Origin of the sequence: Pseudomonas sp. BF-R-26 (genome assembly GCF_019947395.1) — a bacterium.
Taxonomy (GTDB): Bacteria; Pseudomonadota; Gammaproteobacteria; order Pseudomonadales; family Pseudomonadaceae; genus Aquipseudomonas; species Aquipseudomonas farris.
The window spans coordinates 109262-224604 of sequence record NZ_JAGYGK010000008.1 but is presented as its reverse complement, the minus strand read 5'-3'; the positions used below and the strand labels follow the sequence as shown (position 1 = coordinate 224604).

The 115343-nt window shown below is 59.6% G+C and carries 94 protein-coding genes and 4 tRNA genes; 45 read left to right on the top strand and 53 right to left on the bottom strand.

Annotation, left to right across the window (positions count from 1 at the left end):
• The first annotated feature begins 69 nt into the window (after nt 1-69).
• From KGB18_RS14155 to KGB18_RS14105, 11 genes are all read left to right on the top strand, one after another.
• A tRNA-Arg gene (locus KGB18_RS14155) sits at nt 70-146 on the top strand.
• Between the two features lie 41 nt (nt 147-187).
• Nucleotides 188-263 (top strand) — tRNA-His (locus tag KGB18_RS14150).
• A gap of 54 nt (nt 264-317) precedes the next feature.
• Nucleotides 318-402 (top strand) — tRNA-Leu (locus KGB18_RS14145).
• A gap of 422 nt (nt 403-824) precedes the next feature.
• Nucleotides 825-2135, top strand: a complete 1311-nt coding sequence (tig, locus tag KGB18_RS14140; RefSeq protein WP_123720358.1) for a trigger factor — start codon at nt 825-827, stop codon at nt 2133-2135.
• Nucleotides 2136-2228: 93 nt separating this feature from the next.
• A complete protein-coding gene (gene clpP / locus KGB18_RS14135) occupies nt 2229-2864 on the top strand; it encodes an ATP-dependent Clp endopeptidase proteolytic subunit ClpP (protein ID WP_007901795.1) in 636 nt (211 codons plus the stop codon).
• A 112-nt stretch (nt 2865-2976) separates the two neighbouring features.
• Entirely contained in the window at nt 2977-4260 is a 1284-nt protein-coding gene (gene clpX, locus KGB18_RS14130) for an ATP-dependent Clp protease ATP-binding subunit ClpX (protein ID WP_007946893.1), read from the top strand.
• A 161-nt stretch (nt 4261-4421) separates the two neighbouring features.
• On the top strand, nt 4422-6818 hold the full coding sequence (gene lon / locus KGB18_RS14125) for an endopeptidase La (protein WP_007901802.1): 2397 nt from the start codon (nt 4422-4424) through the stop codon (nt 6816-6818).
• Nucleotides 6819-6968: 150 nt separating this feature from the next.
• Complete coding sequence (locus KGB18_RS14120; protein WP_002552737.1) at nt 6969-7241, top strand: HU family DNA-binding protein; 273 nt, start codon at nt 6969-6971, stop codon at nt 7239-7241.
• 53 nt (nt 7242-7294) lie between these two features.
• Nucleotides 7295-7371, top strand: a tRNA-Asp gene (locus tag KGB18_RS14115).
• A gap of 102 nt (nt 7372-7473) precedes the next feature.
• Entirely contained in the window at nt 7474-9345 is a 1872-nt protein-coding gene (locus KGB18_RS14110; protein ID WP_052967288.1) for a SurA N-terminal domain-containing protein, read from the top strand.
• A gap of 229 nt (nt 9346-9574) precedes the next feature.
• The gene (locus KGB18_RS14105; protein ID WP_123720357.1) at nt 9575-10414 is read left to right on the top strand and encodes a DUF2242 domain-containing protein; all 840 of its coding nucleotides are present in this window, start codon (nt 9575-9577) and stop codon (nt 10412-10414) included.
• A gap of 347 nt (nt 10415-10761) precedes the next feature.
• Here KGB18_RS14105 and KGB18_RS14100 read toward each other — a convergent pair whose 3' ends face one another.
• On the bottom strand, nt 10762-11802 hold the full coding sequence (locus KGB18_RS14100; protein WP_223570122.1) for an AraC family transcriptional regulator: 1041 nt from the start codon (nt 11800-11802) through the stop codon (nt 10762-10764).
• Nucleotides 11803-11805: 3 nt separating this feature from the next.
• The gene (locus KGB18_RS14095) at nt 11806-12936 is read right to left on the bottom strand and encodes a carbon-nitrogen hydrolase family protein (RefSeq protein WP_223570121.1); all 1131 of its coding nucleotides are present in this window, start codon (nt 12934-12936) and stop codon (nt 11806-11808) included.
• Nucleotides 12937-13146: 210 nt separating this feature from the next.
• Here KGB18_RS14095 and KGB18_RS14090 point away from each other — a divergent pair, with 210 nt between their 5' ends.
• Complete coding sequence (locus KGB18_RS14090) at nt 13147-15186, top strand: FAD-dependent oxidoreductase (RefSeq protein WP_223570120.1); 2040 nt, start codon at nt 13147-13149, stop codon at nt 15184-15186.
• A 169-nt stretch (nt 15187-15355) separates the two neighbouring features.
• Entirely contained in the window at nt 15356-16333 is a 978-nt protein-coding gene (locus KGB18_RS14085) for a 1-aminocyclopropane-1-carboxylate deaminase/D-cysteine desulfhydrase (protein ID WP_201060970.1), read from the top strand.
• Between the two features lie 107 nt (nt 16334-16440).
• On the opposite strand, the gene KGB18_RS14080 is transcribed toward KGB18_RS14085, so the two are convergent.
• From KGB18_RS14080 to KGB18_RS14070, 3 genes are all read right to left on the bottom strand, one after another.
• Nucleotides 16441-16989, bottom strand: a complete 549-nt coding sequence (locus KGB18_RS14080) for a cytochrome b (RefSeq protein ID WP_123720352.1) — start codon at nt 16987-16989, stop codon at nt 16441-16443.
• Nucleotides 16990-17177: 188 nt separating this feature from the next.
• Nucleotides 17178-18005 (bottom strand): phosphonoacetaldehyde hydrolase, encoded by an 828-nt coding sequence (gene phnX, locus KGB18_RS14075; protein WP_052967790.1) that lies wholly within the window; start codon nt 18003-18005, stop codon nt 17178-17180.
• A 151-nt stretch (nt 18006-18156) separates the two neighbouring features.
• A complete protein-coding gene (locus KGB18_RS14070) occupies nt 18157-19266 on the bottom strand; it encodes a 2-aminoethylphosphonate--pyruvate transaminase (RefSeq protein WP_123720351.1) in 1110 nt (369 codons plus the stop codon).
• Nucleotides 19267-19379: 113 nt separating this feature from the next.
• Between KGB18_RS14070 and KGB18_RS14065 the strand changes: the two genes are divergently transcribed.
• A complete protein-coding gene (locus tag KGB18_RS14065) occupies nt 19380-20243 on the top strand; it encodes a LysR substrate-binding domain-containing protein (RefSeq protein ID WP_123720350.1) in 864 nt (287 codons plus the stop codon).
• 264 nt (nt 20244-20507) lie between these two features.
• Here KGB18_RS14065 and KGB18_RS14060 read toward each other — a convergent pair whose 3' ends face one another.
• Nucleotides 20508-21380 carry a LysR family transcriptional regulator gene (locus KGB18_RS14060; RefSeq protein WP_038982415.1) on the bottom strand — a complete coding sequence of 291 codons (873 nt, stop codon included), beginning with the start codon at nt 21378-21380 and terminating at the stop codon, nt 20508-20510.
• 283 nt (nt 21381-21663) lie between these two features.
• Here KGB18_RS14060 and KGB18_RS14055 point away from each other — a divergent pair, with 283 nt between their 5' ends.
• Nucleotides 21664-22989, top strand: a complete 1326-nt coding sequence (locus KGB18_RS14055) for an MFS transporter (protein WP_123720349.1) — start codon at nt 21664-21666, stop codon at nt 22987-22989.
• A gap of 11 nt (nt 22990-23000) precedes the next feature.
• Entirely contained in the window at nt 23001-24392 is a 1392-nt protein-coding gene (locus KGB18_RS14050) for an FAD-dependent oxidoreductase (protein ID WP_123720348.1), read from the top strand.
• 6 nt (nt 24393-24398) lie between these two features.
• Here KGB18_RS14050 and KGB18_RS14045 read toward each other — a convergent pair whose 3' ends face one another.
• Complete coding sequence (locus KGB18_RS14045) at nt 24399-25823, bottom strand: type VI secretion system Vgr family protein (protein ID WP_123720347.1); 1425 nt, start codon at nt 25821-25823, stop codon at nt 24399-24401.
• 231 nt (nt 25824-26054) lie between these two features.
• Here KGB18_RS14045 and KGB18_RS14040 point away from each other — a divergent pair, with 231 nt between their 5' ends.
• Nucleotides 26055-26759, top strand: a complete 705-nt coding sequence (locus KGB18_RS14040) for a YebC/PmpR family DNA-binding transcriptional regulator (protein WP_052967776.1) — start codon at nt 26055-26057, stop codon at nt 26757-26759.
• Nucleotides 26760-26914: 155 nt separating this feature from the next.
• On the opposite strand, the gene KGB18_RS14035 is transcribed toward KGB18_RS14040, so the two are convergent.
• From KGB18_RS14035 to KGB18_RS14000, 8 genes are all read right to left on the bottom strand, one after another.
• Nucleotides 26915-28219, bottom strand: a complete 1305-nt coding sequence (locus tag KGB18_RS14035) for a leucine-rich repeat-containing protein kinase family protein (protein ID WP_123720345.1) — start codon at nt 28217-28219, stop codon at nt 26915-26917.
• Between the two features lie 266 nt (nt 28220-28485).
• Nucleotides 28486-29532 carry an ABC transporter substrate-binding protein gene (locus KGB18_RS14030; protein WP_123720344.1) on the bottom strand — a complete coding sequence of 349 codons (1047 nt, stop codon included), beginning with the start codon at nt 29530-29532 and terminating at the stop codon, nt 28486-28488.
• A 17-nt stretch (nt 29533-29549) separates the two neighbouring features.
• On the bottom strand, nt 29550-30665 hold the full coding sequence (locus tag KGB18_RS14025; protein ID WP_123720343.1) for an NAD(P)/FAD-dependent oxidoreductase: 1116 nt from the start codon (nt 30663-30665) through the stop codon (nt 29550-29552).
• The gene (locus KGB18_RS14020; protein ID WP_123720342.1) at nt 30662-32017 is read right to left on the bottom strand and encodes an NAD(P)/FAD-dependent oxidoreductase; all 1356 of its coding nucleotides are present in this window, start codon (nt 32015-32017) and stop codon (nt 30662-30664) included. The genes KGB18_RS14025 and KGB18_RS14020 overlap by 4 nt, the downstream gene beginning before the upstream one ends.
• A 196-nt stretch (nt 32018-32213) precedes the next feature.
• Complete coding sequence (locus KGB18_RS14015; RefSeq protein ID WP_123720341.1) at nt 32214-32504, bottom strand: (2Fe-2S)-binding protein; 291 nt, start codon at nt 32502-32504, stop codon at nt 32214-32216.
• Between the two features lie 7 nt (nt 32505-32511).
• Complete coding sequence (locus KGB18_RS14010) at nt 32512-33306, bottom strand: ABC transporter permease (RefSeq protein WP_123720340.1); 795 nt, start codon at nt 33304-33306, stop codon at nt 32512-32514.
• A 6-nt stretch (nt 33307-33312) separates the two neighbouring features.
• Nucleotides 33313-34191, bottom strand: coding sequence for an ABC transporter permease (locus KGB18_RS14005; protein WP_123720339.1), 879 nt, complete (start codon nt 34189-34191; stop codon nt 33313-33315).
• Complete coding sequence (locus tag KGB18_RS14000; RefSeq protein ID WP_123720338.1) at nt 34188-35213, bottom strand: ABC transporter ATP-binding protein; 1026 nt, start codon at nt 35211-35213, stop codon at nt 34188-34190. The genes KGB18_RS14005 and KGB18_RS14000 overlap by 4 nt, the downstream gene beginning before the upstream one ends.
• A 244-nt stretch (nt 35214-35457) precedes the next feature.
• Between KGB18_RS14000 and KGB18_RS13995 the strand changes: the two genes are divergently transcribed.
• Nucleotides 35458-36294: an IclR family transcriptional regulator gene (locus tag KGB18_RS13995; protein WP_052967763.1), complete on the top strand. Its 837-nt coding sequence runs from the start codon at nt 35458-35460 to the stop codon at nt 36292-36294.
• 182 nt (nt 36295-36476) lie between these two features.
• Here KGB18_RS13995 and KGB18_RS13990 read toward each other — a convergent pair whose 3' ends face one another.
• Nucleotides 36477-37229, bottom strand: coding sequence for an anti-sigma factor family protein (locus KGB18_RS13990; RefSeq protein ID WP_123720337.1), 753 nt, complete (start codon nt 37227-37229; stop codon nt 36477-36479).
• On the bottom strand, nt 37226-37732 hold the full coding sequence (locus KGB18_RS13985) for an RNA polymerase sigma factor (protein ID WP_048396953.1): 507 nt from the start codon (nt 37730-37732) through the stop codon (nt 37226-37228). Before KGB18_RS13985 ends, KGB18_RS13990 begins: the two co-directional genes overlap by 4 nt.
• A 164-nt stretch (nt 37733-37896) precedes the next feature.
• Between KGB18_RS13985 and KGB18_RS13980 the strand changes: the two genes are divergently transcribed.
• The gene (locus KGB18_RS13980; RefSeq protein ID WP_123720336.1) at nt 37897-38991 is read left to right on the top strand and encodes a catalase family peroxidase; all 1095 of its coding nucleotides are present in this window, start codon (nt 37897-37899) and stop codon (nt 38989-38991) included.
• Nucleotides 38988-39533, top strand: a complete 546-nt coding sequence (locus tag KGB18_RS13975; protein ID WP_123720335.1) for a cytochrome b — start codon at nt 38988-38990, stop codon at nt 39531-39533. Before KGB18_RS13980 ends, KGB18_RS13975 begins: the two co-directional genes overlap by 4 nt.
• Before the next feature lie 132 nt (nt 39534-39665).
• Here KGB18_RS13975 and KGB18_RS13970 read toward each other — a convergent pair whose 3' ends face one another.
• The gene (locus KGB18_RS13970) at nt 39666-40865 is read right to left on the bottom strand and encodes an MFS transporter (RefSeq protein ID WP_201060946.1); all 1200 of its coding nucleotides are present in this window, start codon (nt 40863-40865) and stop codon (nt 39666-39668) included.
• A 96-nt stretch (nt 40866-40961) separates the two neighbouring features.
• On the opposite strand from KGB18_RS13970, the gene KGB18_RS13965 reads away from it, so the two are divergent.
• Nucleotides 40962-41408 carry a winged helix-turn-helix transcriptional regulator gene (locus tag KGB18_RS13965; protein WP_123720445.1) on the top strand — a complete coding sequence of 149 codons (447 nt, stop codon included), beginning with the start codon at nt 40962-40964 and terminating at the stop codon, nt 41406-41408.
• A gap of 86 nt (nt 41409-41494) precedes the next feature.
• Here KGB18_RS13965 and KGB18_RS13960 read toward each other — a convergent pair whose 3' ends face one another.
• Both KGB18_RS13960 and KGB18_RS13955 read right to left on the bottom strand, forming a co-directional pair.
• A complete protein-coding gene (locus KGB18_RS13960; protein ID WP_123720333.1) occupies nt 41495-42646 on the bottom strand; it encodes a M14-type cytosolic carboxypeptidase in 1152 nt (383 codons plus the stop codon).
• Nucleotides 42647-43131: 485 nt separating this feature from the next.
• A complete protein-coding gene (locus KGB18_RS13955; protein ID WP_123720332.1) occupies nt 43132-43473 on the bottom strand; it encodes a DUF6124 family protein in 342 nt (113 codons plus the stop codon).
• A 129-nt stretch (nt 43474-43602) separates the two neighbouring features.
• Here KGB18_RS13955 and KGB18_RS13950 point away from each other — a divergent pair, with 129 nt between their 5' ends.
• Nucleotides 43603-44268 (top strand): LexA family protein, encoded by a 666-nt coding sequence (locus KGB18_RS13950; protein WP_123720331.1) that lies wholly within the window; start codon nt 43603-43605, stop codon nt 44266-44268.
• Between the two features lie 39 nt (nt 44269-44307).
• Here KGB18_RS13950 and KGB18_RS13945 read toward each other — a convergent pair whose 3' ends face one another.
• Genes KGB18_RS13945 through KGB18_RS13930 form a run of 4 tightly spaced genes read right to left on the bottom strand, consistent with a single transcriptional unit; the run spans nt 44308 to nt 49875 of the window.
• Nucleotides 44308-46263 carry an acetyl/propionyl/methylcrotonyl-CoA carboxylase subunit alpha gene (locus KGB18_RS13945; RefSeq protein WP_123720330.1) on the bottom strand — a complete coding sequence of 652 codons (1956 nt, stop codon included), beginning with the start codon at nt 46261-46263 and terminating at the stop codon, nt 44308-44310.
• Entirely contained in the window at nt 46263-47078 is an 816-nt protein-coding gene (locus KGB18_RS13940) for a gamma-carboxygeranoyl-CoA hydratase (protein ID WP_123720329.1), read from the bottom strand. Before KGB18_RS13940 ends, KGB18_RS13945 begins: the two co-directional genes overlap by 1 nt.
• A 13-nt stretch (nt 47079-47091) precedes the next feature.
• Nucleotides 47092-48699: a carboxyl transferase domain-containing protein gene (locus KGB18_RS13935; RefSeq protein WP_123720328.1), complete on the bottom strand. Its 1608-nt coding sequence runs from the start codon at nt 48697-48699 to the stop codon at nt 47092-47094.
• 12 nt (nt 48700-48711) lie between these two features.
• Complete coding sequence (locus KGB18_RS13930; protein ID WP_008014292.1) at nt 48712-49875, bottom strand: isovaleryl-CoA dehydrogenase; 1164 nt, start codon at nt 49873-49875, stop codon at nt 48712-48714.
• 327 nt (nt 49876-50202) lie between these two features.
• Here KGB18_RS13930 and KGB18_RS13925 point away from each other — a divergent pair, with 327 nt between their 5' ends.
• Nucleotides 50203-51900 (top strand): AMP-binding protein, encoded by a 1698-nt coding sequence (locus KGB18_RS13925; RefSeq protein ID WP_123720327.1) that lies wholly within the window; start codon nt 50203-50205, stop codon nt 51898-51900.
• Between the two features lie 676 nt (nt 51901-52576).
• Here KGB18_RS13925 and KGB18_RS13920 read toward each other — a convergent pair.
• The 3 genes from KGB18_RS13920 to KGB18_RS13910 all read right to left on the bottom strand — a co-directional run bounded on the left by KGB18_RS13920 (nt 52577) and on the right by KGB18_RS13910 (nt 55142).
• Complete coding sequence (locus KGB18_RS13920) at nt 52577-53476, bottom strand: hydroxymethylglutaryl-CoA lyase (RefSeq protein ID WP_223570119.1); 900 nt, start codon at nt 53474-53476, stop codon at nt 52577-52579.
• A 141-nt stretch (nt 53477-53617) separates the two neighbouring features.
• Nucleotides 53618-54016, bottom strand: coding sequence for a MerR family transcriptional regulator (locus KGB18_RS13915; protein WP_052967733.1), 399 nt, complete (start codon nt 54014-54016; stop codon nt 53618-53620).
• A gap of 196 nt (nt 54017-54212) precedes the next feature.
• Nucleotides 54213-55142: a LysR family transcriptional regulator gene (locus KGB18_RS13910; protein ID WP_123720450.1), complete on the bottom strand. Its 930-nt coding sequence runs from the start codon at nt 55140-55142 to the stop codon at nt 54213-54215.
• Between the two features lie 169 nt (nt 55143-55311).
• On the opposite strand from KGB18_RS13910, the gene KGB18_RS13905 reads away from it, so the two are divergent.
• Nucleotides 55312-56541 carry an acyl-CoA dehydrogenase gene (locus tag KGB18_RS13905; RefSeq protein WP_030130892.1) on the top strand — a complete coding sequence of 410 codons (1230 nt, stop codon included), beginning with the start codon at nt 55312-55314 and terminating at the stop codon, nt 56539-56541.
• A 263-nt stretch (nt 56542-56804) separates the two neighbouring features.
• On the opposite strand, the gene KGB18_RS13900 is transcribed toward KGB18_RS13905, so the two are convergent.
• The gene (locus KGB18_RS13900; protein ID WP_223570118.1) at nt 56805-58145 is read right to left on the bottom strand and encodes a substrate-binding domain-containing protein; all 1341 of its coding nucleotides are present in this window, start codon (nt 58143-58145) and stop codon (nt 56805-56807) included.
• 152 nt (nt 58146-58297) lie between these two features.
• Nucleotides 58298-59110, bottom strand: a complete 813-nt coding sequence (gene xthA, locus KGB18_RS13895; RefSeq protein WP_123721998.1) for an exodeoxyribonuclease III — start codon at nt 59108-59110, stop codon at nt 58298-58300.
• 332 nt (nt 59111-59442) lie between these two features.
• Here xthA and KGB18_RS13890 point away from each other — a divergent pair, with 332 nt between their 5' ends.
• The 7 genes from KGB18_RS13890 to KGB18_RS13860 all read left to right on the top strand — a co-directional run bounded on the left by KGB18_RS13890 (nt 59443) and on the right by KGB18_RS13860 (nt 70671).
• On the top strand, nt 59443-60093 hold the full coding sequence (locus KGB18_RS13890) for a GNAT family N-acetyltransferase (RefSeq protein ID WP_123721999.1): 651 nt from the start codon (nt 59443-59445) through the stop codon (nt 60091-60093).
• 65 nt (nt 60094-60158) lie between these two features.
• Complete coding sequence (locus KGB18_RS13885; RefSeq protein ID WP_123722000.1) at nt 60159-61886, top strand: autotransporter assembly complex protein TamA; 1728 nt, start codon at nt 60159-60161, stop codon at nt 61884-61886.
• Nucleotides 61883-65557, top strand: a complete 3675-nt coding sequence (locus KGB18_RS13880) for a translocation/assembly module TamB domain-containing protein (protein ID WP_223570117.1) — start codon at nt 61883-61885, stop codon at nt 65555-65557. The genes KGB18_RS13885 and KGB18_RS13880 overlap by 4 nt, the downstream gene beginning before the upstream one ends.
• A 238-nt stretch (nt 65558-65795) precedes the next feature.
• Nucleotides 65796-66275 carry a MarR family winged helix-turn-helix transcriptional regulator gene (locus tag KGB18_RS13875; RefSeq protein WP_038982469.1) on the top strand — a complete coding sequence of 160 codons (480 nt, stop codon included), beginning with the start codon at nt 65796-65798 and terminating at the stop codon, nt 66273-66275.
• On the top strand, nt 66265-67734 hold the full coding sequence (locus tag KGB18_RS13870; protein WP_123722002.1) for an efflux transporter outer membrane subunit: 1470 nt from the start codon (nt 66265-66267) through the stop codon (nt 67732-67734). The genes KGB18_RS13875 and KGB18_RS13870 overlap by 11 nt, the downstream gene beginning before the upstream one ends.
• Before the next feature lie 15 nt (nt 67735-67749).
• Nucleotides 67750-68952, top strand: a complete 1203-nt coding sequence (locus KGB18_RS13865; RefSeq protein ID WP_223570116.1) for an HlyD family efflux transporter periplasmic adaptor subunit — start codon at nt 67750-67752, stop codon at nt 68950-68952.
• A 189-nt stretch (nt 68953-69141) separates the two neighbouring features.
• Complete coding sequence (locus tag KGB18_RS13860; RefSeq protein WP_123722004.1) at nt 69142-70671, top strand: DHA2 family efflux MFS transporter permease subunit; 1530 nt, start codon at nt 69142-69144, stop codon at nt 70669-70671.
• A 124-nt stretch (nt 70672-70795) separates the two neighbouring features.
• Here the strand turns inward: KGB18_RS13860 and lpxH are convergent, their stop codons facing one another.
• The gene (lpxH, locus tag KGB18_RS13855; protein WP_123722005.1) at nt 70796-71548 is read right to left on the bottom strand and encodes a UDP-2,3-diacylglucosamine diphosphatase; all 753 of its coding nucleotides are present in this window, start codon (nt 71546-71548) and stop codon (nt 70796-70798) included.
• Entirely contained in the window at nt 71545-72048 is a 504-nt protein-coding gene (locus KGB18_RS13850; protein WP_052967714.1) for a peptidylprolyl isomerase, read from the bottom strand. The genes lpxH and KGB18_RS13850 overlap by 4 nt, the downstream gene beginning before the upstream one ends.
• A 265-nt stretch (nt 72049-72313) precedes the next feature.
• Between KGB18_RS13850 and KGB18_RS13845 the strand changes: the two genes are divergently transcribed.
• Together KGB18_RS13845 and cysS are read left to right on the top strand one after the other, a co-directional pair.
• Nucleotides 72314-74011 (top strand): glutamine--tRNA ligase/YqeY domain fusion protein, encoded by a 1698-nt coding sequence (locus KGB18_RS13845; RefSeq protein ID WP_201060934.1) that lies wholly within the window; start codon nt 72314-72316, stop codon nt 74009-74011.
• A 24-nt stretch (nt 74012-74035) separates the two neighbouring features.
• Entirely contained in the window at nt 74036-75418 is a 1383-nt protein-coding gene (gene cysS / locus KGB18_RS13840; protein ID WP_123722007.1) for a cysteine--tRNA ligase, read from the top strand.
• 226 nt (nt 75419-75644) lie between these two features.
• Here the strand turns inward: cysS and KGB18_RS13835 are convergent, their stop codons facing one another.
• Nucleotides 75645-77492: a sigma-54-dependent Fis family transcriptional regulator gene (locus KGB18_RS13835; protein WP_123722008.1), complete on the bottom strand. Its 1848-nt coding sequence runs from the start codon at nt 77490-77492 to the stop codon at nt 75645-75647.
• A 441-nt stretch (nt 77493-77933) separates the two neighbouring features.
• Here KGB18_RS13835 and KGB18_RS13830 point away from each other — a divergent pair, with 441 nt between their 5' ends.
• The 6 genes from KGB18_RS13830 to KGB18_RS13805 are packed head-to-tail and all read left to right on the top strand — an operon-like array spanning nt 77934 to nt 83870.
• A complete protein-coding gene (locus KGB18_RS13830) occupies nt 77934-79028 on the top strand; it encodes an ABC transporter ATP-binding protein (protein ID WP_052967036.1) in 1095 nt (364 codons plus the stop codon).
• Entirely contained in the window at nt 79028-80125 is a 1098-nt protein-coding gene (locus tag KGB18_RS13825) for an ABC transporter ATP-binding protein (protein ID WP_201060932.1), read from the top strand. The genes KGB18_RS13830 and KGB18_RS13825 overlap by 1 nt, the downstream gene beginning before the upstream one ends.
• Nucleotides 80122-80988: a carbohydrate ABC transporter permease gene (locus KGB18_RS13820; protein ID WP_052967034.1), complete on the top strand. Its 867-nt coding sequence runs from the start codon at nt 80122-80124 to the stop codon at nt 80986-80988. The genes KGB18_RS13825 and KGB18_RS13820 overlap by 4 nt, the downstream gene beginning before the upstream one ends.
• Nucleotides 80989-80996: 8 nt before the next feature.
• Nucleotides 80997-81797, top strand: a complete 801-nt coding sequence (locus KGB18_RS13815) for a carbohydrate ABC transporter permease (RefSeq protein ID WP_007896138.1) — start codon at nt 80997-80999, stop codon at nt 81795-81797.
• A gap of 10 nt (nt 81798-81807) precedes the next feature.
• Entirely contained in the window at nt 81808-82080 is a 273-nt protein-coding gene (locus KGB18_RS13810; RefSeq protein WP_052967033.1) for a DUF2160 domain-containing protein, read from the top strand.
• Nucleotides 82081-82127: 47 nt separating this feature from the next.
• On the top strand, nt 82128-83870 hold the full coding sequence (locus tag KGB18_RS13805; RefSeq protein WP_123722010.1) for an extracellular solute-binding protein: 1743 nt from the start codon (nt 82128-82130) through the stop codon (nt 83868-83870).
• Nucleotides 83871-84058: 188 nt separating this feature from the next.
• Here the strand turns inward: KGB18_RS13805 and KGB18_RS13800 are convergent, their stop codons facing one another.
• The 4 genes from KGB18_RS13800 to KGB18_RS13785 form a co-directional block, all read right to left on the bottom strand.
• Nucleotides 84059-84373: a helix-turn-helix domain-containing protein gene (locus KGB18_RS13800; protein ID WP_030130910.1), complete on the bottom strand. Its 315-nt coding sequence runs from the start codon at nt 84371-84373 to the stop codon at nt 84059-84061.
• A complete protein-coding gene (locus KGB18_RS13795) occupies nt 84363-84713 on the bottom strand; it encodes a toxin (RefSeq protein WP_052967031.1) in 351 nt (116 codons plus the stop codon). Before KGB18_RS13795 ends, KGB18_RS13800 begins: the two co-directional genes overlap by 11 nt.
• 231 nt (nt 84714-84944) lie before the next feature.
• Nucleotides 84945-86351, bottom strand: a complete 1407-nt coding sequence (locus KGB18_RS13790; RefSeq protein ID WP_223570115.1) for a heavy metal sensor histidine kinase — start codon at nt 86349-86351, stop codon at nt 84945-84947.
• Nucleotides 86348-87022, bottom strand: a complete 675-nt coding sequence (locus tag KGB18_RS13785) for a heavy metal response regulator transcription factor (protein ID WP_223570114.1) — start codon at nt 87020-87022, stop codon at nt 86348-86350. Before KGB18_RS13785 ends, KGB18_RS13790 begins: the two co-directional genes overlap by 4 nt.
• A gap of 466 nt (nt 87023-87488) precedes the next feature.
• On the opposite strand from KGB18_RS13785, the gene KGB18_RS13780 reads away from it, so the two are divergent.
• The 6 genes from KGB18_RS13780 (at nt 87489) to KGB18_RS13755 (ending at nt 94622) form a co-directional block, all read left to right on the top strand.
• On the top strand, nt 87489-88748 hold the full coding sequence (locus tag KGB18_RS13780) for a TolC family protein (protein WP_123722012.1): 1260 nt from the start codon (nt 87489-87491) through the stop codon (nt 88746-88748).
• Between the two features lie 49 nt (nt 88749-88797).
• Nucleotides 88798-89991, top strand: a complete 1194-nt coding sequence (locus tag KGB18_RS13775) for an efflux RND transporter periplasmic adaptor subunit (RefSeq protein ID WP_223570113.1) — start codon at nt 88798-88800, stop codon at nt 89989-89991.
• Between the two features lie 39 nt (nt 89992-90030).
• A complete protein-coding gene (locus tag KGB18_RS13770; protein ID WP_223570112.1) occupies nt 90031-93183 on the top strand; it encodes a CusA/CzcA family heavy metal efflux RND transporter in 3153 nt (1050 codons plus the stop codon).
• Nucleotides 93184-93286: 103 nt separating this feature from the next.
• Nucleotides 93287-93487 carry a co-regulatory protein PtrA N-terminal domain-containing protein gene (locus KGB18_RS13765; RefSeq protein WP_223570111.1) on the top strand — a complete coding sequence of 67 codons (201 nt, stop codon included), beginning with the start codon at nt 93287-93289 and terminating at the stop codon, nt 93485-93487.
• A 73-nt stretch (nt 93488-93560) separates the two neighbouring features.
• Nucleotides 93561-93893, top strand: coding sequence for a DUF2790 domain-containing protein (locus tag KGB18_RS13760; protein ID WP_223570110.1), 333 nt, complete (start codon nt 93561-93563; stop codon nt 93891-93893).
• A 360-nt stretch (nt 93894-94253) separates the two neighbouring features.
• The gene (locus KGB18_RS13755) at nt 94254-94622 is read left to right on the top strand and encodes a DUF6124 family protein (protein WP_123722016.1); all 369 of its coding nucleotides are present in this window, start codon (nt 94254-94256) and stop codon (nt 94620-94622) included.
• 212 nt (nt 94623-94834) lie between these two features.
• Here the strand turns inward: KGB18_RS13755 and KGB18_RS13750 are convergent, their stop codons facing one another.
• From KGB18_RS13750 to KGB18_RS13670, 17 genes are all read right to left on the bottom strand, one after another.
• The gene (locus KGB18_RS13750; RefSeq protein WP_123722017.1) at nt 94835-96160 is read right to left on the bottom strand and encodes an OprD family porin; all 1326 of its coding nucleotides are present in this window, start codon (nt 96158-96160) and stop codon (nt 94835-94837) included.
• A gap of 307 nt (nt 96161-96467) precedes the next feature.
• Complete coding sequence (locus tag KGB18_RS13745; protein WP_123722018.1) at nt 96468-96716, bottom strand: type II toxin-antitoxin system Phd/YefM family antitoxin; 249 nt, start codon at nt 96714-96716, stop codon at nt 96468-96470.
• Nucleotides 96717-96923: 207 nt separating this feature from the next.
• On the bottom strand, nt 96924-98387 hold the full coding sequence (gene nuoN / locus KGB18_RS13740; RefSeq protein WP_008014910.1) for an NADH-quinone oxidoreductase subunit NuoN: 1464 nt from the start codon (nt 98385-98387) through the stop codon (nt 96924-96926).
• 7 nt (nt 98388-98394) lie between these two features.
• Complete coding sequence (nuoM, locus tag KGB18_RS13735) at nt 98395-99927, bottom strand: NADH-quinone oxidoreductase subunit M (protein WP_123722019.1); 1533 nt, start codon at nt 99925-99927, stop codon at nt 98395-98397.
• A 39-nt stretch (nt 99928-99966) separates the two neighbouring features.
• The gene (nuoL, locus tag KGB18_RS13730) at nt 99967-101820 is read right to left on the bottom strand and encodes an NADH-quinone oxidoreductase subunit L (protein WP_123722020.1); all 1854 of its coding nucleotides are present in this window, start codon (nt 101818-101820) and stop codon (nt 99967-99969) included.
• A complete protein-coding gene (nuoK, locus tag KGB18_RS13725) occupies nt 101817-102125 on the bottom strand; it encodes an NADH-quinone oxidoreductase subunit NuoK (protein ID WP_007946416.1) in 309 nt (102 codons plus the stop codon). Before nuoK ends, nuoL begins: the two co-directional genes overlap by 4 nt.
• Before the next feature lie 2 nt (nt 102126-102127).
• Nucleotides 102128-102631: an NADH-quinone oxidoreductase subunit J gene (gene nuoJ / locus KGB18_RS13720; protein ID WP_007905076.1), complete on the bottom strand. Its 504-nt coding sequence runs from the start codon at nt 102629-102631 to the stop codon at nt 102128-102130.
• Between the two features lie 9 nt (nt 102632-102640).
• A complete protein-coding gene (nuoI, locus tag KGB18_RS13715) occupies nt 102641-103186 on the bottom strand; it encodes an NADH-quinone oxidoreductase subunit NuoI (protein WP_200889382.1) in 546 nt (181 codons plus the stop codon).
• A gap of 12 nt (nt 103187-103198) precedes the next feature.
• Nucleotides 103199-104206 carry an NADH-quinone oxidoreductase subunit NuoH gene (gene nuoH / locus KGB18_RS13710; protein WP_007905066.1) on the bottom strand — a complete coding sequence of 336 codons (1008 nt, stop codon included), beginning with the start codon at nt 104204-104206 and terminating at the stop codon, nt 103199-103201.
• Entirely contained in the window at nt 104203-106917 is a 2715-nt protein-coding gene (nuoG, locus tag KGB18_RS13705) for an NADH-quinone oxidoreductase subunit NuoG (RefSeq protein ID WP_223570109.1), read from the bottom strand. The genes nuoH and nuoG overlap by 4 nt, the downstream gene beginning before the upstream one ends.
• Before the next feature lie 137 nt (nt 106918-107054).
• A complete protein-coding gene (gene nuoF / locus KGB18_RS13700) occupies nt 107055-108410 on the bottom strand; it encodes an NADH-quinone oxidoreductase subunit NuoF (protein ID WP_008014896.1) in 1356 nt (451 codons plus the stop codon).
• The gene (gene nuoE, locus KGB18_RS13695) at nt 108407-108904 is read right to left on the bottom strand and encodes an NADH-quinone oxidoreductase subunit NuoE (RefSeq protein ID WP_007940871.1); all 498 of its coding nucleotides are present in this window, start codon (nt 108902-108904) and stop codon (nt 108407-108409) included. Before nuoE ends, nuoF begins: the two co-directional genes overlap by 4 nt.
• A gap of 2 nt (nt 108905-108906) precedes the next feature.
• Complete coding sequence (gene nuoC / locus KGB18_RS13690; protein ID WP_123722022.1) at nt 108907-110691, bottom strand: NADH-quinone oxidoreductase subunit C/D; 1785 nt, start codon at nt 110689-110691, stop codon at nt 108907-108909.
• Nucleotides 110692-110763: 72 nt separating this feature from the next.
• Nucleotides 110764-111438 carry a NuoB/complex I 20 kDa subunit family protein gene (locus KGB18_RS13685; protein WP_008014893.1) on the bottom strand — a complete coding sequence of 225 codons (675 nt, stop codon included), beginning with the start codon at nt 111436-111438 and terminating at the stop codon, nt 110764-110766.
• A 10-nt stretch (nt 111439-111448) separates the two neighbouring features.
• Nucleotides 111449-111862: an NADH-quinone oxidoreductase subunit A gene (locus KGB18_RS13680; protein WP_007905050.1), complete on the bottom strand. Its 414-nt coding sequence runs from the start codon at nt 111860-111862 to the stop codon at nt 111449-111451.
• A 650-nt stretch (nt 111863-112512) separates the two neighbouring features.
• Nucleotides 112513-113838 carry an isocitrate lyase gene (gene aceA, locus KGB18_RS13675; protein ID WP_007905048.1) on the bottom strand — a complete coding sequence of 442 codons (1326 nt, stop codon included), beginning with the start codon at nt 113836-113838 and terminating at the stop codon, nt 112513-112515.
• Nucleotides 113839-114348: 510 nt separating this feature from the next.
• Nucleotides 114349-115110, bottom strand: coding sequence for a secretin N-terminal domain-containing protein (locus KGB18_RS13670; RefSeq protein ID WP_123722024.1), 762 nt, complete (start codon nt 115108-115110; stop codon nt 114349-114351).
• Nucleotides 115111-115343 lie beyond the last annotated feature (233 nt).

Sequence of the window (115343 nt, the reverse complement as noted above, 5' to 3'; positions counted from 1 at the left end):
AGTTGATGTTTAATTCGGTGAGACTGAAAGCACTTAGTTTGTAATCGTCCAAGAATACAGATTAACAAGGCGCCCGTAGCTCAGCTGGATAGAGCATCCGCCTTCTAAGCGGATGGTCGCAGGTTCGAGTCCTGCCGGGTGCGCCAATTAGGCAGCTTTGGCACAAGTAACGCAACATGGCAATATGGTGGGCGTAGCTCAGTTGGTAGAGCACGGGATTGTGACTCCCGTTGTCGAGGGTTCGATCCCCTTCGTCCACCCCATATTTAGAAAGGCGCCAGATTAACAGTCTGGCGCCTTTGCTTTAAAAGTTTGATGCGGATGTGGTGGAATTGGTAGACACACTGGATTTAGGTTCCAGCGCCGCAAGGTGTGAGAGTTCGAGTCTCTCCGTCCGCACCATTACAAACAGCTATTTAATAGCAGAAAACGGCGCAGCACCTGAAAAGGGCTGCGCCGTTTTTGTTTTAGAAGTCTGAATTTTCAAAACAACCGCATGTTCCGGGTTGAAAGGGCGGGTAGGGTCGTCGAATTTATGTATCTCGATGATGCTGATTCGCCCGTCGGTCCCCTCGTGGGGTCGGCTGTCAGGGATGGATTGCCGATTTCTTCTATATATAGAAGGATTGGTGCAGAGCCCTGGCATGACTGGCTGTATTTGCTAATGGGGCGAGGCACAACCGTTTGTCCCCGCCTATAAATTGCCTGCTGCTTTTTTACCCGTTTTCAGTAGGGTGACTTCTTGAGTTTGACCCACTAGAATGCATGCCCTTGATTCTGGGGTCGGAAACGGCCGGCTAACGTCTGTGCAACGAGGAATATCCATGCAAGTTTCTGTTGAAAATACTTCTGCTCTTGAGCGCCGCATGAGCATCACCGTGCCGGCTGAGCGCATCGAGACTCAGGTCAACAAGCGTCTGCAGCAGACTGCCCAAAAGGCCAAGATCGCTGGCTTCCGTCCAGGCAAAGTGCCTATGAGTGAAATCAAGCGCCGTTTCGGTGCTGATGCACGTCAAGAAGCCGTGGGCGATGTGATCCAGTCTTCCTTCTACGAAGCTGTTGTCGAGCAGAAGCTGAACCCGGCTGGCGCTCCTTCGATCGAGCCTAAATCGATGGAAGCTGGCAAAGATCTGGAATACGTCGCAATTTTCGAAGTGTTCCCGGAGTTCACCGTTGCCGGTTTCGAAGGTATCACTGTCGAGCGCCTGAGCGCTGACGTGGCTGATGCCGATCTGGACAAGATGCTGGAAATCCTGCGCAAGCAGAACACCCGTTTCGAAGTTGCCGATCGCGCTGCTCAGAACGAAGATCAACTGAACATCGATTTCGTCGGCAAAGTCGACGGTGAAGTGTTCGCTGGCGGTTCCGCCAAAGGCACCCAGCTGGTACTGGGTTCCGGCCGCATGATCCCTGGTTTCGAAGACGGTCTGGTCGGCGCTAAAGCCGGCGAAGAGCGCGTCCTGGACCTGACCTTCCCTGAGGACTATCAGAACCTCGACCTGGCCGGCAAAGCCGCTGAGTTCACCGTCACCGTGAACACCGTTTCCGAGCCTAAACTGCCTGAGCTGACCGAAGAGTTCTTCGCTCAATTCGGCATCAAGGAAACCGGTCTGGAAGGCTTCCGCACCGAAGTTCGCAAGAACATGGAGCGCGAACTGCGTCAGGCGATCAAATCCAAGGTCAAGAATCAGGTTATGGACGGTCTGCTGGCCACCAACCCGATCGAAGTGCCAAAGGCTCTGCTGTCCAACGAAGTCGACCGTCTGCGCGTACAGGCTGTCCAGCAGTTCGGCGGCAACATCAAGCCTGATCAACTGCCGGCCGAGCTGTTCGAAGAGCAAGCCAAACGCCGCGTTGTGCTGGGTCTGATCGTGGCTGAAGTGGTCAAGCAATTCGACCTCAAGCCTGACGAAGCCCGCGTTCGCGAGATGATTCAGGAAATGGCTTCGGCTTACCAGGAGCCTGAGCAGGTTGTGTCTTGGTACTACAAGAACGACCAGCAACTGAACGAAGTCCGTTCGGTTGTGCTGGAAGAACAAGTTGTGGATACTGTTCTGCAGAAAGCTAGCGTGACCGACAAATCGGTCTCTTACGAAGAAGCGGTCAAGCCGGTAGAAGCTCCACAAGCCGACTGATTGTTTTTGCGGTAAGAAGTACACACCATAAGCCAGCCTTCGTGCTGGCTTATGCGTATTCAAGACATAACTATTTGGGAGTGACTGCAGAGCATGTTCCGTAATTCGTATATTCAGCAGAACTCTGATATCCAGGCCGCCGGCGGCCTGGTCCCGATGGTTGTCGAGCAGTCTGCTCGTGGCGAACGCGCCTATGACATCTACTCGCGCCTTCTCAAGGAGCGAGTGATTTTTCTGGTTGGTCCGGTAGAGGACTACATGGCCAACCTGATCTGTGCGCAACTGCTGTTCCTTGAAGCGGAAAACCCGGACAAGGACATCCATCTCTATATCAACTCGCCGGGCGGTTCGGTGACGGCGGGCATGTCGATCTATGACACCATGCAGTTCATCAAGCCAAACGTGTCGACCACCTGTATCGGTCAAGCGTGCAGCATGGGCGCGTTTCTACTGACGGCCGGTGCCCAAGGCAAGCGTTACTGCCTGCCGAACTCGCGTGTGATGATTCACCAGCCACTGGGCGGTTTCCAGGGCCAGGCCTCGGATATCGAAATCCATGCCAAGGAAATCCTCTTCATTCGTGAGCGTCTCAACACGCTGATGGCCAAGCATAGCGGGCGCACTCTTGAAGAAATCGAGCGCGACACCAACCGCGATAATTTCATGAGTGCAGAAGCAGCGCGTGAATACGGGTTGATCGATGAAGTGATCAACCAGCGCCCCGCTTAAAATAAGCAGCTCAAAATAGGGTTGGTCAGCTGGTCTGATCACCGGCGGGCTTGAAAAAGCCCGCAATAGCCTTCATCTTGTGTTGCAAGCCTATCGGATTTGGATCGAACGAATGACTGACACCCGCAACGGCGAGGACAACGGCAAGCTGCTCTATTGCTCCTTCTGTGGCAAAAGCCAGCATGAAGTACGCAAATTGATTGCCGGCCCCTCGGTCTTTATCTGCGACGAGTGCGTCGACCTGTGCAATGACATCATCCGTGAGGAGGTGCAGGAAGCCCAGGCCGAAAGCAGCGCGCATAAATTGCCTTCGCCTAAAGAAATCAGCGGCATCCTTGATCAGTACGTGATTGGTCAGGAACGTGCGAAAAAGGTTCTGGCCGTAGCGGTGTACAACCACTACAAGCGTTTGAACCAGCGTGACAAAAAGAATGACGACGTCGAACTCGGCAAAAGCAACATCTTGCTGATCGGCCCGACAGGCTCGGGTAAAACCCTGCTTGCCGAAACACTGGCCCGCTTGCTGAACGTTCCGTTCACCATCGCCGACGCAACCACCCTCACCGAGGCGGGTTATGTAGGTGAAGATGTCGAGAACATCATTCAGAAGCTGCTGCAGAAGTGCGATTACGATGTAGAAAAAGCCCAGATGGGCATTGTTTACATCGATGAGATCGACAAGATCTCGCGCAAGTCTGACAACCCGTCGATCACCCGGGACGTTTCCGGTGAAGGCGTGCAGCAGGCCCTGCTCAAGTTGATCGAAGGCACGGTCGCTTCCGTTCCACCTCAAGGTGGTCGCAAGCACCCGCAGCAGGAATTCCTTCAGGTCGACACCCGTAACATCCTGTTCATCTGCGGTGGTGCGTTCTCCGGTCTGGAAAAGGTTATTCAAAACCGTTCCACCAAGGGCGGCATCGGTTTCAACGCGGAAGTTCGCAGCAAGGAAGAAGGCAAGAAAGTCGGTGAGTCCCTGCGTGAAGTCGAACCTGACGATCTGGTCAAGTTCGGTCTGATCCCGGAATTCGTCGGTCGTCTGCCGGTACTTGCCACGCTGGACGAGCTTGATGAGGCTGCGTTGATGCAGATTCTCACCGAGCCGAAAAATGCTCTGACCAAGCAGTATGCCAAGCTGTTCGAGATGGAAGGCGTGGACCTGGAATTCCGGGCCGACGCGCTGAAATCGGTCGCCAAACGTGCTCTGGAACGCAAAACCGGTGCTCGTGGACTGCGCTCGATCCTCGAAGGTGTATTGCTCGACACTATGTATGAAATCCCCTCGCAGTCCGAGGTGAGTAAAGTAGTGATCGATGAAAGCGTTATAGAAGGTAAGTCCAAGCCACTGTATATCTACGAAAACAGTGAGCCGGCTGCCAAGGCAGCGCCAGACGCCTAAGCGTCACACTGCTGAAATAAAGAAGGGGCCTTCGGGCCCCTTTGCTTTTAACGCGTTTTAACATTTTATTTGCGCTTGTTTTTTTTGAAAACAGCCCCCATCTTGGTTTCAAGCTTACATCCATCTGTTTACGGCCTTATGGCCGCCGTAGAGGCGAAATCATGAAGACAACCATCGAATTGCCTCTCCTGCCATTGCGTGATGTCGTGGTTTATCCGCACATGGTTATCCCGCTGTTCGTGGGGCGCGAGAAATCCATCGAAGCCCTCGAGGCAGCGATGACGGGCGACAAGCAGATCCTTCTGCTGGCTCAGCGAAATCCCGCTGATGACGATCCCGGTGAAGAAGCACTTTATCGCGTAGGCACCATCGCTACCGTTCTGCAGCTGCTCAAGTTGCCTGACGGCACGGTCAAGGTTCTTGTCGAAGGCGAGCAGCGGGGCGCCGTGGAGCGCTTCAGCGAAGTCGACGGCCACTGCCGTGCCGAAGTTTCGCTGATCGACGAAGTCGACGCGCCTGAGCGCGAGTCGGAAGTGTTTGTCCGCAGCCTGCTGGCTCAGTTCGAACAATATGTGCAGCTGGGCAAGAAAGTCCCCGCTGAAGTCCTGTCGTCGCTTAACAGCATCGACGAGCCAGGTCGCCTGGTTGACACCATGGCCGCGCACATGGCCCTGAAGATCGAGCAGAAGCAGGAAATTCTCGAAATCATCGATTTGTCGGCCCGGGTCGAGCACGTTCTGGCGTTGCTGGATGCCGAAATCGATCTGCTGCAAGTCGAAAAACGCATTCGTGGCCGCGTTAAAAAGCAAATGGAGCGCAGCCAGCGCGAGTACTACCTGAATGAGCAGATGAAGGCCATTCAGAAAGAGCTGGGCGACAGCGACGAAGGCCACAACGAAATCGAAGAGCTGAAAAAGCGTATCGATGCCGCCGGTCTGCCGAAAGACGCGTTGGCCAAGGCTCAGGCAGAACTGAACAAGCTCAAGCAAATGTCGCCAATGTCCGCGGAAGCGACGGTGGTGCGTTCGTATATCGACTGGCTGGTTCAAGTGCCGTGGAAGGCTCAGAGCAAGGTGCGTCTGGACCTTGCCCGTGCCGAAGACATTCTCGACGCCGACCACTATGGTCTGGAAGAAGTCAAAGAGCGGATCCTCGAGTACCTCGCCGTGCAGAAGCGCGTGAAGAAGATTCGTGGTCCCGTGCTGTGCCTGGTTGGGCCTCCAGGGGTGGGTAAAACCTCTCTGGCGGAGTCGATCGCTCACGCCACCAACCGCAAATTCGTCCGCATGGCCCTCGGTGGTGTGCGCGATGAGGCGGAAATTCGTGGTCATCGCCGGACTTATATCGGTTCGATGCCAGGAAGATTGATTCAAAAGATGACAAAGGTGGGGGTCCGCAACCCGCTGTTCCTGCTCGATGAAATCGACAAAATGGGCAGCGACATGCGTGGCGATCCGGCGTCGGCGTTGCTGGAAGTGCTCGATCCCGAGCAGAACCACAACTTCAACGATCACTATCTGGAAGTCGACTACGACCTGTCCGATGTGATGTTCCTGTGCACCTCCAACTCGATGAACATTCCGCCAGCACTGCTGGACCGGATGGAAGTGATTCGTCTGCCGGGTTACACCGAAGACGAGAAGATCAACATCGCTGTCAAATACCTTTCGCCGAAGCAGATTACGGCCAACGGCCTGAAGAAAGGCGAGCTGGAATTCGACGCCGAAGCGATCCGCGACATCATCCGCTACTACACCCGCGAAGCCGGTGTACGTGGGCTGGAGCGCCAGATTGCCAAGGTTTGCCGCAAGGCGGTCAAAGAGCATGCAATGGAAAAACGCTTCTCGGTGAAGGTCACTGCCGACATGCTCGAGCACTTCCTGGGCGTGCGTAAATTCCGTTACGGTCTGGCTGAGTCGCAGGATCAGATCGGTCAGGTCACAGGCCTGGCGTGGACTCAGGTGGGCGGCGAATTGCTGACCATCGAAGCCGCGGTCGTACCGGGTAAAGGCCAGTTGATCAAGACGGGTTCCTTGGGTGACGTGATGGTCGAATCGATCACCGCAGCCCTGACCGTTGTCCGCAGCCGTGCGAAGAGCCTGGGGATTCCTCTGGACTTCCACGAGAAGCGCGACACGCATATCCATATGCCTGAAGGGGCAACGCCGAAAGATGGCCCTAGCGCCGGTGTAGGCATGTGCACGGCCTTGGTGTCAGCATTGACCGGCATTCCTGTGCGCGCAGATGTTGCCATGACCGGCGAAATCACCTTGCGTGGTCAAGTGCTGGCGATCGGTGGTTTGAAGGAAAAACTGCTGGCGGCTCACCGTGGCGGAATCAAGACGGTGATCATTCCGGAAGAGAACGTACGCGATCTGAAGGAAATTCCTGACAATATCAAGCAAGATCTACAGATTAAACCAGTTAAATGGATTGACGAGGTCCTGCAAATTGCGCTGCAATACGCGCCGGAGCCCTTGCCGGATGTGGTTCCGGAGATCGTTGCAAAGGATGAAAAACGCGAGTCTGACTCTAAGGAAAGAATTAGCACGCATTAGTACGCATTTGCCTGGGGGGCTTGTTGACAGTTTTTTAGAGCCCTTGTTATAAAGCGGCTCTTAAGTGTCTGTAGGCCATTCAGCACTCGTTTTTTTGCTTTCACCAAAAAACTTAGAATCAAACTCAAAATAGATATAAGGGGACTTAGAGTGAACAAGTCGGAACTGATTGATGCTATCGCTGCATCCGCTGATATCCCGAAAGCTGCTGCTGGCCGTGCGCTGGACGCTGTAATCGAATCCGTCACTGGCGCTCTCAAGGCTGGCGACTCCGTTGTTCTGGTTGGTTTCGGTACCTTCTCCGTGACCGATCGTCCAGCTCGCATCGGTCGTAACCCACAGACCGGTAAGACGCTGGAAATCGCCGCCGCCAAAAAGCCAGGTTTCAAAGCCGGTAAAGCACTGAAAGAAGCTGTCAACTAAGTTCGATTCAGGTTTTTGCCTATCCGGGTCGGGGTCATTCCTGACTTGGCAGCGGAGCGGTAGTTCAGTCGGTTAGAATACCGGCCTGTCACGCCGGGGGTCGCGGGTTCGAGTCCCGTCCGCTCCGCCAGTTACGAGAAGGCGCATCCTCGGATGCGCCTTTCTTCTATCCGGATTCTACCCACGCTCCACGGTTGCCTAATTTTGAAGTTCAACCGTTTCTGGGGGACGCATGCTGCAGAATATCAGGGACAATTCACAAGGCTGGATTGCCAAGACCATTATCGGGATCATCGTTGTACTGATGGCTTTCACCGGTATCGAGGCCATTTTCCAGGCGACGACCAACAGCCAGGATGCGGCCAAGGTCAACGGTGAAGAAATCAGTCAAAACGAGCTGAACCAGGCGGTCGATATGCAACGCCGTCAGCTCATGCAACAGCTTGGCAAGGATTTCGATGCTTCCTTGCTCGACGAAAAAATGCTGCGCGAATCGGCCCTCAAAGGCCTGATCGATCGCAAACTGCTGCTGCAAGGCGCAGAAAAGTCGAAATTCGCTTTCTCCGAAGCGGCTTTGGATCAGGTGATCCTGCAAACGCCTGAATTCCAGGTGGATGGCAAGTTCAGCGCCGAGCGCTTCGATCAGGTGATCCGTCAACTCGGTTATAGCCGTCTGCAATTCCGCCAGATGCTGGCTCAGGAAATGTTGATCGGTCAGCTGCGTGCGGGCTTGGCCGGTAGCGGCTTTGTCACTGATGCGCAGGTTCTGGCCTTTGCCCGTCTGGAAAAACAGACCCGCGATTTCGCCACCCTGAACGTCAAGGCAGATCCTGCGGCGGTGAAATTGACTGACGACGAAGTCAAAGCCTACTACGACGAACACGCCAAGGAATTCATGACGCCGGATCAGGTGGTCATCGATTACCTCGAATTGAAGAAAGCGTCCTTCTTTGATCAGGTCAGCGTCAAGGACGAAGACTTGCAAGCGGCGTATCAGAAAGAAACCGCGAACCTGTCCGAGCAACGCCGGGCTGCGCATATTCTGATCGAAGTGAACGATAAGGTGACCGAGGCGCAAGCCAAGGCCAAAATCGAAGAAGTGCAGGCGCGTCTGGCCAAAGGCGAGACATTCGAGGCCCTGGCCAAGGAATTCTCCCAGGATCCAGGCTCGGCGAACAATGGCGGTGACCTCGGTTATGCAGGTCCAGGCGTCTACGATCCAGCGTTTGAAAAAGCCCTGTATTCGTTGGCCAAGGATCAGGTTTCGGAGCCTGTTCGCACTGACTTCGGTTTCCACCTGATCAAGCTGCTGGGCGTTGAGGCCCCTGAAGTGCCGACGTTTGCCAGCCTGAAAGACAAGCTGACCCGCGAGCTGAAAACCCAGCAGGTCGAGCAGCGTTTCGTCGAGGCGACCAAGCAGTTGGAAGACTCGTCGTTCGAGGCCTCCGATCTGGCCCAGCCAGCACAAGACTTGAAGCTGACTGTCCACACGTCCGCGCCATTCGGCCGGGAAGGTGGCGAAGGTATTGCGGCCAACCGTGCCGTGGTAACCGCTGCGTTCAGTCCTGAAGTGCTGGATGAGGGTGCCAACAGCACCGCCATCGAGCTGGACCCGGAAACCGTGATCGTGCTGCGCGCCAAGGAACACCGCAAGCCTGAGCAACTGCCGCTGGAAAGTGTGGCTGCCAGCATCCGTGCGCAACTGACCAAGGAGCATGCCAGTGCTGCCGCCAAGACCAAGGCTGATCAACTGATCGTCAGCCTGCGCGATGGCAAGACTGCACTGGACAAGGCGATCGACGGCCAGAACTGGAAAGTGACTCAAGCTGCGACTCGCGCTCAGGAAGGGGTCGACCCAACCGTGCTGCAAGCGCTGTTCCGCATGCCGAAACCGGCTGCCCAAGACAAGCCGACCTTCAGCAGCGTGACCCTGGCCGATGGTAGCCTGGTGATCGTGCGTCTGAACGGCGTGAACGAAGCTGCGGCACCGACCGAAGAAGAGAAGGTTCAATACCGTCGCTTCCTCGCTTCGCGCATTGGCCAGCAAGACTTTGCGGCCTACCGCAAACTGTTGGAAAGCGAGGCTGAGATCAAGCGTTTCTGATGCTTGACTGAGCTTTGCGCGACACAAAGACCCCGGCCGAAAGGCTGGGGTTTTTTATGGGTGAAACAAAAACGGCATAAGCTACCCGTCGCCTGCTTATTTACCGCGCGACTTTTTCCTGTCAGTAACAGTCAGTAGACTTGTAACTGTTTCAAGACACTAAACGGTGCGACGCTAAGCATCGATCTGTTGCACAATACGCCCCGAACCGTTTTCCTCAGGATGTTCAATGTTTAAATCAATTCCCATGCGGGTTGTGGGGCTGGCCTTGGTGCTGGCTGCCGCTGCCGGTTGTTCCTCGAAGAAAGCCGCCATCTACGAGCATGAGAACTTCGACGATTCCGGAACGTTCTCACGCAATTACCCGGTGACCGATGCGCAAACCTGCGAGGCCGCCCGTCGGGCTTTGCTCAGCCAGGGTTACATCATCACCAGCGCCGATCCGAAGCTGGTCAGTGGACACAAGAGCTTCCAGCAGACTGGCGATACCCACATGGAGATCAGCTTCAGTGTGGTCTGTGCCGATGACGGCAGCGAAGGGCATCACGCGACGATGTTCGCCAACGCCTTGCAGGACCGTTATGCGCTGAAAAAGACCAACAACTCCGCCAGTCTCGGTGTTGGTGTGTTGGGCTCGGTGTCGATGCCGATCGGCTCGTCCGACGACTCGATGGTCAAGGTCGCCAGTGAAACCGTGTCCTCGGCCAAGTTCTACGAGCGTTTCTTTGCTCTGGTCGAGTTGTTCCTGCCGCCGGAAGCGAAGAAGGCCGCGCACATCACCGAGAAGCCGAAGACTGATCTGGGTGTGCCTGAAGCCAAGGCTGCGCCGGCTCAGTTGGCGCCGACCCCGACCCCGGCGGCAGAACCTGCGCCTGCTCCAGCGCCGGCAGGTGAAACCGCTCCAGCCAGTTCGGAGCCTGTTGTGCCGCCTGCTGAAACGGCGCCGATTACCCCGGCACAGAGCAGCGAGCCGAGTTCGTCCACGGAAACGGTGACTCCATCGTCGGACTCAAGCACCATGCCCCCTCCGAGCGAGCCAATCTCGGCCATGCCTGTCTCCGGCCAGTAATAGGCTGATGTTACGGATCGGGTCAGACGACTCCGATCCCGTAACACCTTTCAAGATTGATCCACATCAAATCGAGCCGTATTCCTACAGCTCGTATCGAAAAAATCCTGTGATAAATTCCTGACCACCTGCTACGTTTTATTCAGTAGCGACGTGATGTCGTGCCAGCGTCATTTTTCTTTCATGCGGGCACTTTATGCTCAGGGCGCTGGTCATTTATTCAGATGATTTTTTCAACAGGCGATGGGGGTTTAATAATGGACGATTATCAAGAAGAACTGCTCGAGTATCAGGCGTTTGAACTGGACCCGCTGGAACCAGCCGAAGACGCTACAGAGTTGTAAGTCTTACGCGGATTGGCGATGACTGCGGCGAAACTCGCCGGGGGTCTGGCCGTTCCAGCGTTTGAAGGCCCGTTGGAAGGCTTCGGCTGAGGCAAAACCCAGCAGGTAGGCGATTTCCCCGAACGCCAGTTCGGTGTCGCGGATGTAGGTCATGGCGAGATCGCGGCGTGTATCGTTGAGAATTGCACGAAATTGCGTGCCTTCCTCGGCGAGTTTGCGACGTAAGGTCCAGGTTGGCAGCTTCAGGCGTGCCGCCACTTCTTCCAGGTCGGGTTCCCGACCACCATTGAGCAACGGCCCCAGTAAACGAGTGATACGTTCACGCAGGCTGCGGGTGCGTGTCAGTTGCTCCAGTTCCCGTTCACACAGTTGCAGCAGGTGCCGCCAGGTGCTCGGGCAGTGCTCCGGGTTGCGCTGGGCGAGGCTGTCCAGGCTCAGGCGCAGTTGGTTCTGTTCGGCGCCAAACTGAATCGGACAATCCCCCAGCACGGCGTATGCCTCGCGGTAATCCGGCGCCTGGAATTCGATCTCGATCCGTTCAGCGCGTAACGGGGCAGGGCTTAGGCTGGATAATTGCTGCAACCAGCCGGCGATGATCGAATCCACCACGAAGCGGTTGTAGGCGTTGTAGGGGCTGATGGAATAGAACCGCAGCCAGGCGCCTTGGGCGTCTTCGTGAAAGCTCGACTGGCCGCGATAGTTGGAGCCGTACAGTGCTTCGAAGCGAATCAGGCAGCGCGCCGCTTCCCGCACGGTGGGGGCTTGGGCGGCGGTGACTCCGGCCAGGCCGGCCTGGCTCAGGCGACTGAGCTGGCCCATGCGCAAACCCAATGCCGGATCGTCAGTCAGTTGAATGGCGCCGTGACCCAGGCGCATGTAGCGCGGGATCGAGAGACGGGCGCCGGCTTCGGCCAGCCGTGCGGCATCGAGGCCGTATTGTTCAAGCAGTGGTTGTGGGTCCAGGCCATGGCTGCGCACGGCGTCGGCCAGGCTATGGACAAAGCCCACCGACAAATCCCCGAGACGCATCGGCTGCGGTTTCATCGCTTACAGCCAGAGGTTCAGCAAACGCGCGCCCCGGGCATCGCCGTCGGCGAATTGTTGCCCGTTGCTGCTGAGGAAGCTTTGACCGGCGCTGCCCTTGTCCCAGAACTGGCCGCGCAGGAACACGCTCATGCCGGCGATGGCCTGGCTGCCGGACGGTTGGGCGATCAGCGTCAGCCGATGCCAGGCCTGACCTTCACTGAGTTCGCCAGCCTTGAGGCTCACAGAGTTCGGCGTGGACTGGCCTTTGTAGCCGGGCCACGGTTGATCCCAAGACCCGTGTCCGACGACGAACGCCGGGACCGCCAGCAGTTGCGCGCCTTGATCGTCGAGTTTGCGATAGTTGTCCGGATACCAACTGTCGCTGCCAATCAGCACGCCCAGGCGTCCGGCCGGTGTGTCGACGACATTGATCGTGTGTTCGGAATTGGCTTCGACAGAGTCATGCCCAGCGAAAGTCGGGTGCATTTGCCGCTGAGGCTGGCCAATCGGCAAACCGTCGCGACCGAACACTACGCTGCTGTTGTACAGGGCACCGCGGCCAATCTTCAGGGTGCCCTCGCTGACACTCGGCTCGGGCAGAACGATGGAACCGGCCACCAGGGTCACGTGGAAGTCTTTCGCCAGGCCGCCGAACAGTGCCTGGTAATCCCTGGCCATTTTCTTGGCTTTCATCCGCAAATGCGCATCGTCGAGACGGCTACCGCCCTCGGCACTGATCAGGGCGCGGATGAACTGCAACGGGTTGCTCACCGCCAACCAGTTCATGGCTTCCTTGAGCGTAGCGGCCTGGTACAACTCGTCTTTTTCGCCGCTGATCATCAGCCAGGTGCCGACATGTTCGGGCAGTACGACGATGGTTTTTTCATTCAGCAGGCCTTGATCCTGAGCCTTCTGCAAGTAGGCCGCGAGCTTGCGGTGCAAGCGTTCGGGGCTTTGATAATCGGTGGGGAACAACTCGGGCTGGATACCCAGAAGATTGCCGCGATCGGCGGGAGTGCCCTGATCGACCGCGAGACTGATGCGCAGGTCCGACAGGTAATGACCCACCGGACGGTCCGCGGCCCACATCGCGTAGGTCGTGAGGGCGGCGATCAACGCCATGGAGAAGGTCAGGTACAAAAGTTTGCGCATGGGGAAACAGTCAACGGCCGTGTGCAGGGTTCGCGACTAGGGTAGGGCCCATGCCCGCGCTTGCCAAGGGGCGCTGCACATTTGGATCAATAAGTTGTCAGTTACGGTCATTGAGTGACAGCAGTGCGACTCTTAGTCTGTCAGAACATGACTGACGGGGGCCGAAGAGCTCCTGCATTTTTTCCGTGATCGCTCGTTGTGGAGTTACCGATGGCCGCCGCTCATTACCCGCACCTGTTGGCCCCGCTGGACCTGGGTTTTACCACGTTGCGCAACCGCACCCTGATGGGCTCGATGCACACGGGCCTCGAGGAAAAGCCCGGCGGTTTCGAGCGCATGGCGGCGTATTTCGCCGAGCGTGCCCGTGGCGGTGTCGGCCTGATGGTTACCGGCGGTATCGGCCCGAACGATGAGGGCGGGGTTTACTCCGGCGCGGCCAAGCTGACCACCGAGGAAGAGGCGCTCAAGCACCTGATCGTCACCCGGGCAGTGCACGAGGCGGGTGGCAAGATCTGCATGCAGATCCTTCATGCCGGGCGTTATGCCTACAGCCCGAAACAGGTGGCCCCGAGCGCGATCCAGGCGCCGATCAACCCGTTCAAGCCTAAAGAGCTGGACGAGGAAGGCATCGAGAAACAAATCAGCGATTTCGTCACTTGCTCGACCCTGGCGCAAAAAGCCGAGTACGACGGCGTCGAGATCATGGGCTCCGAAGGTTATTTCATTAACCAGTTCCTCGCGGCCCACACCAACCATCGCACTGACCGCTGGGGCGGCGCTTACGAAAATCGCATGCGCCTGCCGGTGGAAATCGTCCGCCGGGTGCGCGAAGCGGTCGGCCCGAACTTCATCATCATCTTCCGTCTGTCGATGCTCGATCTGGTGGAAGGCGGCAGCAGCTGGGAAGAGATCGTGCAATTGGCCAAGGCCATCGAGCAGGCCGGTGCGACGATCATTAACACCGGCATCGGCTGGCACGAAGCGCGGATTCCGACCATCGCCACCAAGGTGCCGCGTGCGGCGTTCAGTAAGGTCACGGCCAAGCTGCGTGGCTCGGTGAATATCCCGCTGATCACCACTAACCGCATCAATACCCCGGAAGTCGCCGAGCAGATTCTGGCCGAAGGCGATGCCGACATGGTGTCCATGGCGCGGCCATTCCTCGCCGATCCGGATTTCGTCAACAAGGCTGCGGCCGGTCGTGGCGATGAAATCAACACCTGCATCGGTTGCAACCAGGCGTGCCTGGATCACACCTTTGGCGGCAAGTTGACCAGTTGCCTGGTGAACCCGCGGGCCTGCCATGAAACCGAACTCAATTACCTGCCGGTGCAGCAGATCAAGAAAATCGCCGTGGTCGGTGCCGGCCCTGCGGGGCTGTCCGCCGCGACCGTGGCTGCTGAACGTGGTCATCAGGTGACGTTGTTCGATTCGGCCAGCGAAATCGGCGGCCAGTTCAACATCGCCAAGCGCGTGCCGGGCAAGGAAGAGTTCTTCGAAACCCTGCGCTACTTCAACCGCAAATTGCAGACCACCAATGTCGAGCTGTGCCTGAACACCCGCGTGGATGTGGCGCAGCTGGTCGAGGGCGGTTACGACGAAATCATCCTGGCGACCGGTATTGCGCCACGGGTGCCGGCGATTCCGGGCGTCGAACACGCCAAGGTGCTGAGCTACCTGGACGTGATCCTCGAGCGTAAACCGGTGGGCAAGCGCGTCGCGGTGATCGGCGCCGGTGGTATCGGTTTCGACGTGTCGGAATTCCTCGTTCACGAGGGCGTGGCCACCAGTCAGGACCGCGAAGCGTTCTGGAAGGAGTGGGGCATCGATACGCTCCTTGAAGCGCGCGGTGGGGTTGCGGGGATCAAGGCTGAGCCGCATGCGCCAGCCCGTGAAGTGTTCTTGCTGCAACGCAAGAAGTCCAAGGTCGGCGACGGCCTGGGCAAGACCACTGGCTGGATTCACCGCACCGGTCTGAAGAACAAGCAGGTGCAGATGCTCAACAGCGTCGAGTACCTGAAGATCGACGACGAAGGCCTGCACATCCGCATCGGCGAAAGCGGCGAACCTCAGGTGCTGCCGGTGGACAACATCGTGATCTGCACCGGACAGGATCCGTTGCGTGAGTTGCAGGACGGTCTGGTCGCGGCCGGGCAGAACGTGCATTTGATCGGCGGCGCGGACGTGGCGGCGGAGCTGGATGCCAAGCGCGCGATCAACCAAGGGTCGCGGTTGGCGGCTGAGTTGTAGCAGCAAGCCCAGCGTGCCAATGGCCATCGCGGGCAAGCCCGCTCCCACAGATTCTATGTTGTTCATGCATTGTGTGAGCGACGCAAAATCCCTGTGGGAGCGGGCTTGCCCGCGATGGCATCCTCAAGGCTGCTAAGATGCCGGCTTCTTTCCCAGAGCCGGCAACTCGATGCTTCTCCCGCCCAGCGACTGGCTACCCCAAGCCCCCCTCGAACCCCTTCACCTCGACTGGCTCACCACCGCCGGCATCGACGTCGCAATCCTGCGTCTGGACCAGATCGACCCGCTGATCAGCGGCAACAAATGGTTCAAGCTCATCGAACACCTGAAAGCCGCCGACCAGACCGGCGCCCAAGGCATCATCAGCCTGGGCGGTGCTCATTCCAACCATCTCCACGCATTGGCCGCAGCAGGCAAACGCTTTGGTTTCACCACGGTCGGCCTGCTGCGCGGGCATCCGCAAGACACCCCGACGGTGAAGGACTTGCAGGCGTTCGGCATGCAGTTGCACTGGTTGGGTTATGGCGGTTATCGAGCGAGGCACGAACCGGGCTTCTGGCAGCCATGGCGGGAGCAATACCCTGCGCTGCATCCAGTGCCGGAAGGTGGTGGCGGCTTGCTTGGGGCGAAGGGCTGCGGGCAATTGGTGACTCTGGCCCGCGAGCAATTGAGCGGTCTGGGCTGGAGCCACTACGACGGCTGGTGGCTGGCCTGCGGAACGGGCACCACCCTGGCCGGGCTGGTTCTGGCCGAGGCGGGTGAGCATCCGGTGTATGGCGCGTTGGCGGTGCCTGACGATCATGGCGTGGCGCAGCAGGTCGAGAGGATTGTGCAGGAGGCCGGTCTGATCGATCCCGCCTATGAACTGCTGGACGCCAGCCGTGGCGGTTTTGCCAAAGTCGATCCGCCGTTGCTTGCGTTCATCGAGCAGACCGAACAGGCCAGCGGCATTCCTCTAGAGCCGCTGTACACCGGCAAAGCGCTGCTGGCGCTCAAGCAGCGAGTCGAGGCGGGTAAATTTGTCCGGGGCACGCGCTTGATCTTCATCCACACCGGCGGCTTGCAGGGCCGTCGGGGTTTCAGTTCACAAACCTTTGTGGCGAGGGGGCTTGCCCCCGTTGGACTGCGCAGCAGTCCCAAAACCTGAAAATGCGGTGTGTCAGGTTCGACACGGTCACAGATTATGGGGCCGCTTCGCAGCCCAACGGGGGCAAGCCCCCTCGCCACAGGGATCGGTGTTTTCAGTGGCCGGGCTCAACCGCGCTTGGGCATCATCCGCAGCAAGGTGTTATCGCGCACCACATAGTGGTGGTACAGCCCGGCTACGGCGTGCAGTCCGATCAGCCAATAGCCGATCGTCCCGCCGAGCACATGCCAGCCCTCAAGCTGCTTGGCCAGCGGTTTGTTTTCTTCCATCAGCAATGGCAGATCGAAGCCATAGAACATCACCTGATGCCCCTCGGCGCTGGTAATCAGCCAGCCCAGAATCGGCATGGTGATCATGAAAATATACAGCGCCCAATGCATCAGTTTGGCGATCAGGGTTTGCCAGCGAGGCGAGGCGGGAAAGATCTGCGGCGCCGGCCCCAGGCTGCGGGCGAACAGCCGCAGCCAGACCAGCACGAACACCGTCAAGCCGAGCATGAAGTGGGCTTCCTTGATCAGCGTCCGGCCGCCACTGCCTTTGGGGAATATCCCGCGCAATTCGATGCAGGCGTAAACCACGATTAGCAGAACCAGCATCAACCAGTGCAGCGCGATCGATACGGTGCTGTAGCGTGATTCGGAATTCTTCCAGGGCATACAGTGTTCCTCACAGGTCTGGTCTGAAGTCACCGTTCTTGTTCGACGGCGTGGGTTACTGTAATCCTGTTTGGGGGATTTGCCTGAGACCAATGGGCTGTTCAATGCTCTGAATCAAGTAATCGGCCACAAAAAAGCGCCAGTTCCGTTAAAGGAGCTGGCGCTTTTTTATGAAGCGAGAGGTGTAATCAGTCGGTTTGCGGCATCTCGCCCTTGGCCAGGCGCTTGTTGATGTCGGCGATCACTTCGGGCAAGTCGGTGATAGTGTCGATCATGTAGTGCGGCCGCGAGCCTTCGAACATGGCGTGAATGCGCTTGCGTTCGCTGGCCAGTTTATCGCTGCTCAGGGCGCGATAGCCTTCGTAGTCCAGACCCAGCGCGTTGCCGGAGCAGATCAACGCCACGGTCCACATGCCGGCGCGGCGACCTTCGAGAATGCCCGGTACTGTGTCGTCGATCTTCACGCAGGCCGCGACGTCGTCGATGCCCAAGGCAATCACGTTGGCCAGTGCCTGAGCCGGCCATGGGCGGCCATTGGGCACTTCGTCGGTGGCGACCACATGATCGGCGACGTAGCCGTTGGTGGCGGCCAGTTCGACGACCTTGTCCATGACCTGTTTCGGGTAGCCGGAGCACGAGCCGATCTTGATCCCTTGCTGGCGCAGGTTGGCGATGGTGTCGAGGGCACCGGGAATCAGTGCCGAGTGTTCGGCGATTTTTTCGATCTGCAGCGGCATGAAGCGTTTGTAAATGGCGGTGACGTCATCGTCGGTCGGGGTGCGACCGAACACGTTGCGGTAACGCTCGGCGACTTGCGGCTGATCGCACAGGGTACGAATGTGGTCCCACTTGCCCATGCCCATCGGCCCGCGGGCTTCTTCGATGGAAACCTGGACGTCGAACTCGGCGAAGGCTTCGACGAAAATCTGCGTCGGGGCGAAGGAGCCGAAGTCGACTACGGTGCCGGCCCAGTCGAGGATGGCGGCTTGGAGTTTGGTTGGGTTGGTGTAGTTCATGGCAAATAAATCCTATGAGAACGAGATATTCGGGATTCGATGTACCTGTGGGAGCGGGCTTGGCCGCGATGAGGCCCTGTCAGTCGACATCGATGATGAATGTCAGACCGCTATCGCGGGCAAGCCCGCTCCCACAGGGATCTGGGGTGAATTAAATTTCCAACACTTCCATCTCGCGCAGCACCTCGGCGACCGCCGCCACCGCCGCGTGCATTTCGGCCTGGTTGACGTGGCCGATGCAGCCGACGCGGAAGGTTTCGACTTGGGTCAGTTTGCCGGGGTAGAGGATGAAACCCTTGGCCTTGACCCGCTCGTAGAATTCCTTGAACTGATAGCGCGGGTCTTTCGGCGCGTGGAAGGTGACGATGATTGGCGCCTGGATCGCGGCGGGCAGGAAGCTGCGCAGCCCCAGTTTGGCCATGTCATCGAGCAGCACCTGGCAGTTATTGGCGTAGCGCTGATGCCGTGCGGGCAAGCCGCCTTCTTCGTTGTATTGCAGCAGCGCTTCGTGCAGCGCCGCGACCACGTGGGTCGGCGGGGTGAAGCGCCATTGGCCGGTCTTGGCCATGTAGGTGTGCTGGTCGAACAGGTCCATCGCCAGTGAGTGCGAGTTACCGGCGGCATTGGCCAGCGCTTCTTTGCGCGCAAAGACGAAGCCCATCCCCGGCACACCTTCCAGGCATTTGCCCGAGGCGGCGATCAGTGCGTCGAATGGCACGTGTTGGGCGTCGATCGGCAGGGCACCAAACGAACTCATGGCGTCGATGATCAGGCGTTTGCCGTGTTGCTCGATAACGTGGGCGATTTCTGCCAGCGGGTTGAGGATGCCGGTGCTGGTTTCGCAGTGAATCAGCGCGACGTGGGTGATGCTGGCATCGGCCCGCAGCAGGCGGTCGACGTCGGCGGCGGTGGTCGGTTCGTCTTCGGCGGTTTCGAAGGTGCTGAACGAGCGGCCGAGCACTTCGCAGATTTTCGCCAGGCGTTTGCCATAGGCGCCATTGATCAATACCAGCACTTTACCGTCGCGAGGCACCAGTGTGCCGATGGCCGCTTCGACCGCAAAAGTGCCGCTGCCTTGCAACGGCACGCAGTGATGGCTGTTGCCGCCGTTGATGATTGTCAGCAGTTGCTCGCAGAGGCTGGCGGTCAGTTGGTTGAAGCGGTCATCCCATGAGCCCCAGTCGACCATCATTGCCTGACGGGTGCGGCTCGATGTGGTCAATGGGCCGGGGGTGAGCAGGATGGGCTCGGCAGTACTCATTCTTGTGTCCTCGCAAAAGCTCAGTGGGATGAAGCTACGGGACATAAATTGCAATTCGGTGAGCTATCAATCAAATTGTTTGTTGTTATGCCAGCCATCAGTGAGGGTTATTCATGAATCTGTTTCAGCTGCGCGCCTTCGACGCTGTGGCTCGGGAAGGCAGCTTCACCCGCGCCGCCGAGCGCCTGTTTATCAGCCAACCGGCGGTCACCGGGCACATCAAGGCGTTGGAGGAGCACTACCAGATCACCTTGTTGCGACGCACCGCGCGGCGCGTCGAACTGACGGAAGAGGGCACCAAACTGGCAGCGATCACCCGGGCGATGTTTGGCCTGGCCGAAGAAGCGCAGGTGATGCTGGAGGCCAACCGGCAGTTACTGACTGGGCGCCTGGAAGTGGCGGCGGACGGGCCGCACATGGTCATGCCAATGCTCGCCAGTTTGCGCGCGCGTTATCCGGGGATCACCGTGAACCTGCGGTTGGGCAATGCTCAGGAAACATTGGCGGCGTTATTGTCGGAGCATGCCGACGTGGCGGTGCTGACCGAGGTCGAGCCGCGCAAGGGGCTGCACCTGCAAGCGTTGAGCGAGTCGAGGATTTGCGCGTTGGTGCCCGCAGGTCATTCGTGTGCGCAGAAGTCGAAAGGGGTACAACTCAAGGATCTGGATCAGGTGATCATGGTCTTGCGCGAGCCGAGTTCGATTACCCGACGCACATTCGATGAGGCGTGCGCTCAGGCCAGGGTCAATCCACGGGTGTTGCTGGAGCTGGACAGTCGCGAGGCAGTGACCGAGGCCGTGGCCGCAGAATTGGGCGTGGGCGTCGTATCGTCGGTGGAAGTCAGCCACGACCCGCGGGTGGCGGCGGTACCGATTATTGGCGAGGGGTTGGTCAATCGGCACATGATCGGGTGCATGGAGCGGCGGCGGGATTTGCGGTTGATACAGGCGTTTTTTGAGTTGGCGCCTGGCAGATAGACCGCGGCGCGGCCTTCGCGGGCAAGCCACGCTCCCACAGGATTTGTGTTGTACACAAGATATGTGGCCAACATAAATCCTGTTAAAGCGGCGAACGGGTTTGCGGTTGATACAGGCGTTTTTTGAGTTGGCGCCTGGCAGATAGACCGCGGCGCGGCCTTCGCGGGCAAGCCACGCTCCCACAGGATTTGTGTCGTACACAAGATTTGCAGCCAGCATAAATCCTGTGGGAGCGTGGCTTGCCCGCGATGAGGCCGGACCTGCCTACACCAGACTCTCGCGAACCATCTCCAGAAACGTCGCCACCACTCGCCGCGAACTCTGTTCGCGCAAGCACACCAGCGTCTCCGTCAGCCGCCGTGTGCAATCGGTAATCGGCAGCGCACACACCCTCGAATCCGCGCCGAACTCAGCGGCCGACACCACTCCCACGCCAATCCCGACCACCACCGCTTCGCGCGCCGCTTCCCGGCCTTCGACTTCAATCGCCGGGCGGATGCGAAACCCGGCCCGGGCCATTTCCTCTTCCAGGGTTTGCCGCGTCACCGAGCCGATTTCCCGCAGCACCAATGGCGTGTCGTCCAGGTCCGCCAGGCAGATGGATTCGCGATCGGCCCACGGATGATGGCGCGAAACGAAGGCCACCATCGGGTCATTGCGCAGTGGCAACGAGAGCAAACGTTCGTCGCTGACATCGCGCCCCAACAGGGCCAGATCGGCCTGATAGTTGAATAGCCGAAACAGCGATTCGTCAGTGTTGCCGGTTTCAATCTTCACGCTGATGCCGGGGTAGCGCTCGCAGAACCGCGCAATCTGCGGCAGCACATGCACCGGTGCATCCACCGCCAGAATCAGGCTGCCGGTTTGCAACGCCTGAGACGCGTGAAGCAACTCCTGCGCCTCGGCTTCGATGACGAACAGTCGCTGGGTGATGCTCAACAGGCGCTCGCCCAGATCGGTCAGGCGCACTGAGCGCTTGTTGCGGTGGAACAGCAACACACCGAAACGCTCTTCGAGCTTGCGCACTTGGTCGGAAATCGCCGGTTGCGTCAGAAACAGCCGCTCGGCGGCCCTGGTAAAGCTTCCGTGGACCGCGACGGCGTGGAAGGCTTTGAGCTGGGCGTGGGATACCGACATCGAACTCTCCAGTAACGAGCGTAACCAGTAACAAGCTGAGCTTATATTTGAAATACGATAAATCGATTTCACTTATTAATCAGTAATTGTTTTTATCCGCTTCAGCCCCGGTGACTGTTCAGTCGAACAGCTCGGTGGTCATGAGCCCATGCATGCAATCAGCAGGACTCATCTGACCGGTATCGCCTCAGGGAACAGGCGATACCGCAGTGCTCAACAATAAAAACACAGGCGTTTTCTTCCAATTCTGCCGGCACACTCACACCCTGAGGTCAGAACCACAATGAACAGTCCCATCGGTACCATCAAGCGTTGGCGCGTGCAGATTTTCGCCATCACCTGGCTCGCGTATGCCGCGTTCTACTTCACCCGCAAAGCCTTTTCCGTGGCCAAACTGGGGATCGCCGAAGACCCCACCTTCACCCTCGACAAAATGGCCATGGCCAACCTCGACGCCATCTACCTGGCGGCTTACGCCATCGGGCAATTCACTTGGGGCATCCTGGCCGACCGCTTCGGGCCACGGGTCGTGGTGCTCGGCGGATTGCTGATTTCCGCGGTGGCCGCGTTGGTCATGGGCAGCTTTGCCACGTTGCCGATTTTCGCCACTTGCATGCTGATCCAAGGGCTGGCGCAGTCCACCGGATGGTCGGGGCTGTGCAAGAACATTGGCAGTTTCTTTCCCGCCGAGCAGCGTGGGCGAGTGTTGGGTTTATGGAGTTCCTGCTACGCCTTTGGCGGGCTGGTGGCCTCGCCGTTTGCGGGTTGGTGGGCGTATACGCTGATCGGCACCTGGCATGCGGCGTTCATTTCCAGTGCGGCGGTGGTTGGGCTGGTCGCCGTGCTGTTTTTTATTTTTCAACGTAACAAACCCGAAGACGTTGGCTTGCCAGCGGTGGAGCCGGAACCTGCGTTAACTGCCGAAGAGGCGCACGCTCAAAGCAAGATCAGCGTTCTGGAGCCGCTGCGGGAAATCCTGCGCAACCGCACGGTGTTGGTGCTGGGGCTGGCGTACTTTCTGTTGAAACCGGCGCGCTACGCGATTCTGCTGTGGGGGCCGGTGATCGTCTTCGAGCAAATGCCCACGGTGGGCAAGGTCGGCGCGGCGATTATTCCCACGGCGTTCGAACTGGCCGGGTTGCTCGGGCCGATCCTGCTGGGGCTGGCTTCGGACAAACTGTTCGGCGCTCGACGCATGCCGGCCTGTGTGCTGAGCTTGTTGGCGCTCACGGTTTCCCTGGCGCTGTTCATGGGCGCCCTGCATACCGGCAGCGTCTTGCTGGTGGTGGCGCTGCTGTTTGTCATGGGCCTGACTCTGTATGGACCAGACTCGATGATCAGCGGCGCGGCGGCGATCGATTTCGGTACCGCCAAGGCCGGCGCCACGGCGGCGGGCTTCGTCAACGGTTGCGGTTCGGTCGGGGCGATTCTCGGCGGGCTGCTGCCGGGTTACTTCGACTCGGTCACGGTATTCATCGTCTTTGCCGGCTGCGCGTTGTTCTCGTCGCTGGTGCTGATTCCCCACTGGAACAGTCGCCCGGCGGGTCTGCGTCCCGAAAGAGCATTTGTGCCTAACCAACCGATGACCGTAAAACCCCTGCGTACATAAGGATTACCCCCATGAGACCTTACTGGCTGGAACAGGCACTGGCGGCCGAGTCCTGCGCGCCGTGCGAACCTTTATCCGGTGATACCCGCGCCGACGTCTGCATTGTCGGTGGCGGCTACACCGGGTTGTGGACCGCAATCATGCTCAAGCAGCAGAACCCCGAACTGGACGTGCTGCTGATCGAAGCGGACATCTGCGGTGCCGGTGCCAGTGGGCGCAACGGTGGTTGTGCGCTGTCGTGGTCGGCCAAGTATTTCACCCTGGAACGGTTGTTCGGCGTCGAAGAAGCCGTGCGCTTGGTCAAGGAGTCCGAGCGCAGCATCCACGCCATCGGTGCCTTTTGCGAACAGTACGCGGTGGACGCCGATTACCGCCTCGACGGCACGCTCTACACCGCCACCAATCGCGCCCAATGTGGCTCGACTGACGCGGTGATCGCGGCGCTGGAGCGCAACGGCATCAACTCTTTCACCCAGCGGCCACTGGCGGATGTACAGCGCATGGCCGGTTCCAGCAAACACCTGGAGGGCTGGTTTTCCCCGGCTGCTGCGAGTGTTCAGCCGGGCAAACTGGTGCGCGGCTTGCGTCGGGTGGCCTTGCAGCTGGGGGTGAGGATTCATGAAAACACTGCGATGACCGGTCTGGAGGAGGGTAAGCCTGCGGGGGTTAAAACCCCCAATGGCACGGTCCGCGCCGACCGGGTGGTGCTGGCGATGAATGCCTGGATGGCCCGGGCGTTTCCACAGTTCGAACGCAGTGTGGCGATTGTTTCCAGCGACATGCTGATCACCGAACCGCGGCCGGATTTGCTCAACGAGATTGGGTTGACCAGCGGCGTGACGGTGCTTGATTCGCGGATTTTCGTGCATTACTACCACAACACCCCGGACGGTCGAATCATGCTCGGCAAGGGCGGCAATACCTTCGCCTACGGTGGTCGAATGCTGCCGGTGTTCGATCAGCCATCGCCCTATGCCGGCTTGTTGCAGCACAGCCTGAGTGAGTTCTTCCCGGCGTTCGCCAAGGTCAAGGTCGAGGCCACCTGGAACGGGCCGTCGGATCGCTCCGTCACCGGTTTACCGTTCTTCGGCCAGATGAGCGCCAGCGGCAATGTGTTCTACGGTTTCGGTTACTCCGGCAGCGGCGTCGGGCCTTGCCATATGGGCGGGCAGATTCTCGCCTCGATGGTGCTGGGGCTGGACAATGCCTGGACCCGCTCGCCGTTGGTGAATGGCCCGTTGGGGTTTTTTCCGCCCGAGCCGATCCGTTATCTCGGCTCATTGATGGTGCGCAACGCCATCCGCCGCAAAGAGCGCGCCGAGGATCACGGGCATCGGCCACGGCACCTCGACGTGCGGCTAGCGAAGTTTGCCGCTGCGGCGGGCAAGACCGACAAGGGATGATGAGGCTCAGGGGGCGAGATCCGAGCGGTTGATCAGCCAGTCGAGTAGCAGACGACCATCGCGACGTGGCTCGGGAGCGGGGCGGGAAGGCTGGGGATGGCCCATGCCGGCACACAAAACCGGCCGGTCCGGGTCGCTGTCGAGGAAACTGACCAGCACGTCGGTGCCGGCCATGGGCAATCTGGACGGATCGATCCGACCGTCCGGTGTTGCGAGGGCAACCGGTAGCCAGAGACCGTCGGATTCATCCACCTCGAACGCCGGCGTCGGCCATAGCCTGACCTGTATCCGGTCCTGATCATCGAGCGCCGCCGGTTGCCCGACGGAGCCCAGCACCCGGGCGGTCTGATAGCCCGGGATGCTCGGCCTGGCGTGTTTGAGCGCCGGCCTGAACACCGTTGACCAGGGAATGGCAGTGAACTGATTGTTGTAGCGTCGGGCACTGCCGGGCTGGTCCTCGGCGAGAATCGACGGCTGCTGTCCCTGGTGCCGGATATCGGTGAGCAGCCATTGATCGTTGAAACTCGAGAGCGGGTGTTCTGCCACTTGCAGGATCCGTCCGCTGCACAGTTCGCTCTGATTGCTTTGGCCGTGGATCTGCCGTTGCTGGCAACGCAGGCGTTCCAGCCGTCGGCGGCTGAGCTGGTCGTGATGCAGCTGTTCGGGCGCGGGGCGTGCCATCATCGGGCCCGTTCTGGTGAGCGGGTGGTTCGCCGCTCCATCGCCGATCACCTGCGCGCCGCGGTTTCTGGCCTCCCACCGTGCCGGGGCGAGGTCCGGGTCATGGCGCTGGAACAGTTCGCTGATCACCGGCAAGGCGGAATCGTTGAATGCGTCGTCCTGGAACGGCATCAGCAGCGGTTCCTGAGGGAAACTCAGGCTGTCATCGGCCAGCACCAGCACATGCCCGTCGTGCTGATGTTCGAAGTGATAGTGGATACCTTCTTCCTCACACAGCCGCTGCATGAAGGCCAGATCACTCTCATCGTACTGAATGCAAAAAGGTCGGGACGGGTAGCACCCGTTTGCCAGTTCGAAGCGGTAGCTGTGCTCGGGCAATTGATGCTCCTCCAGCAACTGACGCACGATCGCGGGCACGCTGAGACGATGAAACACCCGACGCGAGCTGTGCAGGTGAAGTTGTTGAAGATAGGGTGCCAGCACCAGGGAGTAACCGACCCGGTGCGGTCCGCGATGTTCGCGACTGACGCTGTGGATCACGCCGTGAATGCCTTGGTCATCCGCCAGCCGCAAAAACGCCGGTTGTTGCAGCCAGTGGTCGAGGTGCAGCGCCGGGGCGAGGCTGATCACATCGATGTCGAATCGATAGGGCTGGTTGAGACCTTCACGGCCACTGAACTGCAACACCTGCAGACTCAAACCGCCGTCAAGAAGTGTCAGGGTGAAGGGGCTTTCCTTGTCGTTGTGCATCGAGCGCGCTTCTGCCAGGGAGGATGGGCGCAGAGGGTACGAAACCACAGCCCTGAAGCGTCACCGCAAATCGACTTTTCAGAATCGCCCTACAAACACTGGTGAAGATGTCGATTCGTCACGGGGTGAAGATCTTGGAATTTTTGGTCGATTGGCATCTTTAGGCCGTATAAACTTGCGCCATGCGTCGGCCAATAGATGTCTCGGCGCCACAGATCAAGAGAGTGAGTAATGGGCGCACAGTGGAAGGTTAAACACAAAGAAGCGGCATCCAACGCCAAGGGCAAGATCTTCGGCAAACTGGTGAAAGAAATCACCATCGCTGCCCGCAACGGTGCCGATACTGCCACCAACGCACACTTGCGTCTGGTGGTCGAGCAGGCCAAGAAAGCCTCGATGCCCAAGGAAACCCTGGATCGCGCGATCAAGAAAGGCGCGGGCCTGTTGGGTGAAACCGTGCAATACCATCGCGTGACGTATGAAGGGTTCGCACCGCATCAGGTGCCGCTGATCGTTGAATGCGTGACTGACAACATCAACCGTACCGTCGCTGAAATCCGCGTCGCGTTCCGTAAGGGCCAGTTGGGCGCTTCCGGTTCGGTGGCCTGGGACTTCAACCACGTCGGCATGATCGAGGCGTCCCCGGACAGCCCTGACGCCGATCCGGAAATGGCTGCGATCGAAGCCGGTGCCCAGGATTTCGAACCGGGTGAAGACGGCGCGACGCTGTTCCTGACCGAACCTGCGGACCTGGATGCGGTACAGAAAGCGCTGCCGGAGCAGGGTTTCACCGTGTTGTCGGCCAAGTTGGGTTACCAGCCGAAAAACCCGGTCAGTGGTTTGAGCGATGAGCAGATGGCAGAAGTCGAAGCATTCCTCGAAGGCCTCGATAACCATGATGACGTGCAGGACATGTTTGTCGGGTTGGCGGGTTAAGCGGTTCCGACAGTTTGTGATCTGATTTGTGGCGAGGGAGCTTGCCTGTGGCGAGGGGGCTTGCCCCCGTTCGGTTGCGCAGCAGCCGTCGCTTTTGGGGTCGCTTCGCAACCCAACGGGAGCAAGCTCCCTCGCCACAGGTTTTATATTTGCCGCTAGTTGAACGCAGCCAACTCCCGCACAACCTCGCTGAACCCCGGCCGCGCCAGCACATCCGGCTGACAGCAGCGCTGCTGCAATGCCTCTAACGACTCACGACCTTCATCGCTCAACCCCGAGTCGATCCGCTCCAGCAATTCCCCCAGCAGCACCCCGAACGCCCGCACCTCGATCCGCTGCAGTGCGCGGCTTTCAAGGCTGTCCGAAGTGGCATGGAAAGACGCCGCCCCAAAGTCCCCCAACAAACAATCACCGTGCTCGTTCCACATGATGTTGTGACCATAGAGGTCGCCGTGGGTGATGCCTTGGCGGTGCAAATGTTCAGCCACTGAAGCAATGCCACTGGCGATGCGCAGCGCCACGCTAGCGCTGAACCGGGTGTCATCGGCGTAGACGTCGCGGGTGCAGGACGCCAGACTCGGCAGCCCGGCCAGGTTGCGGTAGCTCGGATCGATCAGTTGCATCACCAACCCGGCCTGCGCTTGCGGATGGTCGACGATCCGCCCTTCGACCCGGATCAGGTTGGGGTGGATGCCGGCGGTGATGCAGGCGTTCATTTCGTGCAACGGCGAGCCATCGCTGGTCATTTCGCCTTTGTAGAGTTTCACCGCGACCTGTTTCGTCTGCTCCCACAACGCCTGATGAATAACCCCCGACGCGCCTTCGCCGAGTTTTTTCTCCAGGTTCAGTTGGGACCAGGGAATGCTCGTCGTGGCTTCGAGGGCGGCGGCATCGGCTTCGGTTTCCAGCGGGTTACCGGCGTACGCCAGCCAGGTCAGGCTCGGCAGGGTCAGCAGCCATTCGGGAAGCTCGGTGAGCTGATTGGCGGCGATGCGGATCAGTTCGAGTTGATGGCAATGGCTCAGGCTTTCGGGCAATCGCTGTAACCGGTTGCCGGCGAGCATGAGCTTTTGCAGATGCGCGCATTCACCCAGTTCGGTCGGCAAATCCGTGAGGCGGTTGTCGGTCAGGATCAGCCAGCGCAACAGCGGCGGCAGGGCGGCGCCCGGCACGTTTTCGATGGCGTTGGCCTTGAAGCCGATCATCGTCAGCGCGGTGCATTGGCCGAGGCCGGCGGGCAGTTCGGTGAACTGGTTGTCCGAGCAGAACAGCACGCGCAAACGGGTCAGGCGGTGCAGGTCGTCCGGCAGGCTGCGCAAGGCGTTGCCGCTGAGGTTGAGCACTTCGAGCGAGTCCGCCAGGTCGAAGATTTCCCGGGGGAACTCGGTCAGGCCGCAGGACAGATCCAGACGGGTGATGCCCGACAGTTGGCCGGCGCGCAGTTGGGCGAGAGTATCCATGGGCAGGTTCGCTATTGATCAGGAGGAGGGCGTGGAGGGCTGGAAATGGGCGACATGATAGCGGGAAAGTTGTGGTGGCTGTCAGGCCGCCATCGCGAGCAGGCTCGCTCCCACACGGATCTCCATTGTTCGCAAATTTTGTAGTCACTGGAAATCCAATGTGGGAGCGAGCCTGCTCGCGATGAGACCGGTGCTGCACCACAAACCTTGCGGTCAAGCCAGATCCCTGACCTCCACCAACTGCCCCAACCGACTGCGCGATCGAATTAGCGCTCGATACTGCGATTCCACCGGGCATTCCACGCCGGGCGCTGTTCGTTGACCTGATCCCAGTCGATGGCGATCGCGGTCGTCAGATACTGCTTCATTGCCTCGACCTGGCCGCGGGTCTTGTCGGTGGTTGGCGTATTCGGGTTGGATGGAATCTGATCCCCATCTTCAAGCGCAGCGGCTTGCGCTTCGGGCGTCAGCAGGAAAGCTGCGAGCTTCTGCGCCAGTTCCGGTTGGGTGTTGTTGGCGATGGCGCATTCGGCGACGTTGAGCACCACGGCGCCTTCTTTCGGCTGTGCATATTCCACCGGCATGCCCTTGAGTTTCAGCGCGGTGACCTGGGTCGGCGTCAGTGGGAACAGCGCCGCTTCGTCGGTCTGGAGCATTTCGGAAATCTTCGCGGAGCTCGGAATGTACTCCAGCACGTTGCGCCCGACGGTGTTCGGCCAGGCCTTGAACCCCGGTTCGACGTCGGTTTCGCTGCCGCCCTGAATCCGGTTGAACATCAGGAAACCGTGCAGACCGAAGGTCGACGAGGCCATCGACTGGAACACCAGTTTGTCCTTGAAGCGCGGGTCGGCCATGTCCATCCATGAGGTCGGCCCGTTCCAGCCTTTTTCCTTGAACAGCCGCGTGTTGTACGCCAGCCCCGTGACGCCGAGGCTGACCGCCACGGCTTGATCCTTGATGCGGCCCTTGGCCGGAATCTGCGCCAGGGGCGGGCTGTCTTCGAGTTTTTCGCACAAACCCATGGCGATGGCGCGGTACATGATGCCGTCGTCGAGGAACATCACGTGCATCTGCGGGTTGCCTTTGCTGGCCTGGACCTTGGCCAGAATATCGGCGGAGGTTCCCGGCACGATCACCACTTTGACGTTATTGGCTTTTTCGAAAGCCGGCAGCACCTTGTCGGCGTAGAGCCGCTCCATGGTTCCGCCGTTCATGCCCAGGTAAAGCGTCGGTTCGGCCTGGGCCTGGCTGACCGTGAGCATGGCGCCCAAGCAAGAGAAACCGAGCAGTGCACTGCGTTTGAAATTATTCATGGCGCGACCTTCCTCTATCAAGCAACGGAGATGGAGTGAAACCGGGTGATGGAAAACGCATGCAGCGACGTCTTTGACGCGCCGCTACAGATGATCTCGGTGAGCGCCTGGCCCACCGCAGGCCCGATCTGAAAGCCCGCGCCGGCAAAGCCGAACGCGTGCAACAGACCGGGTTGAGTGCTGCTGTGCCCGATCACCGGTTGGCGATCGGGCAGATAACCTTCGGTGCCGCTCCAGGTGCGAATCGCCTGGGCACCTTCAAGAAACGGGTAGAGTTCGACGGCCTGGCGCAGGATCTCGATGACGGCGTTCTGACCAGGCCGGGCGCGGGCGTTATCGAGGGCAAAGCCCTGGCCGCCGCCCAACACACAATTACCGCGAGCGACCTGACGGGCATAGATGCCGCCGCCCTCGACGCCGGTGCTGGCGTTCATCACCAGCGGCAACGGTTCGGTGACCAGCATTGCCGGGTGACCGGCGTGCATTGGCACCGCTTCACCGAATTGTGCGGCGAGCTTTCCGGCCCAGGCGCCGGCGCAATTCAGCAGCCAGGGGGCGTGCAGCTCGAGGCCGGATTGAGTGCTGACGTGAAAGTGCTGACCGTCATGCACCACCGCCGTCACTGCGCATTGTTCATGGATCTGCGCACCGTGCCGACGCGCCGCCTGCGCGAAGGCCGGGGACACCAGGCGCGGGTTGGCGTGGCCATCGTCCGGGCACAACGAGGCACCGACCGCGACCTCTCCGACCCACGGAAAACGTGCGCGCAGCTCATTGCGGTCGAGTACCTGCAAATCGAGGCCGAACCCCTGGCTGCTGGCGGCGTAATCCTGCAAGGCGTGCAGGTCGTTGAGGCTGCGGGCGAGTTTCAGGTGACCGCTGCGCTGGTACTCGCCGTCGATTCCGATGAGCTGCGGCAGTTGGCCCCAGATCTCGTGAGCCCGTTGCGACAGCGGTAATTGCGACAGAGGCCGGCCCTGACGCCGCACGCCGCCGTAGTTCACGCCGCTGGAGTGCGAACCGCAAAAGTCCCGCTCCAGTAATGCAACGCGCCGGCCGGCCTTGCTCAGAAACAGAGCGGCGGAAGCCCCGACAATGCCACCGCCAATGATGATTGCATCGACCTCGATCATGGCTCGACCTCCAGACCGAACGGCAGCGGTTTGATCGGCGCCTGCGCCCGTAACCGGCCGATGTCGGACAGGTTGAGCTGGCTTTCGCAGGCAATGATTTCCGCTGCGGCGGCGCCGCACATCCGTCCCTGGCAGCGACCCATGCCGACCCGGCAATGGGCCTTGACCCGGTTGATCTCCCAATGGCCTTCGCGCACCACTTGGCGGATGTCGCCGGCGCGCACTTCTTCGCAGCGGCAGATCATCAGGTCATCCACAGCGTTGGTGGCCCAGCCTTCGGGAAAGATAAAGGCTCGCTCCAGGCCTTGGCGGAATCTGCCGATAGTGTTCAGCGACTGTTCCAGTTGGTTGGCACGCTGAGGCGGGATCAGGTAACCGATGTCTTCAAGCAGTGCCAGGGCTGCCCGTTCACCGGCCATTTCAGCGGCGTCGGCACCCATGATGCCGGCGCCGTCACCGGCCAGGTACACCTCGGCGACACTGCTGCGACCGGCGCTGTCGCGCTGCGGCAGCCAGGCGCGGTTGAGCGGGTTCCAGGTGAATTCGCAGCCCAGCAGATCGGCGAGTTGGGTTTCACTGCGCAGGCCGTGGGCGAAGGCTACGGCGTCGCATTCGATTCGATGTTCGCTTGCTGCGTTATGCCAGTTCAGCGATTGCACGCGCTGTTCGCCATCGATGCGTTTCAAGGTGGCGCCCTGGTGCACCGGGATTCCGTGGGCGGTTAGCCAGGTGCGGTAATAGACGCCTTTGGCGAGAGTGGCCGGTTGTGACAGCAGGCCGGGCAGGGCACGGGCCTGAGCGCTGAAGGGCGAGCTGTCGAGCACGGCGATCACGTTGGCGCCGGCTTTGGCGTATTGGTACGCCACCAGATACAGCAACGGTCCGCTGCCGGCGAACACCACGCGTTCACCAATGGCACAGCCTTGAAACTTCAAGGCAATCTGCGCCGCGCCGAGGCTGTATGCCCCCGGCAGCGTCCAGCCTGGTACGGGCAGAATCCGGTCGGTGGCGCCCGTGGCGACGATCACCCGGGAGAACTCCAGCCGTGCGGCGCGGCCCTCATGCAAGGTGTCGAGCGCCCCAGATTCGGCGTTCCACACCAGCGTGTCGGGACGGTAATCGAGTTGCTCGCGCAGTGCGTCGATTGTCTGATGCAGTGCCTTGGCCTTGCGTGCTTCGAAGCCATACAGCTTGACCGCCGAACGCTTGAAATTCGCCGGTGGACGTCGATAAATCTGCCCGCCACCGCGCGCGGCTTCATCTAGCAGAACAGGGTGCACGCCATGGGCAACGAGGGTTTGCGCCGCCCGGATTCCGGCGGGGCCTGCGCCGATGATGACTACAGACTTCATACCCACCCCATATGTGATCGACGCCCCAATCCTGTGGGAGCGGGCTTGCCCGCGATGACGGCGGCACATTCAACATCGGTGGTGGCTGACAGTCCGCTATCGCGGGCAAGCCCGCTCCCACAGTTGGTTGAGGTATGCCGCATTATTTTTGGCTGGCTCCCACAGGGGATTGGGTTTCTGCAGGGAGAATTCGTGTTCATACCGATCGCCCCGGTTCGCGGTTGATGTGCTGTCCGGCTTCAAGCAGCGTTGAGCAGGCGCGCACCCGGCGGCCGTCGCCCAGGCGTACCCAGCAGTCCTGGCAGGCGCCCATCAGGCAGAAACCGGCGCGGGGTTCGGCGCTGAAATCGCTGCCGCGCAGGTGCTCGCTGCAGGTCAGTACGGCGGTCAGCAAGGTGTCGCCGAGCAAGCCACTGGCAGGCTTGCCGTCGAGGGTAAAGTCCAGGGCCGGGCGGTCGCCTTCGGCCAGTCGTTTCAGCAGAGCCATGGCGCCCTCATTGTTTACCCACCAGAACCCGATCCAGGCCGTAGACCCGATCGAGCAGAATCATCGTCAGCGCGGTCAGCGCAATCACCAGGGCCGACACCGCCGCCATCATTGGATCGATGGATTCGGTGGCGTACACGTACATGCGCACCGGCAGCGTTTGCGTGGCCGGCGAGGTGACGAAGATCGACAACGTGACCTCATCGAAACTGTTGATGAACGCCAACAGCCAGCCACCGGCGACCCCCGGCAAAATCATCGGCAAGGTGATTTGCCGGAACAGCGTGAAACGTCCGGCGCCCAGGGATTGCGCGGCGTGTTCGGCGCTGCGGTCCAGACCGATGGCCGAGGCCAACACCAGGCGCAACACATACGGCGTGATTACCAGCACATGGGCGAAGATCAGCCAGGCGAAGCTGCCGTTTACGCCCATCAGCGCAAACAGCCGCAGCAACGCCACCCCCAGCACCAGGTGCGGAATGATGATCGGTGACAGGAACAGACCGTTGAAAAAGTCTCGTCCGGGGAACTCGAATCGAGTGATTGCCAGGGCTGCCGGCACCGCGATCAGCGTCGCCAGCGTGGCGGCGCAGAACGCCAGGATCAGGCTGTTGTAGAAGGCATCGACAAAGTCCGCGCGCTCGAACACTGCGCGAAACCAGCGCAGGGAAAAATCCGTGGTCGGCAGGCTCAGGGTGTTTTCCGGGGTGAAGGCGACGAGGCACACCACCACCAGCGGCGCGAGCATGAACAGCACCACCAGGGTATGAAACAGCAGGGCGAAAGGACCGTTTCTGGACATGACGAATTATCCCAATGACTTCTTGTAGCGGCCTTCGATCATCCGGTTCCACGACAGCATGATCAGCAGGTTGAGCAACAGCAGCGCGACGGCAATCGCAGCGCCCATCGGCCAGTTGAGCTCCGACAGGTACTGGTCGTAGATCAGCGTGGCGACCATCTTTATCCGGCGTCCGCCGAGCAGTCCGGGGATGGCAAATGAACTGGCCGCGAGGCCGAACACGATCAAGGTGCCGGAGAGCACGCCGGGCATGATTTGCGGCAGCACCACTTTGCGCATCACCGTGAGGTGGCTGGCGCCCAGCGACAACGCGGCTTGTTCGGCGGCCGGGTCGAGTTTTTGCAGCGAGGTCCAGACCGGAATGATCATGAACGGCAGCATCACGTGGACTAGTGCGATCACCACCGCGAACGGCGTGTAGAGCAGCTTCATCGGCGAGCCACCGAAGGCTTGCAGCGTCTGGTTGACCAGGCCGTCGGCACCGAGCAACAGGCTCCAGCCGAAGGCACGCACCACCACCGAAATCAGCAACGGCGTGAGGATCAGAATCAGGAAGATCGAGCGCCACGGTGCGCCCATGCGGCTGAGGATGTAGGCCTCGGGCACGCCGATCACCACGCAGAGCAGGGTGGTCAGGGCGCTGATCCAGAACGTGCGCAGAAAGATCTCGTAGAAGTACGGATCGCCCAGCAAACTACTGTAGTGATCGAGGGTGTAGGCGTCACTGTTGATACCCGAGCTGTAGTCGAAGACGTTGAACGACAGCACCAGCGTCAGCAGCAACGGGATCACCAGCAGACCGAAGTACAACGCCAGGGCCGGTGCGGATAACCAATAGCCCTGATGTCCCTGACGCCTCTGGCGGATGACGGCAAGCGTACTCATGCCGGCACCTCGTCGACACTCAGCACCCGCAGCAATGTTGCATCCCAATCGAGGCCGACCGCCGTGCCTTCGATCAAGGGGGCGGAACCGTCGTTGCGGCGCACCACGCTGAGTTCGCCCAACGATGTCGATACGCCGTACAGCCATTGGCTGCCGAGGAAAAAGCGGCTGACGATCTTGCCTTGCAGACGGCCCAAGCCTTTATCCAGCAAGTCGATTTTTTCCGGACGCAGGCTCAACGTCAGTTCGCCGTCACCACGGTTGCAGACCTGTACGACGCCAGCGCTGTCCCGCTCGCCGGGCAGCAGATTGGCCTTGCCGACGAAGCCGGAAATGAACTCGGTGCGCGGGTGTTCGTAGAGGGTGTAGGGCGCGTCGATCTGAGTGATGCGCCCGGCCTGCATCACCACCACCCGGTCGCTGATCGACAGCGCTTCGGATTGGTCATGGGTGACCATCAGCGTGGTGATGCCGACCTCGCGCTGGATACGACGGATTTCGAACTGCATCTCTTCGCGCAAATTGGCGTCGAGGTTGGACAGCGGTTCGTCGAGCAGCAGCACCGGCGGTTCGATCACCAACGCCCGGGCCAGCGCGACACGTTGGCGCTGGCCGCCGGAAAGCTCCCGTGGGTAGCGCTCGGCGTGTTGGTTCAGACGTACCAGTTTCAGCACCCGATCCACCCGTTGCTGCAACTCGCCGTTGGGCACTTTGCGCATGCGCAGACCGAAGGCGACGTTGTCTTGCACGGTCATGTGCGGGAACAGCGCGTAACTCTGGAACACCACGCCCAGACCGCGACTGGCGGGTTTGGCGTGGGTGATGTCGCGACCGTCCAGCACAATGCGCCCGCTGCTGACTTCGACGAAGCCGGCAATCATTTGCAGGGTGGTGGTTTTGCCGCAGCCGGAGGGGCCGAGCAAGGAAACGAACTCGCCTTTTTCCACCGACAGATTGGTGGCGACGACCGCGTCGATCTCACCATAACGTTTGCCGAGGTTTTCAAGTTGCACGAAGGCCATGACTGCGCTCCACCTGAGATTGTTATGCGTCGCCAAAGGCGCGCTTTTTTGTATGGGCAGATACGAAAAGGATGTTGCCGGGGTGCGTTGGCGCTCGACTTCTGTCGGCTGCCGCTGTTGTTCGAATCGCCCCTGATGGACGCAGAGTAGGACGAAGAATAGGATGGGCTCAATGGCCTATTTCACTGAAGCGATGACTATTTTCAGTTTCATTCAGTGAGTAAATTTATTGTCGAGAAATCACATGCCTGATTCCATTGAGCGGAATGAAAACAAAAATGAAGTCGGCGTCGGTGCCGTCTCAAGACTATTTGCGGTGCTGCGCAGTCTGGGTGACACCGTCGAAGGCGGAGAACGCGTGACGCAACTGGCGCAGCGCATTGGTTTGTCGCAACCAACCACCCACCGCTTGCTGCGCAGTCTGATGGACGAGGGCATGGTCGAGCAGGACGCGCGCAGCAAACGCTATCGCCTGAGCCTGGAGTTTTTTGCCTTGGCGGCCCGTGCCGGCAACACCGGCAACTTGCGCGAACTGGCGCGGCCGGCGTTGCTGCGGCTGTCGGCATCGTTGGGGGATTCGTTGTTTTTACTGGCGCGTAGTGGCTTCGATGCGATCTGTCTGGATCGCAGTGAAGGGCCTTTTCCGATCCGCACGTTTACCGGTGACATCGGCGGGCGGGTGGCGCTGGGTGTGGGGCAGGGCAGCCTGGCGATTCTGGCGTTTCTGCCGGAAGAGGAGCGCGACACGGTGATTCATTACAACTTGCCGCGGCTCAAGGATTTTCATCTGTACGATGAAGTGTTCCTGCGCTCGGAAGTCGAGAGTGTGCGCACCCTCGGTTACGCCGGGCGCAATACCGGCGTATTGCAAGGCATGGCCGGGGTGGCCGTGCCGATCCTCGACCGCGAAGGTCGGGCGGTGGCGGCGCTGAGTGTGGCCACGGTCAGCGATCGCCTGGGGCCGGATCGCTTGCCGACGGTGGTGGAAATGCTCAAGCGTGAAGCCGCGCTGATCGGGCCGCGGATCAATCCGTTCGATCCGCTGTTGCGAAGGCCTTCGCAAGTCTTCGGGCAGGGGTGACTGCAATCTCCAAATAATCGCTGACCCTGTGGGAGCGGCCTGTGGCGAGGGGGCTTGCCCCCGTTGGGCTGCGAAGCGGCCCCAAAATCTCTGATGCACCAAATATCTTGTGAGTGCTACGCACTCAAACGGGGGCAAGCCCCCTCGCCACAGGTCGCTCCCACAGAGATTGGTGGTGATGATCAGAACTGCGCAGTTTGTTTGAGCATCTGCGCCGCCGGCGTATCACTCGGGCTGACCATCGCGTAGTTGTAGCCGGCCCCCGACCAGTACTCGGCCTGCAACTCACCGTCGCTGCGACTACCGCGAGGCAGCAGGGTGTTTTTCGGCCCGGGTGGACGGACGTAGAAGCTGACTTTATGGCCGCTCTGATCCTCGTATACCACCATTGCCGCCGGCCCTTGTTCGGTGCTGAGCAGCCGCCCGCTGATGGGTTTGTATCCGGCAGCGGTCAGGTTCGGCAGACGATGGGCCTGGCTGAAATACCGATCGAGCCAGCCCTGCATATCGCCGTCATCGCTGACTTTGTAGTCCGCCGGCAGGATGCCTTGCTGGGCAATCAGCCGGTAGGCCTGCATCGCATCGGTCATCGGCAGCGGGGCGCGGACCAGGGTCATTTGCCGGGCCTGCCAACCGCCCAATCCGCCGATGCTGACCGAGATCAGCAACACCGCGGCGCTGGCCAGATGGCGGCGCGACTGGCGTTTGACTCGCTGGCGAATCATTGCCGGGTCAAGTTGCGGGTTGGCCGGTTGCTGCAAGGCGCCGCTCAGGGCCGCGCGCAATTGTTGGGCATCGTGTTGCCAGGCGCGTACTTGCGCGGCCACTTCGGTGTTGTTGGCCAGATAAGTTTCCACCAAATGTCGATCGGCATCGTTGAGTTGGTGATCGACGTAGGCGTGCAGGTCACGTTCGCTGGGAGGCATGCTGATCATTTGAGTCTCCGCAGAGAGGGGTGGGTGATTTCGCCGTCGCTGAGCTGGCGCAAGGCCTGGCGTGCGCGGGACAGGCGCGACATCACTGTGCCGATGGGGACGTCGAGAATCTCGGCGACCTCCTTATAACTCAAGCCTTCCACCGACACCCAGAGCAGCAGCGCGCGCTGTTCGGTGCTGAGCTGATCGAAGGCTTGCAGGGTCGATTGGGCGATCACCGTGCGTTCTGCCGAAGGCTGCGCATCATCACGGCCGGTAAAGAATTCGAGCATCCGCGCATAACGCCGGGAGCGGCGGTGGGCGTCGAGAAACTGCCGATAAAGGATCGAAAACAGCCAGGCACGCAAGTCGCCCTCGGGACGTTTGTCGCCCCAACTCGACAGCGCGCGCTCAAGGCAGGCCTGCACCAGATCATCGGCGCTGCTGGGGTTGCGCGTCAGCGATACGGCGAAACGCCGCAGCCTGGGAATGACTTCCCTGAGTTGTTCGTCGATATCGTTCATGAAGTTCTGACCAGTCACTACGCTGTGGTGAGTGTTCAGGAAGACGCCCGGCATTCGAGGTTATTCCACGCCTGGAAAAATAAACACCGGGCGATGGAATAAACCCTGGCGCGGTTCGTCTGCCTGATTCTTCTCACTTGTGGCCGATGGCCCTGGAGTCATTCATGGTAGATCGCTCATCACCGCCAACGGGGCCTGACCGGCCACCGCTGAGTGCCGCGAGCCTGACGTTGCGCCTGACCGGCATTGCCGTGGTGGTCGCCGCGCTGGCCGGGGCTTTTGCCTACGTCAACGGCACACTCGACCCGCAGCGCCTGACGCCGAAAGACTTGGTTAATGTGCTGGAGAAAAACAACGGCGTGCACCCGGGATTCCGTCGTAACCACGCCAAAGGCGTGTGCGTGATCGGGCATTTCGAGAGCAGTAGCCAGGCGCGCGAGTATTCCAGCGCCCAAGTGTTCAGCGAAGCGCGGACCCCGGTGGTCGGGCGTTTCGCGCTGCCTGCCGGCAATCCTTACGCGCCGGACAATAGCGTGCCGATCCGCAGCCTGGCGTTGCGTTTCACCCAGGCCAACGGTCAGCAATGGCGCACCGGAATGAACAGCATGCCGGTGTTCCCGGTGGGCACGCCCGAAGCGTTCTATCAGTTGCAACAAGCACAGTCACCGGATCCGGCTACCGGCAAACCGAACCCGGCGGCTGTGCCAGCGTTCTTTGCGGCGCACCCCGAAGCCGTGCCGTTTCTGACTTGGGTCAAGACCGCCAAACCGTCGGCCAGTTACGCGACGGAAACCTATAACAGCGTCAACGCGTTTTACCTGGTGAACGCGGCCGGGCAACGGCAGGCGGTGCGTTGGAGCATGACGCCAGTGGCTCAGGACGCGGCAGGTGCAACGGCCCCCGAAGGTGGTGATTTCCTTGAGAAAGATCTGGTACAGCGCTTGTCCGCCGGACCGTTGCGTTGGCAGTTGAACATCACTCTGGCAAACCCCGGGGACTCGGTCAACGACGCGAGCAAGGCCTGGCCCGAGGGCCGAAAAGTGCTGAACGCCGGCACGCTGGTGCTCGAAAGCACCCAGCCGCAACTCAATGGCGAGTGCCGTGACATCAACTACGACCCGCTGGTGTTGCCCAGCGGTATCGAAGGCTCCGACGACCCGCTGCTTGCCGCTCGCTCAGCGGGTTACGCCCGTTCCTACCTGCGCCGCACCAGCGAAGTGAAGCAGTTGCCCAACGCCAAACAGGAGTCTCAACAATGAGTGCTCAACCGAACCATTTCGCACCTTTGGCGCGGCTGCTGCACTGGCTGATGGCGCTGATGATCATCTCGATGCTGTTTATCGGCGCGGGTATGGCAGCCTCGGTGTCCGAGCGCCATCAGTGGCTGATCCATCTGCACAAACCTTTGGGCGTTGCGATTCTGTTGCTGGTGATCGTGCGCCTGGCCGTGCGGTTTTCGACTCGCCAACCACCGCTGCCGGCGGACCTGCCGGGTTGGCAAGTGGTCGCGGCCAAGGCTTCGCATTTTTTGCTGTACGCCTTGATGCTGATTTTGCCGCTGCTGGGCTGGGCGATGATTTCCGCGGCTGGCGACCCGGTGATGCTCAGTAGTTCGTTGCAGTTGCCGTCGATCTTGCCGGCGAATGCCCAGGTGTTTGCGTTCCTGCGCAAGGCGCATGGGTATCTGGCGTATCTGCTGTTCCTGACCGTGCTGCTGCATTTGGCGGCGGCGTTGTTTCATGGCTGGGTGCGTCGGGATAATGTGCTGAACAGCATGCTGCGGGGCAAGGATCGCGGGTGATCCCAACAGCTGCAGCCAAATTCTGCGGATGTACACGGTCATGTAGGAGCTGCCGCAGGCTGCGATCTTTTTATCTTGGCGCCGTAAGACCGCGAAGATCAAAAGATCGCAGCCTGCGGCAGCTCCTACGCGTCAGTGTGAAGCTGCTTCCACAGATCGGTCCTTCGTGGCCAACGTCATCCACCAATAAATCAGCGCCACGGCATTGATCCCCGCACCCAGCCAACACACTCCAATCCATCCCGCCCAGGCGTACATCGCCGTCGAACCGATAGAACCCAAGGCGCTGCCGATCGAATAGAACAGCATGTAGCCAGCGGTGAGTCGGCTTTGCGCTTCGGGGCGCACGCTATAGATCATGCTCTGGCTGGTGACATGAACGGCTTGCAAACCCAGATCCAGCGTAATCACCCCGAGCAGCAGCGCCCATAGCGAGGATTGAGTGAGTGCGATGGGTAACCATGAGACAAGCATCAGCAGCAACGACAGTCCACTGGTCCATTGCCCCAGACCGCGATCGGCCAGATGCCCGGCGCGAGCGGCGGCCAGCGCACCGGCGGCACCGGCCAGGCCGAACAGCCCGATTTCGGTGTGGGAAAGTGAAAGCGGCGGGGCACTCAGCGGCAATACCAAGGGTGTCCACAGCACCATGGCGCTGGCGAAGGTCAGCAGGGCGAGCATGGCCCGTTGACGCAATACCGGTTCTTCCTTGAACAGCGTGAAGACCGAGCCGATCAACGCGGCGTAAGCGCTTTCCGGTCGCGCATCTTCGTGCTTGGGCAGCACACGAAACAACAGCAGCGCCATCAGCAGGGTCAACCCGGCGGACAACAGATAAATCGAACGCCAACCGGCCAGATCGGCCATGCCGCCCGCCACCGTTCGTGCCAACAGAATGCCGACGACAATGCCGCTGGTGATCACACCCACCACTCGTCCACGTTGCGCCGGGATGGCCAGGGTCGCGGCGTAGGCCACAAGGACTTGCGTCACGACCGCCAGCAATCCGGTCAGCGCCATGCCGAGCAACAGCCAGATGCTGTTCGAGGCAAACGCGATCATCAACAAAGCCAGCGCCGACAGCAGGGTTTGCACAACAATCAGCCGTCGACGGTTGAGCAGATCCCCTAGCGGAACCAGCAACAACAGACCCACGCCATAACCGATCTGGGTAAGGGTGACAACGATGCCGATGGTTGCCGGGTCCATGGCGAAGGCCTCGGCCATGGCATCGAGCAGCGGTTGTGCGTAATACACATTGCCGACGGCCAGGCCGCAGGCAACAGCAAATAGCAGCACCACTGCGCCGCTTAACGGGTGGTCACGTTTCATCACAGGCTTCCTTTTGTGGTTTCAAAATAAAACCAGTTGTACGGTAGGGAGTCTGGTTTTATATTGCAACCACATTTGTTGCCGGCGGACGCGGTCATGGTTAAACGTACAAGCATGGAAGGCGCCGAATGCCCGGTCGCCCGTTCACTGGACGCGATTGGTGATTGGTGGTCGTTATTGATCGTGCGCGATGCGTTCGATGGCCTGCGGCGATTCGGCGAGTTCCAGCGCAATCTGGGCATGGCCAAAAACATTCTCTCGGCACGCCTGCGCACCTTGGTGGCTCATGGGATTTTCGATCTGGTGCCAGCGTCGGACGGCAGCGCATATCAGGAATACGTGCTGACGGAGAAGGGCAAGGGCCTGTTCCCGTTGATCATCGGGTTACGGCAGTGGGGCGAGGCGTTTTTCTATGAGGCGGGGGAGGCGCATTCGCGGGTTGTCGATCGTGAGAATGGTCGACCGGTGCGGGCTCTGGAATTGCGTGCCGAGGATGGGCGCTTGTTGGGGCCGGAGGATTGTGTGCGGCTCCCGGCTGAGTAAAAAGATCGCAGCCTCGGCAGCTCCTACGGATTTTTGTGAACATCTGTAGGAGCTGCCGAAGGCTGCGATCTTTTGATTTTAAATAATCAACGTAGAGCATCGACCATGTCGGCGATGGTCGCCAGCACATCCTTGCCCAGCTGCTTCGAGCGTTTGCCGGACCAGCCGGTCAGCGGGTTCGGTGCGTCGTTGTGGTCTTTGAAGGGCATTTCCAGGGTCAGCGACAGGCAGTCGAACTTCTGACCGACGCTGTTGCAGGCCAGGGTCATGTTGGCTTTGCCCGGCTCGTCGCGGGTATAACCGTGTTTGGTCTGGAAGTCTTTGGTCTGATGTTTCAGATGACTGCGGAAATGTTCTTCAAGTTTTTCGATCCGCGGCGTATAGCCCGGGTTGCCTTCGCAACCGGCGGTGAACACGTGGGGGATTTCTTCATCGCCATGGATGTCGAGGAACAGGTCGACACCATACTTTTCCATCTGCTGCTGAACGAACAGCACTTCCGGGCTGATTTCCTGGCTGGCGTTCTGCCACGCGCGGTTCAGGTCCTGACCCATGGCGTTGGTGCGCAAATGACCGTGGAAGGCGCCATCCGGGTTCATGTTTGGCACCAGGTACAGGTCGGCGCTGGCCAGGAGTTTTTTCAGCACTGGGTCGTCGTGTTTTTCCAGGCGCTCGATCACGCCTTCCATGAACCATTCCGCCATGTGTTCGCCGGGGTGTTGCTGGGCGATGATCCAGACCTTGCGCTGACCTTCGGCACCCGTACCCTTGCGCAACAACTGGATGTCGCGACCTTCAACGCTCTTGCCGGTGGCCAGCAGTTCGGTGCCGGCCTTGGTCAGGGCCTGTTCGATCAGCCAGTCATGGCGGCCACGGCTGTAAGGTTCGAAGTAGGCGAACCAGGCATGGGTGGCAGTGGCTTCGAGGCTGAAACGCAGGCAGTCGCCTTCGAAGATGGTTGGCACCCGGAACCAGTTGACATGGTCATAGGACGCCACCGCCTGATAGCCATCCCAGGCTTTGTTGTACGAGGATTTGCTGGCGTTGTTCAGACGAAACCAATGATCTTGACCGACGTGCAGACCGCTGGCCTTGAAGTGGAACCACTGGAAGTGCTGGCTGCGGGTGTCTGGCTTGATCGCCAGCAGCGCTTGCAGAGGATTGCTGATGTCCAGCACTTCGATGTTGCCGCTGTCGAAGTTTGCGCTGATGTCGAAAGAAGATTTACCCACGGCCATAATCGGTTCCTGAATATGATTTTTATGGCTGCTACTTTACACGCAAGGGAAGGATAAACCGGGGGGAAATTGCGGGGTTGAAAAGGGGGGGCGTCCTCCTTGACGCCGATGCAGCTTAGTGACTGTGCAAGTGATTCTCAAGTGCTATTTTGCGTTAGTTTGGCCCAATGCTACCGGGCCTCTCTTGCCAACAGATATTCATTTGATATCATCCGCGCCAATCGAATTTTCAGCACCCACAGACTTCATTAGCCTGAAGCCAAAGCCAGAATAACTGGCAAAAAAAAGACCCGGCAAAAAGCCGGGTCAAAAACCGTGATTAGCCTGATGAGGAGATAGTCCAGGAGACCGACCTAAGGTCCCTTGGGCCATCGACTGATCTCGCGACCAGTTGGTGCAATAATAATCATTATCATTTGCAAGTCAAATGTTTTTATCTGCGCGATTGGAAAATTTTTCCTGTCCTCCTCCAAAGCGCTTCCTCGTCAATCGTTCTGATTGCCCTCCAGGGACCGGTCGACCATCGCCTTGGCCATGTCGATCATGTGCACCGTCGAAAACGCCAGATCCCGGCTTGCGCCCTGCAGCTGGTTGGCTGATTCATGCGCGGTGGCGGCGGCACATCGCAACAGATCCGAAGCATGGACCAGTGCCTCTTCGCTGCTGATGTTACGGTTCACATCGAAGAAACGTTCTTCGCTGACCTCTTCTGACACAGCTGGTTTCAAGTAATAGTCCAGCGCCCGCTGCGCGGCGGCAGAGCCTTTTGGCGAGTTGAGCGTAGTGTCGAATTGCGTGTCAGGCAGGGTAATGCTGGGGATGGTCATGACGATGGCAAGCTCCGTGATAGATTCAAATCCGTGAGCCCAGCTTAGTACGTACTGTATTTGTGTCTTGAATTTAAATACTACAATTTGTGTTTTGTTGGTCGGAGTACCCCACGTATCGTGCCGCACATGGATAAATGGATTGAATTGGTCAAGGCCAAAATGAGTGAACTCAAAGTCACTCAAGAGATACTCGCCGAGCGCATCGGAATGTCCCAGGGCGGCGTCGGCCATTGGCTGAATAAACGTCGTCAGCCCCGCATCCAAGAGATGAACCGTGTCTTGCAGGCGCTGGGAATGGACTATCTGGAAGTCGCGATGGTGATCAGGGAACCGCAGGTCTCACAGGATGAGGAGATCTCTCTGACGCAAAAGTACAACCCGTACTTTCGCTACCCGGTCAGTGACTGGCGGGAAACCGGGGTGGTGCGCGACGGAGAGTTATTGAGCTACGGCGCTTCATCGGCTGTCAGCAAGCCGCGCTTCGAGCTGTCCGACTACCACGCACAGGGCGCGGCGTTCTGGCTGGTGGTGGTTGGCGATGCGATGACTGCACCCTCGGGTGTGAGCATTGCTGCGGACATGCTGATTCTGGTGGACCCGGCCATCGTGCCGGAGCCTGGCAAACTGGTGATCGCCCAATGGCCCGGCAGCGCCGAGGCGGTTTTTCGCAAATTGATCGAAGAGGGCGGGCAGCGTTATCTGGTCCCGCTCAATCCGACCTATCCGAAAGCCCTTTACACCGAAGAATGCCGAATCATCGGCGTAGTGGTTCAGGCGACTGCCAAATTCTAATCAGATCGGTCCTCGCAACGCGTAGGACCGATCTTCATTTCACGCGTGTTCCAACTCCACCAACGCACTGCCTTCGCTGACCATCTCGCCTTCCTGGCAATACAGCGCTTTGATAATCCCAGCGTGGGGCGCGCGAATGCTGTGCTCCATTTTCATCGCTTCCAGCACCACCAATTGCGCCCCGGCTTCGACCGTTTGCCCGGCCTCCACCAGCACTCGCACGATGCTGCCGTTCATGGGCGCGGTGAGTCCGCCCTGATGGCTGTGACTGGCTTCGACAGCGCTGATCGGGTCGTACGCCTCGATGCGGCGCAGTTCACCGTCCCATTGCAGATACAGCATATCGCCACGGCGGATTGCCCGATGCTGGCGGCGCAAGCCGTTGTGTTCGGTCAGCAGGTATTCACCCTTGAGCTGTGCGGTATGAACGTCGGCATCGCCCAAGGTCAGCGCCCGGTCTTGCCCTTCGCAACTCAAATGCAGGGTGATTTCTGTCGGCAGTCCGGCACGGAATCCGTTGCCGATACCCCAAGGCGAAATCAGGTCATCAGCGCGGGTCGTGCTCGGCTGACTCTGGGCAAATGCCTGCGCGGCCGCTTGCCAGAATTCATCGCTGAGGTCTGAAGGTGCTGGCAGCAGTTGTTCCTGATAACGCGGAATGAACCCGGTATCGAGTTCGGCCGCGGCAAACGCCGGATGGCCGATGATCCGGCGCAGGAAGTTGATGTTGGTTTTCAGGCCGCCAATGGCAAACTCATCAAGCATGCTCAGCAAACGCAGCCGCGCCTGTTCACGGTCTTCGCCCCAGGCAATCAGTTTGCCGAGCATCGGGTCGTAGAACGGCGAAATCTCATCGCCTTCTTCGACGCCACTGTCCACGCGACGACCCGGTCCTTCGGCAGACTCGCGGTACAACGCCAGACGTCCGGTGGCCGGTAGAAAATCGTTGCTCGGGTCTTCGGCATACAGCCGCACTTCGATCGCGTGGCCGATCAGCGGCACCTGGTCTTGAGTCATTGGCAGCGCTTCACCGCGAGCCACGCGAATCTGCCAGGCCACCAGGTCGAGTCCGGTGATGGCTTCGGTGACCGGGTGTTCAACTTGCAAGCGCGTGTTCATCTCCATGAAGAAGAACTCACCGCGCGCATCCAGCAAAAATTCCACGGTGCCGGCACCGACGTAACCGATGGCCTGTGCCGAGCGCACAGCGGCTTCACCCATGGCCCGACGCAGTTCCGGGCTCAGACCCGGAGCCGGGGCTTCTTCGACGACTTTCTGATGCCGGCGCTGAATCGAGCAATCACGTTCGTTGAGGTACAGACAGTTGCCATGCTGGTCGGCGAACACCTGGATTTCCACGTGGCGTGGCTTGAGCAGGTACTTTTCCACCAACATCCGCGAGTCACCGAACGACGACAGCGCTTCACGTTGCGCCGAGGCCAGGGCTTCGGCCAGTTGGCTGACGTCCTCGACCACTTTCATGCCTTTGCCGCCGCCGCCCGCCGTGGCTTTGAGCAGCACCGGATAACCGATGCGTTCGCAGGCATCGCGGAAGGTATCGAGGTCCTGAGCTTCGCCGTGATAGCCGGGAACCAGTGGTACGCCGGCGGTTTCCATCAAGGCTTTGGCCGCGGACTTGCTGCCCATGGCGTCAATGGCCGAGGCGGGCGGGCCGAGAAAGATCAGGCCGGCCGCTTCGATCGCGCGGGCGAACCCGGCGTTTTCCGAGAGAAAGCCATAACCGGGATGAATCGCCTGAGCGCCGCTGGCTTTCGCGGCAGCGATCAGTTTGTCGATTTGCAGGTAACTGTCGGCGGCTTTGCTGCCGCCCAGGTCGACGCGTATATCGGCTTCGCGGCTGTGCCGGGCGTCACGGTCGGTGGCGCTGTGCACGGCCACGGTGGTCAGGCCCAGAGCCTTGGCGGTGCGCATCACTCGGCAAGCGATTTCGCCGCGGTTGGCTACCAGCAAAGTGGTGAGAACAGGTGCGCTCATCAACGCGGCTCCTTGAGGGTGGTTTCGGCTTGCCAGTTCGGCGGACGTTTTTGCAGGAAGGCGCGCAGGCCTTCCTGGCCTTCGGGACTGACGCGGATTCGGGCGATGGCGTTCTCGGTGTAGCGTCGTAGCGCCGGGGTCAGCGCGCCATGGCCGACTTCACGCAGTAAATCCTTGCTGGCGCGCATGGCCGCCGGACTGTTGAGCAGCAGGTTGTCGATCCACTGATCGACTTTCTGTTCCAGTTCAGCCATCGGGTAGCTTTCCGACAACAAGCCGATTTCCCGAGCCCGCTGCCCGCCGAAACGTTCGGCGGTCAAGGCATAGCGCCGTGCCGCGCGTTCGCCGATGGCTTGCACCACGAACGGGCTGATGACCGCCGGCGCGAGGCCAATGCGCACTTCCGACAGGCAGAACTGCGCGTCGTCGGCACCGATGGCCATGTCGCAGCAACTGATCAGGCCCAGCGCGCCGCCATAGGCCGCGCCTTGCACCACCGCCACGGTCGGAATTTTCAGCTTGGCGAGGTTGTACATCAACTCCGCGAGTTCCCGGGCATCATCAAGGTTGGTGTGGTAATCGAGTTCGGCCGATTGCTGCATCCAGGCCAGATCGGCGCCTGCGCTGAAATGCTTGCCGCGACCGCGGATCAGCAGAAAACGCAGACTGGCATCGCTCGACACTTTGTCCAGCGCGAGGATCAGTTCGCGGATCATTTCGGCGTTGAAGGCGTTGTTCTTTTCTTCACGGCTGAGCCACAAGGTCGCAAAACCCCTTGGATCGCTCAGCAGTTCGAGGGTGTTGAAGTCGCTCATGGTTTTCTCCAGATCACATCCGGAACACGCCGAAGCGGCTCGGTTCGATAGGCGCGTTCAGCGACGCCGACAAGGCCAGGGCCAACACGTCGCGGGTTTGCGCCGGGTCGATGACACCGTCGTCCCACAGTCGAGCGCTGGAATAATAGGGATGCCCCTGTTCTTCGTACTGATCGAGAATCGGTTGCTTGATCTCGGCTTCCTGCTCGGCGCTGAAACCATGACCACTGCGCTCGGCCTGCTCACGCTTGACCTGCACCAGCACGCCCGCCGCCTGTTCGGCCCCCATCACGCCGATCCGCGCGTTCGGCCACATCCACAGGAAGCGTGGGTCGTAAGCCCGCCCGCACATGCCGTAGTTACCGGCGCCGAAGCTGCCGCCGATGATCACGGTGAATTTCGGCACCTTGGCACAGGCCACGGCGGTCACCAGTTTCGCGCCGTGCTTGGCGATGCCACCGGCCTCGTATTTCTGGCCGACCATGAAGCCGGTGATGTTTTGCAGGAACAGCAACGGAATGCCGCGCTGGCAGGCCAGTTCGATGAAGTGCGCGCCTTTCTGCGCGGCTTCGGCGAAGAGGATGCCGTTGTTGGCGAGGATCGCGATCGGGTAACCGTGCAGGTGGGCAAAACCACATACCAATGTCGTACCGAACAACGTCTTGAATTCATCGAACACAGAGCCGTCGACCAGGCGCGCAATCACTTCACGCACGTCGAATGGTTGCTTGGCATCCGCCGACACCACGCCGTACAACTCGTCGCTGCTGTACAGCGGCGCGATCGGCGTGCGTTGTTGCAGTTCACCGAGCTTGCGCCAATTGAGGTTGGCGACGCTGCGCCGGGCTAATGCGAGGGCGTGTTCATCGCTCTCGGCGTAATGGTCGGCGACCCCGGAAATCTTGCAGTGCACATCGGCCCCGCCGAGGTCTTCGGCGCTGACCACTTCACCCGTCGCGGCTTTCACCAGCGGTGGGCCGGCGAGGAAAATCGTTGCCTGCTGACGGACCATGATTGCTTCATCGGCCATCGCTGGTACATAAGCGCCACCGGCGGTGCACGAGCCCATGACCACTGCAATCTGCGGAATGCCCATGGCGCTCATGTTGGCCTGGTTGAAGAAGATCCGCCCGAAGTGTTCGCGGTCCGGGAACACTTCGTCCTGACGCGGCAAGTTGGCGCCGCCGGAGTCCACCAAATAGATGCAAGGCAGGCGATTTTGCTGGGCGATGGTTTGTGCGCGCAGGTGTTTTTTCACGGTCAGCGGGTAGTACGAGCCGCCTTTCACGGTGGCATCGTTGGCGACGATCATGCATTCGACGCCTTCCACCCGACCGATACCGGCAATCACCCCAGCGGCGGGAACGTCTTCGCCATACACCGCGTAGGCCGCCAGTTGGCTTATTTCCAGAAATGGCGAACCCGGATCGAGCAGACGATTGATCCGTTCACGCGGCAGCAATTTGCCTCGCGAGGTGTGGCGTTCTTGAGCCTTCGGGCCGCCACCTTGCTGCACTTGCGCGAGCAGGGTGTGCAGGGCGTCGACCTGTTTGAGCATCGCCGCGCTGTTGGCCGTGAACTCCGCCGAACGGGGGTTGAGCTGGGTATGCAGAATAGCCATGTGCAGCTCCGTTTAGCGGGTTTCGTTGAACAGTTCGCGACCGATGAGCATGCGACGGATCTCACTGGTGCCAGCGCCGATTTCGTACAGCTTGGCGTCACGCAGCAGGCGACCGGCCGGAAATTCGTTGATGTAGCCGTTGCCGCCGAGAATCTGGATCGCGTCGAGGGCCATTCGGGTCGCGCATTCGGCGCTGTAGAGGATGACTCCGGCGGCGTCCTTGCGCGCGGTTTCGCCGCGCTCGCACGCTTGGGCCACCGCATAGAGGTAGGCACGGCTGGCGTTGAGTTGGGTGTACATGTCGGCGACCTTGCCCTGGATCAGCTGGAATTCGCCGATGCTCTGGCCGAACTGCTTGCGGTCGTGGATGTACGGAACGATCAGGTCCATGCAGGCCTGCATGATCCCGGTCGGGCCGCCCGAGAGCACCACACGCTCGTAGTCGAGGCCGCTCATCAGCACTTTCACACCGCCATTGAGCACGCCGAGGATGTTTTCTTCCGGCACTTCAACGTCATCGAAAAACAGCTCGCAGGTGTTCGAACCGCGCATGCCGAGCTTGTCGAACTTGCTGCTGCGGCTGAAGCCTTTCCAGTCGCGCTCGACGATGAACGCGGTAATACCGTGCGGGCCTTTTTCCAGGTCGGTCTTGGCGTAGATCACGTAAGTATTGGCGTCGGGGCCGTTGGTGATCCAGGTCTTGCTGCCGTTGAGCACGTAGTGGTCGCCACGTTTGTCGGCGCGCAGTTTCATCGAGACCACGTCGGAGCCGGCATTCGGTTCGCTCATGGCCAGGGCACCGATGTGCTCGCCGCTGATCAGTTTCGGCAGGTATTTGCTTTTCTGTTCGTGTGTACCGTTGCGGTTGATCTGGTTGACGCAGAGGTTGGAGTGGGCGCCGTAGGACAGGGCGACCGAGGCCGAACCACGGCTGATTTCTTCCATGGCGACGACGTGCGCCAGATAGCCCAGGCCCGCGCCGCCGTACTCTTCCGGCACGGTGATACCCAGCAGGCCCATGTCGCCGAATTTGCGCCACAGGTCGGCGGGGAACAGGTTGTCGATGTCGATCTGAGCAGCGCGCGGGGCGATCTCTTTGGCGACGAAGGACTGAACCTGATCGCGCAGCATGTCGATGGTTTCACCGAGGGCAAAGTTCAGGGATGGGTAGCTCATGGGGCACCTTTTGGCTTTTTTGTAGGGTGGGGAGGGCAGTGATTCGGCTCTCACCTTTACGTTAACGTAAGCCTGTGATGAATAGCTGTCAATCACCCTTTACGTTAACGTCAACTTGGGCGAGAGTAGAGCCAGTTCTGAAAGACCAGCGTCGCACTCTGTGGCGAGGGAGCTTGTGTGGCGAGGGGGCTTGCCCCCGTTCGAGTGCGCAGCGCTCGCAGATCTTGGGTCCGCTGCGCGGCCCAACGGGGGCAAGCCCCCTCGCCACACAAGCCCGCTCCCACAGGTCGCCGGTCAAACCCACTAATAAAGACAATAGGGGTCGTCATGGATCAACCCAGTGCAAACCCGCAGCGCAGCTATACCCGTGGTTCCCAGGACAAAGCCTTGCTGGCGATGACCATCGGTCAGGCGTTTGATAACACGGTCGCGCAATACCCGAACGGGGAGGCGCTGGTCGTGCGCCATCAGCAGTTGCGCTACAGCTGGCAGCAGTTGTCAGAAACCGTCGATCTGCACGCCAGAGCGTTGTTGGCGCTGGGCTTGCAGGCTGGTGACCGGCTCGGCATCTGGGCGCCGAATTGTGCCCAGTGGTGCATCAGCCAGTTCGCCAGCGCGAAAATCGGCGTGATCCTGGTCAACATCAATCCGGCTTACCGCAGTTCCGAACTCGAATACGTGTTGAAGCAGTCCGGTTGCCAATGGTTGGTCTGTGCCGGGGCTTTCAAGACCTCCGACTATCACGGCATGCTGCAAGGGCTGGTACCGGAATTGGCGGAGCAATCCATCGGCCAGTTGCAGAGCGAACGCCTGCCGGAACTGCGCGGGGTGATCAGCCTGGATGAGCAGCCGCCATCGGGTTTCCTGCCGTGGTCGCAGTTGACCGATCTGGCGGCCAGCGTGTCGGTCGAGCAATTGCGCGAACGCCAGGACAGCCTGCATTTCGATCAGGCGGTGAACATCCAGTACACCTCCGGCACCACCGGTTTCCCCAAGGGCGCGACCCTCAGCCACTACAACATTCTCAACAACGGTTACATGGTCGGCGAAAGCCTCGGGCTGACGGCCAATGATCGGCTGGTGATTCCGGTGCCGCTGTATCACTGCTTCGGCATGGTCATGGGCAATCTTGGCTGCGTCACCCACGCCAGCACCATGATTTACCCCAACGACGTCTTCGATCCATTGCTGACGCTGAGCACCGTCGCCGAAGAAAAAGCCACCGCGCTTTACGGCGTGCCGACCATGTTCATCGCCATGCTCGATCAGCCCAAGCGTGCCGAATTTGATTTGTCGAGCCTGCGCACCGGGATCATGGCCGGGGCGACCTGTCCGATCGAGGTAATGCGCCGGGTTATCAGCGAAATGCACATGAGCGAAGTGCAAATTGCCTACGGCATGACGGAAACCAGCCCCGTGTCTTTGCAGACCGGTCCGTCAGACGAGCTGGAATTGCGTGTCACCACCGTTGGCCGAACCCAGCCGCAACTGGAAAGCAAAATCATCGACGAGGCGGGCAACCTGGTACCGCGCGGCACCATCGGTGAGTTGTGTACTCGGGGCTACAGCGTGATGCTCGGCTACTGGAATAACCCGCAAGGCACCGCCGAGGCTATCGATGAGGCGGGCTGGATGCACACCGGCGATCTGGCGAGCATGAACGACGAAGGCTACGTGTGCATCGCCGGGCGTAACAAAGACATGATCATCCGCGGCGGAGAGAATGTTTACCCAAGGGAGCTGGAAGAGTTCTTCTTTACCCACCCGGCGGTAGCCGACGTGCAGGTGATCGGCATTCCTTGCTCCCGCTACGGCGAAGAGATCGTCGCCTGGATCAAATTCCACCCCGGCCACAGCGCCACCGAGCAGGAACTGCAAACCTGGTGCAAGGAGCGCATTGCACACTTCAAGACGCCGCGTTACTTCAAGTTCGTCGAGGAGTTTCCGATGACGGTGACCGGCAAGATCCAGAAGTTTCGGATGCGAGAGATCAGCATTGAGGAGCTGCGCAGTAAAAACGCCTGACGCATAACCAGTGTGGGAGCGGGCTTGCTCGCAAATGCGGGGGATCAGTCACCATTAGTATTGACTGACACACCGCATTTGCGAGCAAGCCCGCTCCCACATTTGGATCGAGAAAAACCGAAAGGCAAGAAAGCACAAAGGGGAGCCGAAGCTCCCCTTTAATTTTGTCGTACGTGCTCTTTTTTTATTATTGAGGGGCGGTCTGTTGTTGTTTTTGGTAACCGTGGCCCTTTACCGCTGTTTTTGTCGATCCCCATCCGGGATCAAGAGCAAACGTATTTTTTTGAGCGCTGATCTACTTTTTCGCTAAGCGATCCAACCAGTTCGGGAGCTACCTGAAGGTAGTTTTATTGTTCTCTGCCCGGTTGCGGGTTACTTCGAAAAGCACCCTGAAAAGCACATCCTCTCCAAAAAAATCTGTTAGCTGCGTCTCTGCCGTGTTGTTCTTGTTATGTCAGAGTCGTTACGTCTTATTTTTATTGGTTTGCAGTTTTTATTCTTGTTATGCCATAGAGATAGCAGAAGGCGTGCCAACTTTTAAAAACCCTTTAAATTCAATACTTTGAGTTTTTCGTAGGATTTTTCATCCAAGCCAAACCCGACAATTTGTTTCCGTGTTACTCGTTTCCGCCCACGTTTCAGAGCACGCGGTAACACCCGGACACATCCACACCTGTCACTGCGCGCTGCGGGCCTTGGCCACGCGCGAACCGGTCGGGCGCCCCAGCACTGCGCAAATCTGCTGACCGGCCCGAATCAAGGCGTCCAGGTTGATTCCGGTCTCGATGCCCAGGCCATTGAGCAGGTAAACCACGTCTTCGGTCGCGACATTACCGCTGGCGCCCTTGGCGTACGGGCAACCGCCAAGGCCGGCGATGGAGCTGTCGAACACCGCGATGCCTTCCAGCAGGCTGGCGTAGATGTTGGCCATGGCTTGGCCATAGGTATCGTGAAAGTGTCCGGCCAGTTTTTCACGTGGTACGTCAGCCGAAACCACTTCGAACATCTTGCGGGTCGCGCCAGCGGTGCCGGTGCCGATGGTGTCTCCCAGCGAAACCTCGTAGCAGCCCATCGCATAGAGCTCGCGAGCAACCCGGGCGACTTGTTCCGGTGCGATGTCACCTTCGTAAGGGCAGCCCAGCACGCAGGACACGTAACCGCGCACACTGACGCCGTGTTGTTTGGCGGCGTCCATGATCGGCACGAAGCGCTCCAGGCTCTCGCTGATCGAGCAATTGATGTTGCGCTGGGAAAACGCTTCGGATGCTGCAGCGAATACGGCGACTTCCTTGACCCCGGCGGCGATGGCATCTTCAAAGCCCCGCAGGTTGGGGGCGAGGGCGCCATAGGTCACGCCCGGCTTGCGCTGGATTTGCGCGAAGACCTCGGCGGAACCGGCCATTTGCGGCACCCATTTGGGCGAGACGAAACTGCCGACTTCTATATAACCCAGACCTGCGGCTGTCAGCGCGTCGACCAGTTGCACCTTGTCCGCGACGCTGATGGGCTGGGCTTCGTTTTGCAGACCGTCGCGAGGGCCGACTTCGACCAGGCGTACGTGGGTGGGTAGGGACATGGGAATCGACCTGTGTTGATTGTCTGAATGTTCAGAGAACCCTGTGGGAGCGGGCCTGCTCGCGATAGCGTCGGGTCAGTCGACATGAGTGCTGAATGCGCTACCGCCATCGCGAGCAGGCTCGCTCCCACAATGGGATTGTTAAACCGCTTGCTGGCTCTTGATCGTCTGTTCCAGCGCCTGAGTACAGCGCTCTTCAGCCGTGTCGAGTTCCAGTTTCATCTGTTCGATGTCCAGCAATTGCTGTTCGAGTTGTTCCCGACGTTCGGCGATTTTCGCCAGCATGCTGTGCAGTTGCTTGGTGTTACCGCTGGAGGGGTCATAGAGCTCGATCAGCTCGCGGCATTCGGCCAGGGAAAAACCAATGCGCTTGCCCCGCAGGATCAGCTTCAGGCTGACCTTGTCACGGGGCGAATAAATGCGTTCCTGGCCACGACGCTCGGGGCTGAGCAGGCCTTGCTCTTCATAGAAGCGAATGGCCCGGGTGGTGATGTCGAGCTCGCGGGCGAGGTCGGAAATGCTATAGGTCTGGCTGCTCATGGAAGCGCTCGAAAAAGGTCATGGCGCTAAGCTAATGGCAGGTTGACGTTTACGTCAAGGGGCATGGATCTTCGTTGGTATCACCGGCCTCTTCGCGAGCAAGCCCGCTCCCACAGGTGACCGCGTTCTCTCAGGGGAATGCGATCAAATGTGGGAGCGGGCTTGCCCGCGAAGAACGATGACGCGGTCAAAAGCCCTACACCTTATCGAACTTCTTCTCATGCGCCGTGACCTGTTGGCACAACTCGATCATCTGCTCGCGCATCCACCGGTTGGCCGGGTCCTGGTCAGTGCTTTCGTGCCAGTAGAGGTGAGTTTCCACCGGCGGAACTTCTTTGACCGGCAGGTTCACCGAGTACAAGTCATGGCGACGGGCGAAGCGTTCCGGCACGGTCATGACCATGTCGGTCTGCTGCAACACCTGGGACGCCATCAGGTAATGCTGGGAGCGCAGGGCGATTTTGCGCTGGATGCCCATTTTGCCCAGGGCCAGGTCGACATAACCCAGACCGCTGCGACGGCTGGAGATATGGATGTGGGTCAGGGACAGATAATCGTCGAGGGTGAATTTCTCTTTGCCCGCCAACGGATGGCCCTTGCGCATGGCGCACACGTAACGGTCCTCCATCAACTTGACGTGACGCACCTGCGGGTCAGTGTTGAGCGGCGCATCCACCGCGAAATCGAGACGACCGGCGGCCAATTCCTTGGTGGTCTCACGACGTTTGGACAGGAAGCTTTCGATGATCACCGTCGGCGCCAAGCGTCGCAGGCGCTGGAACAGCGGCGGCAGGATCACCGCTTCGGTGAGGTCGGTCATGCTGATCCGGTAGGTCTTGACCGCCTGCAACGGGTTGAAGATGCGGCTTTCCTGCACCGACACACGCAGCAAGGAGAGGGCGTTGCGTACGGGGCCGATGATGTTCTGCGCCATTGGCGTGGGCACCATGCCTTGGGCGGTGCGCACGAAAAGCGGATCGTTGAAGGTCTCGCGCAGGCGGGCCAGAGCGTTCGAGACTGCCGGTTGAGTAATGCCGACAATTTGCCCGGCGCGAGTCAGGTTGGCTTCGGTGTAGATCGCGTCGAAGACGATGAAAAGGTTGAGGTCGACCTTGCTCAGATTCATTGCGCTGCGCTCTCTGCTTCTTGTTTTAGGAAGGTGGCTCTATCAGTCGATCATATATCGGTGATGAATGTTAATACACGCCGAGAATAGGCTAGGTAAATTATCAGCGCTGTTCTAGCATCGAATGCATGCCCTGAACAACCTCCCTTAAGTAAGAAGGTAGCTGCCCATGGATTTCGCTTATTCGCCCAAAGTGCAAGAACTGCGTGAGCGCGTAACCGCGTTCATGGACACCTACGTTTATCCCGCTGAGGCGGTGTTCGAACGCCAGGTCGCCGAGGGCGATCGCTGGCAGCCGACGGCGATCATGGAAGAACTCAAACTCAAGGCCAAAGCTGAAGGCCTGTGGAATTTGTTTCTGCCTGAATCCGAACTCGGTGCCGGCCTGACCAACCTCGAATATGCGCCATTGGCGGAAATCATGGGCCGCTCGCTGCTGGGCCCTGAGCCGTTCAACTGCTCCGCGCCAGACACCGGCAACATGGAAGTGCTGGTGCGTTACGCCAATGAAGAACAGAAGCAACGCTGGCTCGAACCGCTGTTGCGCGGCGAGATCCGCTCGGCGTTCGCCATGACCGAGCCGGACGTGGCCTCGTCCGACGCCACCAACATGGCCGCCCGCGCTGTGCGTGATGGCGACGAATGGGTGATCAACGGCAAGAAATGGTGGACCTCAGGGGCCTGCGATCCACGCTGCAAGATTTTGATCTTCATGGGCCTGAGCAACCCGGATGCTCCGCGCCATGCGCAGCACTCAATGATTCTGGTGCCGGTGGATACCCCAGGCGTGAAGATTGTGCGTCCGCTGCCAGTGTTCGGTTATGACGACGCGCCTCACGGTCACGCCGAAGTACTGTTCGAAAACGTCCGGGTGCCGTACGAAAACGTCTTGTTGGGTGAAGGACGCGGCTTTGAAATTGCTCAAGGTCGCCTCGGCCCAGGCCGGATTCACCACTGCATGCGTTCGATCGGCATGGCCGAGCGTGCGTTGGAGCTGATGTGCAAACGTGCGGTCAACCGCACTGCGTTCGGCAAACCTTTGGCGCGTCTGGGCGGTAACATCGACAAAATCGCCGACTCACGGATGGAGATCGACATGGCGCGCCTGCTAACGTTGAAAGCGGCGTACATGATGGACACCGTTGGCAATAAGGTGGCGAAGAGCGAAATCGCGCAGATCAAAGTCGTGGCCCCGAACGTGGCATTGCGGGTGATCGACCGGGCGATCCAGATCCATGGCGGGGCAGGGGTTTCCAACGATTTCCCGCTGGCCTACATGTACGCCATGCAACGCACCCTGCGCCTGGCCGACGGCCCGGACGAAGTGCACCGCGCGGCGATCGGCAAGTTCGAGATCGGCAAGTACGTGCCGAAAGAGATGATGCGTAGCGGGCAGTAAGACTGGTGGGCTTTTGTGGCGAGGGAGCTTGCTCCCGCTGGGGCGCGAAGCGGCCCTGAAATACGGCAACCCGGTTGTTTCAGATGTACCGGGTTGTCTGGTTTCGCGCAGCGGGCACTGACAGGCACCGCGTCATCGTTCATCGCGGGCAAGCCCGCTCCCACAGTGTCCGTGTCGTACACAAAATCTGTGAACACCACTGCAACTGTGGGAGCGGGCTTGCCCGCGATGGCGTCAGCCCATTCAACCCATCAACATCAGATTCAATACACCCAAACCTCAACCCGCCGATTCTTGATCCGCCCCTCATCCCCGCTGTTGGTCGCCACCGGCATCTCGGCGCCGAAACCGCGAATCTCGCGAAACACCACACCGCTTTTCACCAGCTCTCGCCGCACCGCCATGGCCCGCAGTTTCGACAGCAAGTCTGCCCGTGCCGGGTCGCTCTTGGCGTCGCCAAACCCTACCAGCGTCACTTGCCGATTGGTTTTGTCGTGCTGCTTTATATAGTCGAGCACCCGCGACAGATCCTGTCGGGCCTTGTTGTCCAGCGTCGCGCTGCCTTCTTCGAAACGGAAATTCACCGTCAGCCGCTGGGCATGACGGCTGAGCGCCTGATAACCCTCGGGCATCAACGCATTCGGCGTGACCGCCATGGCCTGAACAGTCTGTGCGATAAAGCCATTGGTTGCGACGATCGCCTGGCCTTTGCTGCTTTGGGCAAACTTCACCAAGGCCTTGGCCCAGGGATTTTTCCCGGTCGGCGGTAGGTAAAAAAACAGCCGACGGGATAGCGGGTAATCTTCCGTCGCGATCAGGCTATTGAGCGGCAGCATGGCCTGGGAGTCGCCATCGACAATGGCCACGGCTTTGGCCTGGCGCACATAAGGCAACCCGATGAAGCCGATACCTTGCGGGTCCAGACTGACCGCGTCGGACAATTGCTCGCTGGATTCGAAGCGTTTCGCGTTGCCGCTCAGGGTTTTCCCACGCGGGCTGAGGACCAATTCCTTGAACGTGTCATAGGTACCCGATTGATCATCCCGCGCATAGAGATGAATCGTCCCGCCGGTGCCGCCGAGTTCTTCCCAGGTTTTCGCTTCGCCGCTGAAGATTCGCGCCAGCTGTACGGTGTTGAGTTGCTTCAGCGGATTGTGCGGATGAAGGATGATTGCCAGACCATCGATAGCGATGACTTGCTCGGCAACCGGGCTTTTCAGGTCGCCCAGCGGTTCAAGATCCAGCCGTTCGCTGTCCTTGATCGGGCGCGAAGAGGCCGCGAGATCGGCGGAGGCGTTTTTCAGGGCTTTGAACCCGGTGCTGGAACCGTGGGCCGCGACTTCCACTTCGACTCGGCGTCCCTGAACGGTTTCGCCGACGATGCGTTGTTCGTTGGCTTTGTCCGGGGCTTCGCGATGAACCTTGAGCAGGCCCTGTTCACGCATCAACCCCTCGACCAGCGTCGGGCCTAATGCCGCGCCAATAGTGTTGGAGCCCTGGATGCGCAGCACCGGACCACGTTCGGGCGTCGGCAAGTCGCCGGCCGATACCGTTAACGGCAGCAGGGCGGCGAGCATCGACAGAAACAACACGCGCAGCGTCATGCCGGCACCTTATAAGCCTGGGAAAGTGCCGGGAGAATAAGTCAGTAAGGTTTCTGAACGATGACAGATCAAAAGATCGCAGCCTTCGGCAGCTCCTACACTGGGTCGGCGTACATCCTGTAGGAGCTGCCGAAGGCTGCGATCTTTTGCTTTTAGCTCAACTCAAGCCAGATCGGCGCATGATCGGAAGGCTTTTCCATCCCGCGCAGATCGTAATCCACGCCGGCATCCTTCACTCGCGGCAACAACCCATGGGACGCCATGATCAGGTCAATCCGCAGCCCGCGCTTGGGCTCATCCTCAAAACCACGGCTGCGGTAGTCGAACCAACTGAAACGGTCGGCAACGTCCGGGTTCAAGTGACGGAAACTGTCCACCAGGCCCCAATTCTTCAGGCGGGCCATCCATTCGCGTTCTTCGGGCAGGAAGCTGCATTTGCCGGTTTTCAGCCAGCGTTTCATGTTGTCCGGGCCGATGCCGATGTCGCAGTCTTCCGGGGAAATATTCACATCGCCCATCACCACAATCGGCTGCTCGTTGCTGAACTGGCTTTCCAGCAACTGCTGCAAATCGCTGTAGAAACGTTCCTTGGCTGGGAACTTGGTAGGGTGATCGCGACTTTCGCCCTGTGGGAAATAGCCGTTCATGATGGTTACCGGCACGCCATTGGTGTCGGCGAAAGTGCCCCAGATGAAGCGTCGCTGAGCGTCTTCTTCGTCAGTGGTGAAACCTTTGTACAAGGCAATCGGTTCCTGGCGCGAGAGCAGGGCTACGCCGTAGTGGCCTTTTTGCCCATGGAAATGCACGTGATAACCCAGTGCCTGAACCTCGGCCAGGGGAAACTGGTCGTCGTGGACCTTGGTTTCCTGCAATCCGATCACATCTGGTTGATGTTTCTCAATCAGCGCCGCCAGCTGATGCGGGCGAGCGCGCAGCCCGTTGATGTTGAAGGAGACGATCTTCATGGTCGGCAGTCCTGGCAAAAGTGCGATGCTAGCTGACATGTAGGAATGGGGCCAGCCTTGGGGTGAGGGGATTCGTTGTGTTCTGTCAGAGATGTGTTGGCAAATCGGGCCTCTTCGCGGGCAAGCCCGCTCCCACAGTGTCCGTGGCGTACACAAAATCTATGAGCGCCACGGATACTGTGGGAGCGTGGCTTGCCCGCGAAGGCGTCAGTTCAGTCGATGAAGATCCTGGCTTGGTCTATACCTTTGTCTGGGGAACTGTGACGCCACCCAAAGGCTCGTACCAATAAGAACGCGGCCTTCTGAGCCGCGCCCAGGGGAGATCTACCGTTATGCCCGAAACCTCGACTGTCATCGCCGATATTCACATGCTCGACAGCGGCTATTCCCGCGAAGCACGTTCCCTGTTGTACCAGGCGTACCGGCACGAGCCGACGTTCGGCTACCTGTTCGAGGCCGAGCGCCCTGGTTATGAACAACGGGTAAGGGCAACGGTGCGCGAACTGGTCAAACAGCACTTTTTGCAGGATTTGCCAGCCATCGGCCTGCTGGTGAATGACCGTTTGATCGGCATCGCCCTGATCGCACCGCCGCAACGCCGCTTGGGTATCACCGAAAGCTGGGCCTGGCGCTTGCGGATGGTGCTCAGCACCGGGTTTCGTTGCACCCGACGCTACCTCGATTACCACGCCGCCGTAATGGCGTGCGTGCCGTCCGATTCGGTACACGTTTTGCCATTGCTGGGGGTTCATCCGCAATTCCAGGGCAAGCACTTCGGCGAACAATTGCTGCAAGCGGTGCACAACTGGTGCGCGGTCGATGAACACTCCCAAGGCGTGATCCTCGACACCGGGAATCCTCGTTATCTGGAGTTCTATAAGCGTCAGGGCTATGAGGAAATCGGCGAAGTGGCAGTAGGACCGATTCTTGAACACGTGTTTTTTCACGCGAATCCGCAGGTGTTACAAACGGCAACAGCATAACGGTAGAACTTTCAGCGCACGCCAGGCTCTATCACGCTCCCAAGCTCGTGATAGCATCCGCGCCTATGAAGTTTCCACGAAGATTTACCAGTGGCGTGCTGATGCTGATCTCCAGCTGCGCGGCGCTGGCGCAAAGTGAATTGGATGTGCGGATCAAACCGTCCAACGATGAACTGAAGGCCAATATAGAGGGCTATATCGGTAGCCTCGGCGATCGCGATGAAGAAGCCTTGCTGCGCTTCAGTCGTGGCGCCGAAGAACAGGCGCGCAAGGCCGCCCAGGCTTTGGGCTATTACCAGCCGCAAATCGACAGCGACGTGAAGGGCGGCAAGACACCGCGCCTGGTGCTGAACATCGAGCCCGGTGAGCCAATCCATTTGCGCAATGTCACGGTGCGCATCGAAGGCCCGGCGGCCTCGTTCAAATCCTTCCGTGTACCCCAAAGCGATCTACTGAAACCCGGCGCGGTGCTCAACCACGGCCGTTACGAGGACGCCAAGCGGTTGATCCAGAACCAGGCCTCGCGCTACGGTTTTTTCAGTGGGCGCTTCACCCGCCAGAAACTCTTGGTGGACCCGCGTGCCGGCGTCGCCGACATCGAATTGATCTACGACAGCGGCCCGCGCTATGCGCTGGGTAAGGTCAGTTTTGAAGGCGATACGCCATTCGACGAAGACCTGCTGCAACGCATGGTGCCGTTCAAGGCCGGCACGCCCTATGACTCCGAACTGATCGCCGAACTCAATCAGGCGCTGCAATCGAGCGGCTATTTCGAGGGCGTGCGCGTGGATGCGGCACCGACCGCGTCCAAGGACGACGTGATCCCGGTGGCGGTCAAACTGGAAACCCGCAAGCCAAGGACCATGGGCCTCGGTCTGGGCTTTTCCACCGACGTCGGTCCACGGGTCAAAGCCAACTGGACCCGGCATTGGGTCAATCCCCAAGGGCACAGTTACGGCTGGGAAGCCGAGATTTCGGCGCCACGGCAGAACGTCGGGCTGTTTTACGACGTTCCGCTGGACCCACCATTGACCGACAAACTGCGCTTTGCCGGTGGTTATCAATATGAAGAAATCTCTGGCACCGATACCCTCAGCAAACTGCTGACCCTCGGCCCCGAGTGGCACAGCAAGTTGCCCAGCGGCTGGCAGCGGGTGGTGTCGCTCAAGTGGCAACGCGAGGAATACAAACTCGGTGACGATTCGGGGCTCAGCACCTTACTGATGCCCGGCGTGAGCTATTCCTACCTGAAAAGCGACAACCGCATCGATCCGCACAACGGCTATCGCCTGCAATTCGAAACCAAAGTCGCCAAGGAAGGATTGGGTTCGGACACCAACCTGGTCTACGGTACGGCGCTGGTCAAAGGCCTGACCACGGTCTTCGACAAACACCGCTTGCTCGGTCGGGTGCAGGTCGGCGGCAGTGCCACCAACGGCTACAAATCGGTGCCGCCGTCCTTGCGCTTCTTCGCCGGTGGCGATCAGAGCGTGCGCGGTTACGATTACCAGAGCCTGTCCCCGGAAAACTCCGATGGCGACCGTATCGGTGGCCGCTACATGGTGGCCGGCAGCGTCGAGTATCAATACTCTGTCGCCGAAAAATGGCGGGTCGCTACCTTCATCGACCAGGGCAACTCCTTCAACACACTCGAACTGCCGAACCTGAAGACGGGTGTCGGTATCGGCGTACGCTGGGTTTCGCCGGTGGGGCCGATTCGCCTCGACCTGGCCCACGCGATGGACGACGACGGCGGCATTCGACTGCACTTTTCCATGGGGCCTGAGCTGTGAAGCGTGGTTTGAAAATAACGCTGCTAGCGATTCCGGCGCTGCTGATGCTGATCGTGCTGACACTGGTCGCCGTGCTGGGCACTCCGACGGGCAGTCGCTGGGCACTCGGGTTTGTGCCGGGTTTGACCGTGGAAAATTTCCAGGGCCGTTTGGGTGGGCAGTGGAGCGCCGATCATCTGGTGTGGCAGCAGGACAGCAGCCGGGTTGAGCTGAACAAAGCAATTTTTGCCTGGTCGCCGCTGTGCCTGATGCGCATGACGTTGTGCATCGAGCAATTGCAGGCCGAGCAGGTCAGCCTGCAACTCCCGCCGGGCGTGGAAGAGGAAAGCAGCGGCCCGATCAGTCTCCCGGACTTGAAATTGCCGCTGGCCATCGAATTGGGTGACGTCAAAATCGGCCGCCTGCTGTTCAACGGCAGTGAAGAACTCAAGGGGCTGCAACTGGCGGCGCACTGGACCGAGAAGGGTTTGCAGATCGACTCGGTGCACTTGCAGCGTGATGAACTGAGTCTGAACCTGTCCGGTCTGTTGCAACCGAGCGGTAACTGGCCGCTGACCGCTGAAGGCAAACTGACCCTGCCGTCGCCGGGTACCGAACCATGGGCACTGGCCCTGAAGGTCGACGGTGATCTGCTGAAAACCCTGAACTTGAAAGCCGACAGCAGCGGCTACCTGAACGGCCAACTCACTGGCGAGCTGCAACCGCTGGCGGAAAACCTGCCGGCCAAAGTGCGCATCACCGCCGACGGCTTCAAGGCCAGCACCGATCTACCGGATACCTTGCAACTCAATCAACTGGAACTCACTGGCGACGGCGACCTGAAAAACGGTTACCAGTTGCTCGGCAAAGCCACGTTACCCGCAGAGCAAGGCCCGGTTGCGCTGGTGCTGCAAGGCAAGGTCGACGCCAGGGGCGCGCAAATCGCCGGCCTTGATCTGACGGCCAACGACAAACAAAGCCTCAAGCTCACCGGGAAAGTGGACTGGAGCAAAGGCCTGAGTTTTGATGCAAAAATCGATTGGCTGGATTTTCCATGGCACCGTCTCTATCCGCTGATCGACGAGCCGCAAGTAGCGCTGCGCAGCTTCAACGGTGAAGTCTCCTACACCGACGGCAACTACATCGGTAACTTCAAAGCCGCACTGGATGGCCCGGCCGGGGCGTTCAGTCTGAACAGCCCGTTCAGCGGCGATCTGACCAAAATCCACCTGCCGCAATTCAAACTCGAAGCCGGGCAGGGCAAGGCCGAAGGGCACCTGAATCTGCAGTTTGCCGACGGTATCGCCTGGGATACGGCGCTGGACCTCTCGGCAATCAACCCGGCGTACTGGCTCGCGGAGTTGCCAGGCACCTTGGCTGGGCCATTGCGCAGCAAAGGTGAGATGAAGAACGAAACGCTTAGCCTGACCGCCGACCTGGACTTGAAAGGCAAGCTGCGCGGGCAACCGGCGGTGTTGCAAGCCAAGGCCGATGGCGGCGGCGAGCAATGGAACCTCAGCGCGTTGCAGATTCGCCTTGGTGACAACAGCATCAATGGCCAGGGCAGCCTGCAACAGAAACTCGCCGGCCGGATCGACATCAAGATGCCGCGTCTGGCCCAGCTCTGGCCGCAATTGCGCGGTCAGCTCAATGGCCGGGTCGATGTCGCCGGCACGCTCAAAGCGCCACAAGGCAAGCTCGGCCTGCAAGGCACGCAACTGGCCTTCGAAGACAATCGCCTGCAAAGCCTCAATCTGGACGCCACCCTCGACAGCGCCCAGCGGGCGAAGATCGACCTCAAGGGCAGCGGCATTCAGACCGGCGACACGTCACTGGGCACGTTGACCGCCAGCGGTCAGGGCGACATCAAAAACCAGAAACTCGCCCTCGACCTGCAAGGACCGAAGCTGAAACTGGCGCTCGGTCTCGACGGCACGCTGGATAAGGGCAATTGGCGCGGGCGTCTGGCCAGTGGCGATATCCAGGCTGGCGGGCAGGACTGGAAGCTGCAAAATCCGGCGAAGCTTGAGCGACTGGCGGATGGCAAAATCAACTTCGGCGCCCATTGCTGGATGTCCGGCCCGGCCAGCCTGTGCGGCGAAGACCAGCGCTTGATGCCCGAGCCGAAGCTGCGTTATCACCTCAAGCAGTTCCCCATCGACAGCCTCGCGCAATGGTTGCCGAAGGATTTTGCCTGGAAGGGTAAGCTCAACGCCGACCTGCAACTGGACTTGCCGGCCAGCGGCCCGAACGGCCAGATCAGCATCGACGCCAGTGGCGGCACCTTGCGTATGCGCGAGAAGGAGCAATGGCTGGACTTCCCGTACCAGACCCTGAAACTCACCAGCAAACTCACGCCGAAACGCATCGACACCGACCTCAATTTTGTCGGCGGCAAACTCGGTGAACTGATGGTTCAGGCGCAGATCAACCCGCTGCCGAAGAACAAACCGCTGACCGGTTCATTCCGCCTCAGTGGTCTGGACTTGTCGGTGGCGCGGCCGTTTGTGCCGATGGTCGAGAAACTCACCGGGCATTTGAGCGGCAGCGGCACATTATCCGGCGGACTGCTGGCGCCGCTGGTCAATGGCAACCTCGAGCTGCGCGACGGTGAAATCTCCGGGCCTGAACTGCCGATGGCGCTCGAAGCCTTGCAACTTCAAGCCGTGATTGCCGGCGAAACCGTGCAACTGAACGGCGGTTGGAAAAGCGGCAAGACCGGGCAGGGCAGCCTCAATGGCAACATCGCCTGGGGTCAGGCGCTGGTCGTGGATCTGGCGCTCAAGGGCTCGCACTTACCGGTCACTGTCGAACCCTACGCCGCGCTGGAAGTCGCGCCGGACCTGAAGATCTCCATGAAGGACGACAGACTGGCAATCGTCGGCAAAGTGCTGGTGCCCAAGGGTGAAATCACCGTGCGCGAGCTGCCGCCGTCGACGGTCAAGGTCTCCGATGACACGGTGATCGTCGGTCAGCAGACCGAAGAAGGTAAACCGCCGATGGCCATGGCGATGGACATCGATGTGGTGGTCGGGCAGGACAAACTCAGCTTTGCTGGATTCGGCCTGACCGCCAACCTGCAAGGTCAAGTGCACATCGGTGACAACATGGACACCCGAGGCGAGCTCTGGCTCAACGACGGGCGTTATCGCGCCTACGGTCAGCGACTGACGGTGCGCCGGGCGCGCCTGTTGTTTGCAGGTCCCATTGATCAGCCGTACCTCGATATCGAAGCGATTCGCCAGACCGACGACATCATCGCCGGCATTCGCCTGAGTGGCAGCGCCGAGCAGCCGACCACGCAGATCTTTTCCGAACCGGCCATGAGTCAGGAGCAGGCTTTGTCGTATCTGGTGCTGGGGCGTCCGCTGAGCACCACCGGTGAAGACAACAACATGCTCGCCCAGGCCGCCCTCGGGTTGGGTTTGATGGGCAGTTCGGGGGTGACCAGCGGGTTGGCCAAGGACTTGGGGATTCAGGATTTTCAGCTTGATACCCAAGGCAGCGGCGCCAACACCGCCGTGGTGGCCAGCGGCAACATCTCGGAAAAACTCAGCCTGCGTTATGGCGTCGGCGTGTTCGAGCCGGCCAACACCATTGCCTTGCGCTACAAACTGAGCAAAAAGGTCTACCTCGAAGCCGCCAGCGGCGTGGCCAGTTCGCTGGACATCTTCTACAAGCGGGATTTCTAGGCCCGCGTTTTCTTCCAGATACCGCATCGCCCCAATCGCGGGCAAGCCCGCTCCCACAGGTTCAGCGAGATCCTTGTGGGAGCGGGCTTGCCCGCGATGGCGTCAGAGTGTTCACCGCAAAAACCATCGCCATTTATCAACTAAATAGAAAGCAACCTAACTATTGCGTTGACATTCTCTGCCTAGGCAGTAACATCTCGACATACATTCTCTGCCTAGGCAGCTAATTGGTGGTCAGATGAAACATTTCAGCTCATACGATTTCCATAATTGCCATCTCGGCCTTTTGCTCGGGCGCGCCGCGCTGCTCAAGGACCGGATCATCGACACGCACATGGAACCCCACGGCATCACCGCCGCGCAGTTCAAAGTGCTGATCATCATGGCCCAGTTCGGCGTCGATACCCCGGCCGAGCTGTGCCGTCATCTGTCGCTGGACAGCGGTTCGATGACCCGCATGCTCGATCGTCTGGAACAGAAAGGTTTCCTCGCCCGCCAACGCTCCGAGGCAGATCGGCGTCAGGTTCAGTTGGTGCTGACCGAACAGGGCCAGCAGCTGACCGATCAGCTGCCGCAGATCGGCGCCGATGCCATGAATGAGCTGGCCGGCGCCATCACCCCGGAAGAATTGAAAACCCTGGAACAAATCCTGAAGAAAATTCTGGTAGCCGCGGGTGACTCGATCACTCTGCTGCGGGTAGGTGGCAATGAACAGTAAAAGCCTGCGTACCGGCTTGAGCCTGGTGCTGTTGGCCATGAGCCTCGCCGGTTGCGCCAGTTACAGCGGCCTGACCACCGAAGGCGTCAGCCTCGATGCGAAAAATCTCAAGGCCGGGCAATCCCTCAACGGCGTGACCCTGTCGCCCGCGGCATGGCCGAAAAGCGACTGGTGGAAAAGCCTTGGCGATCCGCAACTCGACGGCTTGATCCGCGAAGCCCTGCACGACAGCCCGGACATGCAGATCGCCGACGCCCGCGCCCATCAGGCCAGCGCCGCTGCCTATGCCGCCGACGCCGCGCGGATGCCGACCCTCGATGCCAGCGCCGGCGTCAGCCGTTCGCGTCTGGCTCGCGATCAGGACCCGAGCGGGCAGGGTGGCACCTATTCCACGGTGCGTAATCTCGGTGCGAGTTTCAACTACAACTTCGACCTTTGGGGCGGCCAGCGCGATGCCTGGGAAGCCGCATTGGGCCAGGCCCGTGCCGCCGAAGTCGATCAGCAGGCCGCGCAGCTGACCTTGTCCGCCGATGTCGCCCGCGCCTACAGCGATCTGGGGCAGGCGCACATCATCCATGACCTGGCCAGCGAAGACCTCAAGCGCACCCAACAAATGCTCGACCTCAGCCAGCGTCGCCTGAGCTCGGGGATCGACAGTCAGTACCAGTTTCAGCAGACCGAAAGCCTGGAAGCCAGCGCCGAAGCCAGCCTGATCGACGCCGAAAAACGCCTGCAAAGCGCGAAAATCGCCTTGGCGGTGCTGCTGGGCAAAGGCCCGGATCGCGGCAATGAAATCGCCCGACCGAAAGTTCTTCAGGCCAGCGCCGTGGCTTTGCCGTCGGTGCTGCCGGCGGAACTGCTGGGTCGTCGTCCGGACCTGGTGGCGGCACGCTGGCGGGTTGAAGCCGCGAGCAAAAACATCGCGGCGGGCAAGACTCAGTTCTACCCCAACCTCAACCTGAGCGCGGCGGCGGGTGTGGAGTCGTTGCTGGGTGATGCGATGTTCGGTTCCGCCAGTCGCTTCTTCAACGTCGCGCCGACGATCTCGGTGCCGATTTTCGACGGCGGCCGCCTGCGGGCTGACCTCGATTCCCGCGACGCCGATTACGACCTCGCGGTGGCGCAGTACAACAAAAGCCTGGTGAAAGCCCTGGGCGATGTCAGTGACACCATCAACCAGTTGCGCGATATCGGCCGGCAAATCGGCGCCCAGCAGCACGCCACCGACATTGCCCAGGATTCTTACAACACCGTGGTCCAGCGCTACGGTTCCGGCATCGGTAATTACTTGGACGTGCTCAGCATCGAGCAGCAATTGCTCCAGGCCCAGCGTCAGCTGGCCAACCTGAATGCCGAGCAGATCGACCTATCGATTCAACTGATGCAAGCGCTGGGCGGCGGCTTCCAGGGCGAAACCCTGACCGCAGCCAACGCAACCCCAGCCACGCAGCACAACTAATTCAAGGTACCCGTCATGGCCACTGTCGATACATCCCAAGCCCCTGACAACGCTCAAGACACGAGCAATCCACGCAAACGCAAAGTGATGCTGTTTGTACTAACCATCGTGGTGATCCTCGCCGGGCTCGGCGTCTGGAGTTATCACGAATTCTTCGGTCGCTGGAATGAAAGCACCGACGACGCCTATGTGAACGGCAACGTGGTGGAAATCACTCCGCTGGTCACCGGGACCGTGGTCAGCATTGGCGCCGATGATGGCGATCTGGTCCACGAAGGCCAGGTGCTGATTAACTTTGACCCGAACGACGCCGAAGTCGGTCTGCAAAGTGCCCAGGCCAATCTGGCTCGCACCGTGCGCCAGGTTCGTGGCTTGTACAGCAACGTCGATGGCATGAAAGCCCAGGTCAATGCGCAGCAGGCCGAAGTGCAAAAGGCTCAGGACAACTTCAATCGCCGGAGAAACCTCGCCGCTGGCGGGGCGATTTCCCAGGAAGAACTGTCCCACGCTCGCGACGACCTGACCTCGGCGCAAAACGCCTTGGCCAACGCCAAACAACAGCTCATGACCACCAGCGCGCTGGTGGATGACACCGTGGTGTCGTCGCACCCGGACGTGATGTCCGCCGCCGCGCAATTGCGTCAGGCGTACCTGAACAATGCCCGCAGCACCTTGATCGCACCGGTCACCGGTTACGTTGCCAAGCGCAGCGTGCAACTGGGCCAGCGGGTCCAGCCGGGCAACGCGCTGATGGCGGTGATTCCGCTGGATCAGCTGTGGATCGACGCCAACTTCAAGGAAACCCAACTGCGTGACATGCGCATCGGTCAGCCGGTGGACATCGAGGCCGACCTCTACGGCAGCGACGTCAAATACAGCGGCACCATCGACAGCCTCGGCGCCGGGACGGGCAGCGCGTTTGCCTTGCTGCCGGCGCAGAACGCCACCGGTAACTGGATCAAGATCGTCCAGCGGGTGCCGGTGCGGATTCACATCAATGCCGAAGAGCTGGCCAAGCACCCATTGCGGGTCGGCCTGTCGACTCAGGTCGATGTGAACCTGCGTGACCAGAGCGGTCCGGTGCTGGCGCAACAGCCGCCGCAAAAGGCTTCGTTCAGCACCGGCATCTACGACCGTCAGTTGGCCGAGGCCGATGCGATGATCACCCAGCTGATCCACGACAACAGCGCAGCGGTCAGTAAAACCGCGCAACGCTGACACCGACCCTGGGAGCGAGCCTTTGTGGCGAGGGAGCTTGCTCCCGCTCGGCTGCGAAGCAGTCGCAAAGCTTTTGGGGCCGCTTCGCGACCCAACGGGGGCAAGCCCCCTCGCCACAAAAGCTCGCTCCCACAAGGTCAGCTGCGTCAGTAACAGGCGCTGCGCCAATCAGGTTTCAAAGGATTTGCGATGAGCAATAACGCGTCTTTCACGCCGCCCAGCCTGCTGCTCAGCACCATCGGCCTGTCGCTGGCGACCTTCATGCAGGTGCTCGACACCACCATCGCCAACGTGGCCTTGCCGACGATTTCCGGCAACCTGGGCGTGAGCTCGGAGCAGGGCACCTGGGTCATCACCTCGTTTGCCGTAAGCAACGCCATTGCGCTGCCGCTGACCGGTTGGCTCAGCCGGCGCTTTGGTGAGGTGAAGCTGTTTCTCTGGGCAACGATGCTGTTCGTGCTGGCCTCGTTTCTCTGCGGTATCTCGACCTCGATGCCGGAGCTGATCGGCTTTCGGGTGCTTCAAGGCCTGGTGGCCGGGCCTTTGTATCCGATGACACAGACGCTGTTGATTGCCGTCTATCCGCCCGCCAGGCGAGGCATGGCCCTGGCGTTGCTGGCGATGGTCACGGTGGTGGCGCCGATTGCCGGTCCGATCCTCGGCGGTTGGATCACTGACAGCTACAGCTGGCCGTGGATTTTCTTTATCAACGTGCCGATCGGTGTTTTTGCGGTCATGGTCGTGCGCTCGCAGCTCAAGACGCGGCCGGTGGTGACCAGTTACCAGCCGATGGATTACGTGGGGTTGATCACTTTGATTATTGGCGTCGGCGCGCTGCAGGTGATCCTCGACAAAGGCAATGACCTGGACTGGTTCGAATCGAATTTCATCCTGATCGGCGCGGCTATTTCGGTGATAGCACTGGCGGTGTTCGTGATCTGGGAAATGACCGACAAACACCCGGTGGTCAACCTGCGGCTGTTCGCTTACCGCAATTTCCGCATCGGCACCATTGTGTTGGTGTTGGGTTACGCCGGGTTCTTCGGGATCAACCTGATACTGCCGCAATGGCTGCAAACCCAGATGGGCTACACCGCCACCTGGGCCGGATTGGCAGTGGCACCGATCGGCATTCTGCCGGTGTTGCTGTCGCCGTTTGTCGGCAAGTACGCGCACAGGTTCGACCTGCGACTGCTGGCCGGTGGCGCGTTCCTGTGCATTGGCTTGAGTTGCTTCATGCGTGCCGGGTTTACCAATGAAGTGGACTTCCAGCACATCGCTTTGGTGCAGCTGTTCATGGGCATTGGCGTGGCGCTGTTCTTCATGCCGACCTTGAGCATTTTGATGTCGGATTTGCCACCGAGCCAGATTGCCGATGGTGCGGGCCTTGCGACGTTCCTGCGGACCTTGGGCGGTAGTTTTGCGGCATCGTTGACCACCTGGATCTGGATTCGTCGCGCCGATCAGCACCATGCGTATTTGAGTGAAAGCATCACCACGTATGAGCCGGCGACCCGGGATGCCTTGAATGCGTTGGGCGGGGCGGGTAACCCGGCTTACGCGCAGCTGGATCATGTGCTGACCAGCCAGGCGTACATGCTCTCCACCGTTGATTACTTCACGTTGCTGGGGTGGGCGTTCATGGGGTTGATTCTGCTGGTGTGGCTGGCGAAACCGCCGTTTGCGGCGAAGGCGGGACCTGCTGCTACCGGTCATTGAGATAAACACAAACCCCTGTGGGAGCGGGCTTGCCCGCGATAGCGGAATCACATTCAACAACGTTGTTGACTGATCCACCGTCATCGCGGGCAAGCCCGCTCCCACAGGTTTTTGTGTTCGGCCGTTAGTTTGCGGGTGCTGCCAGTTGTGGCGGCGGGGTGAAATCAAACGGCGCCAACGCAAACCCTTGCTCATCCACCTGCAACGCCCAGCCCTGACGATCCCAATCCCCCAACACAATGCGTTTGGCCGCCTGCTCGCCAATCTGCAATTTGTGGATGGCGGGACGATGGGTGTGCCCGTGGATCAAGGTTTTCACGCCATATTGCTGCATGACCCGCGGCACTTCTTCCGGCGTGACATCAACAATGTCATTGGCCTTCATCCGCGTCTGTGCACGGCTTTCGCTGCGCAGCTTGCGCGCCAGTTTATGGCGAGTACGCAAGGGCAGATGCCGCAGGATGAACAGGGTGATCGGGTTGCGCAGGTAGCGCCGCAGCTTCATATAAGCTTCGTCGCGGGTGCAGAGGCTGTCGCCGTGCATCAATAGCACTGGCTCGCCGTAAAACTGCACGACACTCGGGTCTTTCAACAACGTGCAGCCGGCCTGTTTGCAGAAGGCCTGGCCAAGCATGAAGTCGCGATTACCGTGCATCAGAAAAATGGCCGTGCCGCTGTCGCTAAGTTCGCGCAGGGCCTGGCAGATGGAACGCTGGAACGGCGTCATGGCATCGTCGCCAATCCACGCCTCGAAAAAGTCGCCCAGAATATACAGCGCACTCGCGGAGCGGGCACGTCTAGCGAGCAAATCCAGAAACGCCCGGGTAATGTCCGGGCGCTCCTCTTCCAGATGCAAGTCTGAAATCAGCAGTATCACTCAATGATCTCGGCTTTCTCGATGATCACGTCTTCTGCTGGTACGTCCTGGTGGCCGGCTTTGGAAGTCGTGGCCACGCCTTTGATCTTGTCGACCACGTCGGTGCCTTCGACTACTTTGGCGAATACGGCGTAGCCCCAACCCTGAGCGGTTTTGCCGCTGTGGTTCAGGAAGCTGTTGTCAGCCACGTTGATGAAGAACTGGGCGGATGCCGAATGCGGCTCCATGGTGCGGGCCATGGCTACGCTGTACTTCACGTTCGGCAGGCCGTTGTCGGCTTCGTTCTGGATGCTTGGGCGCTTGTCTTTCTTTTCTTTCATGCCTGGCTCGAAACCGCCGCCCTGGATCATGAAGTTACCGATGACACGGTGGAAAACAGTGTTTTCGTAGTGACCGGCTTTAACGTACTCGATGAAGTTGGCCACGGTGATCGGGGCTTTCTCAGCGTTCAGCTCCAGGACGATGTCGCCATGGTTGGTGGTCAGTTTGACTTGGGTCATGATCGGTACTCTTTTTTCTATGAATTCGTGGGTTTCGGGGCGTTCAGGCCCTCAACCAGTCCGGCCAGTGTCGGCCAAGGCAGGCAGTTTAGCGTGCCGGGCGCGAATTTCGAGGCTGTTTTTCATTGGCAACCGATTAAATGCAGCCGATTGCCGGCCTGCTCTGTCAGCCACTTGACAGCATCGGCTATGATAAGCCCCTTTGATTTATAACAGCCGCTTTGATTTGGCCAACTGGCCGCGCACTTGTACGTTCAAGGATCCTATGAGCAAGCCCACTGTCGACCCTACCTCGAATTCCAAGACTGGCCCTGCCGTGCCGGTCAATTTCCTGCGCCCGATCATCCAGGCGGACCTGGACTCGGGTAAGCACACGCAGATCGTCACCCGTTTCCCGCCTGAGCCCAACGGCTACCTGCACATCGGTCACGCCAAGTCGATCTGTGTGAATTTCGGTCTGGCCCAGGAATTCGGCGGCGTCACGCACCTGCGTTTCGACGACACCAACCCGGCCAAGGAAGACCAGGAATACATCGACGCGATCGAAAGCGACGTCAAATGGCTGGGCTTCGAATGGTCCGGTGAAGTGCGCTATGCCTCGCAGTATTTCGACCAGTTGCACGACTGGGCAGTAGAACTGATCAAGGCCGGCAAGGCCTATGTCGACGACCTGAGCCCTGAGCAAGCCAAGGAATACCGTGGCAGCCTGACCGAGCCGGGCAAGAACAGCCCGTTCCGTGACCGCTCCGTGGAAGAAAACCTCGACTGGTTCGCCCGCATGCGCGCCGGCGAATTCCCGGACGGCGCACGCGTGCTGCGGGCCAAGATCGACATGGCCTCGCCGAACATGAACCTGCGCGACCCGATCATGTATCGCATCCGTCACGCGCATCACCACCAGACCGGTGACAAGTGGTGCATCTACCCGAACTACGACTTCACCCACGGTCAGTCGGACGCCATAGAAGGCATCACCCACTCGATCTGCACCCTGGAGTTCGAAAGCCATCGTCCGCTGTACGAGTGGTTCCTCGAGAACCTGCCAGTACCGGCGAAGCCGCGTCAGTATGAGTTCAGCCGCCTGAACCTGAACTACACCATCACCAGCAAGCGCAAGCTCAAGCAACTGGTCGATGAAAAGCACGTTCATGGCTGGGACGATCCGCGCATGTCCACGCTGTCGGGCTTCCGCCGCCGTGGCTACACGCCGAAATCGATCCGCAACTTCTGCGAAATGATCGGCACCAACCGTTCCGATGGCGTCGTCGATTTCGGCATGCTCGAATTCAGCATCCGTGACGACCTCGACCACAGCGCCCCGCGTGCCATGTGCGTGCTGCGTCCGCTGAAAGTCGTGATCACCAACTACCCGGAAGGCCAGGTCGAAAACCTCGAATTGGCGTGCCACCCGAAAGAAGACATGGGCGTGCGCGTTCTGCCGTTCGCCCGTGAGCTCTACATCGACCGTGAAGACTTCATGGAAGAGCCGCCAAAAGGCTACAAACGCCTGGAACCGAACGGCGAAGTGCGTCTGCGCGGCAGCTACGTGATCCGTGCCGACGAAGCGATCAAGGACGCCGATGGCAACATCGTCGAACTGCGTTGCTCTTACGATCCGGAAACCCTGGGCAAGAACCCGGAAGGCCGCAAGGTCAAAGGCGTTGTGCATTGGGTACCGGCCGCGGCCAGCGTCGAATGCGAAGTGCGTCTGTACGATCGCCTGTTCCGTTCGGCCAACCCTGAAAAGGCCGAAGACAGCGCCAGTTTCCTGGACAACATCAACCCTGACTCGCTGCAAGTCCTCACCGGTTGTCGTGCCGAGCCTTCGCTTGGCAATGCACAGCCGGAAGACCGTTTCCAGTTCGAGCGCGAAGGTTACTTCGTCGCAGATATCAAGGACTCGAAGCCCGGTCATCCGGTGTTCAACCGTACCGTGACCCTGCGCGATTCGTGGGGCCAGTGATTCAGCGTTAAGGAAGGAGCATTCGTGCTTACGATCTACAACACGCTCACCAAGAGCAAAGAAGTCTTCAAGCCTCTGGATGGCAACAATGTACGCATGTACGTCTGCGGGATGACCGTGTACGACTACTGCCACATTGGCCATGGCCGCAGCATGGTTGCGTTCGACCTGGTGACCCGCTGGTTGCGGTTCAGCGGTTATAACCTGACCTATGTGCGCAACATCACCGACATCGAAGACAAGATCATCAATCGGGCGAAGGAGAACGGCGAGCCGTTCGACGCGCTGACCGAGCGCATGATCACCGCGATGCACGAGGACGAGGCGCGCCTCAACATCCTCAAGCCGGACATGGAGCCGCGGGCCACCGATCACATCGCTGGCATGCAGAGCATGATCCAGACCCTGATCGACAAGGGTTACGCCTACGCACCGGGCAATGGCGACGTGTACTACCGCGTCGCCAAGTTCATGGGCTACGGCAAGCTGTCGCGCAAGAAGATCGAAGACCTGCGCATCGGCGCCCGGATCGAAGTCGATGAGTCCAAGCAGGACCCGCTGGACTTCGTGCTGTGGAAAGGCGCCAAGCCGGGCGAGCCGAGCTGGCCTTCGCCGTGGGGCGACGGACGTCCGGGCTGGCACATCGAGTGCTCGGTGATGTCGACCTGCTGCCTCGGCGAGACCTTCGACATTCATGGCGGCGGCAGCGACCTCGAGTTCCCGCACCATGAAAACGAAATCGCCCAGAGCGAAGCGGCCACCGGCAAGACCTACGCCAACGCGTGGATGCATTGCGGCATGATTCGCATCAATGGCGAGAAGATGTCCAAGTCCTTGAACAACTTCTTCACCATTCGCGACGTGCTGGAAAAGTACCACCCGGAAGTCGTGCGTTACCTGCTGGTATCGAGCCACTACCGCAGCGCGATCAACTATTCGGAAGATAACCTCAAGGACGCCAAGGGCGCACTCGAGCGTTTCTACCACGCGTTGAAAGGCCTGCCGAACGTGGCGCCGGCCGGTGGCGAAGCCTTCGTCGAGCGTTTCACTCAGGTGATGAACGACGACTTCGGTACCCCGGAAGCTTGTGCGGTACTGTTCGAGATGGTTCGCGAGATCAACCGTCTGCGCGAGAGTGATCTCGATGCGGCGGCCGGTCTGGCGGCGCGCTTGAAAGAATTGGCCAGCGTGTTGGGTGTGTTGCAACTCGAAGCCGATGACTTCCTGCAGGCCGGTGCCGAAGGGCGGGTCGATGCGGCTGAGGTCGATGCACTGATTGCCGCGCGTCTGGCGGCTCGGGCTGCTAAAGACTGGGCCGAATCCGACCGCATCCGCGACCAGCTCACCGCCATGGGCGTGGTGCTGGAAGACGGCAAGGGCGGGACGACCTGGCGTCTGGCTGACTGATTGCTTGATTGGCTACGCCTTTCACAAAAACAGAAACCCGCCTTGTGCGGGTTTTTGTTTATGTGCAGGGCGTAAGTGCGGCGGTGCCCATGCTGGCGCCATCGCGGGCAAGCCCGCTCCCACAATGACCGAGGTAGATTCCGATTTTGTGTACGACAAAAATCCCTGTGGGAGCGGGCTTGCCCGCGATGGTCTCAAGCCGAACGCCGCCAGTGCGGCTCACTCGTCACTCAACCTGACGCAATCGCTTGTAAAGGGTGTTGCGACTAACCCCGAGCCTGCGGGCCAAATGCGAAATATTCCCCCCAGCCGCCTGCAACTGCCGATTCAATTCCTCGGCATCATTCAAATCCACCGCTATCGGCTCCGGCGAATCCACCGGCTCCATCTCCAGATCGACAAAAAAATCATCCGGCAAATGCTCCGGCCGTACGGGTTGTTCCTCGGCCATGGCCAGCGCCACCTGCATCACGCTGCTGACCTGACGCAAATTCCCTGGCCACGGATGGCGGCTGAACAGCTCCATCACTTCGCGGCTCAAGCCAGCCCATTGGCTCGGTTCGCGGTGCTGTTCCCACAGCCGTTTGAACAGCGCTTCTTTATCGCTGCGTTCTCGTAGCGGCGGCAGTTCCAGGGTCAAACCACCGATCCGGTAATACAAATCCTCACGAAATCGCCCCAGCTGAACCTGCTCGCGCAACGAGCGGTTAGTCGCCGAAATGATCCGAATGTCCACCGGGAACAACTCGCTGCTGCCCACCGGTTGCACGCAACGTTCTTGCAACACTCGAAGTAGCCGGGCCTGGGTTGGCAGCGGCATGTCGCCGATTTCATCGAGGAACAGGGTGCCTTTGTCGGCCTTGCGGATCAGCCCTATGCTGCCTTTCTGGTTGGCGCCGGTGAATGCGCCTTTCTCATAGCCAAACAGCTCGGATTCCACCAGTTCGGCGGGGATCGCTGCACAGTTGACGGCAATGAACGACTGTTTGCTGCGTGAACTGGCCTGATGCAGGGCTTTGACGAAGACTTCCTTGCCGACCCCGGTTTCCCCGTGGATTAACAGCGGAATGTCCTTTTCCAGCAAGCGCTCGGCCTGGCGCACGGCTTTTTCCACGCGGCTGTCGCCAAAATGCAGGGTGTTGAGGCTGATCGCGGCGGGCGTTGGCGCCGAGGGTTCAGCGCTCTTAGGTTCCGAAAACACCCTGGCTTGAATCGGCGCTTGTTTTGGCCGTTTCAACAGGCACTGAAAACGGTTGCGCCCCGAGGCTTGCAGGGCAAACGGCAGGCCGTCCGGCTGGTTCAGCAGTTCCAGCAATGAGACTTTGAACAGGCTTTCGACGCTGACCCGCGACAGGCTGATGCCCAGCAGGTTGTCGGCCCGGCGATTGGCGGACAGCACCTGACCGGTTTCATCGAAGATCAGCAACCCGGCCCATTGGCTGTCGAGGTTGTTCAGCCCGGTATTGAAGGTCAGTTGGAAATGCTGGCCATGGAACAGGTTGAGGATCAACCGGTTCTCCACGGTCTGGCTCATCATCTTGACCATGCCAAGCGTGTGCGACGGCGGCAGATAGCTGTCGCTGGACACATCCAGCACCGCGATCACTTTGCGCTCGGCATCGAAAATCGGTGCGGCGGAACCGGTCATGAAGCGGTTGGCCTTGAGAAAATGTTCGTCGTGTTCGATGTGCACCGCCTGCTCGCAGGCCAACGCCGTGCCGATCGCATTGGTGCCGCTGCAACGCTCCATCCAGCTGGCGCCGGCGCTGAAACCGCGAGTCAGGCTCGGCTCGATGAAACGCTGGGTACCCCAGGACGTCAGCACCTGACCCTGATTGTCGGCGAGCATGATCAGGCAATTGGAGTTGCTGAGGATGTTCTCGTAATACGGCAGGACTTCCTGATGGGTGGTCTGCACCAGTGAATGCTGGCTCTCCAGCAACTGGGCGATGCCATCGGCGGGTAGCTGATCGAACGCTGGCGCGCTCTGATGATCGAGCCCGAATGCGCGGCAGCGAGACCAGGAATCCTGGATGATGGCGTCGTGGGAGAGCGGCGGGGCAGGTGCGGCCATGGCAGTCGATCTCTGAGCAAGCTTTTATTGTTTTTATGGGTTTTGCAAAACGTTCAGCACGCCACAGAGCCTCTTTGGGCCGCCGCGATATCGCGCCGAAAACAATACCTGTAGGAGCTGCCGAAGGCTGCGATTTTTTGATTTTTAGCATCTGAACATACGCTGAAGATCAAAAGATCGCAGCCTTCGGCAGCTCCTACAATGACCGTGTACATCACCAAATGAGCAAAAAGCATCCGTAGAGTGTTGTTCACATTTGTTCATTGTCAATCTTTGAACTGTTCAATTGTTCAGTCGCGGTTGTTCATTTCTGTTCAGCAACGAACGCGGTTTTCCCTTCTTTTTCGTGTTTTTCAAGCCAGATCAATTGCTTGGAATTTCTGGCACGAATGTCGCTGTAGTGCTCCGGTCGCTTGACTCCAATAATAAAAAGGCCGAGCCATGTCACTAATCCTGGAGCACGTCAGCCGTACCGTCGAGGGTCAGACCTGGATCGACGATGCGTGCCTTAACTTCGAACCCGGATCGTTCAATGTTTTGCTCGGTCGCACGCTGTCGGGTAAAACCAGCCTCATGCGCCTGATGGCTGGTCTGGACAAGCCCGACAGCGGCCGCATCCTGATGAACGGCGTCGACGTCACCCAGCGCCCGGTGCGTCTGCGCAATGTGTCGATGGTTTATCAGCAGTTCATCAATTACCCGACCATGACGGTGTTCGAGAACATCGCCTCGCCGCTGCGTCAGTCCGGCGTTTCCAGTGAGCTGATCCAGAGCAAAGTGCTGGAAACCGCGAAGATGCTGCGCATCGAGAAATTCCTCCAGCGTTATCCTTTGGAACTCTCCGGCGGCCAGCAACAGCGCACGGCGATGGCCCGGGCGCTGGTCAAGGACGCCGAGCTGATTCTGTTCGACGAGCCGCTGGTCAACCTCGACTACAAGCTGCGCGAAGAGCTGCGTCAGGAAATGCGCGAGCTGTTCAAGGCCCGGCACACCATCGCGATTTACGCCACCACAGAACCCAACGAAGCCCTGGCGCTGGGCGGCACCACCACGATTCTTCACGAAGGTCGGGTGATTCAGAGCGGCAAGTCCTCCGAGGTTTATCACCAGCCGCAAACCGTGCTGGCGGCGGAATTGTTCTCCGAACCGCCGATCAACCTGATGCCGGGGCGTATCGCCGGCAACGAAGTCAGTTTCGCCAATTTTGTGCACTTCCCGTTGAACGTCGATCTGCGACCGGTGGGCGAGGGCGAGTTCCGTTTCGGCGTGCGCCCCAGCCACATTTCCCTAGTGCCGAGCAACGACGATGACCTGGAGCTGGCGGTGACCGTCGAGGTGGCCGAGATCAGCGGTTCGGAAACCTTCCTGCACGTGCGCAATGAGTATTTCCTGCTGGTGCTGCACTTGCCGGGTGTTCACGAATACGACGTCGATGCGCCGATTCGCATCTATATCCCGACCCATAAACTGTTTGTGTTCGATATGCAGGGGCAGCTGGTTCAGGCGCCTGGTCGCCGTATTGCGAGGGTTGCCTGATGGCCGAAATCCGTTTGCAGAACCTTGCCCACAGCTACACCCCAACGCCGACCGGCCCTGAGGATTACGCGATCCGCGAGATGGACCATGTCTGGGAGCAGGGCGGTGCTTATGCGCTGCTCGGGCCTTCGGGGTGCGGCAAGTCAACCTTGCTCAACATCATTTCCGGTTTGCTCAGTCCGTCCCAGGGCCAGGTGCTGTTCGACAGTAAAGTGGTCAACGAACTGACCCCGGAAAAGCGCAACATCGCCCAGGTTTTCCAGTTCCCGGTGGTCTACGACACCATGACGGTGTTCGATAACCTGGCCTTTCCATTGCGCAATCAGGGCATGGACGAGGCGAAAATTCACACCAAAGTGCACGAAATCGCTGAAGTCCTCGACCTCCAGGCATTGCTGTCCAAGAAGGCGCGCAACCTCACCGCCGATGAAAAACAGAAAGTCTCCATGGGCCGTGGGCTGGTGCGCGATGACGTGTCGGCGATCCTCTTCGATGAACCGCTGACGGTGATCGACCCGCACCTGAAGTGGAAGCTGCGACGCAAGCTCAAGCAGATCCACGAGCAGTTCAACATCACCATGGTCTACGTCACCCACGATCAGCTCGAAGCTTCGACTTTCGCTGACAAGATCGCGGTGATGTATGGCGGCCAAATCGTGCAGTTCGGTACGCCACGGGAATTGTTTGAGCGGCCGAGCCATACCTTTGTCGGCTATTTCATCGGCAGCCCGGGGATGAACCTGATCGAGGTCCAGCCACAAGCCGGCGGTGTCGGTTTTGCCGGGACCCACTTGCCGTTGTCCGACGCGATGCAGAAACGAATCGCCGAATCCGAATGGACAACCCTGAAGGTCGGCATTCGTCCGGAGTTCGTCCATGTGTGGGACGAGCCCTTCGATGACGCGATGCAGGCACAGGTCGTACACGTCGAAGACCTGGGTACCTACAAGATCATGACCCTGAACCTCGACGGCGCGCCGCTGAAAGTACGCCTGGCCGAAGACAAACCGGTGCCCGAAGGCACGGCGTACATCAGTTTTCCGGCGCAATGGCTGATGGTCTATGCCGATGATTACCTGCTGGAGGTGCTGCCATGAACAAGGTGCAGAACAACAAAGCCTGGTGGCTGGTGTTGCCGGTGTTCCTGCTGGTGGCATTCAGTGCGGTGATCCCGATGATGACCGTGGTCAACTACTCGGTGCAGGACATCTTCGACCAGTCGAGCCGCTACTTCGTCGGTGCCGACTGGTACAGGCAGGTGCTGCTCGACCCACGGTTGCATGACTCGCTGCTGCGCCAGTTCATCTACTCCGGCTGCGTGTTGCTGATCGAAATCCCGTTGGGCATCGCCATCGCCCTGACCATGCCGATCAAGGGCCGCTGGTCGTCGCTGGTGCTGATTATTCTGGCGATTCCGCTGCTGATTCCGTGGAACGTAGTCGGCACCATCTGGCAGATTTTCGGCCGGGCCGACATCGGGTTGCTTGGTTCGAGCCTCAATGCCATGGGCATCAACTACAACTATGCGTCCAACACCATGGACGCCTGGGTCACGGTGTTGGTGATGGACGTGTGGCACTGGACGTCGCTGGTGGCGCTGTTGTGTTTCTCCGGCTTGCGGGCGATTCCGGACGTGTATTACCAGGCGGCGCGGATTGATCGGGCTTCGGCCTGGGCGGTTTTCCGACACATCCAGTTGCCCAAGCTCAAGAGTGTGCTGCTGATCGCGGTGATGCTGCGGTTCATGGACAGTTTCATGATCTATACCGAACCGTTCGTACTGACCGGTGGCGGTCCGGGCAATGCCACGACCTTCTTGAGTCAGACGCTGACCCAAATGGCGATCGGGCAATTCGACCTCGGCCCGGCGGCGGCTTTCTCGCTGGTGTACTTCCTGATCATCCTGTTGGTGTCGTGGCTGTTCTACACCGCCATGACTCACTCTGACGCCAATCGGTGAGGCCCGCCATGAGCAAGAGAAAGCTTATTCCACTGCTGATCTACATCCTGTTCCTGCTGGTGCCGATCTACTGGCTGCTGAACATGTCCTTCAAGAGCAACACTGAAATCCTCGGCGGTCTGACCCTATTTCCGCAGGATTTCACCTTCGCCAACTACAAAGTGATCTTCACCGATCCGAGCTGGTACACCGGTTACCTCAACTCGCTGTACTACGTGAGCCTGAATACGGTGATTTCTCTGAGTGTGGCGCTGCCGGCGGCGTATGCGTTTTCGCGCTATCGTTTTCTTGGCGATAAGCACCTGTTCTTCTGGCTGCTGACCAACCGCATGGCGCCACCGGCGGTGTTTCTGCTGCCGTTCTTTCAGCTGTATTCCTCGATCGGGTTGTTCGATACCCATATCGCGGTGGCGTTGGCTCACTGTCTGTTTAACGTGCCGTTGGCGGTGTGGATTCTTGAAGGCTTCATGTCCGGCGTTCCCAAGGAAATTGACGAAACCGCCTACATCGACGGCTACAGTTTCCCCAAGTTCTTCGTGAAGATCTTCGTCCCGCTGATTGGCTCCGGGATCGGCGTCACGGCGTTTTTCTGCTTCATGTTTTCCTGGGTCGAGCTGTTGCTGGCGCGAACCCTGACCTCGGTGAACGCCAAACCCATCGCGGCGGTGATGACCCGCACGGTCTCGGCGTCCGGCATCGACTGGGGTGTGCTGGCGGCGGCGGGGGTGTTGACCATCCTGCCGGGCATGCTGGTGATCTGGTTTGTTCGCAACCACGTGGCCAAAGGCTTTGCCCTGGGTCGGGTATGAGGAACTGATGATGGAATGGATGAGTTGGACCGGCCCCACGGCGGCATTCTTTAGCGTCATTGCCTTGATCCTGGCGGGTATGACGACCTGGGAGTTGCGTTCGCCGAGTGTCCCTCGGCGTGGTTTTTTGCCGATTGCTACTACTCGTGGTGATCGGCTGTTTATCGGTCTTCTCGGCAGCGCCTACCTGCATTTGCTGGTAATCGGCGTCACCGACTGGAGCATCTGGGTAGCGTTCGCGTTGTCCCTGGTGTGGCTGTTGGCTGTGATGCGTTGGGGCTAGTCGAATCGCTCGGCAATGTTGCTCCGAAACCTAAACAGGAGGTCTCTATGTTCGACAAAAACAATAAGCTGCGACATAGCGTTTCATTGGCAGCCATGCTGGCACTCAGCGGGTTGAGCGCTGCGGCCTGGGCCGATGCCTATGAAGACGCCGCCAAGAAATGGATTGGCAGCGAGTTCAAACCGTCCACCCTGACCGAAGCCCAGCAGCTCGAAGAGCTGAAGTGGTTTATCAAAGCATCCGAGCCGTTTCGCGGGATGAACATCAAGGTGGTTTCGGAAACCATTGCCACCCACGAATATGAATCCAAGGTGCTGGCCAAGGCTTTCACCGAGATCACTGGGATCAAGCTGACCCACGACTTGCTGCAGGAAGGCGACGTGGTGGAAAAGCTGCAGACCCAGATGCAATCGGACAAGAACATCTATGATGGCTGGGTCAACGACTCGGACCTGATCGGTACGCATTTTCGCTACGGCAAGACCGAATCGATCACCGATCTGATGGCCAACGAAGGCAAGGCCTACACCTCGCCGACGCTGGACATCAAAGACTTCATCGGCATCTCGTTCACCACAGCGCCAGACGGCAAAGTCTATCAACTGCCCGACCAGCAGTTCGCCAACCTCTACTGGTTCCGCGCCGACTGGTTCGAGCGGGCGGATTTGAAAGCAAAATTCAAAGAGAAGTACGGCTACGAGTTGGGTGTGCCGGTGAACTGGTCGGCCTATGAAGACATCGCCAAGTTCTTCAGCGAAGACGTCAAGGAAATCGACGGCAAGCGTATCTACGGGCACATGGACTACGGCAAGAAAGACCCATCCCTCGGCTGGCGCTTTACCGACGCCTGGTTCTCCATGGCCGGCGCTGGCGACAAGGGCATTCCCAATGGCTTGCCGGTGGACGAATGGGGCATCCGTGTCGAAGACTGCCATCCGGTTGGTTCCAGCGTAACCCGCGGTGGCGATACCAACGGCCCGGCGGCGGTGTATGCGACCACCAAATACGTCGACTGGATGAAAAAATACGCGCCACCGGAAGCGGCGGGCATGACCTTCTCCGAATCCGGGCCGGTGCCGTCTCAGGGCAACATCGCCCAGCAGATCTTCTGGTACACCGCGTTCACCGCCGACATGACCAAACCGGGCCTGCCGGTAATGAACGCCGACGGCACGCCGAAATGGCGCATGGCACCCTCGCCGAAAGGTCCGTACTGGGAGGAGGGCATGAAGCTCGGTTATCAGGACGCCGGTTCCTGGACCTTCCTCAAGTCCACGCCTGAAAAGCAAAAACTCGCGGCCTGGCTGTACGCTCAGTTCGTGACGTCGAAAACCGTATCCCTGAAGAAAACCATTGTCGGCCTGACCCCGATCCGCGAATCGGATATCAACTCGCAAGCCATGACCGACCTGGCACCGAAGCTCGGTGGTCTGGTGGAGTTCTATCGCAGCCCGGCCCGCGTGCAATGGACCCCGACCGGGACCAACGTGCCGGACTATCCTCGTTTGGCGCAACTGTGGTGGAGCCACATCGCGGAAGCGGCCAGTGGCGAGAAAACGCCACAACAGGCACTGGACGGTCTGGCCAAGGATCAGGATGCGATCATGACCCGCCTGGAACGCTCCAAGGTACAACCGACCTGCGGGCCGAAAATGAATCCTGAGCGGGATGCGCAGTACTGGTTCGATCAGCCGGGTGCGCCGAAAGCGAAACTGGCGAACGAGAAGCCTAAAGGCGAAACCGTGAGCTATGCCGAACTGCTGAAATCGTGGGAGGCGGCGCGTAAGTAATCGTCTGTAATGTGAAACGCCAACGGCACCGTAAGGTGCCGTTTTGCTTTGTGCCTGATGGGCCGCCTTCGCGAGCAAGCCCGCTCCCACAGTTAATCGTAGGAGTGCCCCCAATGGTGTGTTCACTGGAGATCCGCTGTGGGAGCGGGCTTGCTCGCGAAGGCGTCATTGAAAACGCCGCAAACACTTCAGGTCAGCGCCGCCAGTTGTTGAACCGTCTCCGGAAAGCGCTCAACCAACCGGATCAGCGTTGTCGCCTGAGCATTAGGTTTCGCCCGTCCTTGCTCCCAGTTCTCCAGCGTCCGGGTGTTGGTGCGCAAGTACATCGCAAACACCGGCCGGGAGAGATTCAGTTGCTGGCGGATGCCAACCACTTCCTCTGCCGTAATCGGAGCCAGTTTGGCCAGTTTTACTTTGTGCGTGCGTAGAGTGACTTTACCTTGGCGCTCATCGGCCAAGGCTTCAAACCCCTCTACCAGCTCGGAAAAAATGTCACGTTTCATCGCTCGTTCTCGCTTTGATTTCTCGATAAAGCATTTCTTTAAGCAGTTTTTTCTGTTGTGGCGTCAGATCGTCCTGCTCGTTCTTGCCATACAAGGTAAAGAGCCAGAATTGGTCGAAACCGGACCACCAGTAATAAATCACCCTCAGCCCACCGCGCTTGCCCTTGTTTCGCCGCTCATCCACCACTCGAATTTTGCGCAGACCTCCGGTGCCTTCGACGACATCTCCCGCTTCCGGGTTTTGCAGCAGCTCCTGTTGGAATCGGTGAAACAGATCATCATCCAGGTAGTCACTTCGATGCTTTTGAAATACGGGTAATTCGATAAAAAGAGCGTCCATGTTCTGTACGTTACCTGCGTATATTTCTATCACAAGAATCGAATAGGTCAAGGCTTCTGTTCCTGCCCAATTCGGTCAAGTCATTACGTTAAAGTCGACGGCAGGATCGGGATGTAGGACGCGGCTGATTCACCCGCGAGGCGATTCTGGATATCGGGGAGGAGAGGGGAAGAAGCGGGCCAGCTTTATGATCCGAAACTTGCGCTTGCTCGGTGAGGTTCAAGACGGTATCTACATTGCATTTTCGTTTTTGGGGAAAGCGAGTCTGAAGACGGTCATCGCACCGGGCAGGCTTTCAACTTCGGCAACCCCCTGATGCAAGCTCATGATCGAACGCACGATGGCCAGGCCCAGTCCGGTGCTGCCTTGTGAGCGGGAGCGGCTGCTATCGACCCGGTAAAAACGGTCGAATAGATGCGGCAGATGCTGCGCTTCGATGCCCGCGCCAGGGTTGCTGACCAATAGTGAAACCTGTGTCGCGCCTTGTTCAATCTGCAACGCAACCGTTTGCCCGGCCGGGCAGTGGCGCAGGGCGTTAGACAGCAGGTTCGAGATCGCGCGTTGAATCATCAACCGGTCGCCCAGCACCCGAGCGCTGCCGACCACACTCAAATGAATCTGCTTGTCCTGCGCAGACAGGGAAAACAGGTCGGCGACTTTCAAGGCTTCCTCATGCAGTGCGACTGACTCGAATGGCGCAAGCGCCGCCGGGTGGCTGATCTGCGCCAGAAACAGCATGTCCGAGACAATTCGCGCGACCCGCTCCAGCTCCTCGGTGCAGGAAACCAATACGTTCTTGTACTCCTCAGTCGTGCGTTCCCGGGACAGCGTCACCTGTGCCTTGCCCATCAAATTGTTGATCGGCGAGCGCAGTTCATGGGCCAGATCATCGGAGAACTGCGACAATTGCTGCACGCCGCTGTCGAGGCGGTGCAGCATGAAATTGATGCCTTGCGCCAGTTCGCTGAGTTCCTGTGGCATGTTCACCACCGAGAGTCGATGGTCGAGGTCCTGTGTCGAAACCATCGCCGCCACTTTTCGAAACTCGCGCAGCGGCGTCAGCCCCCGCTGTACGGCGGCCCAGGCACTGAGGCCGATGAAGATCAGCAGCAACGGCAAAGCAATCAGCGTCGAGCGCAGATAGGCGCTGAGCAAGGCCTGATTGTGGGCATCGTCCATCGACAGCAGCACCGGGACGCGGGTGCCGTCCTTGATGCGGATCAACCGAGAGGCGGTCAGGTAGCGCTTGTCTTGATCATCGGTGCTGCCGGAGAACGTCAGTTGTTCGATGGCGACCAGCGCTGCCTTGCGTTCAAGACGCGGGTCGGCCATGCCGGAGCCGGATTTCAACAGCGGTGTGCGCAAGTTGGCGCGGTCATAAATCGTCAGGGTGAGGTTGTCATGGCCCATGACCTGATCGAGCAGAATGTGCGGCGCCGAACGAATTTCAGCGGAATCGGCGTACAGAGACAGGCTGTGTTCCACCTGCTCCATCTTCTGGGCCAAGCTGTTTCTGGATAACGCGTTCAACTCATGGGTTAGGGCGAAATAGGCCAGGATCGCCAGAAACACCACCAGTAGCGCACCGAGAATACTCACCGTCAGGCCGAGGCGCATCGACAGGCTGGCTGGCTTCATTCCCGCGCTTCCAGCACATAACCGACACCGCGCAGGGTATGAATCAACTTGTTGTCGAACGGGTCGTCAATTTTCGCCCGCAAACGCCGGATCGACACTTCGACCACGTTGGTGTCGCAGTCGAAATTCATGTCCCACACCAGCGAAATGATCTGGGTGCGTGTGAGCACTTCCCCGGACTGGCGCATCAGCAGATGCAGCAGGGCGAATTCCTTGGTGGTCAGGTCGATGCGCTGCTCGCCGCGAAAGGCGCGGTGGCGCCCCGGATCGAGTTCCAGGTCGGCGACTTTGAGCACCTGCGGCACCGGGATGTTTTCGCTGCGCCGCATCAGCGTGCGCACCCGCGCCAACAATTCGGGGAACTCGAACGGTTTGACCAGATAATCGTCGGCGCCCAGATCCAGACCACGAATCTTGTCGGCCAGACGCCCGCGTGCGGTGAGCATCATCACCCGGGTGGAGTGGGTGCGACGCAATTGTTCCAGGACTCCCCAGCCATCGAGTTCCGGCAGATTCACATCCAGAATCACCAGGTCATACGCCTGCTGTTGCGCCAGATGCAGTCCATCGGCGCCGGTGGCCGCGTGGTCAACGATATAACCACTTTCCGTCAGTCCCTGATGCAAGTATTCGGCAGCTTTAAGCTCGTCCTCGATGACAAGGATTCGCATGATCTATCACCACTTTTATTCAATGGATATTTAATTAAGGTGGCCGGAAAAGTTGTTGTTCTTGTATGGAGTTCCGGGCGGGGTTTAATGACGACTAGAGGTTGTGAGTTCCTGATTTCCTACAGAGATTTCCCTGTGTGATGGCGTGCAAGGTAAAGGCTGTAGTGGCTACAGAGTCAACTGAAATGCTGGGTCTTGAGCCCTGAGAATGGGATCTGCGACAGCCTGTCGCAGCAGGCAAGCCTGAGTTCCGAAGCGCCACATTCAGGCAAGTGCTGTTTGGCAGATAACTACCGTGTATTTGTTTCTATATATTGCTATGTCACCTTTCGCACTTCGCATCCTAGACTAAAACAACTTCCACAAACCGTGGATAACGGATTTGTAATGTTCCAGTCACCTTGCCGATAAGTTCAAAACCCTACCGTGGCGGCATCAAAGATTCTTGAATATAGGAAGTCTTCCATTGCCCGGTTTAAAAGAACTGACGGCGCGATCACGCCTGAAAAAAACAGCGAGGACAGTGACGGCCAGCGTTGTGTTGTTGGCCGGCACGGGTCTTGTGCATGCATCGACCCTGACCCTCGATCAAGCCCTGCAAACGGCATTCGCCGGTAACCCGGATCTGGCGGCTGCGCAGTGGGAAATCGGCATTGCCGAGGGTGAGCGCAAACAGGCCGGTCTGATCCCCAACCCCGAAGTGTCGTGGGAGGCCGAAGACACCCGTCGCGATTCGCGAACCACCACGGTAATGCTCAGCCAACCGATCGAACTGGGCGGCAAACGTGGCGCACGGATCGACGTCGCCAGCCGCGCGCAGGACGCCGCCGGGATCGAATGGGAGCGCAAGCGCAATACCTTGCGCGCCGATGTGATTCAGGCGTTCAACAGCGCGCAGACCGCGCAGCAACGCTTGCAGTTGTCCCGTCAGTCGCTGGAACTGGCTGAGCACGGTTTGCGAGTGGCGCAAGGGCGTATCGAAGCGGGCAAATCATCGCCAGTCGAAGGCACCCGTGCGCAAGTGCAACTCTCCGAAGTGCGCCTGGAACTGAGCCGCGCCGAACGCGATCAGGCCAACGCCTATCAGCAATTGGCGCAGGTCATGGGCGCACCGTTGCCAACCTCGACCACCGTGCAAGCGGCCACGCAAAGCATGCCTACCGTGCCACCGCCGACCCGATTGCTTGAGCGCCTGAACGAGACCTCCGACCTGCGTCTGGCCAAATTGCAGATCGATCAGCGCGAAGCCTCATTGGGCCTGGAAAAGTCGCAACGCATTCCCGACCTGACCGTGAGCATTGGCAGCCAATACAGTGAAACCGAGCGCGAGAGGGTCAACGTGGTCGGGCTGTCGATGCCGATTCCGCTGTTCAACCGCAATCAGGGCAACGTGCTGGCGGCTGCCCGGCGTAGCGATCAGGCGCGGGATCTGCGCAACGCCACCGAGCTGCGTTTGCGCACGGATATCCAGACCGCCCTTGAGCAATGGCAGACCGCCAACGGCGAAGTCGAAGCGTTCAACCAAACCATCCTGCCCGCCGCGCAAAGTGCGGTCGACAGCGCCGCGCGCGGCTTCGAAATGGGCAAGTTCGGATTCCTCGACGTGCTCGACGCCCAACGCACTCTGATCAGCGCGCGCAGCCAATACATCCAGGCCGTCAGCGAGGCGACGGATGCGCGAGTACGCATCGAACGCATCTTCGGCGACCTCTCCGTCAGCCCTTGAATTTCATCTTTCAGATTACTGCGCGATGGCATGGCGCAGAGGAGTTTCCATGGAAAAAAAACTGATCGTGGTTGCTGCGGCGACGCTGGCGCTGGGCATTGGTATTGGCTCGATGTGGCCGGGCAATACGTCCATCGACGCTCACGCCGATGAAGCGGCGGAACACGCCGATCACGCTGAAGAAGGCGCGGCAGCCGACGGTGAACATACAGAAGAAGGGCGCCTGGAGTTGAGCACCGAACAGATCACGGCGGCGGGCATTCAACTTGCCGAAGCTCGGGCGCAGAACATCAGCCTCGGCTTGCCGTTCCCCGGCGAAGTGCGCTTTGACGAAGACCGCACCGCGCACGTGGTGCCTCGGGTGCCCGGTGTGGTCGAGTCGGTGTCGGTCAATCTCGGGCAGTCGGTGAAGAAGGGCCAGTTGCTGGCGGTGATCGCCAGTCAGCAGATCTCCGATCAGCGCAGCGAACAGGCTGCCGCACAGCGTCGCCTGACCTTGGCGCGCACCACCTACGAACGCGAGAAAAAACTGTGGCAGGACAAGATCTCCGCCGAGCAGGATTTCCTTCAGGCACGTCAAGCATTGGAAGAAGCCGAAATTTCCCTGACCAATGCCCGGCAGAAAATCAGCGTGCTCAGTGGCAGCGTGGTCGCCACCGGCGGCAATCGCTACGAACTGCGCGCGCCGTTCGACGGCGTGGTGGTGGAGAAACACCTGACACCGGGAGAGGTGGTCGATGAATCCTCGGCGGCTTTTACGCTCTCCGACCTGTCGCGGGTGTGGGTGACGTTCGGCGTTTCGCCCAAGGATCTGAACAAGGTGCAAGTGGGCAAACCGGTCACCGTCAGCGCCCCGGAACTCAATGCCGAAGTCGCTGGCACCGTGGCCTACGTCGGCAGTTTGCTGGGTGAACAGACCCGCACTGCAACGGTTCGCGTGACCCTGGAAAATCCGCAAGGCTCGTGGCGTCCCGGCCTGTTCGTCACCGCGCTGGTTGCTACCGACAGTCGCCAGGCCAAGGTCGCTGTACCTGAAACCGCGATCCAGACCGTCGAGGACAAGCCCACGGTGTTCGTGCGCACCGACGACGGCTTCAAGGCGCAACCGGTGGAACTGGGCAGTCGCGCGGCCGGTTTGGTGGAAGTCACCCAAGGGCTGGAATCCGGCGTGCAAGTCGCAAGCGCCGGCAGCTTCGTCCTCAAATCGGAACTGGGCAAAGCCTCGGCCGAGCACTCTCACTGAAGACTCCCACCGATCCGCCCCCTCGACGAGAAGGTTCTCATGTTCGAACGCCTGATCCAGTTTGCCATCGAGCAGCGCATCATCGTGCTGCTCGCCGTTTTCCTCATGGCCGGCCTCGGCATCGCCAGTTATCAAAAGCTGCCGATCGACGCCGTGCCGGACATCACCAACGTCCAGGTGCAAATCAACACCGGCGCGGCCGGGTTCTCACCGCTGGAAACCGAGCAGCGCATCACCTTCCCGATTGAAACCGCCATGGCCGGTTTGCCGGCGCTGGAGCAGACCCGTTCGCTGTCGCGTTCGGGGCTGTCGCAGGTCACGGTGATCTTCAAGGACGGCACCGATCTGTTCTTCGCCCGGCAATTGGTCAACGAGCGTTTGCAGATCGCCAAGGAGCAATTGCCCGAGGGCGCGGAAGCGGTGATGGGGCCGATTTCCACCGGGCTTGGCGAGATTTTCCTGTGGACGGTGGAGGCACAGGACGGTGCGCTCAAGGACGACGGCACGGCCTACACGCCGACCGACCTGCGGGTGATTCAAGACTGGATCATCAAGCCGCAATTGCGCAACGTGCCCGGTGTGGCCGAGATCAACACCATCGGCGGATTCGCCAAGGAATACCAGATTGCCCCCGACCCGAAACGGCTGGCGGCGTACAAACTGACCCTCACCGATCTGGTCACGGCGCTGGAACGCAACAACGCCAACGTCGGTGCCGGTTACATCGAGCGCAGTGGCGAGCAGTTGCTGATTCGTGCGCCCGGCCAAGTGGCGAGTACCGAGGACATCGCCAACATCGTCATGGCCAATGTCGACGGCACGCCGATCCGGATCAAGAACGTCGCAACCGTGGACATCGGCCGCGAACTGCGCACCGGTGCCGCCACCGAAAACGGTCGCGAAGTGGTGCTCGGCACGGTGTTCATGCTGATCGGCGAAAACAGCCGAACGGTCTCCCAGGCAGTGGCCAGCAAACTTGAGCAGATCAACCGTTCCCTGCCCAAAGGTGTGATCGCGGTTCCGGTGTACGACCGCACACACCTGGTGGACAAGGCTATCGCCACGGTGAAAAAGAACCTGGCGGAAGGCGCGATTCTGGTCATCGCGATTCTGTTCCTGTTTCTGGGCAACATCCGCGCGGCGTTGATCACCGCCATGGTGATTCCGCTGTCGATGCTGTTCACCTTCACCGGCATGTTCACCAACAAAGTCAGCGCCAACCTGATGAGCCTCGGCGCGCTCGACTTCGGGATCATCGTCGACGGCGCGGTGGTGATCGTCGAAAACACCCTGCGGCGGTTGGCTCATGCGCAGCGGCATCACGGGCGTTTACTGACCCGCTCCGAGCGTTTTCACGAAGTGTTTGCAGCAGCCAAAGAGGCGCGCCGACCGCTGATTTTCGGCCAGTTGATCATCATGGTCGTGTACCTGCCGATCTTCGCCCTGAGCGGTGTCGAAGGGAAAATGTTCCACCCGATGGCCTTCACCGTGGTCATCGCGCTGCTCGGTGCGATGCTCTTGTCCGTGACCTTCGTCCCGGCGGCCATTGCGCTGTTTGTCACCGGTAAAGTCAAAGAAGAGGAAGGCGTGGTCATGCGCGGTGCGCGGCAGGTGTATGCACCGGCGCTGGCCTGGGTGATGAGCCATCGAGCAGTGGCGGTGGGCGCAGCGTTGGGCGTGATCGTGCTGAGTGGTGTGCTGACCAGCCGCATGGGCAGTGAGTTCGTGCCGAGCCTCAGCGAAGGCGATTTCGCCCTGCAAGCCTTGCGCGTGCCAGGCACTAGTCTGACCCAATCGGTGGACATGCAGCAGCGTCTGGAAACGCTGATTCTCAACAAAGTACCGGAAGTCGAGCGCGTGTTCGCCCGCACCGGCACCGCCGAAATAGCCTCCGACCCGATGCCGCCGAACATTTCCGACAGTTACGTGATGCTCAAGCCGAAAGAGCAGTGGCCAGACCCTGGCAAGTCGCGCGAAACGCTGATGGCTGAACTGCAACAAGCCGCCGCGATGCTGCCGGGCAGCAACTATGAACTGTCGCAGCCGATCCAGTTGCGCTTCAACGAACTGATCTCCGGTGTGCGCAGTGATGTGGCGGTCAAGGTGTTCGGCGATGAGATGGACGTGCTCAACGCCACGGCGGCGAAGATCGCCACCACCCTGCAGAAGGTCAACGGCGCGTCCGAGGTCAAGGTCGAGCAAACCACCGGGTTGCCGGTGCTGACCATCAACATCGACCGCGACAAGGCTGCGCGTTACGGGCTCAACGTGGGTGATGTGCAAGACACCATTGCGGTGGCGGTCGGCGGGCGCAAAGCCGGGACACTGTATGAAGGCGATCGGCGTTTCGACATGGTGGTGCGTTTGTCCGATGCCATGCGCAAGGACATCGAAGGTCTGTCGGTGTTGCTGATTCCGGTGCCGGCACCGCTCAATGGCGCGGCCGATCAGATTGGTTTTATTGCGTTGAAGGAAGTCGCCAGCCTCAATCTGGTTCTCGGGCCGAATCAGGTCAGCCGCGAAAACGGCAAGCGCCTGGTGATCGTCAGCGCCAACGTGCGTGGGCGGGATATTGGCTCCTTCGTTAAAGAGGCCGGTGAGGTGATCGAGCGCGATGTTCAGGTTCCTGCGGGTTACTGGACCAGCTGGGGCGGGCAGTTCGAGCAGTTGCAGTCGGCGGCCAAACGCTTGCAGATTGTGGTGCCGGTGGCTTTGTTGCTGGTGTTCGGGCTGCTATTCATGATGTTCAACAACCTCAAGGACGGTTTGCTGGTATTCACCGGGATTCCGTTTGCGTTGACTGGCGGCGTCATGGCGTTGTGGCTGCGGGACATTCCGCTGTCGATCTCGGCGGGCGTCGGTTTCATTGCGCTGTCGGGGGTGGCGGTGCTTAACGGGTTGGTGATGATTGCGTTTATCCGCAACTTGCGGGAGGAGGGGCGTTCACTCAGTGATGCGATCAACGAAGGCGCGCTGACTCGTCTGCGGCCGGTGTTGATGACGGCGCTGGTGGCGTCCCTGGGCTTCATTCCGATGGCACTGGCGACCGGCACAGGGGCGGAGGTGCAACGTCCGTTGGCGACGGTGGTGATCGGCGGGATCCTATCCTCGACCATTCTCACGCTGTTGATATTGCCTGCGTTGTATCAGCTAGCCCATCGACGGGATGAGGACGTAACTCCCACCCCCTAAGACTGCCCCTCCCACATAACGGATATGTAATCTCCACGCCACCGCCACGAAAGGTTCGGATTGTTACCTTGACCTCGTTAGTTAATTAAACGAGGAATCAAACATGAAACTTGCACAACTGAGTGCGTTTGCGGCGGCGTTGGTGATGTCTTCTGTTGTTTTGGCTGAAGGTGGCGGCGACAGAGCCTTTGAAAAAATGATGGCAGCCAATGACCGCTCGGTGGAAAAGTTTGTTACCAAAGAACAGGCGCGTGATCCTGTCGTTGTGAATGAAAAGAAGGACGACAACACCAAAGACTTGTAAGTGTGTCGCACTTGAACAAGCCCGTCATCGAATGCCGATGGTGGGCTTTTTTTATGAGCTGAAGGTACAGAATATGAAGTTGATCAAGCTGATTGCGTTCGCCGGGGTGATGGCGATATCCCTGAATGTGCTCGCCGAAGGTGGCGGTGACAGGACGTTCGAAAGGATGCTGAGCGCCAACACCCAAGCCATGGAGCAATACGCGGCCAACCAGGGCAAACCGGCACCAGTGGTCAAGGATTATGAATACGGGATGAAGCTGGATGTGGTGAAAGTGGTGAGTGTCGTGCGCCCGCAAGTTGCCTGCGCTGTAGTCCCCACCGCAATGACCTACGAAGACTCGAAGGGCCAACTCAACACCATCAAATACACCGTGGCAGGCGATTGCCGCCGAAATGGTGGGTGAGGGCACACCACCTGCATTGTGTATTTCAATTCGGGATGTTTAACGGCTGTGGCGCAAATACAGAAGCTTCCCACAATGTTTTCAGGTTGTCCGTCGGACGTCCGGTCTCTAGCCTGTGTTCGTCGCTGCTAATTCAGCGACCGGGCCTGGAAACCCGAGGACTTGAGAGAGCAAAAAGTGCCTTTCATAACGTATGCTTGCGCGCCTTCATTGTGTGCACTCTGTTATGGCGGCTGTGCGCGGGAGACATTCGTGTCTGCCGGGTTGCTCTCTCCCGGATTTCCAGCCTGCGTACAGCTGCCACCCATTCGCTTGGAAATCGAATGGGCCAGCTGCAACTATCAAAGAGAGAAAAACATCATGAAAAAGCCAACACCCAACCCTCCCGAAACAGAAGCCGACGCAACGTCCCCCTACACCTCCATCGATTCCAAAAAACTCCACGAAGCTGCCGAACGTGCGCTTGATTACTACCTGAACCCTACCGCCCACGTCATGGCCACGCCCTACACCCCCAACCAGATGTTTTTCGCCAATTCCAAAGCCGACACTGAATCCCTGCTGGCCAATGCCAGCGAGTCATTGTCCTCGGCCACGGTCATGCTCGGTGACTTCGCTGCGCTGCTCGAAGGCACCCATCGCAAGACTTTGCTGGGCATTGCTCAAGTGGTGATGCTAGGGGAGCTGGCGGTAAATCAGGCGTTGGATAACGTCGAGCCGGCTGCCTAGCCCTGTGTGAGCGAGCCTGCTCGCGATAGCGGTGGTTCAGCCAATGAAGATGTTGGCTGTGCCGGCGTCATCGCGAGCAGGCTCGCTCCCACAGTTTTTCGCGGTGTGTTAAAGACCGGGCATAAAAAAAGCGCCCCGAAGGACGCCAAAAGATTCACCTCTTACCAAAGGAGCAAGGAGCTTCTAAAGGTGAATTTGCATCAACCGTGAGGTCAGAGAATCGCCAGCGGATACTCGACAATCACCCGCACTTCATCCAGATCCGATTCAAACGCCGTCGCGCGGGTATTGGCCTGGCGCAGGCGCAGCGACATGTCTTTCAGCGAACCGCTCTGCACCACGTATTTGACTTCGATGTCTCGCTCCCAGCGCTTCTGGTCGGTCAGCGGGTTGCCATTGGCATCGCGGCGCATGTACACGGCGTTGGCGTTGGAATAGTCGGCGTCGGTGCCACGGCCGTAACGGGTCATGAACGACAGCCCCGGAACGCCGTAGGTCGTCATGTCGAGGTCGTAGCGCACCATCCACGAACGTTCCTTGGGCGAGTTGAAGTCGCTGTATTGGATGGAGTTGTCGAGGAAGATCGAGTCGGACTGACGCAGGTAGTCGAAGTCGTCATTGCCGTTGTTGCGCTGATGCGACAGCGCGACGGAATGGGCGCCGAGTTTCACGCCGACGCGGCCGCTCCAGATGTTGTTGTCGAACTCGCCGAGCAGTTGTTTGCCTTCGTCGACCGCCTTGTAATAGTTCAGGCCACCGAACAGCGACAGGTCATCCGACAGCGGATAAGTCCATGCGGTGCCGGCGTAGTACTGATTCCAGGCGTCCTTGAGGCGACTGGAATACAGGCTGAAACTGAGGTTTTTGTTCAGCGTGTAGTCGCCACCGAAATAGCCGATCCACGGCGAATTGACCGGGCCTGCGTAGAAGGTCGCGAAGTTCTCGCGCATGTCGCTGGACACCGGTTGGCTCATCGCATGCAGGCGACCACCCTGTACCGACAGACCTTCGATACTGGTGTTGGTGGCCGTGACACCCCGGAAGCTTTCCGGCAACAGTCGGGAGTCACCCGCCGCAACCACCGGGTTGGCGGGGAACACATCGCCGACCTTCACCACCGTATCGAAGGCGCGCACTTTGGCGGCGCCACCGACCTTGGTGTATTCGTCCCGCGCTTCGCCGTCACTGTTGACCGGCAGCACATCAAAGGAACTGCGGCCACCGTTGCGACCGTCACCGGTGTCGAGCTTCAAGCCGATCATCGCAAACGCATCAACACCGACCCCGACGGTGCCTTGGGTGAAACCGGATTCGAACTTGCTGATGACCGCGTGGGCCCAGGCTTCGGAATAACCGTTGCCGGTGGGACTGGACTGGCCGTTGCGGTGATCACGATTGAAGTAGAAGTTGCGGTTGAGCACCGTCAGGCTGCTGCCCTCGATAAACCCCTCGGCTTTATCTTCCGCCAGCACCATGGACGGCCCGGAGCCGACAACCACCGCTAAAGCGGCTATCGACATTTTTGTATTGTTAACCATCAATCACTCCTTGGGTTCGGCAGAACGGGAACGTGCTTCGGCGTGGGTTTTATTGTTCGGCGGGCAAGGGCCCGCCGGCATGGTCGCCGGGTGACATCGTTGCAAGCTGCGGATAACGCCAAGGTGATGGGGGAATTACAATTTCGTCATGTGGGTGTGGTGTTGCCCGATCAGACCAAAACAGCCAGATCCGTGTATCAGGCATGTCGCTGCGCTGATGTGTCGGCAGCGCTCTCAATGAGCTTTCTGGCTTTGCCGGATTAGCTTGGGATCATCGGTTGGCGTCCAGAGCAAACGAGCAGAAGCCTCATTCTTGAGCGCCTTCAAAAGCATCGAGCATGTCGTCTGGCAGTGAGGCGTCAAAGTCTTCGGGAAGCACCAGTTTGCCTTTCATCGCACCGATACACTGACCGCTGGGTTTGCCTACCGGAACCAGACGTGCAAGGGCCCGACCATGTTTGGCAATTGTGATGATCTGCCCGGCGGCTGCGTCATCAACGAGTTTGGACAGATTGTTTTTTGCTTCGGCCAACGGAACGACGATGTCACGGTTCATTGTTCTTTCTCGCGTTGATTTATCTATCCAGCCAGTCATTCAAGATAGAGCCAAGTGCGCAGTGCTGGATGTAGGACGAAACGGACAATCCCGCGCGAGCTTTCGGGGATTGCAGAACGAGGGGAGGGCAGCAGTAACAAATCCCCCAAACGCAAAAACGGCACCCGAAGGTGCCGTTTCTGTTTTCTGCCAAGTACGCTTAAGCGATCAACCCGCCAACCCCGATTGCTGAACCAGGTTCAGCAGCGGCTGTGGATACAGGCCGAGGAAGAATGCCAGTACGGCAATCGCCAGCAGCATCACGCCGCCTGCACGTTGTTCCCAGTGCAGTTGGGCATCGTGGCGACGCAGGTTCGGTTCCATCAGGTACAGGGTGACCATCACGCGCAGGTAGTAGAAGACGCCGATGGCGCTGCCCAGTACCAGGGAGCCAACCAACCACCATTGGTGCGATTCGACACCGGTGGCGATGATGTAGAACTTGCCGATGAAGCCCGCGGTCAGCGGGATACCGGCCAGGGACAGCATCATCACGGTCAGGACGGCGGTCAGGTACGGACGGCGCCAGAACAGGCCGCGGTATTCATACAGGGCGTCCGCGTCACGGCCGTTGTACGGCGAGGACATCAGGGTGATCACACCGAACGCGCCGAGGCTGGTGATCACGTAGGTGACCAGGTACACGCCGATGGCTTCCACGGCCAGGCCTTTGCTCGCCACCAGGGCGATCAGCAGGTAGCCGAAGTGGGCGATGGACGAGTAACCCAGCAGACGCTTGAGGTTGCTTTGGGTCAGTGCCAGCAGGTTACCGAACAGGATCGACGCGATGGCGATGATGGTCAGCACGTCGCTCAGCACACCGCTGCTCGCCGCTGGCGAGATCTGGAACAGACGCACCATCACCGCGAACACCGCGACTTTCGACGCGGTGGCCAGGAACGCTGCCACCGGTGCCGGAGCACCTTCGTAAACGTCCGGGGTCCAGAGGTGGAACGGTACCAGCGACAACTTGAACGCCAGGCCGATCAGCATCATGCCCAGGCCCAATTGAGCCAGAGAGCTTGGCAGACCGGTGGCCGCCAGGGCCTGACCGATGCCGTTGAAGCTCAGGCTGCCAGCGTCGGCGTAGAGCAGGGCCATACCGAACAACAGGAACGCGGAACCGGCAGCCGACAGCACCATGTACTTGATACCGGCTTCCAGCGAGCGCTTGTTGAAGAAGGCATAAGCCACCAGACCGTAAACCGGTACCGAGAGCAGTTCCAGACCGACGAACAAGCCGGCCAGGTGCTGCGCGCTGACCAGTACCAGGCCACCGGCGGCGGCCATCAGGATCAGCAGGTAAAGTTCTTCACGGTTGCCCGGGTAACCCGAACCGCCATCGCCGAGGTAGGCGTGGGCGAGGGTGACACAAGCGAGGGTGGCGACCAGGATCAGCGCCATGTACAAGCAAGCGAAGGTGTCGATCTGCAGCAGTGGCGTCACGGCCAGCGGCGCGACTTTCAGGGCTGGCAGGATCGACAGCAGAGCCAGGTTCAGACCTGCCACCGACAGCAGGAAGGTCTGTGAGTGGTTGCGGCGCCATGCGATAGCCAGCATCACCACGATGATCGTGGCGCTGGTGATCAACAACGGCGCAAGCGCGATAAAGTGTTGAGTCGTGAATTCCATAGCGCTCTTACCGGGCCGAAGCGAGTTGAGTGAAGGCGGTGCCGAGCCACTGCTGCACGCCATGCATCGTCGCGGCAGAGGTATCGAGGAACGGCTGCGGGTACACGCCGATGTAGATCAGCAGCGCCGCAAGTCCAACCACCATGATCAGTTCGCGACCGTCCATGCCATGCAACACCGCGTCCGATTTCGACGGGCCGAAGAAGGCACGGTGGACCATGATCAGCGAGTAGACCGAACCGAACACCAGGCCGGACGTCGCAATCACAGTGATCCATGGGGCGCTGGCGAAGGTGCCGATCAGGATCAGGAACTCTCCGACAAAGTTACCAGTCGCCGGCAAGCCCAGGGACGCGGCGGCGAAGAACAGGCTGAGAGCCGGCAGGTAGGCAATCTTCGACCACAGGCCACCCATCTCACGCATATCGCGGGTGTGGGTACGCTCGTACAGCTGACCGGAGAGGATAAAGAGTGCCGCGGCCGACAGACCGTGCGCCAGCATCTGCATCACTGCGCCCTGCAGCGCCAGTTGGCTGCCGGAGTAGATGCCGATCAGCACGAAGCCCATGTGGGAAACGGACGAGAAGGCGATCAGACGCTTGATGTCGGTTTGCGCAAAGGCCAGGAACGCACCGTAGAAAATCCCGATCAGACCCAGGGTCATCGCGAACGGCGCGAACTCGGCCGAGGCATTCGGGAACAGTGGCAGGGCGAAACGCAGCAGGCCATACGCAGCAGTCTTCAACAAGATACCGGCCAGGTCCACGGAACCCGCGGTCGGTGCCTGGGCGTGAGCGTCAGGCAACCAGGAGTGGAACGGCACTACTGGCAGCTTGACCGCGAAGGCGATGAAGAAGCCGAGCATCAGGATGTACTCGGTGGTCATCGACATCTTGGTCTTCAACAGGTCGGCGTAGTTGAAGGTAATCACGCCGGTGTCGTTGAAGTTGACCAGTACCAGACCCAGGATCGCCACCAACATGATCAGGCCGGAAGCCTGAGTGAAGATGAAGAACTTGGTCGCCGCGTAGATCCGGGTTTTCTTGCCGTCCGAAGAACTGTGACCCCAGAGCGCGATGAGGAAGTACATCGGCACCAGCATCATTTCCCAGAAGAAGAAGAACATGAACAGGTCGAGGGCGAGGAACACGCCGACGACACCGCCCAGGATCCACATCAGGTTCAGGTGGAAGAAGCCCACGTGACGCTGGATCTCTTTCCACGAGCAGAGTACCGAGAGGACACCCAGCAGACCGGTCAGCATGATCATCAACAGCGACAGGCCGTCGAGGGCCAGGTGCACGTTGATGCCGAAGCGCTGGATCCAGACGTGCTTGAACTCAAGCGCCCAGGTCGGATCGGCGCCAGGCGCCGGAGCAAATGAATAGTCACCGTTGGCCCACAGCCAGAGGCCGAGGGAGAGCAGCAGGGACATGGTGATCAGCGCAATCCAGCGGGGGAGGGTAGCGCCGAAGCGCTCACCCATCCAGCACAGCAGGCCGCCGATGAAGGGGATCAGGATTAGCCAAGGCAGAATCATGACGGGCTCGTTTCCTTTCGCAAGTTCGCAAGGTTCATATCAGACCGCTACCAGCACGACGGCGCCGATTACCAGCACGGCACCAGCAGCCATCGAGGCGGCATACCAACGCAATTGACCGGTCTCGGTGCGGCTCAGGGCGGTGTGACCGCCTTTGGCCATACGCGGGATCAGACCGATGGTCTGGTCGAGCGGGTCTTTGCGCAGTACATGGCTGATCGCAAGGTAAGGCTTGACGAACAGTTTGTCGTAGATCCAGTCGAAGCCCCAGGCAGCGAACCACCAGGCCGAAAGGAAGCGGCCGACGCCGCTGTTGGCGACGGCGGTGACGAAGCGACGCTTGCCGAGGAACAGCAGCGCAGCCAGCAGGATACCGGCCAGGGCGATGGCGCCCGAGGCGATTTCCAGACTGTGCTTGGCTTCGCCGCCGGCATGGCCGACGCTTTCCGGCAGTACACCGTGCAGCGGCGGAACGATCATCGCGCCGACGAACGTCGACAGTACGATCAGCACCGACAGTGGCAGCCAGTGAGCAATGCCGTGACCGGCATGCGCTTCGGTCTTCGCTTCACCATGGAACGCGATGAAGATCAGGCGGAAGGTGTACAGCGAGGTCATGAAGGCGCCAACCAGACCTGCATAAAGCAGACCCTGGTTACCGCTGGCGAACGCTTCCCAGAGGATTTCATCCTTGGAGTAGAAGCCCGCGGTCACCAGAGGCAAGGCCGCCAGGGCCGCGCCGCCGACGATGAAGCTGGCGTAGGCCAATGGCAGTTTCTTCCACAGGCCGCCCATCTTGAAGATGTTCTGCTCGTGGTGGCAGGCAACGATCACCGCACCGGACGCAAGGAACAACAGCGCCTTGAAGAAGGCGTGGGTCATCAGGTGGAAGATCGCGCCGTCCCACGCACCTACGCCCAGGGCCAGGAACATGTAGCCGATCTGGCTCATGGTCGAGTAGGCGAGGATACGTTTGATGTCGGTCTGAACCAATGCGGCAAAACCTGCCAGCACCAGCGTCACGCCACCGACAACACCCACCAGGTGCAGGATATCCGGCGCCAGGGCGAACAGACCGTGGGTACGGGCGATCAGGTAGACACCGGCGGTCACCATGGTCGCGGCGTGGATCAGTGCCGAAACCGGAGTAGGGCCGGCCATCGCATCCGCCAGCCAGGTTTGCAGCGGCAGTTGCGCGGATTTACCAACAGCGCCGCCCAGCAGCATCAGGGTCGCCAGAACGATCCAGAAGTCGCCGGCCTTGAAGTGCTCAGGCGCCTTGACCAGCAGCTCCTGAATGTTCAGCGTGCCCAACTGTTGGAACAGGATGAACAGGCCGATGGCCATGAACACGTCGCCGACGCGGGTCACGATGAAAGCTTTGAGTGCCGCGTTACCGTTGTTGCGGTTGCTGTAGTAGAAACCGATCAACAGGTACGAGCACAGGCCCACGCCTTCCCAGCCGAAGTACACGAACAGCAGGTTATCGGCCAGGACCAGGAACAGCATGCTGGCGATAAACAGGTTGGTGTAGGCGAAGAAGCGCGAGTAACCGGCTTCACCGCGCATGTACCAGGACGCGAACAGGTGGATCAGGAAGCCGACGCCGACCACCACACCGAGCATGGTCAGGGACAGACCATCCAGGTACAGCGCGAAGTTAGGCGTGAAGCCTTCTACCGCCATCCACTGCCACAACACGTGGGTGTAGTGACCGCCTTCAGGTGGTGCAACGTTGAACTGCCAGATTATGTAAGCAGTGACGATTGCCGACAGGCCAATGGAGCCGACGCCGATCAGCGCCGAAAGGTTTTCCGACCAGCGACCGCGTGAGAACGCCAGCAGCAGGAAACCTATGAGAGGGAATACGAAAGTCAGATAGAGAAGGTTCATCCGCGCATCTCGCTGGCAGCGTCGATATCGAGAGTGTGGAAGCGGCGATACAGCTGCAACAGAATCGCCAGGCCAATACTGGCCTCGGCGGCTGCCAGGCTGATCACCAGAATGAACATGATCTGTCCATCCGGCTGCGCCCAACGGCTACCGGCAACGATGAACGCCAACGCGGAGGCATTCATCATGACCTCCAGGCTCATCAGCACGAAAAGAATGTTGCGCCGGACCATCAGGCCGACCAGACCGAGGCAGAACAGGATGCCGGCAACCGCCAGACCATGCTCCATAGGGATAGCAGGCATCGTCATTGCTCCTTGGCTTCGTTGCGGCCCAAGTGGAACGCCGTGACGGCTGCGGCGAGCAGCAGCATCGAGGCGAGTTCGACCACCAGCAGGTAAGGACCGAACAGGCTGATGCCCACGGCCTTCGCGTCTACGGTGGTGTGGCCGATGGCCTGACCGCTGGCATCGCTGAACAACACGTACAGCAGTTCAACCAGCAGCAGGGTGCCGAGGGCGACCGGGCCGAGCCAGATGCCGGGCTTGAGCCAGACGCGCTCTTGCTGAACCGAGGCGGGGCCCAGGTTCAGCATCATCACCACGAACACGAACAGCACCATGATGGCGCCGGCGTAGGCGATCACTTCCAGTACACCGGCAAACGGTGCGCCGAGGGCGAAGAACGTCATGGCCACGGCGATCAGCGAAATGATCAGGTAGAGCAGGGCGTGCACGGGGTTGGTGTTGGTGATCACGCGAAGCGTGGACACAACAGCGATACCCGATGCGAAATAGAAAGCGAATTCCATCTTTCTTCCTTAAGGCAGCAAGCTCTTCACGTTGATCGGTTCGGCTTCATTCTGCGCGGAGCCTTTTGGCTTACCGGCAATCGCCATACCTGCAACACGATAGAAGTTGTAATCAGGGTTTTTGCCGGGGCCGGAGATCAACAGATCTTCTTTCTCGTACACCAGGTCCTGACGTTTGAACTCGGCCATCTCGAAATCCGGTGTCAGCTGGATCGCGGTGGTCGGGCAGGCTTCCTCGCAGAGGCCGCAGAAAATGCAGCGCGAGAAGTTGATACGGAAAAACTCCGGGTACCAGCGACCGTCGTCGGTTTCAGCTTTCTGCAGCGAGATGCAACCGACCGGGCACGCCACGGCGCACAGGTTGCAGGCTACACAACGCTCTTCGCCGTCGGGGTCGCGGGTCAGCACGATACGTCCACGGAAGCGCGGCGGCAGGTACACGGCTTCTTCCGGGTACTGCAGCGTGTCGCGCTTGCGGAAGGCGTGGCCGAAGATCATCACCAGGCTGCGAAGCTGGGTGAAGAAGCCATGCACGATGTCAAAAATGTACTTCATGATTCTCTATCCTCACTGAGCCGCGACGGCGGGCGTGTTGAGCAACACGACCGCAGCGGTCACCAGCATGTTGACGAGGGTCAGCGGCAGGCAGAACTTCCAGCTGAAATCCATCACTTGGTCATACCGTGGGCGCGGAATCGAGGCGCGCAGCAGGATGAAGAACATGATGAAGAACGCGGTTTTCAGTGCAAACCAGATGAACGGGATCTGCGGCAGAATGCCGAACGGACCGTGCCAGCCACCGAAGAACAACGTCACCAGCAGCGCCGAAATCAACACGATGCCGATGTACTCACCGACGAAGAACATGCCCCATTTCATGCCGGCGTATTCAATGTGGTAACCGTCGGCCAGTTCCTGCTCCGCTTCCGGCTGGTCGAACGGGTGACGGTGAGTCACGGCGACGCCAGCGATAAAGAAGGTCAGGAAACCGAAGATCTGCGGAATGACGAACCACAGGTTCTGCGCCTGGTATTCAACGATGTCGCGCATGTTGAACGAGCCAACCTGGATCACGATGCCCATCAGCGACAGGCCCATGAACACTTCGTACGACACGGTTTGTGCCGAGGCCCGCAAGCTGCCCAGCAGGGCGAACTTGTTGTTACTCGACCAGCCGGCGAACAGCACTGCGTAGACCGACAGACCGGCCATGGCGAAGAAGAACAGGATGCCGATGTTGATGTCCGCCACGCCCCAGGTCGGGGTGATCGGGATGATCGCGAAGGCAATCAGCAAGGCGCTCATGGCCACGACCGGTGCCAACGTGAAGATCACTTTGTCGGCGAACGGCGGGGTCCAGTCTTCCTTGAAGAACATCTTGATCATGTCGGCGGCAATCTGGAACGCGCCGAACGGGCCGACGCGGTTCGGACCGTAACGGTCCTGCCAGAGGGCGAGCAGACGACGCTCGACCCAGCTCAGCAGCGCGCCGCACACCACCACGGCGAGCAGAATCACGATGGCCTTGAGGACCGCGATAATTACGTCGATCACTTCAGGAGTGAACAAGGTCATAGCGCTGCCTCCTGCAGACCGTCAACGGATTTGCCAAAGATCGCGGGCGGAATGCCAGCGATACCGGCCGGCAATGCGACCAGACCGGCACCCAGCTCTTCGTTGATGCGCAGCGGCAGACGCAGGGTCTGGCCGGCCACGTTCAGGCTCAGCAGGGCACCGTCATTGACGCCCAGGCGATCGGCTTCGGACTTGGCCAGCGACAGGTATGCAGCTGGAATGCGTTCTTGAACCGGCGCGGCTTTGGAAGAGTTCTCTTCGCTGCCGAACAGGTGGAAGAACGGCACGACCTGCCAGGTGCCCGGAGCCGGGTTGAACGCGCGCGGAACACTGGCGAACCAGTTCAGCGAATCACCGGTGCTTTCGATCAGGCGAGTGCCCGGGTCGCCAGCGCGGATGTGACCACCGACTTCGTCCTGGAACTTGTTCCAGGCTTGCGGCGAGTTCCAGCCCGGAGACCAGGCGAATGGTACTTGCTGACGCGGTTCGACCGAGCCCGAGTAACCTTCCATGGAGAACGAGAACGCGGTGTCGTTGTCCTGGGAAGTACGCGGTTCATGCACACTGATGTCGGCGCGCATGGCGGTCCGGCCGCTGTAACGCAGCGGTTCGCGAGCCAGTTTCAGGCCTTTGATACGGAACGCAGCGGACGGTGCGGCATCGACGATGCGCGCCAGTTGCGGTTTGCTCGCGGCAACGGCAGCGGTGACGTGGTCCAGTTGGGTCCAGTCGATCGGCTGGTTCAGCAGGGTCGAACGCAGGGCATGCAGCCAGCGCCAGCCTTCGCGAACCAGAATGCTCGCGTCGAGGTAAGTCGGGTCGAAGACCTGGAAGAAACGCTGGGCGCGGCCTTCCTGGCTGACCAGCGTACCGTCGCCTTCAGCGAAGCTGGCGGCTGGCAGAACCAGGTGCGCGCGATCGCTGGTGGCGGTCTTCTGATGGTCCGCCACGATCACCACTTTTGCGGCGTTCAGGGCAGTATCGACCTTGGCTTTGTCGGTACGGGTGTACAGATCGTTTTCCAACACGACGATGGCGTCGGCCTTGCCGTCGATCACCGCTTGCAGGGCTGCATCGACCGAGTCACCACCGAGCATGGCCAGGCCAAGGCTGTTGGCCTCTGGCACGATCAGGCTGATGGAACCGTTCTTCTCGCGCAGCTTCAGAGCCTTGGCGATGTTCGCCGCGGCTTCGATCAGCGCCTTGGAACCCAGCGAGGTACCGGCAATGATCAATGGACGCTTGGCAGCGAGCAGGGCGTTGGCGATGCGCTGAGCCAGTTCGAGGGCTTCAGCGTCCAGGCCTTCAACGGCCGGCGCGCTGGCATCGAGGGCGTGAGCCACGGCGAAACCGATGCGGGCCAGGTCGTCAGGAGCTGCGTGGACGCATTCTTCAGCCACGTCGTCGAGTTTGGTTTCAGCCAGGCTGGCGATGAACAGCGGGTTCAGCGCGTTCTGACCGATGTTCTTCACCGCGGCATCGAGCCATGGCTGAACGCGCATGGCGTCGGCCATGTCTTCGGCCTTGCCCTTGACCGATTGACGCAGGGCCAGAGCCATGCGCGCAGCAGTCTGGGTCAGGTCTTCGCCGAGGACGAAAATCGCATCGTGATCTTCGATGTCGCGCATGTTCGGGATCGGCAGCGGGCTGTCTTTGAGCACCTGTACAACCAGACGAATGCGCTCAAGTTCAGCGGCTTCGATGCCGGAGTAGAAGTGCTCGGCGCCAACCAGTTCAAGCAACGCGTAGTTGCTTTCGAGGCTGGCGCGTGGCGAACCGATACCGACGATGTTGCGACCGCGCAGCAGGTCAGCGGCGTTATCCAGCGCTTCGTCGAGGCTCAGCTTGGCGCCGTTGGCCAGCAGTGGCTGACGCGGGCGGTCTTCGCGGTTGACGTAGCCATAGCCGAAACGGCCACGGTCGCACAGGAAGTACTGGTTCACCGAACCGTTGAAACGGTTTTCGATGCGACGCAGTTCGCCGTAACGCTCGCCCGGGGAAATGTTGCAACCGCTGGAGCAGCCATGGCAGATGCTCGGCGAGAACTGCATGTCCCACTTACGGTTGTAGCGCTCGGAGTGAGTCTTGTCGGTGAACACACCGGTCGGGCAGACCTCGGTGAGGTTGCCGGAGAACTCGCTTTCGAGGGTGCCGTCTTCAACGCGACCGAAGTACACGTTGTCGTGAGCACCGAACACACCGAGGTCGGTGCCGCCGGCGTAGTCTTTATAGAAGCGCACGCAGCGATAGCAAGCGATGCAGCGGTTCATTTCGTGGGAAATGAACGGCCCCAGTTGCTGGTTCTGGTGAGTACGCTTGGTGAAGCGATAGCGGCGCTCGTTGTGGCCGGTCATCACCGTCATGTCTTGCAGGTGGCAGTGACCGCCTTCCTCACAGACCGGGCAGTCGTGAGGGTGGTTGGTCATCAGCCATTCAACGACGCTGGCGCGAAACACTTTCGCTTCTTCGTCGTCGATGGAAATCCAGCTGCCGTCGGTGGCGGGGGTCATGCAGGACATGACGATCCGACCACGCTTGTCGTTCTCGTCGGTGTACTGCTTGACCGCGCACTGGCGGCAAGCGCCAACGCTGCCAAGGGCTGGGTGCCAGCAGAAATAAGGGATATCGAGGCCTAGCGACAGACACGCCTGTAACAGGTTGTCTGCCCCATCGACTTCGAGCTCTTTGCCGTCTACGTGGATAGTGGCCATGGTTCAAAGTTCTTCGTTGGCCCGGTGTCAGCGGGCGTGGCTAATGGAATCTTGTTATTCGCGTGGATCAACACAGCCGTTTACGGCGTCATCACACGAGAAGACGAAGGGCACGGACCCTTCGCCTTTTTAAGCGTTTACGCGCCGACTACGATCGGCTTTGCCAGAGGCGGGACGACGGCGCTGGTAGGCGCGATGCCGGCTTCGAACTCATGGCGGAAGTATTTGATGGCGCTGCCCAACGGCTCCACGGCACCCGGTGCGTGTGCACAGAAGGTCTTGCCCGGGCCGAGGAAACCGACCAGACCCAGCAGGGTCTCGATATCGCCGGCTTGCCCTTCACCGTTCTCGATCGCGCGCAGCAGCTTGACGCTCCACGGCAAACCGTCACGGCACGGGGTGCAGAAGCCGCAGGATTCGCGGGAGAAGAACTCTTCCATGTTGCGCAACAGGGAAACCATGTTGACGCTGTCGTCCACCGCCATGGCCAGGCCGGTACCCATACGGGTGCCCACTTTGGCGATGCCGCCGGCGTACATTTGTGCGTCCAGGTGTTCCGGCAACAGGAAACCGGTACCGGCGCCGCCTGGCTGCCAGCACTTGAGCTTGTAACCGTCGCGCATGCCGCCGGCGTAGTCTTCGAACAACTCGCGACCGGTGACGCCGAACGGCAATTCCCACAGGCCAGGGTTCTTGACCTTGCCGGAAAAGCCCATGAGCTTGGTGCCCATGTCTTCACTGCCTTCGCGGGCCAACGATTTGTACCAGTCCACGCCGTCGGCAATGATCGCCGGTACGTTGCACAGGGTTTCAACGTTGTTCACGCAAGTCGGCTTGCCCCACACGCCCACGGCGGCAGGGAAGGGCGGCTTGGAGCGCGGGTTGGCGCGGCGGCCTTCGAGGGAGTTGATCAGTGCGGTTTCTTCACCGCAGATGTAACGCCCGGCACCGGTGTGGACGAACAGCTCGAAATCGAAGCCGCTGCCCAGGATGTTTTTACCCAAAAGGCCCGCTGCCTTGGCTTCTTCCACGGCACGGTTCAGGTGCTTGGCGGCGGTGGTGTATTCGCCACGCAGGAAGATGTAGCCACGGTAGGTTTTCAGCGCGCGAGCACTGATCAGCATGCCTTCGATCAGCAGATGGGGCAGTTGCTCCATCAGCATGCGGTCTTTCCAGGTGTTCGGCTCCATCTCATCCGCGTTGCACAGCAGGTAGCGGATGTTGATGGATTCGTCCTTGGGCATCAGGCCCCACTTCACGCCCGTGGGGAAGCCTGCACCGCCGCGGCCCTTGAGGCCGGAGTCTTTCACGGTCTGGACGATGTCGTCCTGGGCCATGTCGGCGAAGGCTTTGCGCGCAGCGGCGTAACCGTTCTTGGCCTGGTATTCGTCGAGCCATACGGCTTCGCCGTCGTCACGCAGACGCCAGGTGAGCGGGTGAGTCTCGGCCGAACGCTTGATGCGGTTGGCTGGACCGAAGGAGGTCAGGGTCATACGTAGCCCTCGAGCAATTTGGCAACGCCGGCAGGCTGCACATCACCGAACGTGTCGTCGTCGATCATCAGCGCCGGCGCCTTGTCACAGTTGCCGAGGCAGCAGACTGGCAGCAGGGTGAAACGACCGTCGGCGGTGGTCTGACCCAGGCCGATGCCCAGCTTGCTCTGGATTTCGCTGACCACCGACTCGTGGCCGCCGATGTAGCAGACCATGCTGTCGCAGACGCGAATGATGTGACGACCCACGGGTTGACGGAAGATCTGGCTATAGAACGTCGCCACCCCTTCAACGTCGCTGGCCGGGATGCCGAGGATCTCGCCGATGGCGTAGAGCGCGCCGTCAGGCACCCAGCCACGTTCCTTCTGGACGATCTTCAGGGCTTCGATCGACGCCGCGCGCGGGTCTTCGTAGTGATGCAGCTCATGCTCGATGGCCGAGCGCTCGGTTTCGCTCAGGGCGAAACGGTCTGTCTGGATAAGCGGGCTGTTCATGCTTAGCGGTCCACGTCGGCCATAACGAAATCGATACTACCCAGGTACGCGATCAAGTCCGCGACCATGCTGCCTTTGATCACCGAAGGGATCTGCTGCAGGTGCGGGAAGCTTGGAGTACGAATCCGGGTGCGGTAGCTCATGGTGCCGCCATCGCTCGTCAGGTAATAACTGTTGATGCCCTTGGTCGCTTCGATCATCTGGAAGGATTCGTTGGCCGGCATGACCGGGCCCCACGAAACTTGCAGGAAGTGCGTGATCAGGGTCTCGATGTGTTGCAGCGTGCGCTCTTTTGGTGGCGGCGTGGTCAGCGGGTGATCCGCCTTGTACGGGCCTTCCGGCATGTTGCGCATGCACTGCTCGATGATCTTGAGGCTCTGGCGCATTTCTTCGACGCGAACGATGCAACGGTCGTAGGCATCGCCATTGGCCGCCAGCGGGATTTCGAATTCGAAGTTTTCGTAGCCGGAGTAAGGGCGAGCCTTACGCAGGTCGAAATCACAACCGGTCGAACGCAGGCCGGCACCGGTGACGCCCCATTCCAGGGCTTCTTTGGTGTTGTAGGCGGCGACGCCGATGGTCCGGCCACGCAGGATGCTGTTGTCCAGTGCGGCTTTCTGGTATTCGTCCAGACGCTTTGGCATCCACTCGACGAAATCCTTGACCAGTTTTTCCCAGCCGCGCGGCAGGTCGTGAGCGACGCCACCGATGCGGTACCAGGCCGGGTGCAGACGGAAACCGGTGATGGCTTCGATCACCGTGTACGCCTTCTGGCGGTCGGTGAAGGTGAAGAACACCGGGGTCATGGCGCCGACGTCCTGGATGTAAGTCCCCAGGAACAGCAGGTGGCTGGTGATCCGGAAGAACTCGGCCATCATGATGCGGATGACGTCGACCTTCTCGGGCACCTTGATGCCGGCCAGCTTCTCGACCGAGAGCACGTACGGCAGGTTGTTCATCACGCCGCCGAGGTAGTCGATACGGTCGGTGTACGGAATGAAGCTGTGCCAGGACTGACGCTCGGCCATCTTCTCGGCACCACGGTGGTGGTAACCGACGTCCGGCACGCAGTCGACGATCTCTTCACCGTCCAGCTGCAGAATGATACGGAATGCACCGTGCGCCGAAGGGTGGTTCGGGCCCAGGTTGAGGAACATGTAGTCCTCGTTCGGCCCGGAACGCTTCATGCCCCAATCTTCAGGCTTGAAGCGCGCGGCTTCTTCCTCAAGCTGTTGCTTGGCCAGGGTCAGGCTGAACGGGTCGAACTCGGTGGCGCGGGCCGGGAAGTCCTTGCGCAGCGGGTGACCTTCCCAGGTCGGCGGCATCATGATGCGGGTCAGGTGCGGGTGACCGGCAAAGTTGATGCCGTACATGTCCCACACTTCACGCTCGTACCAGTTGGCGTTCGGCCAGAGACCGGTAACGGTCGGCACGCTGAGGTCGCTCTCGGACAAGGCGACCTTGATCATTACGTCACTATTACGTTCGATCGACATCAAGTGATAGAACACAGTGAAGTCGGCGCCGCTTGGCAGCCCTTGACGCTTGGTGCGCAGACGCTCGTCCACGCCGTGCAGGTCATAGAGCATGACGTACGGCTTGGGCAGGTTGCGCAGGAAGGTCAGGACTTCGACGAGTTTGGCGCGGGCAACCCAAAGCACCGGCATGCCGGTGCGGGTCGGCTGGGCGGTGAACGCCTCCGGGCCAAAACGATTGTTCAGTTCGACGACCACATCCTGGTCGTCTGCCTTATAAGGCGGGATGTACAGAGCACTGCCTGTAGTCATGGTTATTTATCGCTTTCGGTCAACGTAAAGAATGAAGCCAGTTTCTCGTTTCTTTGTAAGAACAGATCTGGATCAGACTTCGTCGGGGCTGCGCAGGTTGGTTACCTGAATACGCTGTTCGCGGCGCTGTTCCTTTTGCGAAGGCATCTCGGCGCGGTAAACGCCTTGATCGCCAACGACCCAGGAAAGTGGGCGACGCTCCTGGCCAATCGACTCCTGCAACAGCATCAAGCCTTGCAGAAAAGCTTCAGGGCGGGGTGGGCAGCCAGGCACGTAGACGTCCACGGGCAGGAACTTGTCCACCCCTTGAACGACGGAGTAGATGTCGTACATGCCACCGGAGTTGGCGCACGAACCCATGGAGATGACCCATTTAGGCTCGAGCATTTGCTCGTAGAGACGCTGAATGATCGGCGCCATCTTGATGAAGCAGGTACCGGCGATAACCATGAAATCCGCCTGGCGCGGCGATGCCCGGATAACCTCGGCGCCAAAGCGCGCGATGTCGTGGGGCGCCGTGAAGGCGGTGGTCATTTCCACGTAGCAGCACGAAAGACCGAAGTTATACGGCCACAGGGAGTTCTTGCGCCCCCAGTTGATCGTGCCGTTGAGCACGTCTTCGAGCTTGCCCATGAAAATGTTTTTGTGGACTTGATCTTCTAACGGATCGGAAACGGTTTCCCGTTTGCCAATCGGATACTGCTCGTTAGGAGCATCGGGGTCGATCCTGGTGAGATTGTATTGCATTGCCAAAGCCTCATTGTTTCAGCTTCGCTTGCCGCTTACGACGAGCTTCCGGAGCCCAGTCAAGGGCGCCCACTCGGAATAGGTAGACAAGACCTGCCAACAGAATTGCTATGAAAACGAGAGCTTCGACGAATCCGGTCCAGCCGCTTTCGCGGACGGACACAGACCAGGCAAAGAGAAAAAGGGCTTCGATATCGAAGATCACGAAGAGCATCGCGACCAGATAGAATTTGGCTGAGAGCCGCAAGCGGGCGCCACCGGTAGGTAGCATGCCGGACTCGAACGGTTCGTTTTTGCTGCGGCCCCAGGCTTTTGACCCGAGGAGGCTGGATACGCCGAGCATGAAGGCGCAAAGGCCGCCGACACCCAGAAGGAAAATGGCAAAGCCCCAGTTGTGGGCCATGAGTCCGGTCGCTTCGGGCATGCTGGTAATCCTTAACAGAGAGCAAAGGTCTCTGAGCTTGAAAAGAAACAAAGCAGTGACGATATGTCGCAGCAATCAATCGCGGTGATTTTATGGCTAAACACCGAGCAAGTAAAATTCAGATAGCGAAATTATTTACAAGAATAAGGACATAGCGTGCCTCCAAAGCCCTGTAGCCCATGCCGCTCGGGCATTAGCGGGGGTTTTGTCAAATATGTTTTGTAGGGAATGTAACGAACATACTTGCCGCTAAATGATAATCAATATTATTTGACGCAGTTTTCAAACTGTTTAACGGGTGAGTGGCTGGGAAGTTGTCTTATATGCGTGTTACTGCAAGTAGCGAGCTCGGTCGTTTTACCTTATTTTCCGGGCCGTGAAACTGCTCTGGATCAATGTGTTTCGCAAAATTCTGTGGGTTAACACGTTCCCTGTGGGAGCCGGGCTTGCCCGCGATGGCAGTGTGTCAGACACGGCAGATGTTGACTGACAGGTCGCCATCGCGGGCAAGCCCGGCTCCCACAGGGTTTTGCAGTGATCGAAAAATCGCAGGCAAAAAAACGCCCCGAACCAGTCGGGGCGTCAGATGAGCGGCTTTGCGGTTAGCTTTTTATTCGGTCCGCAAGGGCCGTTTGCTTAAGCGAAGCAGATCAGTGGAACTGTTCTTCTTCGGTCGAACCGGTCAGCGCAGTCACCGAGGACGTACCACCTTGAATCACGGTGGTCATGTCGTCGAAGTAGCCGGTACCCACTTCCTGCTGGTGAGCCACGAAGGTGTAACCCTTGGCAGCGTCAGCGAACTCTTGCTCTTGCAGCTTCACGTAGGCAGTCATGTCGTTGCGGGCGTAGTCGTGCGCCAGGTTGAACATGCTGTGCCACATGTTGTGAATGCCGGCCAGGGTGATGAACTGGTGCTTGTAACCCATGGCGGACAGTTCGCGCTGGAACTTGGCGATGGTCGCATCGTCCAGGTTTTTCTTCCAGTTGAAGGAAGGCGAGCAGTTGTACGACAGCAGTTGGTCCGGGTATTCCTTTTTGATCGCTTCAGCGAAGCGACGAGCCTCGTCCAGATCCGGCTTGGCGGTTTCGCACCAGATCAGGTCGGCGAACGGTGCATAGGCCAGGCCGCGAGCGATGGCCTGGTCGAGACCGGCGCGCACTTTGTAGAAGCCTTCCTGGGTACGTTCGCCAGTCACGAATGGCTGGTCGTACGGATCGCAATCGGAAGTCAACAAGTCGGCTGCGTTAGCGTCGGTACGGGCCAGGATGATGGTCGGTGTACCGGCTACGTCAGCTGCCAGACGAGCAGCGGTCAGCTTCTGCACTGCTTCCTGGGTAGGAACCAGTACCTTGCCGCCCATGTGGCCGCATTTTTTCACGGAAGCCAGTTGGTCTTCGAAGTGAACGCCGGCGGCGCCTGCTTCGATCATGCTCTTCATCAGCTCGTAGGCGTTCAGTACGCCACCGAAACCGGCTTCAGCGTCAGCCACGATCGGAGCGAAGTAGTCGATGTAACCTTCGTCGCCCGGGTTCTTGCCGGCTTTCCACTGGATCTGGTCAGCGCGACGGAACGAGTTGTTGATGCGCTTGACCACGGTCGGAACCGAATCCACCGGGTACAGCGACTGATCCGGGTACATCGATTCGGCGGAGTTGTTGTCCGCAGCCACTTGCCAGCCCGACAGGTAGATCGCCTGGATACCGGCTTTGACTTGTTGCACAGCCTGGCCACCGGTCAGGGCGCCCATGCAGTTGACGAAATCTTTCTCAGGACGGAAGGACGGCTTGGCACCCTGGGTTACCAGGTTCCAAAGCTTGTCGGCGCCCATTTTTGCAAAGGTGTGCTCAGGTTGAACCGAGCCACGCAGGCGGACGACGTCAGCAGCGGAGTAATTGCGTGTCACGCCTTTCCAGCGCGGGTTTTCAGCCCAATCTTTTTCGAGGGCTGCAATTTGCTGTTCGCGTGTCAGTGCCATGGGGATAAACCTCGTCGCGTCTTTAATCGAAAGTGGTTCTGGGTGGACAATTCCTGCGTGCCAAATACGCATTTCAAAGGGGCGTAAAAGGCTGCTCGCTGACCAGAAGCTTAGGCGGTCAAGTCGGGTTCGGCGGGGATGGCGACGGGATGAACGATGGGCTCGAGGGGAAGTGAGCAGGTAAGGGCGAAACTGGCGAGCGCATTCGGGCGTCGTGGGCCTTGGTGCGAACTTCAGTGTGGAGCCGGGCTACCTATTACGCTTCCGTCCCTCGGGACAACTTCGTTCCAGTCGGCAACCTCGTCAAACACACCTTGTGGGCGGTACAGACACGAATCGGCTCGCGGGGTAGGTGCGAACAGCGACTCGAAAGCCCTTGCCAGGGCCTCTGATTAGCGGGAGCGAGGCCATCATGCCTTTGCTTTTTTGGCTCGTCAAACGTTTTGTAGTGCTTTTTTTCAAGCACTACATCTTTGGTCTAATACGACTAATCAGTCAGTTTTTGGTGCTTTAGTCCAACGTATCGACTTTCACCCGCAGAGTCATGTCATCCCGGCCCTGAGTCGAGTAGCTGCGGGTAAGACCCTGTTTGTCGGCCTGAGTCTGGCGATTTACGCCGGCCAGGGTGATCCACTCGCCCAGTCGACCGCTGACAGTTGTGTCGGTACTTTGCACGTTCACTACATCGGGACGTTCCTGGCTCATCCGGTCACGGTTGGTACTGATTGCCAGATGAACGATGTCGCCGGTGACGCTCGCGGTGACGTAGAAACCTTGGGTGACATTGCGGTATTCGGTCTGGCTGCGCAGGTCGCCATAGCTGTCGGTCTGGGTGCTGGTGAGCGGCACGCTCTGGCCGACCTGGATCAGCGCCGGTGTGCCTTCGCTGGCCTGAACCTGCTGGATACCGCCGTCGCGGCTGTCGGTGCTGCGGTTGATGATGCGAGTCTGGCTCGGCTTGGCACCGTTCACCGAATAACCCTGATCGCCCTGGAAGTTGTTTTCGTTGGTGTCGACGGTGATCAGCAAGCGCTTGGCGGCCACATCGAGTTGGCCGATCAAGGCCTTAAGTTCGTCGATCTTGCGCTGTTCTGCGTTGACAATCAGCTGATTGCCATAGGCGCTGACCTGGCCGTCCTTGCCGATGAAATTCTGCGCCACCGGTAGCAGGTCGGCGCTGGTGCGATAGTTCAGGGGCACGATCTCGGTGGCGGCCATGACCGAAAAACTGCAGGTCAGCAGCAGCGTGGTGAGCAGGGTGCGTAGGGACATATCCGTTATCTCCGGCCTTTAAAGTCTTGATATTGCCAGTTTGTCGGCCCGCGGTGGGGCAAGTTGAATCGTAGACAGCAAAACGCCCCGGCATCCGAGGATGGCGGGGCGTTTTGTGGTGTTCCTGATGTGCATTTGTGGCGAGGGAGCTTGCTCCCGTTGGGCTGCGCAGCGGCCCTGAAAATTTGGGGCCGCTTCGCGACCCAGCGGGAGCAAGCTCCCTCGCCACAGGT

What these genes read in the sequence shown, in the direction of transcription:
- KGB18_RS14060 (WP_038982415.1), bottom strand. Translation starts at nt 21,380, where the DNA reads ATGTCGGTATCCCACGCCCAGCTCAAAGCCTTCCACGCCGTCGCGGTC.
- KGB18_RS14025 (WP_123720343.1), bottom strand. Translation starts at nt 30,665, where the DNA reads ATGATCGAGGTCGATGCAATCATCATTGGCGGTGGCATTGTCGGGGCT.
- KGB18_RS13685 (WP_008014893.1), bottom strand. Translation starts at nt 111,438, where the DNA reads ATGCAATACAATCTCACCAGGATCGACCCCGATGCTCCTAACGAGCAG.
- KGB18_RS14015 (WP_123720341.1), bottom strand. Translation starts at nt 32,504, where the DNA reads ATGGCTCTGCTGAAACGACTGGCCGAAGGCGACCGCCCGGCCCTGGAC.
- KGB18_RS14010 (WP_123720340.1), bottom strand. Translation starts at nt 33,306, where the DNA reads ATGTCCAGAAACGGTCCTTTCGCCCTGCTGTTTCATACCCTGGTGGTG.
- KGB18_RS13875 (WP_038982469.1), top strand. Translation starts at nt 65,796, where the DNA reads ATGAAACATTTCAGCTCATACGATTTCCATAATTGCCATCTCGGCCTT.
- nuoI (WP_200889382.1), bottom strand. Translation starts at nt 103,186, where the DNA reads ATGAAGTACATTTTTGACATCGTGCATGGCTTCTTCACCCAGCTTCGC.
- KGB18_RS13765 (WP_223570111.1), top strand. Translation starts at nt 93,287, where the DNA reads ATGAAACTTGCACAACTGAGTGCGTTTGCGGCGGCGTTGGTGATGTCT.
- KGB18_RS14055 (WP_123720349.1), top strand. Translation starts at nt 21,664, where the DNA reads ATGAACAGTCCCATCGGTACCATCAAGCGTTGGCGCGTGCAGATTTTC.
- KGB18_RS13850 (WP_052967714.1), bottom strand. Translation starts at nt 72,048, where the DNA reads ATGACCCAAGTCAAACTGACCACCAACCATGGCGACATCGTCCTGGAG.
- KGB18_RS13805 (WP_123722010.1), top strand. Translation starts at nt 82,128, where the DNA reads ATGTTCGACAAAAACAATAAGCTGCGACATAGCGTTTCATTGGCAGCC.
- KGB18_RS14090 (WP_223570120.1), top strand. Translation starts at nt 13,147, where the DNA reads ATGGCCGCCGCTCATTACCCGCACCTGTTGGCCCCGCTGGACCTGGGT.
- KGB18_RS13995 (WP_052967763.1), top strand. Translation starts at nt 35,458, where the DNA reads ATGCCTGATTCCATTGAGCGGAATGAAAACAAAAATGAAGTCGGCGTC.
- KGB18_RS13760 (WP_223570110.1), top strand. Translation starts at nt 93,561, where the DNA reads ATGAAGTTGATCAAGCTGATTGCGTTCGCCGGGGTGATGGCGATATCC.
- KGB18_RS13905 (WP_030130892.1), top strand. Translation starts at nt 55,312, where the DNA reads ATGGATTTCGCTTATTCGCCCAAAGTGCAAGAACTGCGTGAGCGCGTA.
- KGB18_RS14035 (WP_123720345.1), bottom strand. Translation starts at nt 28,219, where the DNA reads ATGGATACTCTCGCCCAACTGCGCGCCGGCCAACTGTCGGGCATCACC.
- tig (WP_123720358.1), top strand. Translation starts at nt 825, where the DNA reads ATGCAAGTTTCTGTTGAAAATACTTCTGCTCTTGAGCGCCGCATGAGC.
- KGB18_RS13775 (WP_223570113.1), top strand. Translation starts at nt 88,798, where the DNA reads ATGGAAAAAAAACTGATCGTGGTTGCTGCGGCGACGCTGGCGCTGGGC.
- KGB18_RS13845 (WP_201060934.1), top strand. Translation starts at nt 72,314, where the DNA reads ATGAGCAAGCCCACTGTCGACCCTACCTCGAATTCCAAGACTGGCCCT.
- nuoC (WP_123722022.1), bottom strand. Translation starts at nt 110,691, where the DNA reads ATGACTACAGGCAGTGCTCTGTACATCCCGCCTTATAAGGCAGACGAC.
- nuoM (WP_123722019.1), bottom strand. Translation starts at nt 99,927, where the DNA reads ATGATTCTGCCTTGGCTAATCCTGATCCCCTTCATCGGCGGCCTGCTG.
- KGB18_RS13670 (WP_123722024.1), bottom strand. Translation starts at nt 115,110, where the DNA reads ATGTCCCTACGCACCCTGCTCACCACGCTGCTGCTGACCTGCAGTTTT.
- nuoN (WP_008014910.1), bottom strand. Translation starts at nt 98,387, where the DNA reads ATGGAATTCACGACTCAACACTTTATCGCGCTTGCGCCGTTGTTGATC.
- xthA (WP_123721998.1), bottom strand. Translation starts at nt 59,110, where the DNA reads ATGAAGATCGTCTCCTTCAACATCAACGGGCTGCGCGCTCGCCCGCAT.
- KGB18_RS13835 (WP_123722008.1), bottom strand. Translation starts at nt 77,492, where the DNA reads ATGGCCGCACCTGCCCCGCCGCTCTCCCACGACGCCATCATCCAGGAT.
- KGB18_RS14045 (WP_123720347.1), bottom strand. Translation starts at nt 25,823, where the DNA reads ATGCACAACGACAAGGAAAGCCCCTTCACCCTGACACTTCTTGACGGC.
- KGB18_RS13960 (WP_123720333.1), bottom strand. Translation starts at nt 42,646, where the DNA reads ATGGCCGTGGGTAAATCTTCTTTCGACATCAGCGCAAACTTCGACAGC.
- KGB18_RS14065 (WP_123720350.1), top strand. Translation starts at nt 19,380, where the DNA reads ATGAATCTGTTTCAGCTGCGCGCCTTCGACGCTGTGGCTCGGGAAGGC.
- KGB18_RS13915 (WP_052967733.1), bottom strand. Translation starts at nt 54,016, where the DNA reads ATGAGCAGCCAGACCTATAGCATTTCCGACCTCGCCCGCGAGCTCGAC.
- clpX (WP_007946893.1), top strand. Translation starts at nt 2,977, where the DNA reads ATGACTGACACCCGCAACGGCGAGGACAACGGCAAGCTGCTCTATTGC.
- KGB18_RS13865 (WP_223570116.1), top strand. Translation starts at nt 67,750, where the DNA reads ATGGCCACTGTCGATACATCCCAAGCCCCTGACAACGCTCAAGACACG.
- KGB18_RS14105 (WP_123720357.1), top strand. Translation starts at nt 9,575, where the DNA reads ATGTTTAAATCAATTCCCATGCGGGTTGTGGGGCTGGCCTTGGTGCTG.
- KGB18_RS13930 (WP_008014292.1), bottom strand. Translation starts at nt 49,875, where the DNA reads ATGAGCTACCCATCCCTGAACTTTGCCCTCGGTGAAACCATCGACATG.
- KGB18_RS14020 (WP_123720342.1), bottom strand. Translation starts at nt 32,017, where the DNA reads ATGAAGTCTGTAGTCATCATCGGCGCAGGCCCCGCCGGAATCCGGGCG.
- nuoE (WP_007940871.1), bottom strand. Translation starts at nt 108,904, where the DNA reads ATGAACAGCCCGCTTATCCAGACAGACCGTTTCGCCCTGAGCGAAACC.
- KGB18_RS13975 (WP_123720335.1), top strand. Translation starts at nt 38,988, where the DNA reads ATGAGTGCTCAACCGAACCATTTCGCACCTTTGGCGCGGCTGCTGCAC.
- KGB18_RS13825 (WP_201060932.1), top strand. Translation starts at nt 79,028, where the DNA reads ATGGCCGAAATCCGTTTGCAGAACCTTGCCCACAGCTACACCCCAACG.
- KGB18_RS14110 (WP_052967288.1), top strand. Translation starts at nt 7,474, where the DNA reads ATGCTGCAGAATATCAGGGACAATTCACAAGGCTGGATTGCCAAGACC.
- KGB18_RS13745 (WP_123722018.1), bottom strand. Translation starts at nt 96,716, where the DNA reads ATGAACCGTGACATCGTCGTTCCGTTGGCCGAAGCAAAAAACAATCTG.
- KGB18_RS13860 (WP_123722004.1), top strand. Translation starts at nt 69,142, where the DNA reads ATGAGCAATAACGCGTCTTTCACGCCGCCCAGCCTGCTGCTCAGCACC.
- KGB18_RS13955 (WP_123720332.1), bottom strand. Translation starts at nt 43,473, where the DNA reads ATGACCATCCCCAGCATTACCCTGCCTGACACGCAATTCGACACTACG.
- KGB18_RS14095 (WP_223570121.1), bottom strand. Translation starts at nt 12,936, where the DNA reads ATGCGCAAACTTTTGTACCTGACCTTCTCCATGGCGTTGATCGCCGCC.
- clpP (WP_007901795.1), top strand. Translation starts at nt 2,229, where the DNA reads ATGTTCCGTAATTCGTATATTCAGCAGAACTCTGATATCCAGGCCGCC.
- KGB18_RS13795 (WP_052967031.1), bottom strand. Translation starts at nt 84,713, where the DNA reads ATGGACGCTCTTTTTATCGAATTACCCGTATTTCAAAAGCATCGAAGT.
- KGB18_RS13910 (WP_123720450.1), bottom strand. Translation starts at nt 55,142, where the DNA reads ATGAATCTGAGCAAGGTCGACCTCAACCTTTTCATCGTCTTCGACGCG.
- KGB18_RS13950 (WP_123720331.1), top strand. Translation starts at nt 43,603, where the DNA reads ATGGATAAATGGATTGAATTGGTCAAGGCCAAAATGAGTGAACTCAAA.
- KGB18_RS14005 (WP_123720339.1), bottom strand. Translation starts at nt 34,191, where the DNA reads ATGAGTACGCTTGCCGTCATCCGCCAGAGGCGTCAGGGACATCAGGGC.
- phnX (WP_052967790.1), bottom strand. Translation starts at nt 18,005, where the DNA reads ATGAACTACACCAACCCAACCAAACTCCAAGCCGCCATCCTCGACTGG.
- KGB18_RS13970 (WP_201060946.1), bottom strand. Translation starts at nt 40,865, where the DNA reads ATGAAACGTGACCACCCGTTAAGCGGCGCAGTGGTGCTGCTATTTGCT.
- KGB18_RS13790 (WP_223570115.1), bottom strand. Translation starts at nt 86,351, where the DNA reads ATGAAGCCAGCCAGCCTGTCGATGCGCCTCGGCCTGACGGTGAGTATT.
- KGB18_RS13925 (WP_123720327.1), top strand. Translation starts at nt 50,203, where the DNA reads ATGGATCAACCCAGTGCAAACCCGCAGCGCAGCTATACCCGTGGTTCC.
- nuoK (WP_007946416.1), bottom strand. Translation starts at nt 102,125, where the DNA reads ATGCCTGCTATCCCTATGGAGCATGGTCTGGCGGTTGCCGGCATCCTG.
- KGB18_RS13830 (WP_052967036.1), top strand. Translation starts at nt 77,934, where the DNA reads ATGTCACTAATCCTGGAGCACGTCAGCCGTACCGTCGAGGGTCAGACC.
- KGB18_RS13815 (WP_007896138.1), top strand. Translation starts at nt 80,997, where the DNA reads ATGAGCAAGAGAAAGCTTATTCCACTGCTGATCTACATCCTGTTCCTG.
- KGB18_RS13990 (WP_123720337.1), bottom strand. Translation starts at nt 37,229, where the DNA reads ATGATCAGCATGCCTCCCAGCGAACGTGACCTGCACGCCTACGTCGAT.
- KGB18_RS13940 (WP_123720329.1), bottom strand. Translation starts at nt 47,078, where the DNA reads ATGAGCGACTTCAACACCCTCGAACTGCTGAGCGATCCAAGGGGTTTT.
- KGB18_RS13785 (WP_223570114.1), bottom strand. Translation starts at nt 87,022, where the DNA reads ATGCGAATCCTTGTCATCGAGGACGAGCTTAAAGCTGCCGAATACTTG.
- KGB18_RS14070 (WP_123720351.1), bottom strand. Translation starts at nt 19,266, where the DNA reads ATGAGTACTGCCGAGCCCATCCTGCTCACCCCCGGCCCATTGACCACA.
- KGB18_RS13985 (WP_048396953.1), bottom strand. Translation starts at nt 37,732, where the DNA reads ATGAACGATATCGACGAACAACTCAGGGAAGTCATTCCCAGGCTGCGG.
- KGB18_RS13755 (WP_123722016.1), top strand. Translation starts at nt 94,254, where the DNA reads ATGAAAAAGCCAACACCCAACCCTCCCGAAACAGAAGCCGACGCAACG.
- KGB18_RS14050 (WP_123720348.1), top strand. Translation starts at nt 23,001, where the DNA reads ATGAGACCTTACTGGCTGGAACAGGCACTGGCGGCCGAGTCCTGCGCG.
- KGB18_RS13945 (WP_123720330.1), bottom strand. Translation starts at nt 46,263, where the DNA reads ATGAGCGCACCTGTTCTCACCACTTTGCTGGTAGCCAACCGCGGCGAA.
- KGB18_RS13680 (WP_007905050.1), bottom strand. Translation starts at nt 111,862, where the DNA reads ATGCCCGAAGCGACCGGACTCATGGCCCACAACTGGGGCTTTGCCATT.
- KGB18_RS14000 (WP_123720338.1), bottom strand. Translation starts at nt 35,213, where the DNA reads ATGGCCTTCGTGCAACTTGAAAACCTCGGCAAACGTTATGGTGAGATC.
- nuoH (WP_007905066.1), bottom strand. Translation starts at nt 104,206, where the DNA reads ATGACCTTGTTCACTCCTGAAGTGATCGACGTAATTATCGCGGTCCTC.
- KGB18_RS13885 (WP_123722000.1), top strand. Translation starts at nt 60,159, where the DNA reads ATGAAGTTTCCACGAAGATTTACCAGTGGCGTGCTGATGCTGATCTCC.
- KGB18_RS13980 (WP_123720336.1), top strand. Translation starts at nt 37,897, where the DNA reads ATGGTAGATCGCTCATCACCGCCAACGGGGCCTGACCGGCCACCGCTG.
- KGB18_RS13920 (WP_223570119.1), bottom strand. Translation starts at nt 53,476, where the DNA reads ATGTCCCTACCCACCCACGTACGCCTGGTCGAAGTCGGCCCTCGCGAC.
- KGB18_RS14085 (WP_201060970.1), top strand. Translation starts at nt 15,356, where the DNA reads ATGCTTCTCCCGCCCAGCGACTGGCTACCCCAAGCCCCCCTCGAACCC.
- KGB18_RS13965 (WP_123720445.1), top strand. Translation starts at nt 40,962, where the DNA reads ATGGTTAAACGTACAAGCATGGAAGGCGCCGAATGCCCGGTCGCCCGT.
- nuoF (WP_008014896.1), bottom strand. Translation starts at nt 108,410, where the DNA reads ATGACCCTGACCTCCTTCGGTCCAGCCAACCGCATCAAGCGTTCGGCC.
- nuoL (WP_123722020.1), bottom strand. Translation starts at nt 101,820, where the DNA reads ATGAACCTTCTCTATCTGACTTTCGTATTCCCTCTCATAGGTTTCCTG.
- KGB18_RS13820 (WP_052967034.1), top strand. Translation starts at nt 80,122, where the DNA reads ATGAACAAGGTGCAGAACAACAAAGCCTGGTGGCTGGTGTTGCCGGTG.
- nuoG (WP_223570109.1), bottom strand. Translation starts at nt 106,917, where the DNA reads ATGGCCACTATCCACGTAGACGGCAAAGAGCTCGAAGTCGATGGGGCA.
- KGB18_RS13810 (WP_052967033.1), top strand. Translation starts at nt 81,808, where the DNA reads ATGGAATGGATGAGTTGGACCGGCCCCACGGCGGCATTCTTTAGCGTC.
- KGB18_RS14080 (WP_123720352.1), bottom strand. Translation starts at nt 16,989, where the DNA reads ATGCCCTGGAAGAATTCCGAATCACGCTACAGCACCGTATCGATCGCG.
- KGB18_RS14100 (WP_223570122.1), bottom strand. Translation starts at nt 11,802, where the DNA reads ATGAAACCGCAGCCGATGCGTCTCGGGGATTTGTCGGTGGGCTTTGTC.
- KGB18_RS13900 (WP_223570118.1), bottom strand. Translation starts at nt 58,145, where the DNA reads ATGACGCTGCGCGTGTTGTTTCTGTCGATGCTCGCCGCCCTGCTGCCG.
- aceA (WP_007905048.1), bottom strand. Translation starts at nt 113,838, where the DNA reads ATGGCACTGACACGCGAACAGCAAATTGCAGCCCTCGAAAAAGATTGG.
- KGB18_RS13750 (WP_123722017.1), bottom strand. Translation starts at nt 96,160, where the DNA reads ATGGTTAACAATACAAAAATGTCGATAGCCGCTTTAGCGGTGGTTGTC.
- KGB18_RS13770 (WP_223570112.1), top strand. Translation starts at nt 90,031, where the DNA reads ATGTTCGAACGCCTGATCCAGTTTGCCATCGAGCAGCGCATCATCGTG.
- KGB18_RS14030 (WP_123720344.1), bottom strand. Translation starts at nt 29,532, where the DNA reads ATGAATAATTTCAAACGCAGTGCACTGCTCGGTTTCTCTTGCTTGGGC.
- nuoJ (WP_007905076.1), bottom strand. Translation starts at nt 102,631, where the DNA reads ATGGAATTCGCTTTCTATTTCGCATCGGGTATCGCTGTTGTGTCCACG.
- KGB18_RS13800 (WP_030130910.1), bottom strand. Translation starts at nt 84,373, where the DNA reads ATGAAACGTGACATTTTTTCCGAGCTGGTAGAGGGGTTTGAAGCCTTG.
- KGB18_RS13890 (WP_123721999.1), top strand. Translation starts at nt 59,443, where the DNA reads ATGCCCGAAACCTCGACTGTCATCGCCGATATTCACATGCTCGACAGC.
- KGB18_RS13870 (WP_123722002.1), top strand. Translation starts at nt 66,265, where the DNA reads ATGAACAGTAAAAGCCTGCGTACCGGCTTGAGCCTGGTGCTGTTGGCC.
- KGB18_RS13935 (WP_123720328.1), bottom strand. Translation starts at nt 48,699, where the DNA reads ATGGCTATTCTGCATACCCAGCTCAACCCCCGTTCGGCGGAGTTCACG.
- KGB18_RS14040 (WP_052967776.1), top strand. Translation starts at nt 26,055, where the DNA reads ATGGGCGCACAGTGGAAGGTTAAACACAAAGAAGCGGCATCCAACGCC.
- lon (WP_007901802.1), top strand. Translation starts at nt 4,422, where the DNA reads ATGAAGACAACCATCGAATTGCCTCTCCTGCCATTGCGTGATGTCGTG.